Genomic DNA, 113,581 nt, shown 5'->3' with positions numbered 1-113,581 from the left:
CCGGGCACAGGATCGAGCGAGATGACCAGGGCAGGACGGGCAAGGGCGAGGATCGGGTCGCGTTCCCGGGCCGGCATGTCCGACCTGAGCGGCACCACGCATGCTCCGAGCTTCCATACGGCCAGGGTGGACAGCAGGTGCTCGACCGAGTTGCGCAGCTTCACCACGACGACGCTGTCGGGGCCGACGCCGCGCGCGGCGAGCCCGGAGGCGAAGGTGTCGCTGCGCGCGTCCAGCTCCGACCATGTGAGACGGGTCGTGGTGGCGTCCGGGTGGGTGACGAAGGTCAGGGCCACTTCGTCGGGACGTGTCGCGCCAAGATGGCGGATGCGTTCGCCGTACCCGACGTAGTGGTCGAACGCGAGTCGCTGCTGGGGCAACGCCTTTCCTCCTCGTAAGTTAGCGAACGCTTGCTGAACTCGCTGATACGATTGCCACGTGCCCCGTCCCACCCGCGTCCAGGAGATAGTCGCCGCGGCCACGAAGCTCTTCAACGAGCGGGGATTCCAGGGGACGTCGGTGCGCGCGATCGCCGAAGGCGCCGGAATGCACTCGGGGGGCCTCTACTCGCATTTCCCCTCCAAAGAGGCTCTGCTGCACCACATCGTCAGCGAGGCGAACCGGCACACCCAGGTCGCCGTGGAAGCGATCCGCGACGGTTCACTCGATCCGGAGGCGAAGTTCCGTGCCGCGCTGCTCGCGCACGTGAGGGCGAACATCGAGGTCGACGCGGCGGCGATGTCGCGCATTCTGCTGACCGAGTGGCGGCACCTCACCGGCCGGGAGTTCGACGAGGTGCTCGGCCAGCGCCGGGCGTACGAGCAGCTCTGGGACGACATCATCGTGGAGGCGATCGAGGCCGGCGTCTTCCGCAAGGACGTGGACCCGCACATGGTGCGCCTCATCACTCTGTCGGTCGGAAACTGGGCTGGCATGTGGTTCAACCCCAAGGGTGAGCAGACGGTCGATGAGGTCTTCGGAAGGGCGGCCGACGAGATGCTGCGGGGATTCCTCGCGCGCTGAACTTCATTGACCCGGCGTTTTCAGAAGTGCTCGAAGAACCATGGGCTGGTGGCGGCGAACATGGCGTCCATCCGGTCGACCGCCGCGCTGATATGTGCCTTGAGATGCCCCAGTGCCAGCGCCTCTCGGGCGCTCGACCGTCCGGTGAAGAGGGACGCGAATGCCGTCGCCTCCACTGTCACGTCCGGCTCCGCGTCGGTTTCCTCGACCTGGCAGCGGCCGTCCCGCACCGCGAGCCTCAGCGTGCTCGCCTCGGTGTCCGGTGCGCTCTGGATCCCCAGCACCAGCGTCAGGTCCAGGCCGGCGTTGTAGCCCCGCGAGGTGAGCGCGGCCGGATAGTCCAGGATCTTGGTCATCCAGGGGTGGACCCAGTCCATGAGAACGGGGGCGTCGAAGAAGCCGGCCAGCCCGTCGGACGGGCCGCCGAACCACGAGATCTCCTCCCCGGGCGAGCCGGCCTGCGCCAAGGCGTGCAGCAGCGCGCGGGCCGCCGGGGCGCTCGTCCACACGATCTCGCGGGCTCGGACGCGGTGCCAGAACGCGAACTCGCCGCGCGGCGCGGGGACCTGGTCCCACAGCGCGTACCCGGTCGCGGTGCCGTCGCGTTCGGCGACGACGGCGAACGTCTCGCCTGACCGGACCCGCGGCAGGATGTGACCGTGCCACCAGCTCCGGTCGCGGTCGATCGGCCCGTTGCCGCGCCGGGCGACCGTGTCGTACACCTCGGCGAGCCGGTCGGCGTCGGCCGCCTCGAACCAGCGGACGCCGTCCTTCTCCTGGCCGCGCCGCAGAGCCTGCGGCGACACGTGATGCCGGTACCGGAACCCGGCGATCTCGAACCCGGCCCGGCGGTAGGGCGCCACGCTGGACGGGGTGAGGGTGGCGATGGCCGCCCCCGCCTCGGCGTACCGATCGAGGACGGGGCCGAGCAGGTCCGCCATGACCCCGCCCCCGCGGCGGGTGAGGTCGACCATGACCGACGAGACCGTCACGCACGGAACGGGCCTGCCGCCGAACCACTGCCCGCAACGCCGGGCCAGGAGGGCGGCCACAGGTGCCCCGTCGCGTTCGAGGACGTGGCCGTTCTCCAGCCACGTATCCACGTCCAGCGGCGCGGAGAAGCACTGGTTCCGCAGTCGCGCCACGAACCGCTCGTCGCCGGCGTCGAAGGGCCGGCATATCGGTGTTGTCGGGTCATCCATCGGCGGGCTCCTTCTCGCCGAGCGCGGCCAGGAATTCCGTCACGTCCGGCCACGTGCTGAGTTCCGGACCGACCTGCCGTTCCAGCTCTTCCAGGGTCCAGCGCCCGCTCGTGGTGAACCGGTCGACGATGGGGGGCGGCGCGAAGAGCCGCACCTCGTTGCCGACGGCGTGCAGGACCTGGCCGGTGGCCCGGCAGGTCGGGGACGCCAGCCAGCCCACCACGGGGGAGACGTTCCCCGGGTCCCAGTAGTCGAAGCCGGTTTCGTCCGCCGGTTCGATGAGCTCCCCGGCCGACGCCATGCTGTCCAGGACCGTCTGTGTGCGCGCCGAGGGAACGACCACGTTCGACCGGACGCCTACCGTCTCGCCCTCCAGAGCCAGCACCGAGGAGAGTGCGACGATGCCCAGCTTGGCGGAGGCGTAGTTGCCTTGCCCGAAGTTGGGCATGAGGCCGGCGATGGAACTGGTATGCACGATCGCGCCCTGAATGGGGGATCCGTGCGCCTTCGCCAGCTTCCTCCAGTGAGCCATGGCGTGGATGGACGGGGCCGCATGGCCCTTCAGGTCGACACGGACGACGTCGTCCCACTCGGCCTCGGTCATGCGCGCCAGCGTCCGGTCCCGCAGGATCCCGGCGTTGTTCACCAGGATGTCGAACCGCCCGAACGCTTCGACGCAGGCGTCGATCATCTCGCGGGCGTCCGTCCAGTCCGAGACATCGCCGTGGTCGCTCACCGCGCGGGAGCCGTTCGCGGTGATCTCCTCGGCGACGCCGTCGGCCGGCCGGCGTGACCCGGGGCCTCGGGCGACGTCGTTGACCAGCACGGCCGCGCCGAGGCTCGCCAGATGCAGGGCGTGGCTTCGGCCCAGGCCGCCGCCCGCGCCCGTCACGATCGCGGCCATCCCGGCGAGCGGGCTCACAGCGCCACCTCCCCGACCTCGTCGAAGAACAGGACCGGACGTATTCCGGCGTCAGGTTGACTCCAGCGGGCGGCGACGCGGTCCCCGATGGCGGCGGTGTCCGGCATCCGCGCGAGCAGCCGCGGGCCTTCATCGATCTCCACCAGCCCGACCGTGTACGGCGGCGGGATGTCGTCCCGCACCGGAAGGTGGACCGTCACGCACGAGTACACCGTGCCGAGGCCGGATGCCTCGATCCACGTCAGGTCGGTCAAGTCGCAGGCCATGCAGAAGGGCCTTGGATACAGCTGGTGGTGCCCGCACACCGTGCACCGCTGCACCAGCAGCCTCCCCTCGGCCGCCGCGGACCAGAACGTCGTCGTGGGCGGATCGAGGATTTCCGCGCTATCAGTCATTGGTGAGCACCACCGTCGAGCTGTAGGAGCACAGGCCGCCGATCGCGTTGACCAGCGCACATCTGGGCCCCGGATCCACCTGGCGGTCGCCGGCCTCGCCGCGCAGCTGCCGGACGGCCTCGATGACGAGGAAAATGCCGAAAGCGCCGGGGTGCGTGTAGGACAGGCCGCCCCCCGACGTCATGGCCGGCAGTTTCCCGCCGGGTCTGAAATGGCCTTGCGCGAACATCTCGCCGCCCGCCCCCTTCTCACAGAAACCCAGGTCTTCGAGCTGCAGGATCGGGGTGATGGTGAAGGCGTCGTAGGGCTGGAAGATGTCGACGTCCTCCGGGCCGATGCCGGCCATGTCGTAGGCACGGCGGCCCGAGCCGGCCGCGGCGGTCGTCGTGATGTCGCGGCGCTGGTGAGGATGCCAGTGGGTGTGGCTTTCCCCCCACCCGCGGATCGCGACCGGCGGGCGTTTCGCGGCCCGGGCCCGGTCGGCCGTCGTCACCACGACGGCGCCGCCGCCGTCGGTGATCGGGCAGCAGTCCAGCTTCTTGAGCGGACCGCAGATCCGGTCCGAGGCGAGGACGTCCTCGATCGTGAGCGGGCCCCGCCGCCATGCCTTGGGGTTCAGGCGCGCCCATTCCCGTCCGGTGACCGCGACCGAGGCGAGCTGCTCCTCGGTCGTCCCGTACTCGTGCATGTGGCGCGCCGTGATGAGGGCGAAATGGCCGATGGGCGTCGGGATTCCGGTCGGCAGGTCGAACTGCGCGGCGATCGACTCCGGCGCCGGCGGCGCCACGGGGTACTCCCGGGACCGCTTCCGCAGGGCCCGCTGCCGGGACGCGTACACGAGCAGGGCGACCTCGCACTGACCGGCCGCGATCGCCGCCATGGCATGCCCGATGAAGCCGACCCACGAGCCGCCGCCCAGGTCCGAGGAATCCGCATGGCTGGGCTCGATGCCCAGGTACTCGCCGACCTGGACCGAGCCCTCCTCGCCCATGTAGTTGACGAACAGCCCATCGACGTCGGCGCGCGTCAGCCCCGCCTCGTCGAGCGCCTCCATCGCCGCCAGCGCGGCCATCGACGACTCGGACTGGTCGATGACGTGCCCGAGCGGACTCTCGGCGACACCCGTGATGTAGAACTCCGGCATCTGCTTCCTCTCTACGGCAGGACCGTCGTCGGGGCGTCCCATGACCCGCCGCGCCTCGGTAGCAAAGTGAACGCTCGCTTTGTAAAATGCCACGACACCGCGACGCCTGTCAACGGCACCCCTGGCCTCAAGACGCCCAGGTCGGACGTGTCATAGAGCCGCTACGCCGAGCGCTACGCCCGTCAGCGGGCTGCCGCTCGCCGGGCCATCTGGTGCATGAAGAGTTTGAAGCGACGCAGGGCGTCCGGGTCGTCGGCGTGCTTGCGGACGCCGTCCGCGCCGACGAAGCCGCCCCTGACGAATCCACTGATGAGCCAGGCCACATGCCATGTGAACAATTCCGGATCCACGTCACCGTCGACGGCCTGGGCCACCATGTCGTTGATCATCCGGAATGGAGGCAGGCCATACCGCTCCTCCAGATCGGGGAAGTCTGTGGCGTCGGCCATCCACCGGTGCACCCATATCGACGGAAGCTCCTCATGTTCCAGGGCGTAGTCCAGGTTCCGGTCGATCAGCCGGATCAGCCCCTCAGCATCAGGGGTGAAAGCGGCGCGGACGGGGGCCAGGTGTTCCATCCGCTCCTGGGTCAACTGCTCCATGACGGCCAGGTACGCGCCGCGCTTGCCCCCGTAGGCGTCGCGGACCACGGAGGCGTCGATGCCGCACGCATCGGCGATGAGCTGCGTCGTGGTCTCGTCATATCCCACTTCAGAGAAAAGCCGCGCGGCCGTGAGCAGCACATGCCGGGGAATTCGGCCACCGGCTTCCTCCGGCGATTGCTCGCCCACGTCAACCATCCCCCGCTACGGACGAATTCGGTGGTATCCGGGCATCCCCCGCATCTCAGCTGCTCAAACGCTACCCGCCGGTGCTAGCGAGCCCCTGCCTCGCACGGATCAGACGTGCAGGCGTGCCCCGATCCACCGCTCAACGACGGCCAGCACGGTCGTCGCCGGAACTGGACCGGACGTCGCCGTCGATGAAGCACCCGAGGGACGACATGGCCATCTGGCGGTCACGACACCCCGGTGCCGCCGTTGCAGGTCTTCGAGAGGACGACGCCATCGTCGGTGAGGCACACGACGAATTCGACCTTGAGGCCTTCCGGCCACCCGGAGTTGAAGTCGATCGTGGTACCCGCGCCCTTCGTGTTCTTCTTGTTGGGGGTGAGGACCACGCCATCGACTGTGATCTGCAGAAATACCCCGGCGCCATCGGCCGCGTTGTCGGTCAGGAAGAAGTGCTCACCCTTGGCCTGGAATTTCGCGCTCCCGGCGCACTTGGCGTGCGAGCCGGACGCCCTGGTGCAAGCGCCGGCGTTCTGCCCCGCCTGAGCCACACCCGGGAAGAACGACGACATGACGACGGCGGCGGCAGCGGTGGCGGTGAGGATGGTGCGGACGCGACTCAAGATGACCATTACTCCTCTTTCGCGGTGACGGCTCGTCAGCCGCCGGCCTTGATGTACTCGTGGTTGCAGAACTGGTCGGCGCCGGGGTCGTCGTCCAGGCAGATCTCGAACCGGTAGGTCTTGTTCTCGTTGAGGTTGTACGGCTGCCCCTCGGAGGCCCGGTGAGTCGTGCACTTGCCGTCGTTGTTCCGGTCGAAGAGCTTGTAACGCCTGGTGCCATCGGGATTGCGCACATAGCCGACGGCGCGCTTACCGTCCGACTGCACGTCGCACACCGTGATGACGTCCCCGCGAGGGGAGAACCCGAGACCGCCGCCGGACCGGCCATCGGTCGTATAGATGCTGACATTGGCTACAGATGTGGTCGCGGATGCCGTAGCGGCCGACCCGGCGACCAGCAGCGAACAGGCGATGACGACCGTAAGAACCCGCTTCACTGTCTCGACCATCCTTCCGCTGGACGATGATGCGGTCATCCGGTGCTGACCTCGCGCGCCCACCCCGATGTGATCCACTTATCGCCATCGAAAAGCTGCGGTATCAGAGTGATATTCTTGTTCTCCGGGATTTTATCGTGAAATCCCGTGCACACTTTCCAGCCAGATCCCGCCCCTTTGTAGTTGTGGCACCAGAACTTTCTGTCCGGCCCGCCACGGAAGTACCCGTAGAGCGCCGGGTGGTAGCCGTCCGCCGAAGTGTCCCGTATCCAGAACTTGTCGCCACCGCGCTCGAAACACGCTTGCATCCTGACCTGGTCACCTGTTTGGGTGGGCAGGTCCGAGGCGTCGACGGCCACGAAGCTGTAGTCGATGCAGGGAACCTTTCCGCCCGGGTTGTGCGCGTTCTCGGTATATATCGTCTCGGCACTGGCCGGTGTGCTGAACACGGTGACCAGTGCAAAAGCGGAAACACCGACGGCCTTGAGCGATGCTGGCAGTTGCACGATTACCTCCAGACTGAAGTAGAGACCGATTCGCGGGCGAACCACCGACGATCCCCCATTAATGCAGCCACGCATGTTTCCTCAGCGTTTCCTGTTGCTCGAGCGCCCCCAGCGTCAGCCTCGAGACCGGTCGCCTGGCCGCCCTGCCTGATGAGGACGCACCCGCAGGTCACCGGGCACTCGCTCCGGGTGCTCTATGCAGTGCCCGGCCCAGCCGAAGGCAGGGCCGAGCGGCCGCGGCGGCGGTGGGGGCGGCCTTATGGGTGGAGGCCGAGTTGGAGCCAGCGCAGCAGGGTCGTCACGTCCCATACCGGGAGTCCAGTGGTTGCTCGGATGGCCTCCGCGTAAGGAGGAAGGTTGGTGCATTCCAGGACGATCGCCTTGATGGCGGGGTCTTCGGCGAGGCCGTCGCGGACGGCGGTCAGTACCTCCTGCTCGGCGATGTCGAGGTTGAGCGGGCCGTGGCCGCCGACCATGACGGGATAGAAGTGCTCCGTGTCCTCCAGGCCGATCATCGTGAGCCGCTTGGACGCGGTCTCGTCGATGCCGACGGCTTTCAGATGGTCTCCGGACAGCGTCCGGGCGTTCGCGGTGACGACGCCGAGGCGGTCGTCGGGGGCGAGCATCTGCAGCACCAGGGGGATCTGCAGCAAGGCGGAGGTGGCGACCAAGGCCTCTGACCGCGCTGCCATCTGTGCCTGGTGGATGGCGACGAATCCGCAGGAGGTGCCGATGGCCCGTGCGCCTTGTGAGACGAGTTCGTCCCCGGCGGCGAGGAAGGTGTCCAGGAGGCCGGCGGCGTTGTGTTCGACGACGCGCTCGGTATCTGCTCCTCCGGCGGTGGTGTACCCGACGGGGAAGTCGAAGGTGCGGGCGTTGCCGACGTCGCCGACCGCGCGGGGCGCGTCGGTGTCCATCAAGATCACTCCGATGTCGACGCCGTGGCTGCCGCGGTGTCGTGGTACCACCGATGGCCGGGGTTCGAGTGTCATGGTCTGCCCTTCTCTGGACGGATCGGCTGGGGTCCCGGTCAGGATCTGGGGGTCTGCGGCGCCGCCGTCGTGGGCGCGGGGCCGGACAGCGGCCGGACGGAACGAGCGGGCAGCACACGGGACAGCCCGCCCACGGCCGTGACCGTGCTGATCACGGCGACCGTCGCGAGGTAGATCGCAGGGGAGAGCTGTGCGCCGGTGGTGGACACGAGCCAGGTCGCGACGTAGGCGGCGGTGCCGCCGAAGGCGGTGTAGCACAGGTTGAACGACAGGGCGCTCGCGCTGTAGCGGATGCGAGGGGCGAACAGCTCCACGGTGAGCAGGCACGTGGTGCACGAGATGGGGCCCAGGCACAGGCCGATCAGTGCCTGTCCGAGCAGGACGCCCGCGAGATGGTCTCCGCGGACGAGGTCGAAGGCCGGCACCGCGACGACGGCGAGCGCGACGGCGGCGGTCGCGGCGACGGGCACGCGGCCGTGGCGATCGGACAGCCGGCCGCCGATGCCCGCCGATACGGCGAACGCGACGAGGGCGAGGCTGGAGGAGATCAGAGCCGTGGCGTCGGAGCGTCCGAGTTCGGAGGTGATGTAGCTGGTGGTGTAGCTGGCCATCAGGTAGAAGCCGACCGCGTTGGTGATGGCCCATCCGAAGAGCAGCAGCATGCGCAGCTTGGAGGTGCGCAGCGCCTCCAGCAGGGGGGCCTGTTCGATCTCGCCGGCCTCCTCGACGGCGCGGAACTCGGGACTGTCCTCGATTCTCAGCCGCAGATACAGGCCGATCAGGCCGAGCGGTGCGGCGAGCAGGAAGGGGACGCGCCAGCCCCACGCCTCGGGCAGCGCCTGCCCGGCGGCGAAGGCGAACCCGGCCGCGGTGATGGTGCCGGCGGCGACCCAGATCGGGATGGTCGCGGCGTAGCGGCCGCGCTGACCGTCGGGGGCGTACTCGATGATGAAGGTGTTGGCGCCGACCTGCTCGCCTCCCGCGGAGAAGCCCTGGGCCAGGCGGCAGACCAGGAGGAGGGCGGGCGCGAGGAGCCCGACGGTCGCGTAGCCGGGCAGCAGGCCGATGCCCAGGGTGGCGACGCTCATCAGCACCACCGCGAGGGTGAGCGCGGTGCGGCGGCCGAGCCGGTCGCCGAGGTGGCCGAACACGACGCCGCCGACGGGGCGGATGGCGAAGCCGACGGCGAAGACCGCGAAGGTGGACAGCAGCCGGGCGGTCGGGTCGTGGCCGGGGAAGAACTGGGTGGCGATGGTGGTCGCGAAGTAGCCGTACAGGGCGAAGTCGTACCACTCGACAAAGTTGCCGATGCCGGCGGCGCGTACCGCCGAGCGACGGGTGGCGGGGGTCACGTACGTGGTCATGACCGGGCCTTTCGTCCGTCAGCGTCCGGCGCGAAGCGCGGCGCGCTGGATCTTGTGGGTGGTGGAGCGCGGCAGCGCGTCGACGTAGTCGACGCGGCGCGGGTAGGCGAAGCGCGAATGCACGGTCCGGACGTGCTCCTGGATGCTCGCCGTGAGCCGCGGCGAGGGACGGTGCCCGTCGGCGAGCACGATGAAGGCGTGCACGATCTGCCCGCGGTCGGGGTCGGGGTCGCCCACGACGGCGGACTCGGCGACGGCGGGGTGGGTGTCGAGGACGGCCTCCAGGTCGTAGGGGCCGATCCGGTAGCCCGACGAGATGATCACGTCGTCGCTGCGGCCGAGGAAGTAGAAGTTGCCCCGGTCGTCCTGGGTGGCGGTATCACCGGTGCGGAACCACTCGCCCTCGAAGACGGCACGGGTGTCCGCCGGACGGTTCCAGTAGCCCAGCGGGTATTGCGGGTTGGTCCGTGCTCGAAGGCATATCTGGCCGGGGGTTCCGGGCGGGACCGGGCGGTCCCGGTCGTCCAGCACCGCGACCTGCCAGCCCGGCAGGGCCCGTCCCATCGAGCCGCTCGGCGCCGTGGTGCCGGGCAGCACGCCGATCATCGGGTAGGACTCGGTGAGCCCGTAGTAGTCGTACAGCGGGACATGGAACTGTTCGGTGAACCAGCGGGCCAGGTCGGCGGGCAGCGGCTCGGACGAGCTGTAGGCCCGGCGCGGGCGCAGCGGGATCTGCTTCCCGGCCTCCGGTAGAACCGCGCGCAGGCGGCGCAGCATCGTGGGGTTGAACAGCATGTTGCCGACGCCTTCGGCGGCCATGGCCTCGAACAGCGCCACCGGGTCGAAGCGGCCCGGCTGGTGGAAGACGAACGGCACGGCCCCGTGCCGCCAGGGACCCAGCAGCTTCGCCAGGGACCAGGCCCAGTCTCCCGCCCCGTGAAAGAGCTCGCCCGGCCTGAGCTGGTGGCAGACGGTGAACTCGTTGTGGCCCGGCAGCCAGCGGTGCGCGTGGACGACGCCTTTCGGCGGCCCGGACGTGCCGGAGGTGTAGTAGATCACGGCGGGGTCGTCCGCCCGGGTGACCTCCGGCTCGCACTCCTCCGGCACACCGTCGAGCAGCCGCGGCGTCAATGCGATCAGGTGGCCCGTCCCGGACGCCTCGAACGCGGCGAGCCGCTCGGGCGTGGTGAGCGTCAGGGCCGGCGCGCTGTCGTCGAGCCGGAAGGCCAGTGCCTCCTCTCCCCACAGCGTGCCGGCCATCACCACGACCGCGCCGATGCGCAGCGCGCCGAGCACGGCGGCGGCGGTGTCCGGCGACGCCGGCAGGACCAGCGCGACGCGGTCTCCCGGTCGCACGCCGCGGTCGCGGAAGAAGGTGCCGAACCGTGCGGCGCGCGCTCGCATCCAGCGCCACGTGACGCGGCGGGTCGCGCCGGCGTCGTCGCGCCAGATCATCGAAAGCGCTTCGGGCGAGTGCCGCGTGCTGACGTCGAGGGCGATGTTGTACTTCTCCGGCACCTCGTCCCAGTGGGCCGTCCCGGTGGTGGGGTGCGGCATCAGCGTCCCTCCGTGACGTCGGCGGCCGGTGTCGTGGCCCGTGTTTCGAGGAACCGGCTCATTTCCCTCTGCGGTTCGCCGGAGGCGTAGGCGTCGCGGTGGGCGTGGAGCGCGTGGGTGAAGGCGTCCCGGTAGGAGCGCTCCGTCATCGCGCGCAGCCACGCCTTGGTCCGGGCCACGGCACCGGCCGGCTGCCGGGCCAGCCGCTGCGCGCGCAGGATCGCCACGTCCACGACGTCGCCCGTGGTCACGACGTCGTGGACGACGCCGGCGGCGTGCGCCTCGTCCGCGCTCATCAGCCGTCCGGACAGCACCAGTTCCGTCGTGCGGGACAACCCGAGCGCCTGCGCCATCAGGTAGGTGCCGGTGATGCTGGGGATGCCGGAGCTGACCTCGGGCTGGCCCAGCATCGCGGTCGCGTGCGCCACGCGGACGTCCATCAGGAGCGTCACCTGGAAGCCCGACCCCGCGGCGACGCCGTTGATCGCGGCCACGGTCGGTTTGTCCGTCTCGCGGATCACGTCGTAGAACGCCGCGATCCGCCTCAGCCATGCCTCCGCCCGCGCCGGGTCGGCGGCCGCGAAGGTCCGGGTCTCGGCGAGATCCTGTCCCGCGCAGAATCCGCGCCCGGAGCCGGTCAGCACGATGGCGCCGACCGAGTCGTCGTCCCGTGCCCGCATCAGGATCTCGGCGAGATCGTCGCGCATCGCCTCGGTCCAGGCGTTGAGCTTCTCAGGCCGGTTCATCACCACGATCTCGACGTCGTCGTGGCGGTGGCTGTAGGCGAAGCCCGCCTTCGGGCGACCACCGACCGCGTCGGTCCGATCCGGTTCACTTGTCAGCACGTGACCTCCGCCGTGTTCGCCCGATGTTCGGTTCCTGTATGGAATCCCGGCGCGTTATCGCAGGTCCAACACCGTTTTCGCGACGCGGCGATACCAAACTGGTATCGTGAGCGGGTGGAGATCCGGCACTTGCGCTACTTCCTCGCCGTTGCCGACGAGCTTCACTTCGGTCGTGCCGCCCGCGCGCTGCACATGAGCCAGCCACCGCTCTCAGCGCGGATCAAGGACCTCGAACGGGAGATCGGAACCCCGCTGTTCACGCGCTCGCCACGCGGCGTCGCGCTCACCCCGGCCGGCCGGGCCCTGCTGCCCAGCGCCCGCAAGGCCGTGGAGGCGTTCGGCGAGGCCCAGCGCGTCGCCCGCAAACTCCGAGCCCGCCCCGCCGCCCCGCTCCGAGTCGCGATCACCCCGGACACCACCGCCGCCGCGGTGCGGGGGTTCACCACCGCCGTGCGCCGCGCGAACCTGGCCAGGGTCGAGATCGTCGAGGCCTCCACCGGCGAACAGCTCGACGCGTTGGACCAGGGCAAGCTCGATATCGGACTGCTCCGGCATCCCTTCCCCGAGTCCGGTCTGCACGTCGAGCCGCCGCTGCGGACCCCGGCGGGAGCGTTCATGGGCCGCGACCATCCGCTGGCCCGGCGGGACGCGCTGCGCGCCGCCGATCTCGCCGACTACCCGATCGTCCTCTTCCCCCGCCCGATGGCGCCCGGACTCCACGACGAGACGCTCGCCGCCCTCGCCGCGCACGGCCTGCGTCCAAGCACCGAGATGCCGGTCACGCGCCTGCTCAGCGCGCTGCTCACCACCGAGAACTCCATCGCCATCAGGCAGCCGGGCATGGACCTCTCCGGCGATCTCGTCTGGCTGCCGATCGACGACCTCCAGCTGGCATGGCGAACCTCGGTCGTCTGGCCGCTCCCAGCGACAAGCCCCTCCCTCCCGACCTACGCCGCCGCCCTGTCCGAGGCACTGCTCAGCCACGACCAATGGCGCCCGGAGGCGGGCCCCAGTGATCCAGCCCACCCACTCACGCCTTGATCGCCAAGGCCCCGCGCGCAGTCAGGGTGCCTTCCGTCCGAAGGCACCCTGACGTGAGCATCCACCCGCGGTCATTTGAAGGCGTGCCCGGCGTGCCGGTACCCGGGTCAGAGCTTGCACCGGGCGCCTTCGGCCGGGGATTCGAGGTCGATGAGGTATGCGGCCACGGCCTTGTCGACACAGGCGCTACCGGCCAGGAGGGCGCCGTGCTGCTCGCCCTCGACGGTGAGCAGGCTGCCGCCGAGCGTCTTGGCCAGGTTGATGCCGCCCTTGTGCGGTGTTATGGCGTCGCCCGTGACGGAGACCGTGAGCGTGTCGGCCAGGCCCTCGATGCCCGTCGCGTACGGATAGCCGAGGGTCGGCTTGATGGGCCAGTGCTCGCAGCCGTCGCGCGCCTCCTTGATCGGGCGGCCGTGGTCGGTGAACGGTGCCGCCTCGAACGCCGCCCGGTTCAGCGCGGTCTCTTGCTTCGGCGTGTGGCGTTCCTCGTCCAGGCAGTTGATCGCCAGGGTCGCCTCAAGCGAGTTGGAGTAGATACCGGCGGGCGTCCGCTCGTGGTAGCCGTCGCGTAGCTTCAGCAGGGTGTCGCCCTTTCCGGCCTTCAGCTCCGCCATGCCCGCGATCGCCGTGGGCCAGACCGTCTTGCTGTACAGCGCGGCCGTCACCCCCTCGACCGCCTGCTCGAACGTCAGCCCGCGTCCGTCGGAGGTCCGCGCGGGCTTGTCGATCAGTGGCCGGACGAGCTTCTGGAACTCCTGGGTGGCGCGCCTGGAGTCGGTGCCGAGCGGGCAGTCCTGCCGGGTGGCGCACGACGCGGCCATGCGCTCGAACGAGGCCTGCAGCCCGGTGAACTGCTGGACGCGCCGCTCGTGGGTGCCCGCCAGCGGGTCGAACGCCCCGTCGAGCACCATCGCGCGGACCTTCTTCGGGAACATCTCCGCATATACGGCACCGAGCCGGGTGCCGTAGCTTGTGCCCGCGAACGAGAGCTTCCCATCACCCAGGGCATGGCGCAGCACGTCCATGTCCCGAGCGACATCGCGGGTGCCCACGTGCGCGAGCACCTGCTTGCCGCCGGAGCGCGCGGCGCACCGCTCGACGAGCCGGCGGGTCTCCTGCCGGGTCCAGTCATCGATCCCGGCGGGGATCGAGGAGAGCTTCGCGCCGCGGTCGCGCTCGGCGTCGGTGTAGCAGTCGAGCACCGGCTTGGAGGCGCCGACGCCGCGCGGGTCGAACCCGACCAGGTCGAAGCGCTCGGTGATCGGCGAGTTCGCCCACGCGGCGGCGGTCAGGGCCGCGTGTCCCGTACCGGGGAAGCCGGGACCGCCCGGGTTCAGCACGAGCGACCCGATCGGCTTCTCGCCGCGCGCGGGCACGCGCAGCAGCGCGATCTCCGCCCGCTCGCCCTTCGGGTTCCGGTAGTCGAGCGGCACCTTGAGTCGCGCGCACTCGGCCGTGACGGCCGGCACGCCCGGCGGCAGTCCCGGATCGCACGGCTCGAACGCCGGCTTCTGCCCGTAGAAGCGCTCCAGGCCGGCGACGGAGCGGGCCGGCTCCGAAGCGTCCCGGCCGGCGCCGGCCAGTCCTGCCCGCCCGCCGACCTGCCCGGCGCAGGCACCGAGCGGCAGCGTCAGCGCCGCGGCCCCCATGGCGACGGCCGAGCTCTTGCGAAAGCGCACGTGCTTTCTCCCATCGTCGGGGTGACGACACCCGCGGACAGCATGGGTTGACAGCCAAAACCATGACGTCGCGTCGGGGTCAACCGAGCCCGCCGTGGCTCGCGGCGACATGGAGTGCCCCGCTACGTTCCCGCTCGCCGTCCGTCGATCACCCGCTCTGCGAACATCTGGTTCGCGCGGTGCTGCTGGTCGTTGAGGATGTGCTCGCCATAGGCGGCGAGCGCCGAGGTGACATCGGCGCCGAACTCGATCTCGGGCCAGTTCTCCAGGAGGGGCCGGTAGTGCGCCGCCATGTCGTCGGCGAGCCGCTCGACGGCCTCGTGCGGGGTGTCCGGACCGAGCTCGGCGAAGCGCCGCACCAGGTCCGCGGTGGCCGGGGTGAAGATGTCGTGCTCGGCCAGGGCACCGGCCAGTGCGGACATGTCGGCCTCGCCGAGCAGGTGGGACAGCAGGACGATCTGCTCGCGCTCGCGGTGCGCCAGCTCGGCGTCGACGTCGGCGATGGCGCTGATGACGGGCCCGAAGGCCGCCAGGTCCGGCGGCAGGTCGGGCATCCCGCCGTGGCCGCGGAGCCCGGCGATCGTCGCCCGCCGGTCGGTGAGCCGCTCGATCTCGGCGGCCGTGCGCCGGTCCAGCTCGCCGAGCAGCGCCCCGGCGGCCCGGGGGTCGTCGAGCACCTCCGGGAGCGATGCGAGCGGGAGGCCGAGCTCGGTCAGGCGGGTGATCCGCAGGAGCCGGACCAGGTGGTGGACGTCGTAGTCGCGATAGCCGTTGGCCGAGCGCTCAGGTTCGTCGAGGATCCCGATCTGGTGGTAGTGCCGCAGGGTGCGGATGGTGACGCCCGCGAGGGCGGCCAGCTCACTGCTGCGCAATGCTCTACTCCTTCGCAAAGAGCGGGAGGGCAGTGTCCCTGCGGGCAGAGGAAGGTGACAGATCGAGGACGCGGCGGTCACTTGAAGAGCTGTCGCCATGTGCGGCGATCAATTCTTGCGGGCTATACCACCGTAGAGGAGTTTCTGGCCGATGCTGAGGGCATCGGGGTCGGGGGCCGGCCGGTCGGGGCGCCATAGCGGGATCGGGACGATTCCTGGCTCCAGCAGGTCAAGGCCGTTGAAGTAGGCGTTGATCTCTTCGAGGGTGCGGAACCGGCCGGTGCCCAGCAGCGAGAGGAATTTCTGCTCGGCATCGATGGCGTCTTGGCTGGAGGCGCAGAAGTGGGTGATGAACAGATAGCTGCCTGCGGGGACGGCTTTCATGAGAATCTCTGTGATGTTCTGGGGGCCTTCATCGTCGTGGAGGTGGTGCAGAATGCCGGTCAGCAGGATCGCGACGGGTTGATCGAAGTCGATGAAGCCGCGGACCTCGGCGTCCATCAAGATGGATTCCGGCTCGCGGATATCGGCTTGCACCACGGTGGTGTAGTCGTTTTCGGCGAGCAGTGCTCGTCCATGGCTGAGGACGATCGGGTCGCAGTCGACGTAAACGACCCTTGAATCTGGCGCCGCGGCCTGGGCGACGTGATGGGTGTTCTGCGCGGTCGGCAGTCCAGAGCCCAGGTCGAGGAACTGCCTGATGCCCTGCCCGACCATGTGCCGGACGCCGCGGCCGAGGATCTGCCGGTTGTAGGTGGCCACGTCGTAGATCTCGGGGATGATCTTGGAGATCTCGGCGACGAAGGCCCGGTCGACTTCGAAGTTGTCCTTGCCGTTGAGCACTACGTCGTAGGTGCGGGCGATGCTGGGCTTGGTGGTGTCGATGTCGTGAGGGAGCGGTATCGCCCCGGGGACGCTGGCCAGGACCGGAGGTGGCGGAGGGTCTTCCTCGCCGAGGAGGCGCGCGAGAACCTGGGGCGCGGTCGGCCGGGCGGCGGGCTCCTTGCACAGGCAGGAGGCGATCAGTTCGCGTAGCGGCCCTTCAAGTCGGCCCAGGTCCGGTGGTTCGTTCAGGATCCGATTGATGACCGCGGGGATGTAGTCGCTGCCGAAGGGCGTTTCGCCGGTGGCGGCGTAGGTGATGGTGCAGGCCCAGCCGAACACGTCGGCAGGTCGGCTCGCTTTGTGGCCGCGGAACTGCTCGGGTGCCATGTAAGCGGGTGTGCCCACCATCTGGCTGGTGGACGAAGGGCCGTTGTCCAGCAGCCGGGCGATTCCAAAGTCGATCACTCGGGGGCCGTCCGGGCCCATGATGACGTTGGTGGGTTTGAAATCGCGATGGACCACCGCTGCCCGGTGAATGGCGACCAGTGCGGTGGCCGTGCCGATCGCGAGCCGTTCCAACTGCCCTCCGGCCATCGGGCCGTGTTCGCTGATCGTCTCTCGCAGGGAAGGGCCGTCGATGTATTCGTTGACGACGTAGGAGACGTCGCCCTCCAGGTCGGTGTCCAGGACCTGCGCGGTGCAGAACCGGTCGACGCTGCGAGCGGCCTGTATCTCCTTGATGAAACGTCGTCGGGCTTGCGGGTTCTCGCTCAGCGACACGTGGGTGGGGGCGTGCAGATGCACGTGCATCTTCACGTGAAGGGCACGCTAGCACCCGTAGCGCGCCTGCCTGACGTACTTAGACAAAGCCCTGATGCGCGTAGAGCGCGGCAAGGGGTCGGCGGTTATCGGGCCAGGAGGGTGGCGATCACGATGACGAGCGCCAGGGCTGTCAGGGGAGCGAGAGTGATGATGGCGAGTTGGAGGAGGCAGCCTCGTTGCTTCACAGTGCCGGGAGCCCCGATGGTGCCTGCGAGGTACAGGGCCGCAGGGCCGCGGTACTCCAGCTCAGATGGCTGCTCAGGGGTGAGGACCGTGGTGGCGACGCCGATCTGGCCGCTTCCCTGTGACACGGCCACGTGCACCGGTTTGTCCGCCGGGATCTCGAACGCCGCCCTGCCCCAACGCTGGTGGTAGTGGGCACCGTCGATGCCGACGGTGACGTTCGCCTTGGCGATCACCCCGCGGCGCGTGTGGAGTTGCAGGACCCGCGTCGGGCCGTTGTGATCGCCGGCGTAAGGGACGGGCATCTCGGTCATGCTCGCCATCGCTACCACACGCACCTGCTCCCGAACCACCCCGCGCGCGCTTGCGCGTCAGTGGCTTGGTGGGACCGTCCGCCACCGCCCGCCCCTGACACACCAAGATCGCCGTTCGACTGGCTTGGCCCGATTTCACTCCGGCGGCGCCGGTCAGCTACCCGTGAGGGCTGCTTGGGCGGCGTTGTAGCCGGGGATGAAGGTGATCCCCGGGCCGCCGTGGCAGCCTGCGCTGCCCAGGTAGAGGCCGTCGATGCCGAGCGGCTGGTCTGCGTAGCCGTTCGGGCCTGGACGGTTGGGGCCGATCTGCTCGGGGTGGAGCAGGCCGTGGCAGTAGTCGCCGCCCGGCGCCGCGAACATGGTGCCCATGTGGCGTGGCGTGAACGTGGTGTGCTTGGTGATGCGGTCGGCGAAGTCGGGCGCCAGGCGGCTGATCTTGTCGATCACGCGCCGGCCCATCTCGGTCTTCAGCCGGGCGTAGTCGGCATGGTCGGTCTCGATCGGGAACCACAGGGAGAACGCCGACGCCGCGTGCTTGCCCGGCGGCGCCAGGTCGGGGTCGTGCGCCGAGGGGATCTGGAACGCGATGGCCGGGTCGTCCGGCACGATCCCGCGACGGCAGTCCTCCCACTGCCGCTGGAGTTCCTCCGGCGTGCTGAACAGGCCGATGGCCGCCTGCATCGCAGGGTCGTTGAGCAGCTCGTAGGGTGCCGCGAACTCTGGCGCGCCGTCCAACGCGAAGTGCATCTGGACGTAGCTGCCGCGGTGGTCGACGTGTGAGAACCGCCGGCGTACGTCGGCGGACACGGCGCCGGGCGAGACCAGGCGGGTGATCGTCAGGTCGGGGGCGACGCATGAGACGACGATCGGGGCGTCGAGCGTGGAGCCGTCCTGGGTTCGGACACCCACCACGCGGCCATCGGCGACGCGGATCTCCGTCACCTCGGTACGGAGCCGCAGCTCTCCTCCGGCGGAGGTGAAGAGGTCCTGGAGATGCTCGGTGAGCGCTCCGATGCCGCCCCGCGGCTTCTTCATCAAGACCGCGTTCTGGTCGGGGACGGCCAGACCGAACGCCAGGGCCGCGGCGCTCCCCGGCGTCGCTGGGCCGCGGTACGTGGTGTTGACCGCGAGGAAGGCGAGCATCCCCCGCAGCGCGCCGTGCTTGTCCTTGTCGGGGAGGTAGCGGTCGAGGACGTCGGTGACCGATCCGAACAGAAGGTCGGTGATGCTGGACCGCTCTAGCTCATCGGTCGCGCAGGCGTACATCTCGTCCAGCGTCTTCGGTGGCAGCCCGGCGTCGAAGCGGCCCAGTGCCCGGGCCGGTGCCTGGCTCCAGGCCACCAACTCGGCCATACCGTTGACGACCTCGGTGCCGTGCACCTCGTTCAGGTGGGTCATCAGCCGCATCGGGTCGGCGTAGTAGACGACCGGGTCGTCACCGACGCCCCGCATCGACACCGACATGACGTCCAGGTCGATGGTGGGCACCGCGTCCAGGTCGAGCGCGCGGCTGACCGTCGCGGACGTCGGGAACTGCAGCGAGCCCGCGATCTCGAACTTGTAGCCGTCGAACAGTTCCACGGTGGAGGCCATTCCGCCGGCGTACCGCTTGGACTCCAGGCAGACGGTGTTCAGGCCTGCCTGCTGCAACAGGGCGGCCGCCGCCAGCCCGTTGTGCCCCGCGCCGATGACGATCGCGTCGCGGTCTCGCATTGCGCCGCCTCCCGGGTTCCGTTGGCTTCCTCTCAGGAGGCTGGCACGCGCCCTATGTTTCGTCAATAGTGACGAAACATGCCGTCGACCATCCCGCCCTCGATCGAGGAGAGCGCGGAGTGGCACAGCTCGGCCAGCTCGGCCAAGGACCGTTCGTCGCGCAGCATCCAGACCTCCATGGCCCCGAAGACCGCGGCGGCGATGCACCGTGCGGTCACCGTGACGGCGAGGCGTTCGCCGAGCGGCGCATCGCCTTCGGTGGCCGTTCCGCGGGACAGCCGCTCGGCGACGGCCTCGGCGAAGTCAGACTCGACCTGGCGGATGTGCCGGACGATCTGCCCCGGGTCGAGCGCCTCGGCCCGCAGCGCGGCGATCTGCGTGACGGCGTCCACGTCGTACGGGAAGGCGAAGATGGCCGCCCGCACCGACTCGATGATGGGCTCGCCGTCCGGACGCGCGGCCAGAGCGCCGCGGAACCAGTGCAGGCCGGCGTCGTAGTCGGCGAAGAGCAGATCGTGCTTGGACGTGAAGTGGCGGTAGAAGGTCCGCAACGACACCCCGGCATCGGCGGCGATCTGCTCGGCCGAGGTGTCCTCGACGCCCTGGGCGAGGAACCGGACCAGAGCGGCGCGCCGGAGCGCCTCTCGGGTGCGTTCGCTGCGCGCCGTCTGCGCCGACCTGGCCATGATTCATAACCTACCTGTTTCGACAATATTGACAAAACTGCGGGGCGGGGTGACGCTGGCGAAATGGTGTCGCTCATCGTCCACGCCGTCCTGGGCGTTGCGGTCGTCTGGTTCCTCGTCGCCTCCAACCCGCAGATCTTCCGCCGTCCGGCGACAGGTCCCGCGGTCTCGCCACTGGAGTGCGTCTACTACGTCATAGGCATCGCGTCCATCGCGGTGGGCTGGTACTTCAACATCCGGTTCGTGAACGAGTACGCCGACGGCAACGTCAATCCGATCTGGGGCGACGGCAGTTGGGCACAGTACGTCGAGCTGATGTTCACCAACCCCGCCGCGAGCTCCGCCGGCCAGGACTACACGATAGGCAACGTGATCCTGCTGCCGCTCATGACGATCATCGACGGCCGCCGGCGCGGCATCGGCCGCCCGTGGCTGTTCTTCGTCTCCAGCCTGTTCACCAGCTTCGCGTTCGCCTGGGCCTTCTACCTGGCCACCCTCGAACGGCAACGCCGCCTCGCGCGATCACCCGCACCCGCCAACGCATGACCTGACTCGCGGGGCCTAGCGGGGCGCGGTGAAGCGCGGGTGGTCGGTGGCGGGGAGCCATTGGTGGGGCGGGTCGTAAGGCTCGTAGTTGGCTCGGATGTGGCGGGTCAGCTGGTCCAGGGCCGGGTGCCGGTAGCTGCGCGGGTGGAGTAGGGACCAGGGGTAGACCGGGGTGGGGTTGACCAGCGGCATGCGGACCGTGTCCGGGTGCCATTGGATCCGCGACCGTTCTCCGACGATGCTCGCGAGGCCGCCCGAGGCGACGTTTCCCACGAAGTGTTCGTAGCCGAAGTCCGGTCCGGTGGTGTCGATCTGGATGCCGAACGCGGCACCGAGGAAGCGGTGGTATTCGGCCCACTCGCTTCCTTCGGCATTGCCGGGCATCCACACGGTGGCGCCGGAGAGCTGGGCCATTTCCACCTGGCGCAGGCCGGCCAACGGGTGGTCGCGGCCGACCAGGAGGTGCGCCGGTTCCAGGTAGGCCGGCAGGGACACCAGTTCGTCGTCCAGAGCGCCCGTGACCCGGCAGAACGCCGCGTCCACGGTGCCGCGGGCGAGTGCGCCCGGCGCCGACCTGAGCCCGTTGGACGTGATGATCTCGATGTCCACGTCCGGGCAGGCGTCGTAGAACCCGCGGACGAGGTCGATGGCGGCGGTGCGGGTGTCCAGCACGTCGACGCGGAGCGCGCGGCGCCGGTCTCGGAGCACCGCCAGCGCCTGGTCGGCGGTCCCGACCAGGGCGCGCGCGTGCGGGAGGAAGATCCGGCCGTCCTCGGTCAGCTCGGCGCCGGTGCGCCGCCGGGCGAGCAGTCGCACCCCGAGGGCCGCCTCGAGGGTGGCGATCCGCTTGGAGACGGCCTGCTGGCTGATGCCCAGGCTGATCGCGGCCTCGCTGAAGTAGCGGTCCTCGGTGATGGCGACGAACGCCCGGACCGCGGCCAGATCCAGATCCGCCGCACCTGCATGCACAACCGACGATTGTGATGAGGCGGCGTGTCGATTGTTGGACACTGCTGTTCGCTCTCCGGTCGAATGCACGGGCTCGCGGATGAACCTACAACCGGAGGGCGTGGTCGTCGTGGGGTCGTTCGTGCATCTCCACGTGCACACCGAGTACAGCATGCTCGACGGCGCCGCCAAGATCGGCCCGCTGCTGGACGAGGTCGCGCGGCAGAAGATGCCCGCGGTGGCGATGAGCGACCACGGCAACGTGCACGGGGCGTACGAGTTCTTCCACGCGGCGGCCAAGGCCGGGGTGAAGCCGATCATCGGTATCGAGGCGTACGTCGCGCCGGCGTCGCGGTTCCACAGGCAGGCGGTGTACTGGAGCGAGGATCTCGCGCTGCGCCGGTCCGATGACGAGACCGGCGCGGGCGGTGACGTGTCGGGACGCGGCCTCTACACGCACATGACGATGTGGGCCACCGGCGCCGAGGGGCTGCGGAACCTGTTCCGGCTCCAGTCGCGGGCGTGGCTGGAGGGCCACGTCCAGAAATATCCGCGGATGGACGATGAACTGCTCGCCGAACACGCCGCGGGCATCGTCGCCACGACCGGCTGCCCGTCCGGCGCCGTGCAGACCCGGCTCCGGCTCGGCCAGTACGACCAGGCCGTCGAGGCCGCCGCGCGCTACCGCGACATCTTCGGCAAGGACGACTACTTCCTCGAACTGATGGACCACGGCCTGGCCATCGAACGGCGCGTCCGCGACGACCTTTTGAGACTCGGCAGGCATCTGGACCTGCCGCCCCTCGCCACCAACGACTCGCACTATGTGACCGAGGACCAGGCCGCCGCGCACGACGCCCTGCTGTGCATCGGCACCGGCAAGCAACTCGCCGACCAGAACCGGTTCCGGTTCTCAGGGTCGGGCTACTTCGTCAAGAGCGCCGACGAGATGCGAGCCCTGTGGGATCGGGAGGTGCCCGGGGCGTGTGACACCACGCTGATGATCGCCGAACGCGTCGGCGACTACGCGGAGGTGTTCGCCCCGCGCGACCTCATGCCCAAGTTCCCCGTCCCCGACGGGGAGAGCGAATCGTCGTGGCTGCGCAAGGAGGCCCTGGCCGGAGCCCGGCGCCGCTACGACGGCGACCCGCCGCGGGACGTCCTGGACCGCATCGACTACGAGCTGTCGGTGATCGACGGCATGGGCTTTCCGGGGTACTTCCTCGTGGTCGCCGACATCTGCCGGCATGCCCGCGCGAGCGGGATCGGCCTCGGCCCGGGACGCGGGTCGGCGACCGGGTCGATGGTCGCATACTGCACGGGGATAACCGAGCTGGACCCGATCGAGCACGGGCTGATCTTCGAGCGGTTCCTCAACCCCGAGCGGGTCACGATGCCCGACGTCGACCTCGACATGGACGACCGCCGCCGCGACGAGATGATCGACTACGTCACCGCGAAGTACGGCGCCGACCGGGTCTGCCAGATCGTCACCTTCGGCACGATCAAGGCCAAGGCTGCGGTGAAGGACGCCGGCCGAGTGCTCGGCTACCCCTACGCGCTCGGCGACCGGATCACCAAGGCGTTCCCGGCCGCGGCCGGCGGCAAGGAGATCCCGCTGGCGGCCGTCCACGACCCAGGCGATCCCCGCCACGGGGAGGCCACCGAGCTGCGGACGATGTACGCCGAGGACCCCGACGTCAAACGGGTCATCGACACCGCCATGGGCGTCGAGGGCCTGACCCGCGGCACCGGCGTCCACGCCGCCGGCGTGATCCTGTCGTCCGAGCCGCTGATCGACGTGCTCCCCCTGGTCAAGCCCAAGCAGGACGGTCCGGTCATCACCGGGTTCCCGTTCACCCAGGCCGAGGAGATGGGCCTGCTGAAGATGGACTTCCTCGGGCTGCGCAACCTCACCGTCATCAACGACGCGATCGCGGGCGTCAAGGCCAACAAGGGCGTCGACATCGACATCCTCAAGGTCCCGCTGGACGACACCAAGACCTATGAACTGCTCGCCCGCGGCGACACCCTCGGCGTCTTCCAGCTCGACGGCAACGGGATGCGGACCCTGCTGCGGCTGATGCGTCCCACCGAGTTCACCGACATCGCGGCGGTGTCCGCTCTGTACCGGCCGGGACCGATGGAGATGAACGCCCACACCAACTACGCGCTCCGCAAGACCGGCAGGCAGAAGGTCGAACCGATCCACCCCGAGCTCAAGGACGCGCTGGAGCCCATCCTGGGCGACACCTACCACCTGGTGGTCTTCCAGGAGCAGGTCATGGCGATCGCCCAGCAGCTCGCCGGATACTCGCTCGGCGGCGCCGACATGCTGCGCCGCGCCATGGGCAAGAAGAAGAAGGACGTCCTGGACGCCGAATGGGGCAGGTTCTCCGCCGGCATGCGGGACAGCGGCTTCTCCGACGAGGCGATCAAAGCCGTCTGGGACGTGCTCGTCCCCTTCTCCGGATACGGCTTCAACAAGTCCCACACCGCCGGTTACGGCCTCGTCTCGTACTGGACGGCCTACCTCAAGGCCAACCACCCCGCCGAATACCTCGCCGCGCTGCTCACCTCGGTCGGCGACGACAAGGACAAGATGGCGGTCTACCTGGCCGACTGCCGCCGCCTGGGCATCAAGGTGCTGCCCCCGGACGTCAACCAGAGCGAGCTGGACTTCACCGCCGTCGGGCACGACATCCGCTTCGGCCTGGGCGCGATCCGCAACGTCGGCGCGGGCGTCGTCGACGCCATCGTCCGCACCCGCCGGCGGGACGGCGCCTACACCGGCTTCAACGACTTCCTGGCCAAGGTCCCGCAGAGCGTCTGCAACAAGCGCGTCATCGAGTCACTGGCCAAGGCCGGCGCGTTCGACGCCCTCGGCCACCGCCGCAAGGGCCTGGTCATGGTCCACGAGCGGGCCGTCGACGCGGTCGTCGACCTCAAGCGCAACGCCGCCCACGGCCAGGACTCCCTCTTCGGCGCGTCCACCGAGGCCGCGGAGACCCTCACGGTCGAGGTCCCCGAGCAGGAGTGGGAGACCGGCACCCTGCTGGCCTTCGAACGCGAGATGCTCGGCCTGTACGTCTCGTCCCATCCCCTGGACGGCGCCGAACCCGTCCTCGAAGCCCACCGCGACACCACGATCGCCGACCTGCTGGCCTCCCCGCGTGCCGACGCACCGGTGCGGGTGGCCGGGATCATCTCCAGCGTGCAGCGCAAGGTCACCAAGCAGGGCAACCCCTGGGCGATCATCACCGTGGAAGACCACGACGCCGCCGTCGAGTGCCTCGTCTTCCCCAAGACCTACACGCTCTACGGGCAGACGCTGGCCGAAGACCGCGTGATCTCCGTCCGAGGGCGCACCAATATCCGCGACGAGACCCTCAGCGTGTACGGCGAGGACATCACCACTCTCGACCTTTCCCGGACGGCCACCGAACCGCCCGTCGTCCTCCACGTCCACGAGGATCGGCTGACCCTTCAGCTCGTCCGAGACCTCAGACAGATCCTCACCGCCCATCCCGGACGGACTCCCGTCCACCTGCACCTGCACCGCCACGGCCCCAAGAGCGTCCTCTTCGACCTCAGCCCCTACCAGGTGAACCCGGGCCCCGCCTTCCACAGCGAGATCAAGGCCCTGCTCGGCGCCAAGGCCCACCCCCAGGGTTAGGCCGGATCATCGGAGAGGCGGACCAGCATCTTGCCGCGGTGGCCTCCCTTCAACATCAGCTGGAACGCCTCCACGGCGTGACTCAGCCCCTCGATCACCGTGACTCTGCTGAGCAGCCTGCCCTCGTGCATCCATTTCACTGCTTCGGCCACGAACCCTTCGTAGTGCGCCAGGTGTTCGCGCACGGTGAAGCCCTCCATCCGCAGCCGCTTGGTCAGGACGTAGATCAGATTCCCGGGGCCTTTCGCGTCATCGGGGGCGCCGTACGCGCTGCTCGCGCCGCACACGGCGATGCGGCCGTGCGGGCTGATGACGTTCAGGGCCGCCTCAAGGTGATCGCCGCCGACGTTGTCGAAGTAGACGTCGAATCCGCCGGGGGCGACGGCGTCGAGAGCCGAGGACAGGTCCTCGGTGTGGTAGTCGAACGCCGCGTCGTACCCCAGCTCGCCGGTGAGGTAGGCGAGCTTCTCCGCGGACCCCGCGGATCCGGTCACGCGGGCGGCGCCGAGGATGCGCGCGATCTGGCCGGCGGCGGTGCCCACGGCGCCCGCGGCCCCCGAGATGTAGACGGACTCACCGACGCGCAGCCCGGCGATGTGCCGGAGGCCGACGTAGGCCGTGAGCCCGGTCATGCCGAGCACGTCCAGGTGGGCGGTGAGCGGGATGCCCGGGGACGAGGGCAGCACGCGGAGCTTGTCCGAGGAGATCAGCGCGTGGTCCCGCCACCCGTAGCGGTGGGAGACGACGGTACCGGGGGACAGGGCGGGGTCGGCCGAGGAGACGATGACGCCGATGGCGCTCCCGTCCAGCGCGTCCCCGATCTCCCAGGCCGGGTACGTCGGCAGCTTCGCCATGCGCACGCGCATGTAGGGGTCGACCGACATCAGGACGTTGCGGACCAGCACCTGGCCGGGCGCGGGATCGGGAAGCCGGACCTCGACCTCGCGGAAGTCCTCGGCGACGGGGTCCCCCTGCGGACGCCGGGCCAGGTGGATCTGGGCGGCCTTCATCGACCCTGCTCCTATGTCCGTTAATCGGGTTGTAGAATCCGAATAGTAGTGTGCTGTTCCCCGAGGCATCGGCCGGACGCGACGTGGGCCGGGAGCCGGGGCGACCTACGAATGTCGGACACGCACGGGTGAGGACGGCCGGATGCCTGAAGTCTCCAAGACGACGGACGGGGCGCTGAACATCTTGGAGTACCTCGGCGACCGCGGCGGCACGACCATCGCCGAGGTGGCGCGCGACCTCGGCCTCTCGCGGACGGTGGCGTACCGGCTGCTCAGCACCCTGGAGGTGCGCGGCTTCATCCGCCGGACCGCGGGCGTCTACCGCCTCGGGCCCAAGCTCTTCGCGCTGGCGCAGCACGTGGAGTGGGCCGTCCGGGACGCCGCGCACTCCCACATGGCGACGCTCGTCGACAGCCTGCGCGAGACCGTCGTGCTGGTGGTCCGCGACCGCTGGGAGTCCCTCTCCGTTCACCGGATCGTCAGCCGGGACCACATCGTCCAGGTCAGCTACCCGCCGGGGCTGCGGCACCACATCCTCGCGACCGGGTCCGGGAAGGTGATGGCGGCCTTCGGCGACGAGGACGAGCTGCATCACCTCGTCGGGGACGACCGGGCCCTGGCTTCTGAGCTGGCGCGGATCCGCAGGCGGGGCTACACCTCGGGTAACGAGGAGAACCAGAGCGGGCTGTGGGCGCTCGCGGCCCCGATCAGCTCGATCGACGGTGTCGCCGCGAGCGTGGCCGTCTACACGCCCACGGACAAGGACCGGGTGGCGGCCGTCAGCAAGGCGACCGACCAGGTGGTGGCCGCCGCCGAGGCGATCAGCACGCAGCTGACCTCCGCGGAGGCGTGAGGGCCGCCTCGGCTCAGCCCTGCCCGGCCGCATGGTCCGCCGCTCCCTCCGGCCCGGACGGCGGGAGCCCGGCGAGCTTCGCGGCCCGGTCGCGCAGGTCCGCCTTGGCCACCTTTCCGGACATCGTGCGCGGCAGGGGATCGGTCGTGAAGGAGAAGTACTTCGGGATCTTGTAGTCGGCCAGCTCGTCCCGGCACAGGGCCAGCAGCGGATCGGGGCCGAGCCCGGCGTCGTCGGTGACGACGATCGCGGCCGGGACCTCTCCCCACCGGTCGTCGGGCACGGCGACGACCGCCGCCTCGCGCACCCGCTCGTCAAGCAGCAGGACGCGCTCGATCTCGCTCGGATACACGTTGAGACCGCCCGACAGGACCATGTCCTTCTCCCGGCCCATGATCGTCAGGTAGCCGTCGCCGTCGAGCAGCCCGAGGTCGCCGGTGTGCAGCCATCCGCCGGCGAGCGTTTCGGCGGTCGCGTCCGGGTCGCCCCAGTAACCCGACATGATGCTGGGGCCGCGCAGGCAGATCTCCCCGACCTCGCCGGGCGGGAGCGGAGCGCCCTCGGCGTCCCGGATCGACAGGTCGGTCCCGAAGTTCACCACCCCCGCCGAGCCGGCCTTGCGCTCGAAGTCCTCCTGGGGAAGCGAGGTGCCGACCCCGGAGCTCTCGGTCATGCCATAGCCCTGGCCGATCGGGATCCCGCGGTCCTCGTACCTGCGCAGGGTCGCGGCGGACGGCGGCGCCCCGCCGGCCTTGGCCACCCGCACCGTGGACAGGTCGGCGCCGTCGAACCGGTCCAGTGCCGCCAGCTGCTCGAAGACCACCGGCACCGCCGGGAAGACCGTCACGCCGCCGTGCTCCAGCTCGGCCAGCGTGCGGGACGCGTCGAAGCGGGGGTGCATGACGAAGCGCGCACCGCTGTAGTACGTCGGCGCCCACGTCGCCATGATGCTGCCGGTGAAGGCCAGCGGCAGGACCAGCAGGCAGGTGTCGAACCGGGTCATGGTCTCGGTGATCGAGAACGAGGTCGCCGCGGCGATGGCGTTGCCGTGGGTCAGCACCGCACCCTTGGGCCGGCCGGTCGTGCCCGAGGTGTAGCAGATGAACACCGGGAGGTCTTCGGTGGAGGTGACCCGGGACAGCAGCTCACGCGAGTCCGTGCCTTCCCGGGTCAGCGGCGCGGCCCAGTCCGGGGCCGCCTCCTCCCGCCAGTAGACCCGCAGGTCGTGCCGCCGGGCGAGTTCCTCGGACCGGTCGGCGAACGCCTGGTCGGTCAGCAGCGCCGACAGCCCGGCGTCCTCGACGATCCAGCTCAGCTCGGGCGTGGTGAGCCGCACGTTGAGGGGGACGACGATCGCGTCCAGGGCCGCCGCGGCGAGGATGGTCTGGATGACGCCCGCGCTGTTCTCGCACAGGTACCCGATCCGGTCGCCGGCCGCCAGCCCGCCGTCGCGCAGCTGGTGCGCGACCGCCTCGACCGAGTCGGCGAGCCCGCGCCAGGTCAGCGTCGTCCCCTCGCATTCCAGGGCGACGGAATCGGGCGTGCGGGAGCTCCAGTAGGCGAGGCTGGCGGTGAGCCGGGGCCGCGACATGGTCGTCCTTCCAGTCGGGTGCGGACGGTCGGGTGTGGGCAGTCGGGTATGGACAGGGCGCGCCCGGTGTCACCCTGACCGGGCGGCGCGGAAACGCTCGATGGTGGGCGTGGACAGGTCGGTGTCGTCGTACTTCCCCCGCGCTTGGAGGGGGACCGAGGCGAGGATGCCGTCGGACGCGGGCTGGAGGTGCCGCCATTCGGAGGCCACCCGGCGCCGCGCGATCTTCCAGGCGCCGTCGCGAAGCTCCCAGCGGTCCAGGTAGCGCCCGCCGGCGAACAGATCGTAGGGGCTTCCGGTGCCGCCGAACATGCCGCCGAGCGGCGCGTCGGCCCGGACCCGGTGGTAGGCCGTGATCAGCGCCTCGGTGTCGGCCGCGGCGCCGTCGAGGGAGATCAGGATGTTGCCGACCTGGTGATGCGTCGCGTCCAGGGCGACCGCGAAGAGCTCCCGGCTGCTCTCCATCGCGTCCCGCCAGTGGTTGTCGGTGCCGATGGACGACACCCACCAGGTCGCGTCGGGGTGGAAGACCTGGTCAAGGAGGTCCCACCGGCGCCGGTCGACGCAGTGGGCGTAGAGGTGGAAGCGGTCGGTGATCTCCGCACGGGCCTGGAGCGCCTCGGTGGTGTACTGCTCGGCCTGGCTGGTCATGTCATGCCTCCGAAGTCCGGGGATGGGCGTCGATCCAGTCGTCCAGCGCGGTGACCAGCCGGCCGATCTGCTGCGGCTGGCCGTGCAGGTAGTGGCGTCCCCCGGCGATGGGGACGAGCTTCTTGTCGTCGTGCGCGACGGCGTTGTGCAGCTCCCGGGCATGGGAGGGGAAGCAGCTCTGGTCGGCGGTCCCGTAGACGACGAGGACGGGCGCGCGCACGGTGGCCAGCAGGTCGGGGCCGTGGCCGTTGCTGCGCAGGCGCGACCACTGGGAGAGCCAGGCGCGCACCGTGGTGAAGTGCCCGAGCGTCGCGGGCTGGAAGTTCGCGTTCCAGGGGTCGCCCCAGAGGGTGCCCGGGACGCGGTCGTTGGGGTCGAGTGCGAGGTCCAGGTGGCGGGGGTCGGCGCAGACGCCGTGGACGGCGAAGGGCAGGTCGTGCACTCCGCGGTCGGCGAGCTCGGCCAGCCGCGCCTCCGCCCAGGCGGTGATCCGATCGTTGCGCCGGCGCTGCTCCAAGCGGTAGCGCGCCAGCCATGCGGCGTCGTACGGCGGTCCGTGACGGTCGTCGAACATGTCGAGATCGGGGTCGCGGTCGAAGGGCGCGCGCTCGTCGTGGACGGCCGGGTCGAGCGTCTCGGTGAGCAGCTGCGAGCGGCCGGGGTGCGCCATCGCCAGGACGAGCAGGTCGGCCGGAGGCAGGTCGGCCCGGGTGAGGTCGGGCCCGCCCCCGCACGGCGACGCGGTGATCGTGGGCCGCTCGGCCTGGTTCTGGTACATCGCGGCGAGGGCGCCGCCGCCCGAGTTGCCGAAGAGCACGATCCTCTCGTAGCCCTCGTCCCGGAGACGGCGGACGACGGCGCCGACGTCCACCGCGCAGTTCTCCAGCAGCAGCGCGGTGTCGTTGCCGATGTAGCGGGTCGACATGCCCACGGCGTCGTGCCCCGCCTCCGCGATCGCCGCGAGCGCGTAGTGCCCCATGAAGTTCGAGGACGGGTGCAGGACGACGACCGCGGTGCCCGACCGGCGGCCGGGGACGGCGCGGTGCCGGACGCACCAGAGCGTCCCGGCCAGCCGGGCGACGCCGGAGTACACCTCGTTGGCCGAGGCCGTACCGGACATCGGAACGGCCAGCAGTTCCCGTTCCGCCGGCACCGCCACCCCCTGAAACTCCGTTTTTCGGAGCGTAGTATCCGAATATGAGGTCAGCATGGGCGGGTCCGGCCGCGGGTGTCAACCCCCGCCGGCCGTCCGGTCGGGCCGGGTGTTGACAGGCGGCCGGGTTGCGGCCGATGGTAGATCTGCAACCGATTAACGGAGCTAAATCTCCGTTCTTCGGATGATACTGCTCGGGAAGGAGCCGGATGAGCCGACCGACCGCGCTGGTCACCGGGGCCGCACGCGGCCAGGGACGCAGCCACGCGCTGGCCTTCGCCGAACGCGGGATGCAGGTCGCCCTGCTCGACGTGGCCGCCCCCCTCTCCGCCCTGCAGTACAAGCCCAGTACGGCCGGCGACCTCGACGAGACGGCCCGCCTGGTCGAGGTCGCCGGCGCTCCCGTCCTGCGCGTGCACTGCGACGTGCGGGACGGCGAGCAGGTCGGCGCCGCCGTGGACGCCGTGCTGAAGGAGTTCGGGTCCATCGACGTCGCGGTGCTCAACCAGGGCATCTGGAGCACCGGGCCGTTCTGGGAGATCACGGAGGAGCGGTGGACGGCGACGTACGACGTCAACGTCCACGGCACCTGGCGCCTGATGAAGGCCATGGCCCCGGCCCTCATGGAGCAGCGCGGCGGCAGCGTCGTCCTCATCGGCTCGACCTCGGCCACCGTGCCGACGTCCGGCTACGCCCACTACGCCTCGTCCAAGGCCGCCCTGGTGCAGCTGGCGAAGATCTTCGCGCTGGAACTGGGCGGGTACGGCGTGCGGGTCAACTCGGTGAGCCCCGGCCTGGTGAACACGCCGATGATCCACTTCCAGGACGTCTACGACCGCGTGCGGTCCGGAGCCTCGCGCGAGGACTTCCAGCGCGCCGCCTACGCGACGACCGCCCTCGCCGGACGGGGCCACCTCGACCCCGCCTCGGTCACGGCCGCCGTCCTGTGGCTCTGCTCGGACGCCGCCCGCGACATCACCGGCACCGACCTGATCGTCGATGCGGGCAACCGGCTGCTCCCCCGGCGGAACCCGAACCCGACGATCCCCGGCGAGGCGGAGGAGCCCCGATGACCTACTACATGTCCGTCGGTGATGTTCCGCGCAAACGGCACGTCGCCTACCGGGGCGACGACGGGCGCCTGCTGTACGAGGAGATGATCGGCGAGGAGGGCTTCTCGTCGACCTCGTCGCTGCTCTACCGCCGGAACATCCCGTCCGCGATCGCCCGCTCGGCGACCTGGGACCTGACCGGGACCGCGCTGCGCGAGAACCGGCCGCTGATCCCGCGGCACTTCGACCTGCACGCCCTGTTCCCGGGCGGCGCCGGGCGGGACGTCGTCCGGCACCGGCGGCTCGTGCTCGGCAACGACGACGTGCGGATCTCCTACGTCGTGGCCGGCGAGACCTCCCCGTTCTACCGGAACGCGCTGGGCGACGAATGCGTGTTCATCGAGGACGGGACGGCCCGGTTGGAGTCGGTGTTCGGTCCCCTGGACGCCGGTCCGGGCGACTACCTGGTCGTGCCCCGGGCGACGACCCACCGGTGGGTGGTCCCACCGGACGCCGGACCCGTCCGCGCCTTCTGCATCGAGGCGACCTCGCACATCACCCCGCCGGCCCGGTACCTGTCGAGGTTCGGCCAGTTCCTGGAGAGCGCGCCGTACTGCGAGAGGGACCTCCGGGTCCCCCGCGCACGCCTGCTGGCCGAAGACGTGGGCGAGGACCCCGACGCCGAGGTCGACATCTACATCAAGCACCGCGGCGCCGGCGGCATCGGCGGCAGCGTCCACACCTCACCGCGTCACCCGCTCGACGCGGTGGGCTGGGCCGGCGGCCTGTACCCCTACGCCTTCAACCTGCGGGACTTCGAGCCGATCAACGGCCGGGTGATCGAACCCCCGCCCGCGCACCAGGTCTTCGAGGGGCGCAACTTCGTCGTCTGCAACTTCGTGCCGCGCAGGGTCGGCTACCGCGAGGGCGCCGTGACGGCGCCCTACTACCACGCCAACGTGGACAGCGACGAAGTGATGTTCTACGTGGCCGGACGGTACGAGGCGCGCGGCGGATCCGGCGTGCGCAACGGCTCGGTCACCCTCCACACGTCGGGCCATTCCCACGGCCCCCAGCCGGGTGCCTACGAGGCGTCGATCGGGGTCGAGGAGGTCGACGAGACCGCCGTCATGATCGACACCTTCCGCCCGCTGCTGCTCGGCGAGGGGGCGCTGGAGTCGGACGACGGCGTGTACCTCACCTCCTGGCTCGACCGGGCGGACTGAGACCGCCCGACTGACACCGCCGGACTGAGACCGCCGGATCGAGACCCCCGGGACGCGGGGCCTCCCAACCGACAACGCTGCGAACAGGGAGCACAGATGCAACGGCTGCAAGGCAGGGTCGCGATCGTGACGGGGGCGGGTCGCGGCCTCGGCCGCGAGTACGCCCTCGAACTCGCGCGGGAAGGGGCCAGGGTCGTCGTCAACGACCTCGGCGGCGGCCTCCATGGAGAAGGAGGGCGGGGCGAGGCCGGGAACGAGACGCCCGCCGAAGAGGTGGTGCGGGAGATCCTGGCCTCCGGCGGGGAGGCGGTCGCCGACGCGTCGGACGTGGCCGACTGGGACGGCGCCCATCAGCTCTTGGAGACCGCGCTGAGCACCTTCGGTGGGGTGGACATCCTGGTCAACAACGCGGGAATCCTGCGCGACCGGATGCTGGTGAACATGTCGGCCGAGGAATGGGACGACGTGATCCGGGTGCACCTGCGCGGCCACTTCTGCCCGACCCGCGCCGTGGCGGGACACTGGCGCGCACGCGCCAAGGCCGATCCGTCGGCCGTGGACCGCGACTCCGTGCTGATCCACACCACCAGCATCTCCGGCCTGTTCGGCAGCGTGGGGCAGGCGAACTACGCGGCGGCGAAGTCGGGCATCGCGACCTTCGCCTACGAGTGCCACCTCGAACTCCACGAGCGCCTGAAGGTGCGCTCGTACGCGATCGGGCCGAGCGCCCGCACCCGGTTGACCGAGAGCTCGCCCGCGGCCGTCGACGCCGTCGCCAAGCCGGAGACGGGGTTCGACTTCTTCGACCCCGGCAACGTGGCCCCGTTCGTCGCGTGGCTCGCCGACCCGTCGTGCCCCCTTCCGTCCGGGACCGTCTACACGGTCGAGGGGGACGAGATCACCCTGGTTCAGCCGTGGACGGCCACGTCGAAGATCAAGGCGGGCGACCGCAGGTGGACGCCGGAGCTCCTGGACGAGGCGGCGGGCGGCCTCTTCCCGCTGGGCGCCCCGGCGTGACCGCCTCGCTCGGGACGATCGGCCTGCCCGACATCGTCCGCTATTCGGGCGCGAGCGGTGATCGCAACCCCATCCACTACGACCCCGAGTTCAACCGCGCGTCGGGGTACGACGGGCTGTTCGCCATGGGGGCGCTGCACGGCGGCTGGCTGATCTCGCACGCGGTGGCGCAGGGCTCCGTCCTGCCGGAGTCGGGCCCGTTCGCGGTGCGGCTGCGGTTCCAGCGCATCGTCCCGCTGGGCGTGCCGCTCACGGCCGACGTCCGGAAGACGGACACCGGGTACGAGGCGGAGTTGGCCGTCGAGGGGAAGCTCTCCGCCACCGTCCGGATCGAGGTGCCGTGCGAACCCGCGACCACCGGCGAAGGGGTCGATGAGCAGCGCATCGAATTCCCCGTCGAGCTGGGTGCCGCGCGGGAGTTCGCGGCGAGCGTGCGCTGGCCGCGGCCGGTGGAGACCGGGTCCCCGGTCCCGCCGACGTACCCCACGGTGCTGAGCTTCTGGCTGCCCGAACCGGATCCGATCGCCCGGGTCGGCTTCGCGAGGGCACGGACGCTGATGGGCGAGACGTCGATCGAGTTCGTCGACGGCCCGCTCCGCGTCGGCGAGGTCTTCGGCGTGCGCGAGTACATCGCCAACGAGCGCGTCCGGACCGGCTCGGCCGGAGAGCTGCGCTTCGTCGACCTGATCGCCGAGATGTCCGACGCCTCCGGGCTCAGGGCCAGGTATCGCAACACCTTCATCCTGACCCCCGACCCCGCTCCCGCCGCGTCTGGCGAGGGCAGGCTGCGCGGCAGCCTGGATCCCCTCACCGGCGAGTTCTACTTCCCGGAGCGCGCGCTCTCCGTGGACGGCGGCCAGCGCGAGCTGGAACCCGTCGACCTCCCTCGCGAAGGGTCCCTCTACTCCTGGACGTCCTTCGGGGGCCGGGACTACGGGCAGGTCGACCTCGCCAACGGCGTGCGCGTGCAGGCGCGCCTCGGACCCGGTCCCCACGAGATCGGGGCCGCCTATCGACTGGAGGGTGATGTGGACGGGGACTGGTGGTTCGCCCGTGCGTGAGGTGTACGTCGCCGGAACCGGCATGATGCCCTTCGGCCGGCATCCCGCGGGCAGCGCACGGGCCCTCGCGCGCGGCGCGAGCCTGGCGGCGCTGGCCGACGCGGGCTGCGTGTTCGCCGACCTGGACGGCTTCGTGGCGGGCTCGGCGCACCCGCTCACCCCGCGCGGCGTGTACCTCGCGAAGGAGCTGGGCGTGACGGGGCTGCCGGTGCTGCACGCCGAGCACGCGTCGGCCTCCGGGCTGGCGGCCGTGCACCTCGCCTGGACCCTCGTCGGCTCGGGTGAGAACGAGGCGGTGCTCGTCCTCGGCATCGACTGCCCGGAGCGCGAGGTGTCCGCCCTGTCGATCATCGAGGCGGAGGGCAACCTCCCGGCGCCCGCCCTGTTCGCCATGTGGGCGGCCCGCCGCATGCACGACCGCGGCACGACGTCCCGGCACCTGGCAGCGGTCGCCGCCAAGAACTGGAACTACGCCCGCGCGAACCCCTTCGCGGCCCGCCGGGCCGCCGAGGAGGTGACGCCCGAGAAGGTGCTCGGCAGCCGGATGGTCGCACCGCCCCTGACGAGCATGATGTGCACCCCGTGGGGCGAGGGAGCCGCGGCGGCGGTCGTCTGCTCGCGGGAGTTCCTCGCGCGCCTCGGCTCCGACGCGCCCGCCGTGCGCCTGGCGGCATCGCATGTGGAAAGCGAGACCTACGCCCCCGGGCACGTCTTCGAGGGGGCCATCGTCGGACCGCCCGCGATGACCCGGGCGGCGGCCGAGGCGGCCTACGGCAAGGCGGGCGCCGACCCGCGCGACATCGAGGTCGTCCAGGTCCACGACGCCTTCGCCGTCGAGGAGCTCTTCTACTACGAGCTGCTCGGCTTCTGCGCCGACGGGGAGGCGGAGGGCCTGGTCGAGCGCGGCGCCTTCGGGCCCGGCTCGCGCGAGCGCTTCGGCCTCCCGGAGTTCTCCACCCATGGCGGCCTGATCGCCGGAGGGCATCCCGGCGGTCCCACCGGAGTGGCGCAGGTGCACGAGACCGTGCGGCAGCTCCGCGCCGGAAGGCGGCTGGCCCTGTGCCACATGCTGGGGGCGGGATCGGTCGCGATCACCCAGGTCTACCAGCGCGCCGAGGCCGCCGGATGAGCACTATGGAAGAGGTCGCCTCGGCGGCGGCGGAGTGGCTCGCGCGGCACGCCCCGGCACACGAACCGCCAGGTCCGCCGCCGCTCACGCCGTTCGAACCGATGAGCGCGGAGGCGGAGCGGGAGCTCGTGGAGAGGGGGAGGCACTGGCAGGCCCACAAGGCCGCCCACGGGTGGGGGGCGCCGTCGCTGCCCGCGAAATACGGCGGGCGGGGCGGGGGCAGGGCCGCCGACGTGGCGTTCTGGGACGCCGAGTCCCGCTACCACCTCCCCACGCACCTGTTCGAGGTGACCACCCGGATGGTGCTCCCGACACTGGTGCACTGGGCCCCCGAGAAGGTCGAGGACATCACCCGGCTGGTGCGCGGCGAGGACCTCTGGTGCCAGCTGTTCTCCGAGCCCGGCTGCGGCTCGGACCTCGCCGCGATCCGGACGCGGGCCGTCCGGCGCGACGACGGAAGCTGGGTCGTCGACGGACAGAAGGTGTGGACGTCGTGGGCGCATCTCGCCGATCGGGGCTACCTGCTGGCCCGGACCGGTGACGGCGGCGGGCACGCGGGCCTGACGGCGTTCGCGATCGACATGTCCGCGCCGGGCGTCGAGGTGCGTCCGATCGTCCAGGCGACGGGGGCGGTGACCTTCAACGAGGTCTTCCTCGACGGTGTCGTGCTGCCGCCGGAGGCCGCCATCGGGCCGCCGGGCGCCGGCTGGAGCGTTGCGCTGACGACGCTGATGAACGAGCGGCTCGCGGTCGGACCCGACCAGATCCCGTTCGCCGCGCTGCGCGACGAGGCGAGCGCCCGGGGGAGCCTGGCGGACCCGGACGTCGCCGCGGCGCTCGGGGCCGTCCGCGCCCGCCGGCGCATCGTCGAGCAGCTCCGCCACGGGATGCTGCGAGCGGTGAGCGAGGGCGCCGACCCCGGCCCCGAGGGTTCGGTCGCCAAGCTCTGCCTGGCCGACGGCGTCCGCGCGGCGGCCGAGACCGCACGCGCGATCCTCGGTGAGGACCTGGCGACCGAGAGCCCGCTGAGCCGGTTCGCGCTGTCCTGGCCCGGCATCAAGAACGCCGGCGGCACCGATGAGATCCAGAAGTCCATCGTGGCCGACCGGGTGCTCGGCCTGCCGCGTGAAAGGGATCGGCGCGAGGAGGACCACCGTGCACGACAGCGCAGTTGAGGCCGAACTGAGGCGGGGGGTGCGCAGGGCCCGCGCCGAGGGGACGATCGCGTCCCGCGTCGCGATGGCGGGCGGCCCGCGCCTCGAAGACCGGTGGCGGCGGCTCGGGCTGCTGCACGCGGGGCTGCCGGAGTCCCTGGGAGGCGCCGGCGGCGATCCGGCGCTCGCCTTCGTCGTGGCGGAGGAGTGCGCCCGCGACCTGCTCACGCCGGGCTCACAGCTGAGCGGGCTGTGGGCCGTCCGGACGCTGGCGGCGCTGGCCGGGGGTTCCGAGGCCGCGCGCACCGAGCTGGCGCGCGTGCTCGACGGGGACGTCCCGGCGGTGTGCTGGCCGGACGGCGTGGGCAGAGGGGCGGAGGCTCACTGGCGGTCCGGCCGGGTCTCGGGCCGGCTCAGCACGCTGATGCCCGCACCTCGGCTGCTGCTGGTGGCCTCCGGCGACGACGGCGGGGTGCGTGTCGGCCTGGTCGAGCTCGACGGAACAGAGCGCCTCGACGTGACGGGCATCGACCCGACCCGTCCGGCGGCCGTCCTCGCGTTGTCCGAAGCGCCAGTGCGTGAGTTGGGCACCCTGCCATCCGGGGAGGCGCGCCGGTTGCGGGCGTTCTGGCTGCTCGTGGCCGCGGCCGACTGCCTCGGCTCGATGCAGGGCAACCTGGGGCTCGCGACGGCCCACGTGCGCGCACGCGAGGCGTTCGGGCGGCCGATCGGGGCCTTCCAGGCCGTCCGGCATCGCTGTGTCGACCTCTACGTGGACGTGGAGATGACGCGTGCCGCCGTCGCCGGGGCGGGTGCCGCCTGGGCGCGCGGCGACGAGGACGCGCTCGCTGACGTGCTCGTCGCGGTGTCGCATGCCGTCGACGCGCAGGTGCGGGTGGCGGAGTCGGCCGTCCTGCTCCACGGCGCGCTCGGGTTCGCCTACGAGTGCGACGCGCAGTTCTACCTCCGGCGCGCGTACGCCGTGCAGGCCTCGCTCCCGTCCGTGCGGCATCTGAGGATCGAGCTCGCGACCGCGTGAGGACGCTGCTCAGAGCTTGGGCAGCACCGTGTAGGAGGGGTCGGTCCCGGCACCGCCCGTGTCGAGGCCGTGCCGCATCTCGGCGAACAGCGGGCTGCCGGGAAGGTCGTCCCGCGACCAGTCCACCAGCATGACCCGCCGGGCGATGCGCCATTCGCCGTCGCGGCGCTCGAACCGGTCGAGGGCCCGGCCGCCCATGACGCGCAGGTGCGCCCCGCCGTCCTCGGTGGCCAGGACGAGCGAGGTCTCCGGGCCGACCGGGTGCATCACGAGGTTGTAGGACTCGACGCGGGCGGCGTCGTCGGCCAGGTCGAGGTCGATGAACACGTTGGTGACGTGGTGCTGGCTGTAGGCGGGCAGCTCGCCGAAGCCGTCGATCACCCGGTCGGCGAACTCGGCGGGCGAGGCGTCCGGGGGGCCGTAGGAGCGCCGGTCCACCGCGTCGGGCCAGTACGCGCTGCGCAGGAGCTCCTTGTCACGGCGGTCGATGCCGCGGCAGTAGCGGTACAGGACGTCCCGGATCTCCAGGCGTGCGCTGATCTCTTCCCAGGTGTACAAGCCGCCCCGCCCCTCGCGTCGGACCCTCGATCAGAAACCGATATTCGGATACTATGCTCCGAAATCTTTGGTGACAAGGGGTGCATGGTCATGCCGGACGACGGACAGGGCTCGCGGCTGGACGCGTTCTACGCGGCCGAGGCGGCGTACCTGGCGGGCGGGATGGACGACGCGGCGGCGCGCGAGGCGTTCCGGAACTGCTTCACCCCCGACGTCGTCGTGCGCGAGCCCGAGTCGCTGCCGTACGGCGGCGAGTGGCACGGGCGCGAGGGCGTGGAGCGGCTGATGCACCGCCTGCGCGAGGTGTTCGACGAGGCGGACTTCAGCGACCGCCGGACCTTCGAGTGCGGCGACACGGTGTTCATGGCGATGCGCAGCCGCATCCGTTCCCGCGCGACGGGGCGGACCATGATGAACTCGGTGCTGCACCGCATCGAGTTGCGGGACGGGCTCATCGCGAGCATGGAGATCTTCCACTGGGATCCGGCGGCCATCCGGGAGCTCTGCGACCCGGACCGGGATTCCTGACGGGGGCACCCTTCCCGCCCGGTCAGGCGGGCGGGGTGGGCAGGACGCCGGTGCTCTCGGCGATCCGTTTCGCCAGCCCGCCCGACGCGAAGCCGCCGTCGACCGGGATGTCGGCGCCGGTGACGAACCCCGCCGCGTCGCTGAGCAGGAACAGCACGACCTCCGCGATCTCGCCGGCGTCCGCCGCGCGTCCCCAGGGGGTGGCCTGGACCATGGCGTCGAACCGCGCGGTGTCGGACGCGGTCATGGGCGTCTCGACGAGCCCCGGATGCACCGCGTTCACCCGCACGCCGCGGTGGGCGAACTCCAGGGCGGCCGAGTGGGTGAGGCTCCGGACGCCCCACTTGCTGGCGGCGTAGGCGGCGGTGTGGTAGCCGACGAGCGCGACGCCGCTGCCGATGTTGACGACCGCGCCGCCACCGCTGTCGGCGATGAGCGGGCAGCAGTGCTTCAGGCCGAGGAACACCCCGTCGAGGTTGACCCGCATGACGTCGCGCCACGTCTCGTAGGAGGTGCCGGACACCGTGCCGGGGGCGGCCACCCCGGCGTTGTTGACCAGGCCGTCCAGCCGTCCGAACCGGGCCTGGATCTCCCCGGCGGCCTGCCTCCAGGAGTCCTCGGCGGCGACGTCGAGCGTGATCGCGACGGCCGTGCCGGGCCCCGGGACCGAGCCGGCCAGCGCGGCGGCCTCCTCGGCGCGCAGGTCGCCGACGATCGCGTGGGCCCCGCGGGCGGCGAGCCGCCGGACCTCCTCCGCGCCCTGGCCGCGCGCCCCGCCGGTGACCAGCACCACCTTGCCTGCCATGCCCGACATCTCGCCACCCCTCTTCTCATACCGATTATCGGAGCATAACCTCCGGAATATTGGAGGTGGAGACCACGAGGAAAAGTTGCCCTTCGTGTCCACCCCGTCACCGAAGGCGAGGAGCGGGGGATTTTGGCCGAGTGTGCTTGACGTCACGCTCGCCCGGGTGGTTGAGTGCCGAATTACGGATGTCATAGTCCGGAAAACGGATGGTTGTGCACGAAGCCAGAGGTCAGGGCCGACCGGCGAAGCGACTCGGTGGAGTCTTCTACCCAGGGACAGAGACATGGCAACCAAGACACTCACGGCGGCCGGGCTCGCCGCCGCCCTCCTGACCGCGGTGGGCGCGTGTTCCTCCGGAACCGGCGCCGGCGGAGACTCCACGACGGTGAAGGTGGGCCTCGTCAACTCCTACACCGGGGCCCTGGCCAGCTTCGGCCCCGCCTGGGAGGAGGGGTACCGCGCCGGGCTCAAGGTCTCGACCAGCGGCACGATGACGGTCGGCGGCGTCAAGATCGAGATCGAGAAGAAGAACGACAACAGCAACCCGGCCACCGGCCTCAGCGCCGCCAAGCAGCTCCTCGGCGACGGCGCCAAGGTGATCGTCGGCCCGGCGAGCTCCGCCGTCGTCGTGCCGGTCGCCCAGCTGGCGATGCAGAACAAGGCCGTCTTCATCGCCGGCCAGACCGGCACCGCCGACATCGACGGCATGGGCCCGGGCGTCTTCCGCAGCTCCCCGACGACGCCGCAGCTCAACACCGCCGTCCTGGAGTCCGCCGCGAAGGCCGGCGACAAGTCGCTGCTGTACCTCGGCCAGGACTACGCCTACGGCCAGGGTGCGGTGACCTCGCTGAAGAAGCTCGCCCCGGCCAAGGGCGTGAGCATCGGATCGGTGCTGCTGCCCGTCGACACGCAGGACTTCACGGCGGGCGTGGCGAAGGCGCTGGCCCAGAAGCCCGACGCGATCTTCGTGGGCTGGGCCGGCGAAGGGCTGTCCCAGCTGTTCAAGGCGCTCGCCGACCAGGGCGCGTTCAACGGCACCCACGTCATCGCCATCGGCCCGCCGCGGCCCCAGTTCGCCCAGTTCGCCGCCGCCCTCGGACCGAACCTCCCGAAGCTCGAACTGATCACCTACTACGGCGAGGGCACCACCCGCACCAAGGCCGAGACCGCGATGCTCGACGCGCTCAAGGGCTCCAAGACCCCGATCGACATCCACCAGGTGGGCGGCTACCTCGCGGCGCAGATGACCGTGAAGGCCGTCGAGAAGGCCGGGGCGGGCCTGGAGGTCGGCGCCGTGAACAAGGCGCTCTCGGGCGCGACGTTCGAGACCCCGGTGGGGACGGTCACCATCCGGGCCGAGGATCACGTCCCGCTCCAGCCCATCTTCGGCTACACGATGGTGAAGGACGGCGCCACCTGGCGGCTCGACCTGAACAAGACGTACTCGGCGAAGGACGTCGAGTCCCCGGTCGCCAAAAAGATCTCGTGATGCGGCTCCGCGGCGACACGGCACCCCCGGCCGGGACGGCGGCGATCGCGGGCCGCGACATCCACCTCGTGATCGACGGCCACCACATCCTCGACTCGGTCGGCATCGAGGTCGGCCGCGGCGAGTTCATGGCCGTGATCGGACCCAACGGCGCCGGCAAGACGAGCCTGATCAACGTCCTCAGCGGGGCGACCCGGGCCACGTCCGGAACCGTGCACCTGCTGGGCAGGGACGTGACCGGCCGGCCGCCGCACCGCCGGGCGCGCGCCGGCCTCGGCCGCACGTTCCAGACGTCGAACCTGCTCCTCGGGCGGAGCGTCCGGGAGAACGCCAGGCTCGCGGCCCGGGCGCGCAGGTCCGGCTTCCTCGGCAACGCCGCCCTCGTCTCGGGGGGCGGCGAGGCCTGGGACCGCGCGGACGAGGCCCTCGCGCTCGTGGGCCTGGACCGGCTCGCCGGGCGTCCGGCCTCGACCCTCTCCCACGGCGACCGCAGGAAGCTGGAGCTGGCGACGGTCCTCGCCCAGGGAAGCGAGGTCATCCTCCTGGACGAGCCCATGGCCGGCGTCAACATCGACGACGTGCGCGGCCTGGTGGACCTGGTCCAGCGGGTCCACCGGACGCAGGCCAAGACGATCGTGATGATCGAGCACCACATGAACGTGGTGCTCGACCTCGCCGACCGGATCGCGGTGATGCACCACGGAGCGCTGGTCGCGTGCGGCTCTCCGGAGGAGATCATCGCCAGCGAGATCGTGCAGACCGTCTACATGGGGGAGCCGCTGTGAACGCGTCCCGAGTGCTGTCCGAAGCCGAGGGCACGTCCGCGGACAGCCGTGCCCTGATGACGCTCACCGACGTCCACGCCTACATCGGCCGTTCGCACATCCTGAACGGCGTCAGCTTCGACGTCCCCGCGGGGCAGGTCACGACCATCCTGGGCCGCAACGGCGTCGGGAAGACCTCCACGCTCCGCTCGATCCTCGGCCTGATGCGGCGCACCGGCACCATCCGGCTGGACGGCCGCGACCTCGGCGGCCTGGAGACCCATGAGATCGCCCGGCTCGGGGTGAGCTACGTCCCCGAGGACCGCGACGTCTTCCACGGGCTCACCATCGCGGAGAACCTGCGCCTCGCCGAGCGGCGCGGCACGACGCCGGACTACGACCGCGTCTTCGAGCTCTTCCCGGAGCTGAGGAAGCGGGCGGGACAGCGGGCCGGCACCCTGTCCGGAGGCCAGCAGCAGATGCTCTCCCTCGGGCGCGCCCTGCTGAACGACAGCCTGCTCCTCCTCATCGACGAACCGACGAAGGGGCTGGCGCCGCGCCTGGTCCGCGAGGTCGTGGACACCCTGGCGCGCGTGGCGTCCTCCGCGAGCATCCTCCTGGTCGAGCAGAGCCTCGCCGCGGCCCGCCGCCTCTCGGACACGGTCGTCGTGCTGTCCGAGGGCAGGGTCGCCACCCAGGGACCCGCCGCCGAGATCCTGGCGGACGAAGCATCCATGCGCCGCTACCTCGGCGTCGGCGAGTCCTGAAGGGATCCGGACCGTGGACACCTTCACCCTCATCGCGCTCTCCGGCCTCGGGCTGGGCGCCCTGTACTTCCTGCTGGCCAGCGGCCTCTCCCTCATCTTCGGACTCATGCGGGTCCTGAGCTTCGCGCACGGCGCCTTCCTCACCGTCGCGGCCTTCGCCTCCTGGACGGTGCTCCGGAACGCGGAGACCCCGTCCCTCTGGCGCCTGCTCGTCGCGGTCCTGGTGTCCAGCGTGGCCGCCGGCGTCCTCGCCCTGGTCACCGAGCTCACCATCATCCGCCCGCTGAAGGGCAAGGTGCTCGAACAGCTCCTGGCGACCGCCGGCCTCGGGCTCGCCCTGGTCGCCCTGCTCGCCGCGATCTGGGGCCCGGACGAGCACATGATCCCGCAGCCGGGCTGGGTCGCCTCGACGACGAACGTCGCGGGCGCGCCGATCCCCAACACCCGGTTCCTGCTCATCGGGGCCGCCGCCGTCACCATGGTCGTCATCCAGGCGTGCCTGTCGCGCACCCGCTACGGCCTCATCATCCGGGCCGGTGTCGAGAACGCGGAGATGGTGTCGGCGCTCGGCATCGACGTCAAGCGGTCGTTCACGGCGGTCTTCACCGCCGGCGGGATGCTCGCCGGACTCGGCGGGGCGCTGGCCGGCTCCTACTACGGCGGCGTCTCGCCGTTCCTCGGCGACCAGATGCTCATCTTCGCCTTCATCGTGCTGATCATCGGCGGGCTCGGCTCCGTCCAGGGCGCGCTGATCGCGGCGGTGGTCCTCGGCCTCGCCCAGTCGCTGGCCAACTACTACGTCCAGAACGGGGTGGGCGACATCCTCGTCGTGGCGCTGCTGGTACTGACCCTGTTGGTGCGGCCCCAGGGACTCCTGGGCCAGAAGGATCGGCTGGTGTGACGATGGTTCGTGCACTCGTACTGGTGGTGGTCGTCGTACTGCTGGCCCTCGCGCCGTACTCCGCCCTGAGCTTCGGCGGGCTCCTGCCGGGCGCGGTCAACAGCACCGGCAGCCTGCAACTTCTCGCGCTGATGTTCGTGGCCGCCGCGACCGCGATCACGCTCGACCTGATGTTCGGCTACACCGGCCTGCTGTCCTTCGGGCACGCGCTGTACTTCGGGTTCGGCTGCTACTCCACGGTGATCCTCAGCAACATCAGCGGCCTCGGGTTCACGCTGGGCCTGCCGCTGGCCATGCTGCTCACCTTCATGGTCGCCCTCGTCGGCAACGCCGCGTCCCTGCGGCTCACCGGCATCGGCTTCAGCATGGCGACGCTCGCCCTGGCCCAGGCGCTCGCGATCGCGGTCGAGCGCGGCTTCCTCCGCAGCGGCGGGGAGGTCGGCGTCACCTACGGCCTGGACGTCCTGCCCGCCCCCTTCGTCGGCATCGCGAACACGCGCAACGCCTACTGGCTCGCGCTGGCCCTGCTCGTCGCGGTGTACGCGGTGGTGGCGTTCGCCGTCCGCACCGAGGCGGGCCACATCTGGCAGGCGATACGCGAGAACCCCCTGCGGACCGGCGTACTCGGCTACAACGTCTACGGCTACCAGCTGGCCTCGGGCACCATCGCCTGCACCCTCGCGGGCGTCTGCGGGGCCGTCTACTCCATCGTCATGGGCGGCGCCAATCCGAGCATCGTGGTCCTGGGGTACTCCCTGTCGCTCGTCCTGATGGTCGTGCTGGGGGGCCGCGGAGTGATCTGGGGCGCCGTGGTGGGCGGCCTCGTCTACACCTACCTGAACGAGAGACTCACCGCGGTCGCCGACTCGGATGCGGTGAGCGCGCTCCCGAAGGTCATCCAGGCACCCATGAGCCAGCCGGACTTCATCCTCGGCACCGTCTTCGTCCTGGTGATCCTCTTCCTCCCGGGCGGCCTGGCGTCGCTGTTCCGCACCAAGAACGACGACCCGGTCGACGCCCCCCAACCCCGAAAGGGCGTCCTGGTAGGAAACACGGACCCAGGTGTCTGAACCGGGCTCAGGACCGTCCAGGCTGGAATCTCATGGACGCCGAGATGGTTGGTGTCGGTGTGAAGAAGATCGGCTTTCTCTCGTTCGGCCACTGGAGTGACGGCGCCGGCTCCCGAACCCGGTCGGCGGCGGACGCGCTGCTCCAGTCGATCGATCTCGCCGTGGCCGCGGAGGAACTGGGCGCCGACGGCGCCTACTTCCGCGTCCACCATTTCGCCAGGCAGCTGGCCTCTCCCTTCCCGCTGCTCTCCGCGATCGGCGCGAAGACCTCGCGCATCGAGATCGGCACCGGCGTCATCGACATGCGTTACGAGAACCCGATGTACTTCGCCGAGACCGCCGGGGCCGCCGACCTGATCTCCGGCGGACGGCTGCAACTGGGCATCAGCCGGGGATCACCGGAACAGGTCATCGACGGGTGGCGGTACTTCGGGTACGAGCCGTCCGAGGGCGACACCGATGCCGACATGGCGCGCAAGCACACCGAGGTGCTGCTCACGGTGCTGCGGGGCAAAGGCTTCGCCCAGCCGAATCCGCGGCCGATGTTCCCCAATCCCCCGGGGCTGCTGCGCCCCGAGCCGCATTCCGAGGGCCTGCGCGACCGCATCTGGTGGGGCTCCGGCTCCAACGCCACCGGCGTGTGGGCGGCCGAGCTCGGCATGAACCTGCAAAGCTCCACGCTCAAGAACGACGAGACCGGCGAGCCGCTGCACGTTCAGCAGCGCAAGCAGATCGAGGCCTACCGGCAGGCCTGGAAGGACGCCGGACACCAGCGCGAGCCGCGCGTGTCGGTCAGCCGCAGCGTCTTCGCCCTGACCACCGACCTGGACCGCGCCTACTTCGGCCGGAACGCCGACTCGGACGACCAGATCGGAATGATCGACGAGAACACCAGGGCGATCTTCGGCCGCTCCTACGCCGCGGAGCCAGACGTCCTGGTGAAGCAGCTGGCAGGCGACGAGGCCATCCAGGCCGCGGACACGCTACTGCTCACCGTCCCCAACCAGCTGGGCGTCGACTACAACGCCCACGTCCTGGAAGACATCCTCACCCACGTGGCCCCCGAACTCGGATGGCGCTGACGATGGCGCGGTGCGGGAGCGGCCGTCATGGACGTGCGGCCTGGCCCAGCGCCGCCTCGACGATCCGGATCGCCTCGGCGGGGTCGATGCCGCCCCTGGCGATGATCGCCGCGTAGTCCCGGGCGGCGCGCTGAGCCTGTTCGCGGGCCTGCTCCCCGGCGGCGGAGACGAACGAGCCGGCCCGCCCGCGGGTCTCGATCAACCCGGCCTCCTCCAGCTCCCGGTAGGCCCGGCCGACGGTGTTCACGGCGAGGCCGAGATCGGCCGCCAGCCGGCGGATCGTCGGCAGCCTCGCCCCGACGGCGAGGGTGCGATCCTGGATCTGCCCCGCGAGCTGGGCCCGGAGCTGCTCGTACGGCGGCACCGGCGAGGCCCCGTCGATGACGATCATCGAGTGTCCATGGCGCGCCGTGCCGCCGCCGCGACACCGGTGGTCCGGTGATGGATCAGGGCGAGCGCGACGACGCCCACCACCACGAGCCCCACCGCGACCGCGTTCCACCAGCCCAGCGATTCCCCGTACAGGAATATGGCCGGCAGCGACCACACCAGGCTGGGTGTGACGAGGGCGCGGGCGTCCTCGACCCGCATGATGACATCGGCCGTGAGCGACGCCTCGTCCTCCGCCACGGCCGGGCTCGCCAGCACATGGCGCAGCTGCGCGAGGAGGCCGGCGCCGACGCCGGCGAGGCTGATCAGCACGATGATCGCACCGTACCGCAAGGTGGGGTCCGAGACCGGCAGCACGCTGACCGCGAGCAGCAGCGCGCCCGCGAAGGTGGCGGCCGTGAAGACGGCATACGGCCGGCCCAGCACCTCCGGCCAGCTGAGCGCGACCGGGTGGGCCACCCGCCGGGACAGCCGCGCGCCGGCCCGCCGGTCGGCGCGCCGCACCCAGCGTCCGAGCTGCCACTGCGCCATGAGCAGAGCGGCCACCAGCGCCGTCAGTGCCAGCAGCGGCAGCCAGGAGGGCAGGACGTCCACGGGCAGCGCCAACACGTGCGTGAGCGCCGCGCCGAGCAGGAACGCGGCCAGCAGGATGCTGTCGATGGCCCTGGCGCGCCGCCGCACCGCCAGCCGCGTCACGAGCAGTGGCGAGGGTTCGGCGTCGGCCAGGCCGTGCCGGGCCAGCCACTGCACGGCCTCCGCGGCCTCCGTGTCATCCGCCTGGCGCATGCCGCACCCCTCAATGTCGCAAGCTTTGTCTTAATAAGATGAGTCATAGCATGCGACAAAGTCAAGCTCGGTCAGTGCGGGGCCGCCGAAGGCCTGCGTGCGAAGAGGATCGCGCCCGGCTTCGGATTGTCCGGGCTGAGTAGGTGCTGAGCCTCCACGGTGAAGCCCGCCTCGCGGACCCAGTCGGCCACGCGGGACGGTCGGCGATGGTGGACGTACGTCTGTACGGACTGGTCGCCGTCTCCGGTCGTCTCAAGCTTCGACTCGTTACCGACGTGGAATCCCACGGCAAGCACCCCGTCCGGCCGGAGGACCCGGCGGAACTGTCCGAGGACGCCCGGCACCGCATCGTCCGGGATGTAGATCAGCGACCACCACGCGATCACACCCGCCAGAGAGCCGTCGGCGACGTCGAGGTCGGTCATCGACCCGACCTCGAACCGCGCGCCGGGGTGCTCGCGGCGGGCGATCTCGATCATCGCGGGTGACAGGTCGATGCCGAACGCGTCCGCGCCCAGCTCCCGCAGCAGGGCGGTGGTGTGCCCCGGCCCGCAGCCCACGTCGGCGACGGGCCCGCCACCGATCGCGCGGACCAGGTCGGAGAACAGCACCACCCCCGCCCGCACGTGCAGCAGCCTGTCGAGCAGGTCGCGGGTCTCGTCGGCATAGCCGGCCGCCAGGGCGTCGTAGGACTTCTGGGTATCCGACAACCAGGTCATCCCAGGACCGTAGCCCCTCCGGCAGAGCGCCTACAGGTGCATATGCGGCAGATTGCCTCAACCAGTGTGGTCGGGCTGCCCTGGCATGACTTCAGGAAGCAGGTCCAGGAAGCGGGCAAGCGCCGGCGACGTATCGTTGGCCCGCCATATCGCCGCGGAGATCACCGGTTGGTCAGCGTCCCGGACAGGGACGTAGTCGATGCCGTCGGTTCGCACCATTCTGCTGGTCTCCTGCACCAGTGCGACTCCGAGTCTGGCCGCCACCAGGGTGAGTTGCGTGCCTAGCTCGCCGACATACCGGACCGACTCAGGGGTGTAGCCGCCCCTTCCGCACATCGCCAGCAGGTCGTCGTGCCAGAAGGCGCAGACGTCACGGCCCAGCATGACGAGCGTCTCGCCTACGACGTCGCGCAGCGCGACGTCGTCCTGCGTCGCCAACGCGTGCCCCGTTGGCGCGGCGAGGAGGAAACACTCTCTCGCCAGGATCCGCATCCGCAGCTCTCCCCGTTCGCAATCGATCGCGCCGAAGGTGCTGAGAAACGCGACGTCGACAGTGTCGTCGTGGAGCGGCTCGCCCAAGACGCCCATGGGCAGCTCCCGCAGGCTCAGCTCCACGTCCGGGACGGCCCGCTCGAAGGCGGACAGCGCGGTGAGGAACAGCTGGGACGAGGCGGTCGGGTGATACCCGACGCGAAGCCGGCCCACCTCCCCGCGCCGCGCGCGCTCAGCCACCGATTCCGCCACTCTCGCCTGTTCCAGCGTGCGCCGTGCCTCTACCAGGAAGAGCCGGCCGACGTCGCTGAGCGCCGTGCGCCGTCGCTCGCGCACCAGCAGATCGACCCCGAGGGCCGCCTCAAGGCGCAGGATCTGCTGCGAGAGCGCCGGCTGGGCCAGGTGCAGACGGGCCGCAGCACGACCGAAGTGCAACTCCTCCGCGACCGCGACGAACGACTCCAGGTGCCGCAGGTCGAACTTCATGCATTCACGTTATCAAGTCATCTCGAACTCGTCTTTGATCTTATGAACTCCCGTTCTTACGGTCGATCACATGGATTCCACACCTCACCTGGACGGCAAGGTCGCGATCGTCACCGGCGCGACCGGAGGCATCGGCGCCGTCATCGCCCGCACCCTCGCCGCCGCCGGGGCGGCGGTCACCGTCGTCGGCCGCCGCGCCGAAGCCGGCGAGGCCGTCGCCAAGGACCTGCCTCGCGCCATGTTCGTTCCCGCGGACCTGACCGACAGCAGCACGCACCGCCGCATCGTCGACGCCACCATGGATCGCTTCGGGCGGCTCGACATCCTGGTCAACAACGCCGCCGTCTACACCAGCGGCCCGGCGATCGAGGGCACCGAGGAGGATTTCGACCGCATCGTCGCACTCAACTACAAGGCCGCGTTCTTCCTGACCCAGGCCGCGCTACCAGGGCTGATCGCCTCCGGAGCCGGACGAATCGTCAACCTCAGCACGGTCGGCACGGTCAAGACCTACTGGGGCGCGTCGATCTACAACTCCTCGAAAGCCGCCCTGGACAACCTGACCCGCACCTGGGCGCTGGAGCACGGTCCGGACGGCGTACGGGTCAACGCGGTCAACCCCGGCATCGTCGTCGACGGCCCGATGTCCGCACCGGCGCAGGCAGCCCTCGACATCGAGCGCGACGTGCTCCCGACGATCCCGGCCGGCCGACTGGCCACCGCGGCAGACGTCGCCGCCGTCGTGACCTTCCTCGCCGGCCCCAGCGCCGACTACCTCAACGGCGTGGTCATCCCGCTAGACGGCGGCATGACGGCGTAACCGGCACCACCAGACGCCGGACCGCCACTGCAATCGGCCTGACCACCGACGAGTCCACCCTGCAATACGTCCTCTCCCCGGACGCGGCGGCGTTCGGCGGTCTTCTGCGGGCCTTCGTACCGGCTGGTCAGGCGACAGCGGACAAGGCGCGGAGAGCCGCAAGGAGCGTCGCGGGGGTCTCTAAGGCAGGGGACGTGGTGTCGGACGCAGAGGCAGAGGCGTCAGTGCTCGGTCACCATCATGCCGCCCCTGCTGCCCGAGATCGTCTACGGCATGAGCCTGACTGCGGACGCAAGCCAGCCTTGCCTCTGGCCGCCATGGGCCGGGGCATTGGCCGCGACCTTTCTTGCCTATGAATTCCCGGTGAGAACCAAATCAGCACCCGGGGGGCGCGTCGCCTGGTTCTGGCGCGTTCGCTGGTGTGGTGATCCGCACGTTGCCGCCCCCCATCGGGTCGGTGACCTGGCCGAAGTCCCCGTCCACCAGAACCGGATCCAACGCGCGTTCAATGGCTCAGTGATCTTGTATCGCTTTCGGCGCGGAACCTCTAGCATGATCACGCTCGTTCGGGCGATTTTCTCCCCCAGAGATTGGATTCTGCGTGAACGTCAAGGCGCTGCTCACCCGCGTCCTTCCCGTGGTCGCGGTGGCCGTGGCCGCGGTGACCCTGGGCTCAGGTACCGCATCGGCCGCCACCTGGGAGTACGGCCCGTGGAGGTCAGAGACCAAGGGGGCAACGGCGTGGTTCACGAAGAAGGGCGATCACCTCAAGATCTGCGACACCAAGTCCGATGGACATCGAGCCATGGCATGGGTGTCCGTGGGGCAGGGCAAGAACGCCACCTACCGGTTCGACCTCCCCGACACAAAGAACGACGGGAAGTGCAAGTATTCCGACGCTTCGATGGGGGGCAGGTTCAACCTTCCCGAGAAGAAGTGGATCCAGATCCAGGTATGCGTGGCGAGCAGTGTGGGGTGCTACGACGGCGTCCGGACGTTCGAGATCTACAACGACCACTGAATCGCGAGTCGATCGTCAGGTGATCGTGGCGAGACTGTGGCGGATTTCCGCGGGCACGGCATAGGCCCGGAGGGCCAGGGAGAAGTCGCCGTCGGCGGTACCGCCTGACCGGGCCGGCCCTGGTCGGCGATCAGCGCATCGTAGACGTGCCGACGGCCCGTCGACTTCCCGATCGTCCGGAAAGAAGGACCGCATCCGGGCGCTCGGCAATGCTTCACGGCCGTCGACGGCATGCGCCTGACCTGCTTGCTGCCAACACACCGGCTTGGCGATTGCCGGGCTGGAACTGCGCCACCGCCGCCGCGCCCGCGCCGAGGACCGCATCCGCGCCGCCCGCGCCACCGGCCTGCGCAGCCCCCCTGCGCACACCGCGCAGAACCAGATCTGGCTGGAATCGTGCACCTGGCGCTGGACCTGCTGGCCTGGAGGCGGAGGCCGTCCGAACGGTCCCGCCCAGGCCTGGGAACCCTGCCGCCTGCGCCTGTGGCACACCGCCGGACGGCTGGTCACCACCGGACGCCGACAGATGCCGCGCCCCCGGCGCACTGGCCCTGGACCAGCATCATCACAACGCCCTGGCCCGCCTCGTGACACTGCTAAAGGATGATTGACGGGGGCAGGGTAGCCGGGGGGTGGACGGTCAGTGCTTGTCGGTGGCGTACTGGACGGCCGTACGCAGGGCTGCGCGGGTCAGTAGAAGGACGGGCCCGTCCGGGTCCTTGCTGTCCCGCACCGCCACCGCGTCCGCCGCCGTCCCGGTCGCGTCCGCCAATTCGACGCAGTCCCCGCCATTCGAGGCGCTGTGGCTGCTCTTGTGCCAGGTGAGCCCAGCCAGCTCGACGCAGTTGCCACCGTTAGAGCCGCTGTAGCTGCTCCTGCGCCACTTGGCGTCTGTCAGGTCCATTTTTCTCCGATGACCTTTCCGATCAGTTCGCAGGACGTTTCTTGCGTGAGTGCCCGGGAACGGAGGTCAATCAAGGTACGCGCCAGGATGGAGAGTTCCGCGGGGTTGTCCGTCGTGATGCCGCGGACGGCAGTCTCGATGTAGGCGACCTCGCTGCGATCTTCCATCGTCGCGACCACGAAGGCCCCCATGTTGCCGTCGTGCTCGCCGCTTCCCAAGACTACTTGAATCGTGACATTCGGCAACGAGCTCATAGCTACCAGGTGCTCTAACTGATCCTTCATTGTCTCGGGCGTGCCCACGAGACGGGCGAGCACCTGCTCATCGATCAGCAGCAGTAGGGCCAGAGGAGGCTTTCCGCCGTCCTTGGTGAGGATGGCCTGGCGTTTGAGTCGAGCGTCGGCGGCCTCTTGGTTACCGCGCAAGATCGCCAGTGCGTAAGCCGGGGTTTGCGGTGGCTCGCCTCTTCCCGTTTTCGATCCGGCTGATTTGAGCGCCGCTCATCGTTGTCAGTTGCGCGATCGTCTCCTGCTTAACGGCCTTCGCTTCTCGCAATCGGCGCATCTGACGGCCGAAGGCGACGAGGGCGGGAGATTCGCGAGGACGCTGACGCCGTGGGGGCATGGCTCTTACCTCTTGTGGAAGTTACCAATGTTGATCAGAACTTCCCAAGACCTACCGCCTGGCCTTGGTAGGCAAATCGTAGCCCCGAAAGTGGCTCAATGTGTGCTGTACGACACACACAGTGAGGAGATGGATCGTGGGCGAGGCGGCGGGGTGCGAGGACGAGATGGTGGTGAAGCAGGACCTTCGAGTGGTCGCGGAGGTGCGGCGGTTCGTGCGGCTGGTGATCGGGCGGTGGGGCATGGACGACTTCGTCCCGTGCCTGGTGGCCAGCGAGCTGGTCACCAACGCCCTGCGCTACGCGTCCGCGTCGGACGACGACGTGACGTTCCGGATCGGACGCACCGAGGACGGCGCGCTCTGGATGGAGGTCCAGGACGCCACCTGCGACCTGCCGCACATGCAGGAGAGCGACACCGTCAGCGAGGCGGGCCGCGGCCTGTTCATCGTCGACCAGTTCACCCGCTGCTGGGGCGTCCGCCCGCTCGCCGGCGACGTCGGCAAGGTCGTCTTCGCCGTCCTCAACCCCACATGAAGACCAGCGGAGGGGCGCTCCCTCCCGTCCGCCCCTCCGCTACCTACAGGCCGGATCTACGCCTGCGCCGGACGTGGGGGGCTTGGGGCCCCTCGACGCGACTGCGCCTACTCGTCGGCAGATCCGCACGGCGACGTGGGTCGCCGATGTCGCCAGGCCTCAGCGCATACCTCTATCCAGGTCGCGAGGTCGGGCACATTATCGAGCGTGAGCAGCGAGTATGGCGGGCAACCGTCTAGGGGAGTGACATCTTCGAGCGCGTGGTCTGGTGCGAAGAGAAGGAGTCGACCGTTTTCGCGATGCGCCAGCGTGAGATTCCCGTTCGCCTCTACGGCCACGGCGTAGTACTCGTCCGGGTTGATGGGAATCGTCAGGCCGTCGCCTTCCCATAGCCACAGGTAGTCGGCCAGGACGTCTGAGATTCGCACCTGTGTCGCCTGGACCGTGAGCACCTCGTCCTGATCGCGCCACCAGGTGTCGGGTTCACCGAACCTCTCGACGATTCCACCGCAGAGTTTCCAGAAGCTCTGGTGCGCCTTGGGAAAAGACTCGCTGTTCGCAACGTCGGGCAGATGACAGAGCCACCCCCGTCGACCGTCCGGTGGTCCCCACGCCAGCAACTCGTACGCAGTGTCTCCGACGAAGATCGGGGTGAGAGTTGTCGAGTCAAGCAGTGTGGACAGTTCGGGCAGGTCTTCGACCGATCCGCGCGTCCACGCCTGCGCCTCGCCCACTACGACGCTCTGGCCGGGTTGGAGGAACCAAGAAACCTCCTGGAGGAACTGCTCCCAGTCGCTCATGCTTTGATGATCGCAGGCCCGCTCTTACGCGACGTGACCGAGAACGACCATGGTTCCTGTCTCCCGGGGATCAGAATTCGAAGAAGGGGACTGCGTCGTCTCCTTGTAGGTGGATGTCGAATCGCAGGGCGTCTTTCCCGCGCTGTGCCACGAGGCGGTGGCGGTCCTGGGGTGGCAGGCGTTTCAACACCGGGTCCTGCTCGTTCGCCTGTCGCTCATCGGGGAAGTACAGCCGCGTCATCGCCTGTTTGAGCAGGCCGGCCGCGAAGACGGCGACGTTCAGGTGGGGGGCGTGAAGACGGCCGTCGCCCGTTCGCAGCGGTTGCGGCTTGCGGACGGTGAAGCGGAACATGCCGTCCTGGTCGGTCCGCGCGCGCACCCACTGTCGGCCCTGCCATGCCTCGATCATGGCGTCCGGGTAGGTGAGGGCCCGTCCTTCGCCGTCGAGGACGGAGCCCTCCACGTGGATCATCTCCGCGTCTTCCGGGCCGGCGCTGATGTGGCTGTCCTGGAACATCAGGGCGAAGCCGTAGAGGGGGCCGATCGTCTGCGAGGGGGTGAGTGCCGTGGGGGTTGCCGGGGCGGCGTGCTGGGACGGGCCGGAACTCATGTCAGTGCTCCCAAGGGGTCATCATGCGACCGCGCAGGACGATGTCCCAGTCGTAGGCGAGGGCGGAGCCGACCCCGCCCGGTTCGGTCGCGTCCCAGTTCAGCTTGGCGGTGAGCCGGTCGATGCCGCGCGGGTCCGGGATCGCCCGGACGACCGGGTCGTTGCGAAGCAACGGATCGCCCTCGAAGTAGCACTGCGTGACGAGGCGGCTGCTCAGGTCCGGACCGCAGACCGAGAAGTGGATGTGCGCGGGCCGGTACATGCCCCGATACCTGGCCGGATAGGGCGCGGGCTTGATCGTCCGGAAGCCGTACCGCCCCGTGGAGTCGGTGATCGTGCGTCCCGCGCCGGTGAAGTTCGGATCGAGTGGCATCAGCCCCGGGTCGGCGTGGTCCACGTACCGCCCGGCGCCGTTGGCCTGCCATATCTCGATCAGTGCGCCGGGCACACCGCGGCCGTCGCTGTCCAGCAGACGCCCGGACAGGACGATGACGTGGCCGATGGGCGTGCCCGAGTGCTGCGCCGTCAGGTCGTTGTCGCCCGGCGCCACTGGAACGCGGCCGAAGACCGGGCCTGGCGAGTGGTGGAACCATTCGCGCGGCAGCCGCACCAGGCGTCTGTCCGGTGCGCGCAGCACGGTGTTCTTGTACTCGGGGTGAAGGTAGGGCGGGTCGGCGTCGATGAAGTGCTCGGTGTCCACGAGGCTCCTCTGCTCGCTGAGGTGGATGCGGGGCCCGGGTCAGGCGAACGCGGGGAGCACCTCGGCGCTCAGCAGCGCCCGCATGTCCGCGAAGTCGCGCTCCTCACCGACGGGCACGAGGATGACCGTTTCCGCACCCGCCTCGACGAACCGGGAGATCTTCGCCGCGCAGTCGTCGGGGTTCCCGGCCAGCACGTACTTCTCAGTCAGCTGGGAGAAGTCCTGGTCGTACTGCGCGCTCAGTCGCCGGACCGCCTGGTCGACGGCGCGGTCCCGGTCGGCGTGGCAGGAGACGAAGGCGAAGAGCGCGGGGCGCACGGCATCGGGTTCGCGCCCGGCGGCCGTGCTCAGCGAGCGCAGTTCGGTGAGGCTCGCCGCGAACCTCTCGGGCGTGTACATGTAGGGCATCCACCACTGCGCGAACCGTGCCGCGCGCCGGATGGCCGGTGTCTTTCGCCCGGACACCCAGATCGGCGGATGCGGCCGTCGTACGGGGGCGGGGTCGAGCGTGACATCCCGCAGCGTTCCGTACGGCCCTTCGCGGGAGACCGACTTCTGCGTCCACAGCCGGGTCACGACGTCCAGGGCATCGTCCGAGCGCGCACCACGGGAGTTCACCGGTATGCCGCACGCCTCGAACTCGCGCGGTTCCTCGCCGGCGACACCGACCCCCAGGTTGAACCTGCCGTTGGACAGCACGTCGATGACAGCGCCCATCTTCGCCAGGAGCGGCGCCGGATAGAGCGGCAACTGGAGGACGCCGGAGAGCAGTTCGATCCGGCTTGTGAGGACCGCGGCCGCTGACAGGGCGGTCAGTGCGTTGGGTGTGGGCACGTGGAAGAACAGGTGCTCGCCGACGGCCAGATAGTCGTAGCCGAGATCCTCGATGGACCGGGCGGTCTCCGGCAGGGTCGCGACGTCGGTGGCCGCCATCCCGAACCGGACCCGGCGGGGCGCCGGGGCGTTCTCCGGCCGCGTCACAGGGCACCGCTTTCACGGAGTTCCCGCACGCGATCGTCGTCCATGCCGAGAATCGTGGTCAGCACCTGGTAGGTGTCCTGCCCGTAGCTCGGCCCCGAGTGATCGAAAGGACCGCCTATATAGGAAGGCGTCTCGCTCATCGAAACGGGATTCTCCTTGACCGGCCAGGTGCCGATGTCGCGCTGGTCCAGCTCCACCATCCATTTCCGATGGCGTAGCTGAGGGTCGCTCTCGTAGCGGTCCTGGGCCGTCTGGCACACCCCGGCGGGCACCGACCGCGCCTGGAGCGCGGCCATCAGTTCGAACCCGTCCCTGCCACTGGTCGCCGATTCGAGCAGCCTGTCCAGGTCATCCTGGTGGCGAAGCCGGTCCTGGAGCGTGGCGAACCTCGGCTCCCGCGCCCAGCCGGGGCTGCCCAGCTCGGCGATGAGCTGCGTCCAATGGTCCTCGGTGAAGGCCGCGACGGCGATCCACCGGTCGTCGCCTCGCGTGCGGTACGCACCGTGCGGGGCGGCCGGCTTGTACGGGGAGCGGTTGCCGTACCTGGACCAGGCCCGTCCGTTCACCGAGTGGTCGAGGACGGCGGTGCCGGTCAGGTAGATCCCCGCCTCCGTCTGCGATGCGTCGATGTAGCACCCCTGACCGGTGGCAGTGCGGCGGTACAGGGCGGCGAGCATCGCGTTGGCCATGTTGTAGGCGCCGAACCAGTCGAGGTAGGAGTAGCCGATCCCGGCCGGGGGGAACGGAGACGGCAGCCCGGACATCTCGGTGAGGCCCGAGTAGCCCTGGGCGGTGGGGCCGAACGCGCGCGCCGCGCCGTAGGTGCCGTGCTGCCCGAAACCGGACTGCTGGACGTAGACGATCGAGGGGTTGAGCTCCTTGAGCCGTTCGTAGCCGAGGCCCATCCGCTCCATCGTGCCCGGCGAGAAGCCCTCGACGATCATGTCCGCTTCGCGGATGAGCTCTTCGAGCACCTCCTTGCCCCGCGGATGCTTGAGGTTGAGGGAGATGCCGCGCTTGCCGGCGTTGACGTCCATGAAGTGCCCGCAGCGATCGGGGTCGGTGACCTCGGGGGCGGTGATGGGGCCGGTCGCCGCGTCGCGCTCGGCGCGGCCTCCCGGCGGGCACATGCCGTACCCGAATCGCATGCTGTCCCAGCGCGACGCGTGCTCGACCTTGATGACGTCGGCGCCCATCGCGGCGAGGAACCGGCCGGCGCCGGCGCTCGCGAGCATCCAGCTCAGGTCGATGACCCGGACACCGGACAGCGCGAACGGTTTGCCGTGCCTGCTCACCGAGGATGGTGCGGCGTCCCGGGATCGGCTTTCGCGCGGTGGCCGCACGGCTCGCCGGCGCTCGGGCCGCGCGGCGCGCCACTCGGCCGGCACTGTCGCGGTGTGCTCGCCGAGCAGCGGAGGTCGCGGGCCGCGGTGCCAGGGCACCTCGGGACAGAACCATTTGGCCCCGACGTAGGTGAAGGTTTCGCCGAGCTCCGGGTGGTGGACGGCGAAGAAGGTGTCCCTGGCCTGCCAGTGGTCGTCGTCGACGTTCTCCTCCGGGCGGCGGATCGGCGCCCACGGCAGGCCCTCCGCCTGGGCGTCGCGCCAGATCTCCCGGTCGTATCTCAGGCGCCCGACCAGCGTGTCGGTGACGTCGTTGATGTGCATCGCCGTCATCGGCTGCAGACGGAAGTCCTCGTCGCGGTACTCGGGGTCGTCGAGGTCGGCCTGCATGCCGTACTTGCGCAGGACCCGGAGGTTGGCGTCCCAGTCGGTACCGAAGCTCTTGAGATAGGTCCGGTACGGCATCACATAGCGGCCGTCCTTGGTGATCGCCAGGGAGGGCACGGTCGAGTCGGGCATCGAGTGGCGGCCGGTCAGGCGGTGGTGCTCCATGCGCAACAGCACCCAGTCCGGTGTGTCCAGTTCGGTGTTGGCGCTCACGGCCTGGTGGACACTGGTGTCGAGGGTCTGGCCCCTGCCGGTGCGCAGCCGGTAAGTGAGCGCCCCGAGCACCGACATGACGGCCATCTCACCGGCTATCTGGTACGACTGCCACATCTGGGGTGCGACCGGCGGTGTGTCGTAGCAACCGGACGGATCGGGATCGTATCCGCAGTTCATCATGACCCCGCCAAGGGCGAGGTGGACCAGATCGCTGCCCACATGGCCGGCCCAGGGCCCGGTGTCCCCGAAGGGGCTGATACGGACGTGGATCAGCGCCGGATTGGACTCGCGCAGCCGCTCGTATCCGATGCCCCGCTCGTCCAGGTAGCCGCGGGGACGGCTGTCGATGATCACATCCGCGGTCTCCGCCAACCCGGCGAACTCCGCCCTTCCCTGCGCGCTGTCGAGGTCGAGCACGATCGACCGCTTGCCGAGGTTGAAGTGCCAGAAGCAGAGGCTGCGGTCGGGGTCCGGCACGTCGTGGTGGAACGGGCCGTACCGGCGGGTCTCCTCACCCTCTGGCGGCTCGACCTTGACCACGTCGGCGCCCAGCCCCGCGAGCAGCTTCCCGCAGTATTCGCCGAGTTCGTTCGCCAGTTCCAGGACGCGGATCCCGTCCAGGAACGGCCGGGCGGCGACCTGGTTGGTGGTGCTCATCAGACCGGTGTCCTTTCGGTCAGGAAGTGGTGCGGACTGTCGCCGGGGCATGCCGGCCCGCGTCGGGCATGGCGTTCTTGTCGGGCATGGCGTCTTCGTCGGCGACGAGGACCGCGGCCTGGGAGTTGTAGAAGAACCCGCCAATGGCAAGCAGGGCGGTGCGGGCACCGGGGATCTGGCGGTCGCCGGCCGTGGCGCGCAGCTGGTGCACCGCGTCGCGGACGTACCCGGTTCCCTGGGATCCGCCCTCCGACAACATGCCGCCCTGGGGGTTGACCCGGACACGGCCGTCGATGAGGAGCCGGTCGCGTTCGGTGTCCCAATGCTCCTCGACGAACTTCCCGGCCTCGCCGGGATCGCACCAGCCCAGCTTCTCGAACCAGGAAAGGGTGATGAAGGTGAAGCCGTCGTAGATGTAGGCGACGTCGACGTCCGCGAGAGTGCGTTCGCTGCGGGCCCGGAGCTGGCCGACCACGACGTCCTGGCCGTGGCGATGCAGGGAGGCCAGTTGCTCCTCGTCGCTCGCGGTCTCGACCAGACCCTCGCTCGCCGTGTGGATCAGCACGGGGGCGTGCGGCAGGTCGCGGGCCCGCTCGGCGCTGGTCAGCACGAACGCCTCGGCGCCGTCGACCGGGAGGTCCATGTCGAGCATTCCCAGGGGCTCGCGGATCATGGGCGCCGCGAGGTAGTCGTCGAGGGTCAGCCTGGTGCGCATGGCCGCCAGCGGATTGTCGGCCGCGTTGGTCCGGCTGTTCACGGCGATGCGGCCGAGATGCCGCCTGGTGACCTGGTTCTCGTGGAGGTACCTGCTCGCCCAGGCGGCGTACGCGGCGGCGTTGCGGGCGTTCTCCGGAGGCGGGTTGTCGTAGCCGCGCACCCATCGCCGGAACGGGTCCTCCGCGGCCTTCCGCGAGTTGTACGGGGAGCGGAAGTTGTAGTGGTACACCAGCACGGTGTCGCACACACCCGCGTAGATCGCGTTCATCGCGTCCAGCAGCGGGCCGACGATGACCGGGTTGCCGTCCCCGAAGTAGGTGACCTCCGGCAGCCGGAGCATCGCCACCATCTCGGTGGCGCCCGGGGGGACGATCGTCCAACTGCCCATGCCGGCCGAGGAGACGACCCCGTCGATGTCATCGCGGGTCAGGCCCGCGTCCCTGATCGCGGCGACCGCGGCCTCGGCGGCGAGTGTGCGCGCGCTGCGGCCGGTCCGCCGGGTGTAGCCGGTCGAACCGACGCCGACGATGGCGATCCGGTCCTGGATGCCGTTGTGGGTCATCGCCGGGCTCCGTCCTGGGTGGTGACGGTGCGGAAGACCGGGTACGGCGCTCCGGCCCGTTCGGTCCAGGCGAGCTCCACCGCGGTCCCGATCGGGGCGGGCAGCGCCGGGCTGCCGATGATGGTGCTGGTGAACCGCAGACCCGCCTGTTCGGCCAGTTCCACCGTCACCACCGGGTGGGGATAGCTGACGCCCTCTGCCTGGGGCCCCTGATGCAGGAGCATCGACAGATGGACGACCCCCCGCCCGCTGACCTTGGTGGGCACGACGTCGAAGGACCAGCACCACGGGCAGATGGCCCGGGGCGGGGCGTGCCAGGCCCCGCAGTCGGCGCACCGCGGAAGGCGCAACTCCCGCTCCAGCCAGCCCTCGTAGAGGTGGCGGGAGTCGTCGTCCAGGGCGGCGTCCGGGTAGCGTTCCCAGACCGGCACGGGCTCCTGCCGTCGCCGACCCCGCTCGGACCGCTGCGGCCCGGTCACGATGTGCGTCCCGCGCGGTCGAACCACTTCGCCAGCGCGTCAAGGCCCACCTGGAACGCCCCGGTGCCCATCTGCTCGTCCACGGCCTCGACCACACCGTCGTCCGCCTCGAACCGCGCCGACCAGGAGACGGTGCAGCCGCCTCCCGGATCGGCCGTGACCGCCAGGGTCGCCTGGTGGTCCGCGATGGGAAACGGCGGGTCCGGCATGCTGTAGACCATGCGCATCGCCGCGTCGTCCACGGCCACGAGCCGTTCGACGAACTCCATTCCGCCGCTGTGCACGACGCGCTCGACCTCGGGAGTGCCGGGTGGGCCTCCGCGTAGTTCCAGCCGGTCGATCCCCGGCATCCAGCGGTCGACCGCGGCGAAGTCGCCGATCAGATCCCATGCGCGCGCCGCGGGTACGGGAAGGCTGATGGTCCTGACTACCAAGGGCATGGGTCGTCTCCCAAGTCGTGAGTCGTCGTGAGCGTGCGTGGCGGTCGTAGAGGGGGGTTACTCCCTGGCGACGGCAGGGTCGGGATCGTCCCCACCGACCACCTGCGCTCCTCCGGCGGAGAGGGCGTGCGCCTGCCTGCGCTGACCGCGCTCCACGAGCAGGCCGGTCACGCCGGCGGCGACGAGCAGGACCGAGATCAGGATGATTCCCGCGTCCTGGTTTCCGGTGAGGTCGCGCAGCCAGCCGGTGATGTAGGGGCCGAAGAAGCCGGACGAGACGCCGACGGTGTTGACCAGGCCGAGCGCGGCGGCGGCGCCGACCCCCCGGTAGAGGTTGGACGTCATCACGGAGACCAGCGGCGCCGCGCCGACGATGCCGACGGCCATCACGCACAGCCAGGCGATGAGGGCCAGGGGGCTTTCGGCCAGGGTCGCGCCGATGCCGCCGGTCACACCGATCACGGACGAGACGGCGATGTGCGCACCCGGCTTGCCCTTGCGGTCGCAGTGCCGGCCGTACAGGAGTTGGGCCAGACCGCCGCAGGCGAACGGTACCGAGGTGAGCAGCGCCGCCTGGACGGGTGAGTAGTGGGTGTCGAAGCGCTCCTGGAACCCCAGGACGAGCGTGGGCAGGAAGAAGGTGAGTGCGTACGATCCGTAGTTGAAGACGAAGAAGCAGAATCCGAGCAGCCAGGCCCGGCCGTTGCGCAGGACGTCGCGGACTCGCCCGGCCCTGGTCGCGTACTGCTCCGCATCGGCGTTCAGCCTGGCCTGGATGTCGGCCTTCTCCGCCGACGACAGCCAGGATGCGGTCTGTGGACGGTCGTCGAGGTAGAACAGCGCGATCATGCCCATCACCACGGCGGGAACGCCGGTCGTCAGGATGAGGAAGCGCCAGCCGGTCAGGCCCAGTGGCTGCGCGGAGTCGCCGACACCGATCAGCCACATCGACAGCGGAGCCCCGATCACGGTGGTGACCATGACGGAGAACAGGAACCTGGTGATGGCCCGTCCGCGGTACTCGCTGGAGAACCAGTAGGTGAGGTAGAGCAGGACGCCCGGGGTGAAGCCCGCTTCCGCGAGGCCGAGCAGGAAGCGCATGACGTACAGCGTCTCCGCGTTGGGCACGAACGCGGTGAGCATCTGGACGACGCCCCAGGTGATGATGATGCGCCCCAGCCAGAGACGCGCACCGAACCGGTGCAGGGCGACATTGCTGGGCACCTCGATGGCGATGTAGCCGATGAAGAAGATCCCGGCGGCGAATCCGAACGCCGTCGCGGACAGCCCCAGGTCCTCGTTCATCCCGGCGGGCCCCGCGTAGGCCAGGCTGATCCGGTCGATGTACGCGACGAACATCAGCAGGCAGAGGAACGGGATGATGCGCAGCGAGACCTTGCGGTTGATCTGCGCGGAGCTGAGCGGCGCGGCGGCGGCACCGGTGGTCACCGGCTCGCCCTTCTCTTGGCCGCGGCCGGGTCGGCGCACAACGAAAGAGGGGCGCCGGTGAAGTCGGAGGTCCGATCGCCGGCGCCGGGTACCCGGGGGGATCCGCCGGCCTGGGGCGTAGTGCCAAGGGCTCGAATGACCATGGAACTGTCCTTTCCCGACTCCATGCTTCGGCCGGACGGCGAAGCGAAGGACGTGGCTGAGTGCTGCGGGACGCTTCCCGGAGCACGGGTCGATTCGATGTGGCTTCGTCGGGACGAAGCGACACCGCGCGGAAATACCGAATCGAGCCTCTGCCGTACGAGGACAGGGGTTGGCGATCGGAATCCCGCCGCCGCAGGTGACACGAAACCGGGTGACGAATCACCGAGGGAAACGTGCGGTCCTGTTAATCGGATATGGGGTGGTGGTGGAAACCATGACGGCTTCATGGATGCGGAACAGTCCAGGCCATCCTGGCCTTGTGGCCCCGCGATGGCCGCGTTTCCGGAGTGCGCTGTAGCGCCACGATCCGGAAACCGAGCGCGATGATCGAGTATGCAGGTGACGCGGTTCCTATAGGCAATAGGGAAGTTACTACCGGAACCGCGAAGCCGTCAACCACCTGGAGCGGAGTCTTCGAAGGCCGGGGCGGCTCGCGGGTTCCGGTCGCGGGGGGAGAGGGCGGCGAGAGCCCGTTCGGGGAAGGGGAAGTCGAACGCCCGTGATCTTGTATGGATTTCTCCCGCCCTCCCCAGTGCGGGCAGGGTGGGATCGGTAGGGTTGGGCTCGGTGACGCGGTACCCGGATGACGGGCGCCGCCCGTCGGTGGGAAAGGGGCGATCCATGGCTTCGGGGGCGGCGACGCCGGGCGCTGACGCTTCCAAGCCGGTCGGCAGGCCCGGGCGCAAGGGCGGAGTTTCCGTCGAGCGCATCGTCGACGTCGCCGTGGACGTGCTGGCCGACCGTGGCGTGGACGGCCTGACGACGGCTGAGATCGCTCGCCGCCTGAAGGTCTCCCAGCCCACGCTGTACAGCCACGTCAGCAACCTCAACGAGATCCGCTCCCGGACCGCGATCCGCGGAATGATCGAGCTCAGCGGGAGGGTGCGCGGCGCGGTGCGCGGCCTGGAGGGTGACGAGGCGCTGCGCGCGATGGCCTACGCGTACCGCGGGTTCGTGCGCGATCACCCCGCGCTGTACATGCTGCAGCAGCGTGCGCCGTCGACGCCCGAGTTCTGGGAGGCGGCGAACGAGGCGGCGAGCGCCGTCCGTGACGTGTTGCGGGCTCAGGGGCTGTCCGAGGAGCTCATATCGCATGTGCACCTGGTCTTCCGTACGTCGATTCACGGATTCGTCGACCAGGAGATCAATGACGCCATCCCCGACGTCTCGGATGTGGACGCCAGCTTCGAGCTCTTCCTCCGATTCTTCATCGATGGTGTGAGCCGGCTCGTCACCGACTGATCCGGACGGGGTGTCTGTCCCCGTTATCAGGCGATCTCCCAGCGTGCCGGAAGGGCGCTCGGGCATTCGAGGGGTTGACGGCGGTTTCAGCCGCGGCTATCTTCCCTATTGCTTATAGGAAAAAGGCCGCTCGCGTGGACGATCGCCATGCCCGGTCTCCTGGTTCGTAGCGCGACCGCGCCGCCCGAACACATATCTCTGACGACCGACACCCGCACCCCGGCCAGTCCTGGTCGGTGTCTCGGACCACCTCTGCTTCTCGTGCTTCCCGGTCACGCCGCGCACGGGTGCGTCATGCACCCCGGCGCGCTGTGCCTTGCGCGCATACCGAGCGGCGCGCACGTCGCCGCCCACACCAGGACAGGAGTTCCGCGAGATGACGCAACCAAATAGAGGCGACCGCGCTGCGGTACGACTGCTCGCTCTCGGCGGATCGACCAGGGCGGGATCCAGCTCCGAGGAGGCCCTGCGCGTGGCCGCGTCCTGCGCTGAGAAGAGCGGCGCGGTGGTCGAGGTGCTCGCCGGGCCGGCGCTGGTCCTGCCGATCTACCAGCCCGAGTCGCCCGTCCGCTGTGACGAGGCCAGGGCCCTCACCGCCGCCGTGCGCCGCGCCGACGGGCTGCTGATCGCCTCGCCCGGCTACCACGGGACCGTGTCCGGAATGATCAAGAACGCCCTGGACTACATCGCGGATCTGCACGACGAGGAGCGGGTCTATCTCGACGGCCTTCCCGTCGGGTGCATAGCGGTCGCGCACGGCTGGCAGGCCGCGGTGTCGACCCTGCACAACCTGAGGGTCGCCGTCCACGCGTTGCGCGGCTGGCCGACGCCGCTCGGAGCCGCGCTCAACACGGCGCAGCCGGCGATCGGCGCGACGGACTCCCGCATCGACGAGTCCTCGCGCCGGCAACTCGAAACGATAGCCGGGCAGGTCATGGACTTCGCCACTGCCCGGCTCCCCGTCCACAGCTGAGCGGGTCCGCCGCCTTCCGGGCCCCCACCGTTCTCGACGCGTGGTGCGGCGACCCGGACCGGGCACCGCGCCGACCTTCGCAACCTCCGCCGGCCCGCTCCAGCCCGTTCGCCACCGATCCGCGCAATCGCGCATGAGTCCAAGGAGACGATGCCCCATGACCAGCACAGCCGGGCAGCAAGACGCCGCCGTCGGCGATGTCGTCGACCCTGTCGTGTCGCCGAAGGACACCCCGATCCTCAACGACGACAACAAGTTCAAGCTGGTGCTGCTGTCCCTCAACACCGGGCGCGGCACGACCCTCTCCCATGGTGCGGGCACGCTGCGGATCACCTGGGACGAGACCGTGCGCATCGCCCAGGCCGCGGAGAGGGCCGGCATCGACGCGATCCTGCCCATCGCGCACTGGAAGAACTGGACGCGGTCGCGGCCGCAGTATGACCGCAACTGGGACGCCCTCACCTTTGCGGCGGGGCTCGCCGCCGTGACCGAGCGGATCCAGTTCTTCTCGACGGTGCACATACCGCTCTTCCATCCTGTGATGGTCGCCAAGATGGCGGCCACGGTCGATCACATCGCTTCGGGGCGCCTGGCGCTGAACGTGGTCGCGGGCTGGAACCAGGCCGAGTTCGGCATGTTCGGGCTCGACCCAGTGGAGCACGACGAGCGCTACGAGTACGCCGCGGAGTGGATGGATCTGCTGCAGCGGATCTTCCGCGAGGACGCGTGGTTCGACTTCGAGGGCCGCTACCTGCGCGGTCGCGACATCGCCTCCCAGCCGAAACCGCTCCAGCGTCCGAGTCCAGTGATCATGAGCGCCGGCTCCAGCCCGGTCGGGCTGGCCTTCGCGGCCAGGTACGCCGACGTCAACTTCGGTATCTATCCCAACCTCGACGACTTCCCGGAGGCGGTGCGGAGGAATCGCCAGATCGCGGCCGAGGCGGGCAATCCCGGGCTCAAGTTCTGCGGCCACGCCTACGTCGTGTGCGCGGACACGGAGAAGGAGGCGAGGCGGCGCTACGAGTACCTGCTGGACGACGAGCTCGACCGGGCGTCGACCGAGGCCCTGATGACCATGTCCACCGGCAAGATGCAGAGCATCGACGTGGTCGCCCAGACGGCCATGATGCGGAGAACCGCCGGAGGCAACTGGGGTTTCCCGCTGATCGGCACCGCGGAACAGGTCGCCGAGGACCTCATGGCCATGGCGAAGGGCGGGCTGGAGGGCACGGCACTGTCCTTCCCGGACTACGACGAGGGGGTCGCCCGGTACGACGAGTCGATCCGGCCGCTACTGGTCGAGGCCGGCTTGAGGAAGGCGTGAACATGGCCGCCGAATCCGCCGACCGGGGCGGCGCTGTAAGCGCGTCGCCACTCGTGCTGCTGAACCGGCCGCTGCCGCATGTGCTGGAGATCCGGTTGAACCGGCCGGAGAAGCTCAACGCGCTCAACGTCGCACTGCGCGCGCGACTGCGCGATGCCCTGCGCGATGTGCGGGACGACGAGGACGTGCGGGTCGTGGTGCTCTCCGGGGCGGGCCGCGCCTTCTGCAGCGGCGCCGACGTCGCTGCCTCGTCGGAGTACGGGTCCCTGACGCCCGAGGACGAGCGCCGCCGCATCCTCGACGGCTCCATCGAACTGTTCCTGGACGTCTGGCGGCTGCCGGTCCCCGTGATCGCCGCGATCCACGGGCACTGCGTCGGACTGGCCACGATCCTCGCCAACTGCTGCGACATCGTCCTGTGCGACGAGGCCGCCACCATCTCATGGCCGGCGCTTCCCTTGGGCGGGGGCCTGATCAGCCCCACCTGGGTATGGCATGTGGGCCTGCACAAGGCCAAGGAGATGAGCTACCGCGTCGGTTCCAGGATGACCGGAGCAGAGGCCGCGGCCTGCGGGTTCGCCAACCACGCCGTCCCCGGGACGGAGCTTCACGCGACGGCCCGGGCGATGGCCGCCGACATCGCCCGGGTCGGCCGGGACCTGCTGACGCTCAAGAAGCACGCCCTCAACCAGGTGCACGGTCGACTCGGCTTCGAGGACGCCGTCCGGGCCGGCGCGGCGTGGGACGCGCTGGCGCACAGCACCCGGGCCGTCACCGAGATACACGACCAGCGTGAACGGGACGGCCTGAAGGCGACGATCAGCGCATGGAGGTCGTCGCCGCCGTCCAGCCCCTTCCCGCCCGCCACCGGTGAGCCGGCGGCGGACCAGTGAAAGCGGTCCGATGAAACCCTCCTCCGACTATTTCAGCGCCACGCGCGCCGTCGCCGTGGTCGGCGCCTCCGAGCGGAACTTCTACGCGACGATGGCCATCAGGAACCTCGACGCCTACGGGTTCGACGGGGAGATCCTGCCGGTGCACCGCGAGGGCGGAACGCTGCTCGGGCACAAGGTCCACCCTGACGTGGCCGGTCTTCCCGTCGACCCCGACCTGGCGGTCCTGGGCGTCTCCGCTGCGCGGGCCCCCGAAGCCATCGGGCAGCTCGCGGAGCGCGGCTGCCGCCGGGTGGTCCTGATCGCCGACGGCTACATCGAGCGGGCGGACGAACTCGGCGCCGCCCGGACGGCCGAGCTGCGGGCCGCGTGCGAGCGGCTGGGCATCGAACTCGTGGGGCCCAACGGCATCGGCGTCGCCTGCTTCACCGACGGCCTGGTCCCGATCTGCGAGCCCGTGCCCGCGGGCATCAGGGCCGGGCGCGTATCGGTCGTGAGCCACAGCGGAGCGCTGATCTCCGGGATTCTCGACGGCTTCGTCACCGAGGACGTGGGCGTCAACGCCGTCGTATCCGTCGGCAACGGGACCGTCACCGGTCTCCTGGACTGGATCGACTGGATGGTCGACGACCCCGGCACCGGCACCGTGGCCTGCTACGCCGAGAACATCGACGATCTGGGCCGCTTCCGCGACATCGCCGGACGCGCCGCCTCGACCGGCACGCTGATCGTGCTGCTGGCGGTGGGCCGGAGCGCGCTCGCCCGCGACATAGCGCTCTCGCACACCGCCTCCATCGCCGGCGACCACGACCTGCTGGAAGCCGTGTGCGCGGACACTGGAGTCGTGCTCGTACCGGACGTCGAGACCATGGTGACCGTCTGCCACCTCCACGAACGGCGCCTGGCAGGGGACCTGGCCGACGGCAGCGGTCCCGTCGTGATCACCTCGTCCGGAGGTGCGGCGACCCTCACCGCGGACCTCGCCGGGGACGGCGGGCTCCGGCTGCCCGAACTCGGCGAGGCGTCCCGCTCCCTGCTGGGCGGGCTGGTCTCCGCCTCCGGCTACGTCGGCAATCCCATGGACCTCACCGCGTCGGGCGGCCTGGACGGTCCGGCTCGGCTCCGGCTGTACGAGTCGCTGCTGAGCGACGAAGGGACGACAGGCGGTATGTACGTCCTGGGGGTCAACTTTCCCGGGGACGAGGATTTCCGTGCCATGCACCGGGAGATGCTCGGGGCGCTCGCCACGTCCACCACGACGACGGGACGGCACGTCGTCGTCGCGGGCGTCGCCGACCAGCAGGTCACGGACTGGGTCGGCCGCCTCGTCCGGGACACTCCGGGACTCGGGCTGGTCCGCAGCCTGCGACGTGCCACCGCCGCGCTCGGCGTCCTGCAGCGGCGCACCCGGCACCGCCGTCAGGCGCCGTGGGAGCCGCGCATGCCCGCCGCGCCGGCGAGTGCGTCGTCGTGGGTGAGCGAACCGCAGGCCAAGGAACTGCTGGCCGCCCGAGGGCTGCCGGTGGTCCGCGGTCTGCGGCTGGGCGGTGTCGACGGCATCGGCACCGCCCGGCTGCCCGGACCGGGACCCTACGCGGTGAAGGCCGTGGTACGGGATGTCGGCCACAAGGCCCGCCTGGGGCTGGTCCGGCTCGGTGCCCGGGACCGGGACGAGGTGCGCTCGGCGGCCGAGGCCATCGAGCGCAGCGTCGACGAGCACGCACTCGCCGAACGCTTCGAGGGCCTGCTGGTCGAGGAGATGGTGAACGGCTTCGAGGTCATGGTCTCCACCCGCTGGGCCAAGGGGCTGCCGTTCCTGACCCTCGCCCTCGGCGGCACGCTCGTGGAGGCGCTGCGCACCGGCGCGAGTGTGCCGCTCCCCTGGCACCCGAAGTCCTGGGACTCCCTGACGGAACGCTCCGGACTGCGCCGGGTCCTGGACGCCCTGCCCGCCGGCGGTGGTGCGACCGTGCGCCGGATCTGCGAGGAGATCGCGGACGAGGCCGTGCACGGCGGCCTGGCGCGGTTCGGCACGGTCGAACTGAACCCGGTGATCGTCAGCCCGGACGGTGGCGCGCACATCGTCGACGCCCTTCTGCTGTGACCGGCCTCCGTCCGGGTTGCGCGCCAACCGCCGCAGCCCCACCGTCCACCCGTCAGGCCAGCGAAAGGCAGCGCCATGAACGACACGCGGACCCCGGCCGCCCCGGCGATGACCATCGGCGGCATCGACATCGCCATCGGAGGACGCGAACGTCCGCGGGATGACATCGTCGCCATCGCACGTGCGGCCGACGACGCCGGAGCGGGCGCGGTCTGGGTCACCGAGGGCATCGGCCGGGACGCCTTCTCCGTGCTGACCGAGCTGGCGCTGCGGACCCGGCGGATCGGTCTGGGCACCGGCATCGTGAACGTCTTCAGCCGCACCCCCACCGCGCTCGCCCAGGCCGCCGCCGGACTGATGGAGGTCATGGGCGACCGGCCGCTGAACCTCGGCCTCGGCACCAGCGGGCGGGCCCTGGTGGAGCAGTACCACGGGGTTCCCTTCGACCGTCCGGTCAGCCGGCTTCGAGAGGCGGTCCGGGCACTGGACGGCGGGTTCACGACCGGAGCCCTGCCCGAGCGGGGGGAGATCTTCTCCCACACCGGCCTGTCGCTCGGCATCACGACCGATCGGGCGCGCCTGCGCCTCTACGTCGCCGGGCTCACGCCGAAGACCATCGAGGTGACCGCGGCGCACGCCGACGGATGGCTGCCGATCTGGCCGTCGAGGACGGGTCGCGGCGGGCAGCTGGCGGACCTGGGGAAAGCGGCCGTCACCGCGGGGAGGCCGATGCCCGCCGTGGCCGGCTACATCTACGGGGTCGTCGGAGCGGAGCGCGAACTCAGCCGTCATCTGCGGGCGACCCTCGCCTGGTACGTGGCGGCCAACGGCACCGCCTACCGGCGCCTGTTCGAGCGGTATGGCTTCGCCGACGAGGTGGCGCGCATCCGTGAGCTGTGGGCCGCCGGGAAACGGGACTTGGCGCGCGCCGCCGTCTCCGACGAGATGCTCGCCGATACGACGCTGCGCGGGACACCCGCCGCGGTTCTGCGGCAGGCCGCGGAGTTCCGGCGGGCGGGCATCGATCGGCCGGTCCTGCGCCTGCCCGGGCAGGTTCCCACCGCCGACTGCGTCGGGATGATCCACGCGCTCGCCGGGGAATCGGGAGGGTCCGGCAGCCGGGGCGGTAGTCCGAGACGAGCCGGAGAGAACCTCTGATCATGCGCGACGATCTGCCCGGATACCGCGAGCTGCCCCTGCTGCACACGGACGGGGACTACCGGCATGCCTGGGACGTGTACCCGCCGGGCGAGAACCTGGGATGCCTGCGCAATCTGACCTCGCGGGCCCGGCGGCGCGGCTTCGCGACGGTCCGTGAGAACACGGTGGTGAACATCTCGCTCCCCATGAACCACCCCGACCCGCCGCTCTTCGGCAGGCAGCCGCTTCAGCACACGGTGTTCTCGCCTTCGCGCAATGTCATGGACGACCGTCTGGATCGCTTCTTCACCCAGGCATCGACCCAGTGGGACGGCTTCCGGCACGTCAGAGCGCGCGAGTTCGGATTCTTCACCGGCCATCCGGGAGGCTTCGAGGCGGATGACGACCGTCTCGGCGTCAACCACTGGGCTGAGACCGGCATCATCGGCCGTGGTCTCCTCGTCGATGTGTCCGCGCGGTGCCCCGCCACACCCGGCGAATGGGCCGCCGGGGGCCATGTGATCGACGCCGATGCCCTGGCGCGTGCCGTGGACGACGCCGGTGCCGAGGTGCTTCCGGGCGACGTGCTGTGCGTGCGCACCGGCTGGATGCGGTGCTACTGGGAGAGCGACACCGCCGGCCGGGACTGCCTCGCCCGCAGCCGGCGCTGGCCGGGACTCGCCGGGTCCGCCTCAATGGCCGAACTGCTGTGGGACTGGCGGGTCAGTGCCGTCACCGCCGACAACCCCGCCGTGGAGGCCGCGCCCGGCCGGCCCGGGGACGGATCCCTGCACAGGCGGCTGCTCCCGCTGCTCGGCATGCCCATGGGTGAGCTGTTCACCTTCGAAGAGCTGGCCCGGGTCTGCGCTGACCTGGGCCGCCACGAGTTCCTGTTCGTCTCTGTGCCCCTGAACCTTCCGGGGGGCGTGGGGTCGCCGGGAAACGCCGTAGCGGTCCTGTGAGCCGGGATGAGCCGTCCTTGGCGAGCACGAGGCGCCCGGCCGCTAGGCGGGGTGGCGCACGCCGAACCTCTCCAGCGCGCGGAGGTCCAGGTCGGCGCCCAGACCAGGACTGTCCGGCAGGACGGCCTTCCCGCCGCGGATCTCGAGCGCCGTGGTCGCCACGTCGTGCGGAAGCATGGTGAAGAAGCTCTCCTCCGCCGGGATGTCCGCGCATTGCCGGTAGGCGGCGCACATCTGCAGGGACGCCAGCGCGCCCACGGCCGACTCCCCGCTGAGCCCGGCCACGCACGGTACGCAGGCGTCCTCGCAGATCTCGACGATCCGGCGCGCGTTGGCGTAGCCGAGGCGATTGGCCTTCACCGAGACCGCCCGCGCACCTTCGTCGATGACCTGGCGCGCGGCGGCGGGGGAATCCACCACACGGTCGACCAGGACGTCGACGCGGGACCTGCGGAACAGCTCCCGGCGGTGGGCGGGCGGCTCCAGCGGGCAGGGATCCTCGAAATGCGCCACGCCGAGCTCGGCCAGGGCGTCCCCGACCAGCAGGGCCTCGCGCCGCGAGTATGCGGAGTTGGCGTCGACCCGAACGGACAGGGAGTCGCCGAACGCGTTCCTGATGTCCTGGATCCTGGCGATGTCCTCGCGCGCGTCGCCACCGACCTTGACCTTCACGGCGGTGAAGCCGTGCCGGTCCACGGCCTTCGCCAGCTCGTCGACACATCCCTCGCGCGGCCCTCGGGTCAGCAGGGCCGAAACGGTCACCTCGTCCGTCCAGCCGCCCAGATAGGTCCGCAGCGGCAGGCCCGCGTGCCGGGCCCGGACGTCGGCGAGCGCGATGTCCAGCAGCGCCTTGGCGGGGGACCATCCGCGGACCCGGTCCACGGCGGCCTTCGTCCGCTCGGCGGAGAGGGGATCGACGCCGCGCAGCAGCGGTCCGTACAGCTGGCCGAGAGCCTGCGCCGTCAGCCGCGGCGAGGTGCCGGACCATGCCGGGTGCAGCCTCGCCTGCGCGAGACCGGTGACGTCCGAGTCGGTTCTCACCCTGAGCAGGACGGACTCCCAGTGCGTCTCGACGACGCCCGCCCAGGTGACCGGCCGCGGATGCGGGATGGAGACGATCCACGTGTCAAGGCCAACGATCCGCATCCAAATCCCGCCTTCGCCGGTGCCCGATGCCGTCGGCCACGTTAAGCGCCGAGCCCGGGCCCGTTCCGCCGAGCGCACGGATACCCAAGGAACCGGGCGCGCGGATCCAACTGAGCCGCCCCGGCATTCCCGGGCGGACCTCCACGGCCGTCCCGCCACATAGAAAGGAGAGCGGAACGATGACGATGAACCCGGGCCCTGTGAGCGGACCGGAGCGCTGGGACGTGCGACCGGGGCGCGGCGCGCGCACGGCGCGGGCATGGGGCGACGCCCTCACCGAAACCCATGGCGCCTTCGAGGTCAGGCTGCCCGATGACGACGCCTTCACCGGCTCGGTGGTACGCCACCGGCTCGGCACGATGGACGTGGTCGAGTGCCGCAGCACTCCGTTCGCCGGCTTCCGCGCCGCGGACCCGGCGGACGAACCGGGCGAGCAACGCATCGGTGTTCAGATGCTGCTGCGTGGAGTCGAGCGGATCACGGGGCCGCATGCCGGGAACCACGTGCTGACGGAGGGCGGCCTCGACCTGTGGGACGGGACGCGCCCGGCCAGGCTGGAGGTCGTGGAGCCGTTCGCCAAACGGACGCTCATCTTCTCCCGGCGCGTCGTGCTCGGCGCCTGCCCTCGTCTCGCGGACGTCGCCGCGGTGCCGGATCTGGGCCGCCTCCCCGGCGCGCGCCTGCTGGCCCGTTACGCGGACGCGGTGGTGACCGAGCTGCCCGGCATGGACGCGCGTATGCGGGCGACGGCCTGCGACGTCGCGCTGGAGCTGCTGCGCTCCCTGGTGGAACCCGCGCTTCCCGACACCAGGGCCGCGCGCAGGGAGGCCCTCCGTGCACGCGCCCGGCGCTACATCCGGATCCACCTGGCCGATCCGCGGCTCGGTCCCGATGCCGTCGCGCGGGCATTGTCGGTCTCGCTGCGCACCCTCCACTCCGCGTTCGAAGGGAGCGGTGAGACCGTCGCGTCGCTGGTGCGCAGGGGCAGGCTGGCGCGCTGCCGTGAGGACTTGGCCGACCCGGAGAGCGGCTCGATAACCGAGATCGCTTTTCGTTGGGGCTTCACCGACGCCACTCATTTCTCCCAGGCGTTCAAGCGCGAGTACGGCATGCCGCCCCGGGAGGCGCGTGCGCTGAGCACCAGGCAACCCCGCGCTGAACCGATGGTCTGAGCAGGCCGGACGCTCCTAGCGTCGATGCGGGAAGACCTGGGAGGGCGCATGGGCCTTGCTGTCGAGATACGGATGCCGCGGCTGTCGGAGTCGATGACCGAGGGCACCATCGAACGTTGGCTGCACGAGAACGGCGCCGAGGTCGACGCCGGTGAAGAACTGGCCGAGATCGACACCGACAAGGCCGTTGTCGGCGTGGAGGCGGAGGCCTCCGGGGTGCTGGAGATCGTTCTGCCCGAAGGCGAGTCCGCCCCTGTGGGGGCCGTCATCGCTCGGCTGGGGACGAGCTCGACCGCCGCCGCTGAGAGCCCGGACGCGGCCCCGGGCGACGACCGCTCGACCGCTGCCGCCACGGCCGACTCGTCGGCGGCTCCGCCCGATCCCGTCCGGCCGCCGTCCCCCGCGCGCGACCGGGACCGGCCGATCGCCTCTCCGCTCGCCCGGCGTCGTGCCCGCGAACTGGGGGTCGATCTGTCCGCGGTGACCGGGACCGGCCTGGGCGGAAGGATCATCCGCGCCGACGTGGAGGCCGCCGGGCAGGCCGCAAGGGACGCGGACGCCGCCGGGCGCGCCGCGACGGACGGGCAGGCCGCCGGGCGCGCCGCGGCGGACGGGGAGGCGGCCTCAGGGCGTGCCCAGGGCCGGTCGTCGGCAACGCGGCCCGGCGGTACGGTCCGGGCGGTCGCGGCCGGCGGTGACTCCACACGGGCGCCGCTGACCAGGATCCAGCAGGCGACGGTGCGCAGGCTCGCCGACGGCGCGTCCGTCCCGGTGTTCGCGCTGACCGCCGAGGTGGACATGAACGCCGCGATGGCGCTCCGCTCCGCCCTCGCCGAGATCAGTGATCCGGCGCCGACCGTCACCGACCTCGTCGTCGGGGCCGTGGCCCGGGCGCTCCGCGAGTTCCCCCGGCTGAACGCGTCCGCGGACGACGGCGCCGTCCTGCTGCACCCGCGGGTGAACGTGGGGATCGCCACGGAGACCCGGGACGGTCTCATCCTCCCCGTGGTGAAGGACGCCGACCGGCTGCCCGCGCCGGCACTGGCCGCTGTGACGAAGCCGCTCATCGCTCGGGTCCGGGACGGTGCGGCCACCCCGGCGGACCTGGACGGCGCCACGTTCACGGTCTCCAACCTCGGGATGTTCGGCATCGTCTCCTTCGAGGCCGCCATCGTTCCGCCGCAGGCCGCGATCCTGGCCGTGGGTGCGGTCAGGACGCTTCCGCGCTGGCGTGACGCCCTCCCGGGCACGAGCGAGAAGGACGGTGTCGTCGCCGTTCCCGTGATGGAGCTGACCCTCACCTGCGACCACCGCGTCGTCGATGGCGCGGACGCCGCCCGCTTCCTCACCCGCGTGGTCGCCCTGCTGCACCGCCCGCTGGCGCTGACGGTCCCCGAAGCGACCGCCTGACTCCAGCCCCCTGACCCGACACCGCCCTGCGAGAGGAGAACGAACGTGAGGCTGGACAAGAGCCGGCAGATCGGACTGTACCGCCAGATGGTCCGCATCCGAGAGTTCGAGGAACGTGTGAAAGGAACGTTCGCCGAGCATCCGGGCGTGATCCGCGGGCACACCCATCTGGCCGACGGCGCCGAGGCGTCCGTCGTCGGGTCGGTCGCCGCGATGCGTCCCGGCGACCAGGCCATGGCGACGTACCGCTGCCATGGCTATCCGATCGCGCTCGGCAGCGACACCGGGGCGATGATGGCCGAGATCTACGGCCGCGCCACGGGCCTGTGCGGGGGCTACGGCGGCTCCATGCATCTCACGGACGTCCCCCGTGGCTTTCTCGGCACCTCCGCCATCGTCGGGCAGAACATCCCGCAGGGCGTGGGGGCCGCGTATGCGGCTCAGCTGCGCGGGCGCGGTGACGTCGTCCTGACGTTCTTCGGTGATGGCGCGACCAAGCAGGGCGCCTTCCACGAGTCGCTCAACGTCGCGGCGCTGTGGAAGCTGCCGGTCGTCTTCATCATGGAGAACAACAGTTTCAGCGTCTCCGTGCGCACGGAGGAGGAGGACGCGAACGCCGCCGCGGGCGAGCCGCTGGCCGTCAAGGCCAAGGCCTACAGCATCCCCGGCGTCACCATCGACGGCGGTGACCCCCTCGCGGTCTACGAGACGGTGTCCCAGGCCGTCGAGCGTGCCCGTGCCGGTGAGGGCCCGACGCTGATCGAGTCGCTCGTCTACCGTCTGTCGGCGCACGGGAACTCGATCGCGCCACCCGGGGTACCGCTGCACTACCCGGAGCACGAGGCGATCGCGGTCTATGGCGCCGTCGAGGAGTACGAGGCCGCCAAGCGGGGCGACCCGGTACCGCGCTTCCGGGCCCGGCTCGGAGCCGACGGACTGCTCACCGCGGCCGAGGCCGAATCGATCGCGGAAGAGGCACGGGCCGAGATGCAGGCGGCGGTCGACTTCGCGCTGAACAGCCCGCTGCCAATGCCCGAAGCGGCGCTCTCCCATGTCCATGCGTGAGCGTCGACCCCCCGTCTCCGGCAGGAGCAAACAGGAGAGCCAGGAGAGCAGAGCATGAGCCACGAGATTCCGTTCGTCGCCGCGATCGCCGAAGCCGTACATGGGGAGATGTCGCGCGACGAAGACGTCGTGTTGTTCGGGCAGACCATAGGTGAGGACCACTACGAGAGCTTCCGGAAGGCGTTCCCGGGCGAACGCGTCAGGGTGACCCCCATCTCCGAGACAGCCGAGATCGGTATGGCCGCCGGGGCCGCCCTGGCGGGGAAGCGTCCCGTCGTCGACTGCACGATGGCGGAGTTCCTCCTCGTCGCCATGGACCAGGTCGTCAACGAGGCGAACCGTTTCCACTACATGAGCGGTGGCCGTGTGACGGCGCCGATGGTGCTGAAGGCCGGTTACGGATTCGCCGCCGGGTGGGGCGCCCAGCACAGTAATTCCATCTACGGCATGTTCCTGGGCGTACCGGGCCTGAAGGTGGCGCTGCCCTCGACGCCCGCCGACGCCAAGGGCCTCATGACGAGCGCCATCCGCGACGACAACCCCGTCCTGTACCTGCACAGCTTCCTCCAGTTGCTGGAGACAGGGCCGGTGCCCGAGGGCGAGCACGTCGTCCCCTTCGGCGTCGCCGACGTCAAGCGGCCCGGGACCGATGTGACGGTGGTGGCCACCGGCTGGACCGTGTCCCTCGCCCTGGCCGCCGCCGAGCGCCTGGCCGCGGAGGGCACCGAGGCCGAGGTGATCGATCCGAGGACCATCGCCCCCCTGGACACCGAGACCGTGCTGGCGTCCGTGGCGCGCACCGGGCGGCTGGTGCTGGTGGACCAGGCGCCCCGGCACGGGTCGGTCGCCACGGTGATCGCGGGGGAGGTCGCCGAGCACGGCTGGTCGTATCTGCGAGCGCCGATCATGCAGGTCACCGCACTTGACGCGCCGATCGCCTATGCCCGGCCGATGGAGGAGTACGTACTGCCGAACGAGGAACGCATCGTCGAAGCCGCACGGAAGGTCGTCGGCGCGCCGGCTGGCAGGGCGTGAACGGCGACCAGGCACGCGCGGCGCTGCGGACGATGTGGCGCATCCGCGTGTTCGAGGAGAGGGTCGGCAGGCTCAAGCGCGCCGACCAGGTGCCCGGGCTGATTCACCTCAGCATCGGCGGTGAGGGCGTCGCCGCCGCCGTGTGCGGGCAGTTGAGCGACGACGACGTCGTCTACAGCGGCCACCGGGCCCACGGCCATGTGATCGCCAAAGGCGCCCCGCTTCGCGAGACGATGGCCGAGTTGATGGGACGGGCTCGCGGTCTGTGCCGGGGGATGGGCGGCTCGATGCACCTGGTGGACGCCGCGCACGGGATGCTCGGGGCCACAGGAGTGGTGGGAGGCACCGTCCCCCTGGCGCTCGGCAGCGCCCTCGCCGCCCGGATGCTCGGCAAGGACGCTGTCGCGGTCGTGTTCTTCGGGGACGGGGCGGTCCAGTCGGGGGTGTTCGCCGAGTCGGTGAACCTCGCCGCGCTGTGGCGGCTTCCGGTGGTGCTGGTATGCGAGAACAACGGGTTCGCCGAGTTCACCCCGCGTTCCGCGCACACCCCGGTCGAGCGGGTGAGCGACCTCGTCGCCACGTGGGGCGTGACCTCCGCGACGGTCGACGGCAGTGAGGCCCCCGCCGTGTGGGACGCGTTCGGCGAGCTGCTGGACGGGGCCAGGGCGGGACGAGGCCCGGCACTGCTCGAAGCCCTGACGCACCGCCTTCGCGGACACTACGAAGGCGACCCCGACCGCTATCGCGACGCGGTCTCAAGCGAGGAGTGGAGGCGGCTCGATCCCATCGTGCGGCTGGAGGAGACGGGCGTCGAGCGTGGCTGGTTCGACGCCGGAGAGGCGAAGTCGGCGCGGGAGGACGCCGTCGCCGCCGTGGACGACGCCGTCGAGTGGGCCGGGCAGAGCCCGTATCCGACGCAGGCACTCGCCGCGGCCTCGGTGTACGCGTCATGACCCGCACGACCTACGCCAAGGCCGTCGGCGGCGCTCTCGCCGATGCGATGCGCGCGGACCCGCGGGTGTTCGTCATCGGAGAGGACGTCTCCGCGGGCGGCCCGTTCACGATCACACGAGGGCTTGTGGACGAGTTCGGCCCTGAGCGTGTGCGGGACACCCCCATCAGCGAAGCCGCGATCTGCGGTATCGCCATCGGCGCGGCGCAGTCCGGGCTCCGCCCGGTTCTGGAGATCATGTACATCGACTTCCTGACGCTCGCCCTCGACCAGCTCGCGAACACCGCGGCCAAGGCGCGGTTCATGTCCGGTGGGCAGCTCTCGGTGCCGATGGTGCTGCGCACCCAGGGCGGGGCCGGCCAGCGAGCGGGCGCGCAGCACTCGCAGAGCCTGGAGAGCTGGCTGTGCCATGTGCCGGGACTGAAGGTCGTCATGCCCAGCCGCGCCGCCGACGCGGCGGGGTTGCTCGCCTCAGCGATCGAGGACCCCGACCCGGTGGTGGTCGTGGAGAACAAGACGCTGTACTTCCGTGCCGAAGAGGTCCAGGAGCCCATCGAGCCCGTGCCGATCGGTGAAGCGGCGGTGTTGCGCCCGGGCCGTGACGTCACCGTCGTGGCGCTGTCACGCATGGTGCACGAGGCGCTGGCCGCGGCCGAGGACCTGGCCGCGGACGGCACAGAGGTCGAGGTGATCGATCCACGGACACTGGTGCCGCTCGACCTCGCCACCATCGTCGCCTCAGTGCGCCGGACGAACCGGCTGGTGGTGGCGCACGAGGCGGTCGGCGCCTCGGGATTCGGCGCCGAGATCGCGGCGGCGGTGGGCCGCGCGGCGTTCGACCACCTCGACGCGCCCATCGAGCGGGTCGCCGCGCCGTTCCAGCCGATTCCGGTAAGCCCACCCCTGGAGGACGCCTACCTGCCCGGACCCGAGGAGGTACGGCGGGCCGTACTCACCGCCCTGGACCGCCCGCCCCTGCAGACGTGACCAGGCGCGATCGGATAGGCGGCGCGATCACTGCCGGGCACGTCGCTGGTCGATGATCAGAACCAGCCGCTCCCTTTCCGCCCGGTCCAGTTCGGCGGCCGCCTCCCGCACGAGGACGGCATGGCCCCGGGAGGCGGCCCCCTCCGTCCCGAACTCCCTGATCAGCCGCGGCGCCACCGCCTCGGTCAGCGCGACGTGGGGCGACACGCCAGGACGGCACACCCGCACCAACAGGTCGGAGCGACGTTTGAGAGCGGGCACGACCCCCGCGTTGAGCAGTGAGGATTTCCCGCATCCGGAGGGGCCCGCCATGATCGAGAACCTGTGCCGCGGCAGTTCCTCGGTGAGCCGGCGGACCGGCTCGGTGCGGCCGAACAGGAACTCCTCGTCCGCCTCCCGGAAGGCCTGCAGACCGCGGAACGGGCATGGCGGACGCAGCGTACGTTCGATCTCCGGCCAGGCGTCCACGATGGTCGCCGCGGGCAGGCAGTACGCGCTGGGCGCGGTTCCCGCTCCGATCGCCGCCCGGCTGGTGATGCCGACGACCGCCTCCAGCCGGCCGTCCCATACCGGGGACCCGCTGAATCCCGGGCTGACCCGCAGGCCGCTCTGCGCCTCACCGACCAGGTGCAGGCTCCCGACGATGTCGGAACCGCGCAGCTCTCCGGTCACCCACACACCCGTCTCATGGCCGTCCAGAAAACCGAAGACCTGGAACGGATGACCGAAAAGGTCGTCGACGGCCGTCATTGACGAGGGAATGGCCGCCTCCGGCGGAGGGCCGTGCAATCTGAGCCCCGCGACGTCCCCGCGGCCGTCCTCGGCGAGCGGTGCCCAAGCGACCACCTCGGCCGTGAACCTGCGTCCCGACGTGGCGAAAGGAAAGTCGAGATGTATGGGAACAGCCGGTACTCCGTCGGCCATGGTGTCGCGGTCCAGCGAATAATTCACCACATGCGCGCAGGTGACGATCTCGCGCTCACCGACAAGTAGCCCTAGGCCGACCCCGTCGCCCTCCGCACTCAGCACACGAACGAGTCCCGGAGTGAAACGGGCCGCGCGTACACGGCCCGTATCAGTCGGTCGCTCGTCCATCCCCGGGGAGCCCCTCAAAGCGGTCGGATGCGATCAGAGACGTCATTGTCCATCTAATCGCAGACCGGTGCGGCAGGTGTGCCGGTGATCGCTCTGGCCAGCCATGGCAAGCCTCGCCTCCCCATGCACTCACCCGCGATTCCAGGACACGATTCGAAACAGATAAGCTCATTCACTCATAGCAAATATCTAGAGAACGGTCTGGTAACAAACGGAAAGCTTGCCGGAGCGAGTGGCCACTACACGTCGCCGCCCAAGCCGCTCGCTACCGCATTCAACAGCGGCGGACCCCCAGAAACGAGAAAGACCCGTAGGTGTAGACGGACCCCCGGACGGGTCTCCCACGAGGACGGACCACGCCAGCGTCCCCCAGATAGGGACTCGTCCAGGACAAGCACTCCAGCGAGGGCTGGCCGATCGACAGGATCGCCCGTCACCACCGGATCGTGGATTGGGGGCATGCCTGGCCTCTAGGCTTCGCGGGGTGATGGCCCTATCGGACGACGCGCTGCCGGACCCGCTCTCTGACCGGGAACATCGCGTTCTCAGCGAAGCCGGCCTGGCGCTGTTCGCCGGACGCCTGATCTTGGACGCGCAGCCGCCGATCGACGATGCGGTCCTCGATGCGGTGGCCGAGCGCTGCGCCGGGCCGCTGCCCGATCCGCTCATCGCGCTGTGGCGCACCGCCTTTGGCGGACGGCTCGACTACGACCTGCGCGCTGATCTCGACGGCCAGGACGTCCCGCTGTCGTTGGTGGAGCTGTTCTATCCCGACAGCGACGGCTACCACGACCTGTGGGGCTGGATCGATCACGAATGCGGACTGGCCGAGGAGTACCAGCCGGACTGGTCTGGCGGCCTCGTCCACCTGCCGATCGGTGGTTTCGAGTATCTCGAGCGCGTCTACGTGCACACCGCCGCCGGCCCGGACCACGGCGCCATCGTCTGCTGGCGGCAGGGACTGCCACCCGGATGGGAGCTGTCCACCGGCGACCGCACCGGGCGGCTCGCGGACGACCTGCATGCGCTGTTCGGCCGCCTCGTCCTGGATCGGGATCCCTGGGAGAGCCAAGGCGACACGGGCGCAGAGATACGTGACGCCATCGAGGAACTGGGAACCCGTGGCGACCCGGACGCCCGGTCGGCCGCGGCGAAGCTGCGCCGGCTCGTCCGGGCGACCGTGCTCGACTGGCGGGGCGCGCTGGACGAGGGCACGCTCGCCGGGCAGCGTCGGCTCCGGCGGCTGGCCCTGGAACGGGCGGCGGCCGATGACGATGTGGCGCTGCTCGCGCGCCTTGTGGCGATGGGCTGTGATCCGGCGGAGGAGATTGACAGCGGGCTGAGTCCGCTCGAGGTGGCCCTTCGCCATCGGGCCTTCGAGGCCATCGCGTGGCTGCTCGAACAAGGTGTCCCGGTCGAGAACTCCTTGCGGGTCGGCGCGCACGCTGTCGATGTGGACCTTGCCCGGACTCTCCTTGACCGTGGCGCGCCGGTCGACGCGAGCACGGTGACGCGGGCGTTGGAGAACGAGGACCCGGAGGTCGTGCACCTGCTGTCCCGCGCCGTGCGGCCGGACGAGGAGCTCGCCCGGCTCGGGCCGCGGCTTCGGATGCTGGCCGCCCAGGCCGCGCTCGCCGGTGACCGGCTATCGACCCGATCCGACGCAACGCTTGCCGAGCGTGAGCAGCGCCGGTCTTCGGTACTGACAGAACTCGCGGACCGACTCGACCCCGGCCACCGCCGCACCTGACCCCCAACCGGTGCCAGTTCGGGTGATCGACCGGGGCTGAATCAACCGTCGTGTGTTGTCGGGGCAGGATACGTCCACGCACGCGCCGTGGCACCGGATGGATCGAGGCCCCACATACGAACGGATGCGGCTTCGTCGGCGCGCCCTTCGGCCTCAAGGTGGGCGGTCAGTATGTCCAGAATGTGCGGATCGGACAATGAAGGTGTGGAAGCGTAAGTGCGGCCACTGATGATGCTGGAACGTAGCAGATCTTCGGCCTGGATGGCACGTCCGCAGCGCCTGAGAATGTGATCGACCTCCCTCAGCGCCGCAGGATTTCCGGTCTCCGCCATGAACCGCCAGACGGCCACGGCCTCCTCGGATCTTCCTCGTCCTTCTAACAATGCGCTGAGTTTCTGGAGTAGTGGCCAGTGCTGTACCGGTAGTGCGGCTGAAAGTATATCGATGGCCGCGTCGAGGTCCCCGGCCGCCTCAAGTTCGGCAGCACGGTCCAAGGCCGGAAATCGCTGTCCGAATACGTACGAGGAACCATGGCCGGCCATCTCTTGTGGGTCCGGACGGTTTCCAGGCCGGTCTGTTTCGCGCTCGGTTTGGTTCTCGTCCCATCCGGCTACGGCGCTCAACCATTCTTGGGCGTCGTCATCGCCGTTGTCCGCCAGCTGCCCGAACAAAGCCGAAATCCGGTCGCGTCGGCCTGCCTTGTAGAGAAGATCGATCAAGTCACGGCGGCACCGGCGGAGGTTGTCGCGGGCGGCGGGCCACAAGAGCTCTTCGGCCTCGGGGATCCGCCCGGTCTCAGCGAGTTGAGCAGCGAGGAAACGAATTGCCGTGATGTCGCCCTGGTCGGCGAGCGGACGAATCCAGGCTTCGGCCTCGTCGAACCGCTCGTGATTCGCCAGTAGCCAATACACATGGAAGAACGCTCGATCGTTGCCCGCGGCGCTGGCTCGCTTTGCCCAGTGAAGTGCCCCGTCGATGTCGCCGCGATCTTCGGCGGCCAGCGACAGCGTCACCATGCCGTTCACGCTGCCTATGCGGGCACTGGCCTCAGAATACTGACTGGCCAAGACGTGCAGACCTCGATATGCGAGGAACTCCCCCAGGAGTGCATATATTTCAGCGCGATCCTCCCTGGGTGCTTGCTGAGCTGCGGAACCCAACAAGAGCGCGGCCTGTTCGAATTGGCATCGGACAGTGGCTTGTTCAGCCAGAAGGCGCAGCGTTGCCGTTGGAAGCTCATGCGCAAGGACGGCGTCCCAGAATTCACCGGGAATAGGTTGACCGCCACGATCCAAATACTCCCAGAGTGGATCGGCCAGCCGGTAGAACGGCCCACCGGAAGGGATGCCCCGGCGAGGACGTACACGGCTGAGCGGACCCGGAACACCGTGACTGCGGAGAGTGAGTCGCGCGAGAGCTTTCTCAAGCCAATCGTCGGAGAGCTCGTTGAGCTCCAGATCGGTGAGGTAGCCGAATGCGGCATCCGCGAGTACCGGCAACGGCACGTCTGACCCGCAGTCCAACCGCCGGGCGTCGTAGGCGGCATGGATGAGGGCGCGATCTACTGGAGTGGCTGATTGATAGCGGTCGAGCAGAACCGGAACGCCGGCCAGATACTGCGTGACGAGACCGTCGACCGAGTGAGCGGCTGCCTCCGCCAACCGGGGGTCTTCCTCGCCAACGTTCTGAAGCACGGTCAGATCCTCGGCGGTGAACGAATCCGGAATGTGGATCTGATGGCCGACCAGCAACTCCCGGGCTTGGGCGAATCTATCGATGCCGTCTTCAGGACGGGCGCTGATACGGGCCCACTGCTCGCGCGGAAGCGTGGCCAACAACAGAATCGGTGCACGGTCACGTGCGCGCAGCAACTCTCGCAGACCGGACGCGACACGTTCCCCGAGCGTGGGATGAGCCAGGTACTCCTGCGCCTCGTTCAGCCACACCACGGTCTGCTGACCGACGCGGTCCATCCCCGCCAGTACCGCCTCCGCCCGAGTCGGATCGATTGGATGCCACAATCGCCAACTGCGGGGCAGAGCCTGTATCCCTTCCCAGCATGCGCGGGTCTTGCCGGTCGAGGAAGAGCCGACCAGGACCGCGATCGCGCTTCGTCCCTCACTGGCCTCCGCTACGACTTGTGTCAGTCGCGCATCATGGGCGCGTGTGATGTACCGCGGCAGAACGGGCAGGGGCCCGGAATCGGCGGCGGCGCTGATCGCGCGGCGCACTTCTAGCGCGAACGGATCCAGAGTGCCGATTGGCATGCCGACCGGCACGGTCATCTGCGCCTGGACCCACAACTCCCTCACACGGCCGACGGCGTCCGAGACGTCCCAACGTGCAAGACGGGCCAGTACCTTTGCGACCGCCATCGTGTCGCCCTGTGAGGGCGGCAAGCCTGCGTCACCGATGATCCGATGAATGGTGTCCCGACCCGGCCATCCAGCCACCGCCTCGGTTCCCGCCAACTCGGCTTGGTGGTGGATGTCGTCCAAGGACGGTGCGCCGGCCTCGACATACAGGCGGTACAGCAGGTTTTTGAGGTCCTGCAGCGGTCCCGGCGGTAGCCGAGGTTGCGCAATCCGCCGGGGCCGACGTACGGGGCGGCTCTTCCCATCGCCACTCATCGCACGCATCATCTCGCAGATCCGTCCTCAGCATGTCTGAACAGCACTGAAGCCGGTCCTTGCCAGAACTGATCGCGACTGAAACGTCCACTTCCCGAAGCGCCGAGAGTGGTGCTTACGTCGGCCGACGCTCCGATCACCTGCAACGGGCAAGGAGCCACATGACTACCGAAGAGCACCCCAAGACCAAGCGCTGGATCCTGATACGCGCCGCTATCAGCGGCGCTATCGCGGGTGGGGTAAGGGCCATCGTCGACCATCTTCTCGGCGCCTAGCACAGCCGGGGGCGCTGGAGCCCGCTGCTCCAGCGCCCCCGGTTTGGTGTGCGACGCGTCGCCCCACAGGCATGGGCTGGGGCAGCAGGATGCCAGGCGCCACGGCGTTTTCAATCGAGGGCCTGCGACATCCGCACATCGGCACGGGGTGGAGCTCGCCCACCAAATGGGCTTCAAGACCGCTGTCGAGCATCCTCTCAGCGGCAGAAGAGTGCGTTGACGCTTCGACTCTGACGGGACTCGGCCGGATCGTTGGCCACGTGGTCGCGATCCGGCTCGTCCGTCCTCAGCGCTCCCACCGGCACGCTGACCTGCATAACAGCGATGCCCACACCCTCACGGAGAGGGACTCGCCTGGGACGGTCGGCGTCTGAGCGGTATTACCGGTTCTTAGGGGTCAAGTGGTGCTGACGGTAGTGCTCGGCCAAGATGTCGTCGCCGAAGTCGTCGGCGGGGTTGCGCCAGACCGAGTGGATATGGGCACCGTTGTCTTGAGAGTTATCGTGTTCGATCAGCAGGACCGGTCCCTGGATACGGAAGTAGTGCCGGTCTCCGGGTGATGTGCCGCCGGCCCAGGCGAACACCAGGTTCTGCAGGCCGGCGTGCTCGATGTTGCGGAGTTGCGCTGCCGCGACGTCCGATGGCAGCCGCCCGGCGAACGCTTCGACGACGGCGAACAGGGCGCTGAGTTGGTGCTCGCGCAGCGCGCTCCCGGGTAGTCCCCTGGGGTCGTCGCGCACGTAGCTGAGGATGTCGCGCTCGGCCTCGCTGAGCACGTAGTCGGGTTCGGGCGCGAACATCGGGTCCGGCCGCTCGAGGTGGCCGATCTTGGGTGTGATGCGGGTCGCCAGATCCGGCGGCGGTCGATGGTGGATGATCGCGGAGGCACGTTGCGCGGGGTCGAGGGAATTGACGAAGCGGTAGCCGGCTTCTTCGTCATCGGCGAGCGGAGCGAGTGTGCCGAAGGCGGCCGGCTGCGAGCCGAGCAAGCAGGGGGTGGGAGACACATAACGTCCGTCCACCACAGTGAAGTTGAGCGAAACATGGTGCCCGGCGAGTTGCCAGCCCCACGCGCCGGTGTCACCGGGGCGGCCGAACACCTTGAAGCAGTACCGCCCCGGGTCGAACAGGTCTGCGCTGGCCGGACGTTTCACAGCGGTCAGCGCACGGAGCACATGCTCCATGGCGATCACAGAGACGACCTTGGCGTAACCCGGCATGCTGGTACCGGACACGATCAACTCGTGCGCCAGCTTGCGTTGCGCCTCGTCGAGCGCGCCGATCGGCAAGCCGTCGCGTTGCCTGGCGGGCAGAAACGACCAATCACGCCGCTGAGCCTCATCGGCGAAGTCGAATCCGACCCTGTCCCGCTGCACCTCGGTCAGCGCCGCAAGGAAGGCGGCTGCGGCTTCGGCCATCGCACGCGCGGTCTCAGGAGCAGTCCGCGGCAGTTCGTCCACTGCGTCCATCTCCGATCTCAAGGCCTGCGCACCCCCGGTTCAGCGCTTTGCGTCGGCCCGGGACGGGTAAATGTGGGCAACGAATACCAGACTCGAACATCATTGCATGCGGACCATCCTGGCGGCGCAGGCCTGAACCTTTCCTGCTGCCGCGGTGCAAACGTGCCCGAACCGCCCTACAGCCGCCCATCCGCTCATCGGCAGACCAGCGCGTTCCGGTCTGCTGCCCTCGTTTCAAGTGCCGGACGCCATGTAGGCGGCGAGTTGTAGTTAGGTGGCGGTCGAGGTTGTTGCGGGCCCGGTCGTAGCGCATGGTGGTGCTCGGGTCTGCATGGCGTGCCGCGATCTGGAGGTCGCGCAGATCGGGCCGCCTGGAGGATGAGCCGCCAATTCTCAGTACCCTCGGCCACACGGCCTCCTTGGTTGTCTCCCAACATCAAAGATGCCGACCGGGCAGTCGGGCAACTGCTCCGGATCATCGCGGTCGGATTGAGCCCGCGGTCGGCGGCATGAGCGGATGTGTCAGTTTGCGGAGTCGGCTCTGCGGGAGGTCGTCTCCCATTCGGCCCAAGTAGTCAAGCGGCGGCGGTACGTCGCCGTGGCGACGTCGTAGGCTTGAACGCCGAACAGCACTCGCAGCGGCGGTTCCGGTGAGTCCACGATGGAAAGTAGTGCGGTCGCTGCCCGTTGGGGGTCGCCGGCCGGTTCGCCGGTGATCGCGTGCAGGTCATCTCGGGCGCGGTCGTAGGCGGGGTTTGAAGTGGCCTTGTTCATCGAGTCGCCCCACCAGTCGGTTCGGAACGCTGAAGGCTCGACGATGGTCACTTTGACCCCGAACGGAGCGACTTCCTGGGCGAGCGATTCGGTGAAGCCTTCCAGTCCCCATTTGGAGGCGTGGTAGAGCCCGAGCAGAGGCAGTGCGGCCACCCCGCCGAGGCTGGAGATCTGCACGAGGTGGCCGGTGCGCTGCGAACGCAGGATCGGGACCGCCGCCTGGGTGACCCACAGAGCACCGAAGAGGTTGGTGTCCAGTTGGGCGCGGGCCTCGGTTTCGGTGACCTCCTCGACAGCGCCGGACAGGCCATAGCCGGCGTTGTTGACCACGACGTCGAGGCGCCCGAATATTTCGTGCGCGTGCCGTACCGCGTCGAAGCAGTCCGCGCGGTCGGTCACGTCCAGCCGAATCAGCAGGACCGCATCGCCGAACCGCGCCGCCAGGTCGGACAGGCTGTCGGTTCGGCGTGCGGTTGCGGCGACCCGATCCCCGCGGCTGAGCGCCGCCTCAGCGAACGCGCGGCCCAGGCCACGGGAAGCCCCGGTGAGGAACCAGATCTTGGGCGTCGGCATCAGGCGCCGAGTTCGTCGATGAGGCCGGCCCGGTGCGGTTTCCAGCCGAGCTCGCCGCTGGCTTTGGCGTTGCTGGCGACCTGGTCGAGCATGAAGGCGTCGACCATGACGCCCCAATGCCGCCGGGCGTCGTCCGGGTCCCATGGGGCGACCGTGGCGCCGACGCGCTCGGCGACGGCCCTGGCGGCATCGGCGACAGTGACGGAATCCCCAGCGGTGCCAAGGTAGACGGACCCAGGTGGCGCGGACTCGACCGCTAGCGCGTACAGGTCGCCGAGATCGTCGGCGTGCACGGTGGCCCATCGGTTACCGCCGTCACCGAGATGGCGAACGACGCTGGTGCCGTCCTGCTGCTGCGGGGTGAGCAGGACCGGGACATAGCCGCGCGCGTCGCCGTAGACCAGAGCCGGCCGAATGCGGACCGTGCGCACTTGCGGTGCGGCCTCGGCGAGTATCCGTTCTACGTCGGGGCGCCACGACACGACCATTGGCGGGTCGAACGGTGAGTCCTCGGTGGCGGGCTCGGCCCCGGTGTTGCCGTGCAGCCACAGCCCGCTGGTGTACAGCAGAGGTTTGTCGGTGCCGGCGAAGGCCCGCAGGGTGGTCTCGACCACGCCGTGGTCGAGACCACCGGCACGTTCATCGTTGCTCGAGGCGGCGTGCACGAACGCGTCCACCCGTGGCAGCACATCGGCCAGCGCTTCGGGCTCGAACAGATCGGCCGTGATGGAGGCGACCCCGTCCGGCAGTCCCGTGTTCGCTCGGACGACGCCGATGACATCGTGCCCGCGCCGCCGCAGTGCCCGCACGACCGCACTGCCGATGGTGCCCGTGGCTCCCGTGACTAAGACCAGCATGAAGTCCCCTTGATTTCTAACGTTGTTAGAAATCGACCGTAGCCGTGCTCGGCTAGGCTTGTCTACCGTTGTTAGAAAACCGAGGGATGCTCAGTGCCAGGGTCGGATGGACGAATCAAGGGGCCCAGCGACGAGCGCGCACAGGCACGCGAGCGCCTCCGGCGCCGCTTGCTGGACGCCGCCCGGGCGCTGGCAACCGAACACGGCGGCTATGACGCCGTCACGGTGCGGGCGGTCGCGAGCCGGGTCGGCTACGCCGCTCCGGTGGTCTACCAGTACTTCTCGAACAAGCACGACCTGCTGGTCGCCGTTGTGGACACCGGCTTCGCCGAACTGGCCGAACGACTCGGCCGGGCCCAGTGTCGGAACAAGACGGACATGCTGCTGGCGACCGCCGAGGAGTATTGGGCGTTCGCGATGGCCGAGCCGTACCTGTACCGGCTGATGCACGGACTGGGCGGCGTCCCCTTCGGAGAACCGAACACGCCCAAGAGCGCGCTCGACTGCTTCCACCTGCTCGCCGCTGCCGCCGGCACCCGCGCACCGGGCAGGGATCAGGACACGGTCACCGACCTGTTCTGGGCCCAACTCCACGGCCTGGTCACCCTCACACTCGACGGTCGAATCAAAGGGGGCCCCACCCGCGCCCAGCGGCTACTCCCCGATCTTGTCGCCGCCTACACCTGACGCCCGACTCCCTCCTGCCCTGCCGGTCGAGTGATCAACAGACCGACATCCGTACATCCGCCCTGGACGTGCCCAGTGTCGAGGGCCGCTGCTGAGGCGTCGCGGTCGTCCCACGCACGTCGGCCGACGACGTGCCAGCCGAGTCGGCCGCCCGGCGGACCGGCGCAAGAGCCGAACCGAACACGCGGCGTAGGCATTCCGATGATCCACTTCGGGGCTCTGACCTGGCTCGGTAGCGCCTCCACGACATCTCGTGCTCACCAGGTGCCATCCAAAGCCAACAAAAGCAACAGGGACCTCGTCCAGATTGAGATCTTGGACGAAGTCCCTGCTCAGAGTGGCGGAGGATCGGGGATTTGAACCCCGGATGGGCGTGAACCCAAACCGCATTAGCAGTGCGGCGCCATAGACCGGACTAGGCGAATCCTCCAGCAGCCATCAGGCTCAGGACAGGCTACCGGTTCGGCGAGCCAACCGGCAAAGCGTGACCTGCGTGCTCGTCAGGATAGTCGGAATCGCCTTCGAGCGCGTGCGCTCCCGGGGCCGCGGGAGCGGTGCGCCGAACGTCAGCCCAGGCGGAAGCCGGTGAACCCGCAGGCCTCGGCCAGGTCGTTCCCGTGCTGCCGCATGCTCGAGAGGTCGGGCTGGCGCGGGCTCGTCGAGCCGGACTGCAGGCTCCGCAGGAGCGACGCGGTCTCGTCGAGGTCGCCGGCGAACGCGGTCGCGGCCGTCTCGACGTCCCCGCCCGCGCTCTGCCCCTCAGACCGCACCTTGGAGGCCGTGTCAGAGAACTTCTGCGCGGTCGCCGAAGCGCCGCTGGGGGACGACATCGACATGCCGCTGGTCGAGAAGCTGCGCAGCTCCGTCTCGATGTTCTTGCAGGCGGTCTTCTTCTTTCCGCCGGCGATGGTGTCGATCGCGCCACAGCCCGTCGAACCGAGCATCAGGCCGCCGACGGCGAGGACGCCGACCAGCTTGGTGGCGGAAATGCGCATGGGGTTTCTCCTTCAGGGGGTTGGGCTTGAACGGGATCAAGACTCCCAGGTCACACCCGTCTCAATCACACCTTTGGCGTACCTTCGCCACAAAGGGTTCCGTGACTCAAGTCACACCTGCGCCGGGCCCTCGCGTCCGACAACCGATTCGCCCACAGGTCCAGGGAGCCGGTACAGTTAGCTCCGGCAGGCACCCGTAGCTCAACGGATAGAGCATCTGACTACGGATCAGAAGGTTAGGGGTTCGAATCCCTTCGGGTGCGCCCAGCTCAAAGCCCCCTTGCGATCTCCGCGAGGGGGCTTTTGCGTGCGCCTTGGGAGCCATAGGGACAGGTCAAGCTCCGAAGCGGGCGCTGCTCATGGCCTCAGCCGCCGCGCGCTGACGTACGTCCAGCCTGCCCCGGCTGTTACGACTACTGGATGCCACGTGACCCGACTACGTCGGCAGGCACAGCTGACCTGGAGACCTCGGCCATCCTGTCCGTGAGCTGCATGGGCGTCGTTGCCTCAACGAGCATCCACCACGTAGAACCCGGCACCCATGGCCCACCACCGGAAGGTGTGTAGCCCGAACCAGACCGAGGCCCCCAGCGAACCGGCGTTGCAGCGTGATGACGGCTGCTGTTACGTCATCAGGGGCAGTTGCGGTCCACGACCTCATGGCCGAGCACTCGGCTGGTCGGGGGGCGCCGACTCGGCCATGAACGTGGTGCGGAGGGCGGCGGGCGTCCGCCGCGCCGTCCAGTTCCGTGACCCCGTGCAGGTTGTCCAGCCGCCATGAGGAGATCTCGCCCTTGCGGCGGTCCACCACGACGCAGCCGATGACGTCCTTTGTCGTCCCTCCCGTGCGAGTGACCGTCAGGCCCGGCACCGTGTTGCGAAACTGGACGTGGAGGCCGCGCTTGACCAAGGCGCGGCGCATTCCGCCCAGCGCGCGGAGTTCGGCGTTTTGGGAGATAGAAGGACCCATGGTCGCGCCGTCGCGCCTCAGGTCAGCGCCTGCCGTAGGCGTGACGCGAGCTGGACCCTCAGCTCTCGGGATGCTGGAGCCTTGTCCGGGTTAGGGATCACCAGGTTGTCGCCGTCGAAGCGCGGGATGACGTGCACGTGTAGGTGGGAGATCACCTGGTCTGGGGCGTCGTTGTTGTTGAGCACGGTGGTCCCTACGGCGCCGAAGGCCAACGGTGCCGCACGTGTGATGCGGGCGACCACGCTGAACACTGCCGCAAGCAGGGACGGCTCAACCGTGTACAGAGCGGTCACGTGCTCGACTGGGCAGACCAGAACATGTCCAGGGTTGGTGCGTCGCTGCTTTCTGGCTAGTGAGACGAAGACTTGCTCAGTTCGCAGTGGGATCAAATCGCGATCCATCTCACCCGAGCCCATTGCGCAAAAGGGGCATTCGTCAGTCATTCAGGCAGAGTTGCATGCGGGCGTCCCCGGCGGAAGTACCCTGGCTCAGGGACATTGCGACCCGGTCTGGAAGGGTGCGGGGCTCCCCCGATCCGATGTGTTGAGGGTGGCGGCGGACGGTTCCTGTCCAGGGTGGCCTTCGGGCGTTACTACGGTCGTGGCTTCGCCACCCTTGGCAGAATCCGTCCGTTGCTGGACCGGGTGCCACGCGGCGGCTACCACCAGGTCAACAGCGCACCATTGTCGTTCCTGTACCACCACTCGGCGTTGGTTGTGGCGGCCCATTCGTTCATGATCGACTCGATGCGCGAGAAGCCCGTAGCCGCAGGAACGGTCACAACGACGAACTGTAGATCGGCAGGAGCTTCTGCCAGCCCACTCGGCGGAGTCATCGCCTCGCGCAGCCGATCAACATCCGTGGGGACGAATTCTTAACCGGAGCCGCTTGAACTGCCAGGTGCCGCCACGGTGTAGCAATTGAGCGCGCATCACCTCGTTGAAAATCACGATGTCGCCTGCGGCGCACCCGAGCACGAGGGCTGGTGTAACGAGGATCTTGTATCGCCCGTCCGGCAGTCGCTCTGCAGCCACCAATTCATAGACCGGTTCCCCATTGGACTTGGCGCAAGCCCAGAGCTTGACGTGCTCACGAGCGTCCCGGTCAGCGGTCATCCCAATGTTCCCACGGCGCTGGCCCGTGCCCGTTGCATGCCCGAGCAGGGCGGCCACCACATGCGCGGGCGCCCGCCGGGAGCCACCTTTTCAGGACGAGCTGAGCTTGTCGGGGATCTGGCGCTTGTGGTGAGCCTTAAGGACGTCGAGCGTCCCGGCATCGGGCTCGGAAGTCGTCCGAGACGCTTGCGGAAGTGCGGCCCTTGCGGAGCCGATGGCGCGGATTGGGGAGGTAGGTCATGACCTGCCACAGGCGGAAACCTCCGCCATCCCAGCGGACCTGGGCGAAGCCGAAGCCCCGGCGGGCGCCTGCGGATACGACGATCTCGGTGAGGGATCGCGCGGTGCGCCGGTGTCCCTGGGCGCGGCCCTGGCGTCGGCGTGCGCGGCCGTCACTGCGGTGCTGCTTCGGCTCGTCTGGGGTGCGCTCGGACGGATGCCCGCCCATTCCCTGCTGGGCGCCTCCACCCGAACCGGTCACGTCGCCGCCGCGTGGGCCGTCCTGGTCCCCGGCGCCTCGCCGAGGGTCACCATTGGCGGGGGCGCCTGCTGCGTTCCCGTTCCTGGCCCGCGTGGCGGACGGCTCCGGCAGGGGTGGTTTGGGCCGACTGGCGCAGGCTGGCACGCCGCCCGCGCCGGATCGGCGTCCTGCTGGTCTCCACCGTGCTGCCCGCCCTCGCCGCGGCGGCGGGCATGGGACGGTACCGGTCGCGGCGATGGCCGCCGGGGGCTGCGGATGGCGCGGCGGCGTCCGGTCGATCACTCGATGCCGGTGATCCCCCACCGATTCGTTGCCGACCGGCCCGTTCCTGTGGGTCCTTGCCGGACGTCGCTCTGTTCGGCTGCGCGCCCGCACTACTGGCGCTGGACGCCCCGCTGTCCGCAGCCGCCGTGTTCCTCATCGCGCAGGCCCTCGCCAAAACCTTCGCCCTGATCGCCCTTCCTCGCCACCGCCCGCCGCTGACGCGCCCCAAGCATCCGGGCGTGCGTACGTCTGGCGAGCAGGCGTCTCGACCACCGATTCGGTGACGCTGCACCACGGGCATTGCAGTCGATGTCCGGGAGGGGCACTCGTAGTCACCTGGACGCCGGTGGACGAGGACAGCGGCCCTCCGTCGACATCGTCCTGAACCCCTCGGTGCTCCCCGGATGCCGCCGGCGCCCGTTCCTGAGCGAGCCCGCAGGCCGCCGAGACGTGCGGGATCCGGCCGGGCGCGCCCGGCCATGGCAATGGTCCCAACGGTCCGCCCTCCGCCCGGGAACCGACCCACCCCGACCCAGCGGGCTGGGCACGCTATGCCGGGTGACCGCGTCCACACGGAACTCAACGCACCCGGACGGATCCACCGGCCCCGACTCACCGTGGTGGACGGACCGATCTGCCGCGCCGTCGTATGCCGCAGTCCGTGCGGCGTCACACTCCGCCGCCGTCCTGGCTCTACCCGCCCCAGAAACCCGCGCAGCGCGGCAAGCCTGGTGCGGCCCCCGGTGTCGTGGGCCTGGGCCGCTGTGCCCGGGGGCCAACAGCTCTCCGGCGGCGGGACGAGCCCGGACGTCGCCCCGGCGAGCACGACACGCCGGTCCGGGACCTCTCACCGGCAGGTGAGGCGGCAGCGGTGTGAGTAAGTTCGCTAGGACTCGATGAAGCCGAGGAGGTCGGTGGTGAAGTCGTCCTTGTAGGTGCCGGTGAGGCCGTGCGGGGCGCCGGGATAGACCTTCAGGGTGGCGTCCTTGACGATCTGCGCGGTCTTCAGGCCCGCGGCGGCGATGGGGACGATCTGGTCGTCCTCGCCGTGGGCGACGAAGGTGGGGACGTCGATGCGCTGGAGGTCGGCGGTGAAGTCGGTCTCGGAGAACTGCTTGACGCAGTCGTAGGCGCCCTTGAGACCCACCTGCATGCTCATCAGCCAGAACGCGTCCACGACTCCCTGCGAGCGGGACGCGCCGGGACGGTTGAAGCCGTAGAAGCTCTCCGCCAGGTCCTTGTAGAACTGGGATCGGTCGGCGGCCACCCCTGCCCGGATCTGGTCGAACACCTCGATCGGCGTGCCCTCCGGGTTGGAGTCGCTCTTCAGCATGACCGGCGGGACGGCGCCCAGCAGGACGGCCTTGGCGACCCGTCCGGTGCCGTGCCGGCCGATGTAGCGGGTGACCTCGCCGCCGCCGGTGGAGTGGCCGACGAGGACGGCGTCCCGTACGTCGAGCTCGTCCAGGAGCCGGGCGAGGTCGTCGGCGTAGGTGTCCATGTCGTTGCCGTTCCACGGCTGGTCGGAGCGGCCGTGGCCCCGCCGGTCGTGGGCGATCGCTCGGAAGCCGTTCTCGGCGACCAGCCTCAGCTGGTCGTCCCAGGCGTCGGCGTTGAGCGGCCAGCCGTGGCTGAAGACGACGGGACGTCCGGTGCCCCAGTCCTTGTAGAAGATCCTCGTCCCGTCGTCAGTGGTGATGAAGCCCATCTCTTCCCTCCTTTGGGTCAGCGGGGGCGGGAGCCGGTGGTGGGCATGATCTCCCTGAGCAGGGGCTTGCCGACGCTGAGGTACGTGCGGCCGGTCATGCCGTTGATGACGCCGGCGGCGGACGCGTACCAGGCGCAGAGGGCGGTCAGGATCCCGATGTAGCCGCCGATCTTGATCGTGGCGTCGCTGCCGGCGAAGTACCCGATGAACAGGATGATCAGCGTGGCCTCCAGGGTGACGAACACGGCGAGGACGGCCTGGTTGACCTGGGTCGCCCAGATCGTCATGTAGGTGTTGAAGATCGCGAACGCGAGCAGGATCCAGGCGAGGTCGTTGGTCTCCTGCGCGGCGTTGGTCTGCCCGGCGAGGAGCACGACGTACAGGCCGAGGCCGATCCAGAAGGCGCCGTAGGACGAGAAGGCCGTGGCCCAGAACACGCTGCGGTCGCGGAACCCCCACATGCCGGCCAGCAGCTGGACGAGGCCGCCGTAGGCGAAGGCGTAGCCGAGCCAGGCGTCGGTGCCGTCGGTCCAGCCGGCGTTCTTGGCGGACAGGAGGAACAGGGTCAGGGCGAGGGCCGCCAGCCCCAGCGGGGCGGGGTCGGCCACTGCGGGCTGTGTCCGGGGGGTGGACTCTTGCTCGACGCGGGTCATGGTCCCTCCTTTGCTGGAGTCCCGTCGCCTTGTCTCGCTCGGTCCGGGAAGCCGGGATGGACGAAGGAATGCGGACGACGGCGTCCGGACGTCCCACGGGTATTCCCGAACCGCCGTCCCTAACCGGCGCGCGGGGGATCGAACGCGGCGGCTTGGCAAGGGAATGGGGATATGCGGAAGCCCATTGCCCGATGCTTTGTCCGGCACTGACCGCGTCGGTGGAGGTATCGACGCCGCCGAGCAGGAGACGTTGCCGTTACTTCACCACGGCCGGGTTGAAGGTGGGCGGGTCGCCCAGGTTTTCGCGGTGGGACGAGGGGGTGCCGCCGTCGACGTCCACCACCCCGAGCTCCGCGCCGATCTCGGCGCCGATGAGGACCTGCCCGGTCCGCTCCATCAGCCGGGGGTCGCGCGCGAGGGCGTCGATGACCCGGCCGCTGAATTCGGGGGACTCGGCGCCCGCGGCGAACGCCTTGTACTGGTCGGGGACGCCTTCGAAGAGGGCCCTGTTCCGTTCCGTCTTCAGCAGCCCCATCCAGAGGGAGATGGCGGCGACGCCGTAGGGCTGGAAATCGACGGCCATGTCGTGGGCCATCTTGTCGACGGCGGCCTTCCCCGCGCCATAGGCGGGGCCGTGCATATAGCAGCGGCCTCCGAAGGACGACGTGTTGACGACGAGGCCCCCGTCGCCGCGGATCAGGAGAGGGGCGGCGTAGTAGCTCGCCACGTAGGCCGAGCGCATGCCCACGTCGAACATGTCCTGGAGCGCCAGCGGCTTCTCCCAGAACGGGCCCCTCCGGGCGAGGCCGTCCGGGATCGTGAACGCGTTGTTGACGAGGATGTCGATCCGGCCGTGGTCGCGTCCGACCTGCGCGAACAGCGCCTCCACCTGCGCGTCGTCGGAGTGGTCGCAGATCACCGGGACGCCCGTGCCGCCGCGGCGGCCGATCTCCTCGGCGGTGGCGAACACCGTGCCGGGGAGGCCGGCGTCGCCCTCGGCGCGGGTCCGCCCGGTGACGTAGACGGTCGCGCCGGTCTCGCCGAGCGCCAGCGCGATTCCCTTTCCGGCGCCGCGGCTGGCGCCGGTGACAACGACGACGCGGCTCACCGGCCGCCTCCCGTGAGGAATTCGAGCATGGCCGCCGTCGTCTCGGCGTGCTTCTCCATCTGCATCATGTGGCCGGCCTCTTTGATCATCCGGACACCGCGGACGTCGGCATGGTGGTCCTCCAGCCGGCTCAGCGGATCGGGGCCGTGCCAGCCCTCAAGGTCGGTGTCCTGTTCGCTGCCGATGAAGTAGAACGGGACGGGGTTCTTCCGGTCCCCGTACGACTTGCGGTATTCCCAGGACAGATCCATGGCCCGGTACCAGTTGAGCCCACCGGTGAAGCCACTGCGGCTGTAGGCGTCGACGTAGAACTCCAGTTCCGTTTCGGTCAGCCACGTCCATGGGAGCGGCGGTGTTTCCGGCAGCGCGTCGATATAGGACGTCCCCGGCGGCTGCCGCCAGACGTCGAGATAGTGGTAGTCGCTGGAGAGCGCGTAGAACAGCTTCCGCAGGAACTCGCGGGGTGCGGCGGCCAACTCCCGGTCGGCGACTCCGGGAGCGTTGAAGTAATGGATGTGGTTGAAATGCCTTGTGGCCTGCCGCGCCGCCAGCGTCAGCGGTGACTCCTTGCTCGGAGTGAAGAACGGGTTCTCCAGGCCGATGATCGCGGCGACGCGCTCCGGGTGGTGGTGGGCGAGGTCGTAGGCGGCGAACAGCCCGAAGTCCAGGCCGCTGAACACCGCCTTCGTCTCGCCGAGGTGGTCGAGGAGCCCGGTGAGGTCGCCGACGATCCGGTCCACGTCGTACTCGCGGTGGTCCTCCGGGCCGCCGGTGCCTCCCATTCCGCGCATGTCGGGCACCACGACGCGGTACCCGGCGCCGGCGATCGGCCCGATCTGGTGGCGCCAGCTGAACCACAGGTGCGGGAACCCGTGGAGGAGGACGACGAGCGGCCCTTCCCCCTGCTCCACGTAGTGGACGTCCAGGCCGTTGATGCGCGCGTACCGGTGACTCCAGCCCGCCATGCGGATCCTTCGGTTCGGGGTGAGGTTCGGGGTGCCGACCCCTCGGACTGTGCAGGACGCCGCGGGTCCCGGCACCGTCCCGTCCCGCTCAGCGGGAGCCGAGGGTGACGCGGACGATCGTTCCCTTGGATCGCGCGGACAGCAGTTCGGCGTGTCCCCCGTGGGCGGCGGCGATGGCGGCGACGATGGGCAGCCCGAGCCCGGTCCCGCCGAGCCCGGAGCCGCCCTTCTCGGCGCGGTGGAAGCGCTCGAAGGCGCGGGCGGTGTCCTCGGGGGTCATGCCCGGTCCCTCGTCCGAGACCTCGATCAGGTTCGGCGCGAGGCGGATGGTCGCGGACGTTCCAGGGGGTGTGTGGGCACGCACGTTGGCCAGCAGGTTCGCGAAGACCTGGCGGATGCGGGCCTCGTCGACGGTCGCGACGAGAGTGTCGGGGGCGTCCAGCACGATGGGACGGTCGGGGTCCGCGGCGGTCGCGTCGGCCATGGCGTCCCGGGCAAGGGCGACCAGGTCCGTCGGGACCGGGTTCAGCGACGCGCCGCGGTCGAGCCGGGCGAGTTCGAGGAGGTCGGTGACCAGGCTGCTCATGCGGCTCGCCTCCTCCTCGATGCGGCGCATCGCGTCGGGCAGCTCGTCGGGCCCGAGGGCGCCGTGCCGGTACAGCTCCGCGTAACCCTGGATGGCGGTCAGCGGGGTGCGCAGCTCGTGGGACGCGTCGGCGGCGAACTCGCGGACGCGCGCCTCGGACCGGCTGCGCGCCCAGAACGCCTGCTCGATCCGCTCCAGCATGACGTTGATGGCGGCGGCGAGCCGGGCGGTCTCGGTGCGCTGCCCCGGGTCCGGCATGCGGGCGCGCAGGTCGCCGCCGGCGGTGATCGCGTTCGCGGTGGCGGCCATCCGGCTCAGCGGCAGCAGGCCGCGGCGGATCAGCCACCGGCCGAGCACGACCAGGGCCGCGAGCAGGAGGGCGGCCGTGGCGATCTCGGACAGGACGAGGTTGCGCACGGCCGCGTGGATGTCGTCGAGGGGGGACGCCACGACGACGAAGCCGCCCCGCCACGGGCGCGCCACCGCCCGCAGCCCGGGCAGGGAGAACGGCTCTCCCCTCTCGGCGCGGGCGGCGAGGCCGCCCGTCCCGAGCCGCTGCACCTCCGCGACGGCCCTTTCGGGGGACGGCTCGTCGCCGCTGAGCACGCGGACGGACCCCTGCGTCCCCACGGCCAGCACCACGAACTGGGCCGGGGCCACCCCCTGCTGGTGAAAGCCGGGCCGAAGCAGCCGTGCCACGGCGTACTCGCGGGAGGCCAGGAGCTCCCCGTCCACGCGGTGCATCAGGTACCCGTTCAGCACCAGCGCGCTGACCAGGCCCATGATGGCCAGCCCGGCCGTGGTGACCGCGAGCAGGCCGGTGAGCAGCCGGGCGTTGAGCGTCATGGCCGCAGCGCGTAGCCCACCCCGCGCTGGGTGTGGATGAGCGGGGTGCCGAGCGGGTCCAGCTTGCGGCGCAGGTAGCTGACGTAGGTCTCGACGACCTGCGGGTTGCCGTGGTCCCACCCCCACACGCCCTCCAGGAGCTGGGACCGCGAGAGCACCATGCCCGCGTTCCGCATCAGGAAGGCCAGCAGCCGGAACTCGGTCGGCGACAGGTCAACGGCGACGCCGCCGCGGCGCACCGTCCAGTGCGCCTCGTCCAGTTCGAGGTCGCCGACGCGCAGGACGGCGTCCTCGGGGGACGCCGCGGGCTGGGCCGCCCGGCGCAGCACCGCCCGCACCCGGGCGATGAGCGCCTCGATCGAGAACGGCTTGGTGACGTAGTCGTCGCCGCCGAGCGTGAGGCCCGTGACGGTGTCGGACGGGGTGTCCCGCGCGGTCAGGAAGATCACCGGCACCTGGTCGCCGTCCGCGCGGAGGCGCCGGCACACCTCGAAGCCGTCCAGGTCGGGCAGCATCACGTCCAGCAGGACGAGGTCGGGCCGATCCCTGCGGGCCGCCGCGAACGCCTCCTCGCCCGTGCCCGCCGTGACGGTGGCGAAGCCGTGGAAACGCAGCGCGACCTCGATGAGGTCGCGGATGTTGGCCTCGTCGTCCACGACGAGCACGCGCCGGCTCTCGCTCATCGGCTCCCGCAGGTCATCTCGTCCCGTCCCTTCTGCCCGAAGGTACCGCCCGGGGGCAGGGCCTAGCGGGGTTTGGGGACGCGGATGAAGCGGGCGGTCCGGGTGTCGCCGGAGCGCTCGCCCGCGACGAGGACCTGGTCGCCGTTCTTCAGGTCCGTCATGGCGGACTTGTCGCCGTCCTTCCGGACGCGGGTCTCGTCGTCGGCCTTCCACGTCCACGAGACGCCGTCCTCGCTGCGGACGGTCACCGCGGTGGCGGACACGGACGTGATGTCACCGCGCTGCCAGGTCGCCAGATGGAAGCCGCCGTCGCGCTTCACGGTGGCCTCGCCGTGGACGCCGCGCATGCCCCCGGCCCGCCAGAACGGGTGTCCTCCCATACCCGGGTGCCCCCAGCCGGGGCGTCCCTCGCCCCGGTGGCCCCATTCCGTGGTCGCCTTCGGCGAGGGAGAGGGGTCGTCGGCGGCGGCCGGGACGGCGAGGTAGAGGCCGAGCCCGAGGAGCCCGGCGGCACCGGCCGTGGCGGCGATCGTCTTCCGGTTGGTTCTCATGCGGACCATGGAAGCGGCGGCGTCTGGCAGAAGTCCCCGCCCGTTCCTGGGAGAACCCTGAGAGTTCACCGAACGCCGTCCAGCATGGCGCCGACGAGGCGCAGGGCCTGCTCCCGGGCCGGCGCCTGGTCCTGCGCGCTCGCCACGGCGAGGGCCAGTTCGGTCAGCGCGCCGTAGAACGCGGCGGCGGTCAGGCCGAGGGGATGCGGGCCGGAGTCGCCGAGGAGCGCGGCCAGGACGCCGGTGAGGATCGTCCCGAGGTACCGCTGGTCGAGCTCGCGCCATCGCTCCCAGCCGAGCGCGATGGGGCCCTGGAGCAGGACGATCTCCCGGTAGGCGGGGTCGGAGCAGATCTCCAGGAAGGCGCGGGTGCCGGCGGTCGCCCGCGCACGCGGGGCGTCCTCGCGGGCCATGGCGGCGGTGACGCGGTCCGCCGCCTCGGCCTCCAGATCCTCGAAGACGGCCTCGAACAGCCCCTGCTTGCCGGCGAAGTGGTGGTAGAGGGCCCCGCGGGTCAGGCCGGCGGCACGGACCAGCTCCTCCGCCGACACGCCGCTGAAGCCCCGTTCGGCGAAGAATCGGCGCCCGGTGTCGAGGAGCGCCGTGCGGGTGCTCTCGGCGTACTGCTCCCGCCGGCTCTTGACCCGCTCCTCCATGCGCCATGTATAACACATACATGGCGTATGTCAGATGCGCCGCGTATGGGAGGGATCATGGCGGACATCGCGATCGTCGGAGCCGGGGTCGCCGGGCTGGTCGCCGCCCGTGACCTCCGGCGGGCCGGCCACGACGTGGTCGTCCTGGAGGCCCGCGACCGGGTCGGCGGGCGGATCCTGAACGCCGAGCTGCCCGGCGGCGAACCCATCGAGATCGGCGGCCAGTGGGTCGGCCCAGGCCAGGACCGAGTGCTCGCGCTGATCGACGAGCTCGGCCTGTCGACGTACCCGACCTACGACGACGGGCGGCACATCGCCGAGCTCGGGCGCGTCCGGCGCGAGTACGCGGGCCGCATCCCGCGCCTGTCGCCCGCGGCGCTCGCCGACATCGCGCAGGGCCAGCTGCGCATCGCCCGCATGGTGCGCGGCATCCCGCCGGACGCGCCGTGGACCGCCCGGCACGCCGCCAGGCTGGACGACGAGACGTTCGAGACGTGGCTCCGCCGCAACCTGCACACGAGCAACGGCCGCGGATTCATGCGGCTGATCACCCAGGCGGTCTTCTCCGCCGAGGCGGCGGACATGTCGGCGCTGTGGGCGGGCTTCTACATGGCGTCCGCCGGCGGCCTGGACCCGCTGATCGAGACGGCCGGGGGCGCGCAGCAGGACCGCGTCTCCGGCGGCTCGCAGCGGATCGCCCTGGCCCTCGCCGAAGAGCTGGGCGACCGGGTCGTGCTGGACTCGCCGGTCACCGGCATCGAGTGGACGGACGACGCCGTCACGCTCCGCACGCCCTCGCGGGAGGTCCGGGCGCGCCGCGCGATCATCGCCGTCCCGCCGCCGCTCGCCGCCCGGATCCGCTACACCCCGGGCCTGCCCGGCGACCGCGACCAGCTCGTCCAGCGCATGCCGATGGGCCGCGTCATCAAGATCAACGTCGTCTACGACGAGCCGTTCTGGCGCGCGGACGGCCTCAGCGGCCAGGTCACCAGCGACCGGCGCCCGTTCGGCATCACCTTCGACAACACGCCCGAGAGCGGGTCGCCGGGCGTGATCGTCGGCTTCCTGGAGGGACGGCACGCCGACATCGCCGCCCGCCTGACCGCCAGCGAACGCCGCGCCCAGGTCATCGCCGACCTGACCGGCTACTTCGGCCCGCGGGCGAAGGAGCCGGCCGCCTACATCGAGCAGGACTGGGCCGAGGAGGAGTACTCGCGCGGCTGCTACGGCGCCTTCGCCACACCCGGAACCCTGACCCGCTTCGGCCCCGCACTCCGCCGTCCCGTGGGCCCACTCCACTGGGCGGGCACCGAAACCGCGACCCGCTGGGCCGGCTACATAGACGGCGCCGCCGAATCAGGCCACCGCGCCGCCAACGAGATCACTCTGTGAACCGTCTCCCAGCGTCGGCGGGTGTGTTGCTGCGGGCCGCCGTTCCGGGCGCTCGCCCGGGGGGTGTGCGTGCGGGGTCACTGGGCGGCGCGCTGGCGAGGCGGGCCACCGCGCCGCCGAAGAGATCGCCTTGTGAACCGTCCCGCGGCGCTGGTGGGTCAGGCGGGGGTGGCGAGGGTTTCCAGGACCTGGTCGCCGTACTTGGCCAGTTTGTTCTCGCCTACGCCGTTGACTCGGCCCAGTTCCGTGAGGGTGGTGGGGAGGGCGGTGGCTATCTCGCGCAGGGTGGCGTCGTGGAAGATGACGTAGGCGGGGACGCCCTGCTCCTTCGCGGTGGCGGCGCGCCAGGAGCGGAGGCGCTCGAAGACCGGGGCCGCCTCGGCGGGGAGCTCGACCGGGGCCTTGGCCGTCTTGGCGGTCTTCGCCGCCTTCGCGGTGGGACGTTCCGGTTCGCGGCGCATCATCACCGTGCGCCGCCCGCGCAGGACGTCGGCGCTGGCGTCGGTCAGGACGAGGGTCCCGTGGTTGCTCTCCACGGCGACGAGCCCCTGCGCGAGGAGCTGGCGGATGACGCCGCGCCACTCGACGTCGCGCAGTTCGGTGCCGATGCCGAAGGACTTCAGCGCGTCGTGGTCGAACTGGATGACCTTGGCGTTCTTCTTGCCGAGGAGGATGTCGACGATGTGGCCGGCGCCGAACTTCTGGCGCCGTTCCCGGTCGAGCCGGACGATCACCGACAGCACCTTCTGGGCGGAGATGGTCGCGTCCCACGTCTCGGGCGGCTTCAGGCACGTGTCGCAGTTGCCGCAGGGCTCGCCGGACTGGCCGAAGTAGTTCAGCAGCTGGACGCGGCGGCACTCGACCGTCTCGCAGAGGGCGAGCATGGAGTCGAGGTGCTGGCTCTGGCGGCGGCGGTGGGCGGCGTCGCCCTCGCCGCCGTCGATCATCTTGCGCAGGTTGACGACGTCCTGGAGGCCGTAGGCGAGCCAGGCGGTGGACGGGAGGCCGTCGCGCCCGGCGCGGCCCGTCTCCTGGTAGTAGCCCTCGACGGACTTCGGCAGGTCGAGGTGGGCGACGAACCGGACGTCGGGTTTGTCGATCCCCATGCCGAACGCGATGGTCGCGACGATGACGAGGCCGTCCTCCCGGAGGAAGCGCGCCTGGTTCGCGGCGCGCGTCTCGGAGTCCAGGCCCGCGTGGTACGGGAGGGCCTCGATGCCGTTCTCGGTGAGGAAGGCGGCGTGCTTCTCCACCGAGTTGCGGGACAGGCAGTAGACGATCCCCGCGTCGCCCTTGTGCTCGTTCTGGAGCAGGCGGAGCAGCTGGCGTTTGGGGTCGGTCTTCGGCTCGATCCGGTACTGGATGTTCGGACGGTCGAAGCTCGCGACGAAGTGCCGGGCCTGCTCCAGCTGGAGCCGGGACGCGATCTCGCGGCGGGTCGCCTCGGTGGCGGTCGCGGTGAGGGCGATGCGCGGGACGTCCGGCCAGCGTTCGTGCAGGCCGGACAGCATCAGGTAGTCGGGACGGAAGTCGTGCCCCCACTGGGACACGCAGTGCGCCTCGTCGATCGCGAAGAGCGAGACGTCGCCCCGGTCGAGCAGCTCGACGGTCGAGGCGAGCTTCAGCCGCTCGGGCGCCAGGTACAGCAGGTCGAGCTCGCCCGCGACGAACTGCGCCTCGACGACCCGCCGCTCGTCGAGGTCCTGCGTGGAGTTGAGGAAGCCCGCCTGGACGCCGGCGGTGCGCAGCGCGTCCACCTGGTCCTGCATGAGGGCGATGAGCGGGGAGATGACGATGCCGGTGCCCTTCCGGACGAGCGCCGGGATCTGGTAGCACAGCGACTTCCCGCCGCCGGTCGGCATCAGGACGAGCGCGTCCCCGCCGGCGACGACGTGTTCGATGATCTCCCGCTGGCCGTCCCGGAACGTGTCGTAACCGAACACGCGCCGCAGGGCGTCGAGGGTCTCCGGGGTCTCAGGGGAAGTCACCGGGCCATACTATGAACCGCTCGCGACACCCGTCCGCCGAAACCTCACCTGTGGACAACGTCCGCGAGTTCCGGCGTCAGCTCGTCGAGGTCCTCGGCCACGTGCGCGGCCAGCGCGAGCGCGTCGGGCGCGGGCGGATGCGCTGGACGCGGGATCGCGATCACCGTCATGCCCGCCGCGTGCGCCGACCGGATGCCGTTGCTGGAGTCCTCGACCGCGACGCAGTCACCGGCGGGCACGTCGAGCTGGGCGGCCACGGCGAGGTACCCGTCCGGTGCGGGCTTGCCGCGGTCGACCTCCTCGGTCGACACGGTCGCGCGGAACAGGCTCTCCACGCCGACCTTGCCGAGGACCAGGTCGATCAACGCGCGCGGGGACGAGCTGGCGAGCCCCAGCGGACGGTGCTCGGCCATCCGGCGGACGGCGGCCTCGGCCCCCGGCAGCATCGGCGGCCCGGCCTCGTACCGCTGCGTCATGTGGTCGATGACCTCGTAGGCGACCTCCTCGGCCGCCACGCCGTCGACGAGGTCGGTGGCGATGTAGTCCGCCCACTCCTCGGTGCTCATGCCCATGAGCCGCTCCTGGGTGTCGGGCAGCCAGCGCCCGCCGCGCCCGGCGACGTAGGCGCGCCGCACCTCCTCCCACACCGGCTCGGAGTCGATCAGGACGCCGTCCAGGTCGAAGACGATCGCCTGCACGGACATGGGCCCTCCACGGTTCTCGGGTGCGACGTCCCGTCACTACCCGGTGCGATCGGGCCGGAACCTCCGGCACCACCTGCGGTGACGCGGTGGGGACGAAACGTATTTATCCGACGAATGCGACAAGATCCAGTTGCAGTCTGGCATCGTGGAGACCCTCCGCCCCCCCTCCGGAGTCACTGCAGAGGAGATCTGCTCATGGTGTTCCTCGGTTTTCTCCTGGTCGCCGCCGCCATCACCGTCGGAGTCGGCATCGTCCTGGACAACACCGACCCGGCGAACCTCGTCCTCTTCGGCCAGACGGTGCCCGCACTGGAGAACGAGTGGCAGGTGTTCCTCGCCGGCGCGGGCGTCGCCCTCGTCCTCGTCTGCGGCCTGACGCTCACCTTCATGGGTGCGGCCCGGCGCGTCCGCGACCGCCGCGACCTGCGCGACCTCCGCGAGGAGCACGAGGAGTCGCTGACCACCCTGGAGATGGAGAAGCGCCGTCTCCAGCGCGAACTCGCCCGCGTCAAGCAGTCGGGCCCGCGGCAGGCCCCGCCCCGCGAGCCGGCCGTGCAGGGCGTGCGCGTCGCGGGACGGCCCGCCGGGAACCGCTCGCAGATCCCCGCGACCTCCCCGTTCTTCGACCGCGCCGAGTAGTCCGCGAAGATGACGCCGCCGTCCGGGCGAATCGTCAAGGGGAGGGATGACGCGGGCGGACCCCGGCCAGCATGATCGTGGTGTGCGTATTCTTCTCAAGGTCGCGATCACCGCGGTCGCCCTCTGGGTCTCCACCGTCCTGATCGAGGGCATCACCCTCGGCGACCAGTCGACCGGCCGGCGGATCGTCACCCTGCTCGCGGTCGCGGTCATCTTCGGCCTGGTCAACGCCATCCTCAAACCCGTCATCAAGACGCTCGGCTGCGCCTTCTACGTCCTCACGCTCGGCCTGATCGGGCTCGTCGTGAACGCGCTGCTGCTCTGGCTGACGAGCGAGCTGGCCCAGGAACTGGACCTGCCGTTCCACGTCACCGGCTTCTGGCCCGCCTTCTGGGGCGCGATCGTCGTCGGCGTCGTCGGCTGGCTGCTGCACGTCCTCGTCCCGGACGGCAAGGACAAGGACGACGACTAGCCGAGCAGGTCCGGGGCGGCGCTCGCGGCCCGCTCGAACGGGCTCTGCTCCAGGCGCCCGGACGGCTCGTCCGCGTACTCCCGGTAGCCCGGCGGGCGCGAACCGGCCGCCCCCACGAGGATCCAGCGGCGCGTCCGGACGGCGCCGACCAGGAACTCGCCGTCCGTCAGCGCCCCCGCGTCCGCGACGATCAACGCGTCGAACTCCTGGCCGGGGGCGGTCAGGGCGGCGCCCGCCGGCGTCCCGACGACCAGGTCGGCGGTGCGGAGCAGGACGTCGCCGCCCACCGCCCGGCCGCCCTGCAGGTAGCCGGTCAGCTCCTCGATCCGGGCCATCGCGCGCCGCTGATGCGTGGGGACGACCTCCGGGTCGTCGGCGGGATCGGCGCCGCAGATCTCGACGACGTTCTCCCGCGTCCGCGCCTCCGTCGCCGTGACCGTCTCCAAATCCTTCTCCCGGGCGGCCATCTCACGCGCGGCCTCCTCGGTGTGGCGCTCCAGCGTCGCCGCCAGCTCCGCCTCCCGCGCCGCGGCGGCCGCCGCGGCCGACCGGGCCCGCTCCGCCGCCGCCAGCGCCTCCGCGCGGGAAGCCCGCGCCGCATTCACCCGGTCCTGGATCACCTGCGCCGCCTGGTGCGCCGCCCGCGCCCGCAGGCCCGCCTCGGTCGCGCGCTCCACCGACTCCGACGCCAGCCGCGCCTGCTCCCGGTGCTCGGCCCCGGCCTTCTCCCGCTCGGCCGCGAGCCACGTCAGCTCCGTCCCGAGCCTTTCCTGCGCCTCCTGCGCCGCCTTCAGCCGCGCCCCGCCCTCCGACACGAACGACGCCAGCCCGCGCCGCACCCGCTCCGCGTGCTCCGCCGCCTCCTTGGCCTCCCGCGCCCGCTTCGCCGCCTCGTCCGCCTCCCGCGTCCGGGCCTTGACCTCGGCGCGCAGGCTCTTCAGCTCCGACGGCGGTGACGCCACGTGCAGGCGCTGCCCGAGCGACATCTTCCGGCGCAGCGCCGCCAGCGCCGACTCCGCCGACACCAGCCGGTAGTAGGCGGCGTGCCCCTCCGCCGCGGCGTCCGCGTCCGCCGCCGTCAGCCGGTGGGCCTCCTCCGCCGCGCCCGGCAGCGCCTCCCGCGCCCGCGCCAGCTCGTCGGTGAGGGACGCCTCCGCCTGCCGCGCCGCCTGCAGCTCCGCCTGCGCCGTCTTGGCCCGCTCGTCCATCTGCACGCACCGCGCGTAGGAGGCGTCGGCCGTCCGGGTGAGCGCGTTCGCCTCGGCGCCCGCCTCGTCCGCGGCCCGCTGCAGCCGCTCCGCCTCCTCCCGCGGACCCACCAGCTCCGCCTCGGCCTCCTCCTCGACGCCGGCGAGCCGGCGCGCCTCGGCCTCCGCCTCGTCCGCGGCCTGCTCCGCCGCACCCGCCGCGGTCCGCGACTCCTCGATCGCCTCCGCCAGGCCCGCCCGCTCGACCTCCAGCTGCTCGGTCCGCCGCAGGTTCTCCGCCTGGACGGCCTTCAGCGCCGCCGCGTCCCGGGGCCACTGCTCCAGCCACATCAGCCCGCGCTGCAGCAGCCGCGCCTCCGTCTGCCACGACAGCCGCCACGCCTCCCCGACCGGCCGCAGCGCCGCCGACCGCACCCGCGTCTCCGGCGCCGACGGCCCCTCCTCCGGCTCCACGGGCGGCGCGGCCTCCACGGGCACCGGCAGCGGCTCGGCCCTGGTCACAGCGGCCTCGCCAGGCGCCACGGGCCTGAACTCGATCGTCCCGTTGGACCCGGGCTCCCGCAGCGGCGGCGGCTCCTCCACGGGCGGCATGGCCTGCGTCCGCACCGACCGGACCTCCGCCGTCTGCGGCTGCGTCTCGATCAGCAGCGAGAAGACCTCGGGATCGTCCTCCATGCTCCGCAGCAGCTCAGCGGCCTTCTCCGGGGTGGGAGCGACCAGCAGCGCCCGCTCGTCCCTGCCCGCGAGTTCCTTGACCGCCTCCCGGACGGCCTCCACCTCGTCCCCCGCGTCCACCTCGACGAGCCGCAGCTCCTCCGCGCCCTCCACGGACCCGGGCGAGACCAGGAACCGGGCCAGAACCTCCCAGTTCCCCGCGACCTGCCCGTCCCGCAACGCCCGCAGCGCCGCCACATAGGGCCCCCACCCCACCGGCGGGACGTCCTCGGGCACCTCCCGAAGCCGCGCATCGATCCGCTCGTAGAACTCGCTCAGCGGCCCGTAAACACTCTCGACGAGCTCCCGCCACCCCTCACCCGCGGACTCCGTCCCCATGGGCGGCGTAGGCTCTCCGACCTCCACGGGTACGGTCTCCAACCCCGCCCGAACATCAAGCACCTCGCCTTCCACGGCCGCCGCGCCACCGGACCCGCCGACGCTCTCCCCGGCAGGAACCGCCTCCCCACCCTGCTCCCCGGCCCCGCCACGGCCGTCCCCGACCTCCGCGGCCCCGGCACGCCCCTCGACACCCGCGGGTTCGGAGGACGCAGCGCTGTCGCCCGTGAGCGCGTCCGTCACGCCGACGCCAGCCGGGGACTCCGCATCGCCCGGCGTCGCTGTGGTGGACGGGAAGCTGCCGCCCCCAGCGACCTCGCCCGCCATATCCTCACCAGGCGCAGGTTCGCCATCGTCGCCTTCGGTGGACGGGCCGGGGTCGTCCGCAGCGGCCGCCTCTGGCGTGGTGTCACTGACCGAGGGCTCTGCATCGCCCGCGATCGCTTCGAAGGGCGCGGTGGCGCTGCCCGGCGTGGGCACGCCCGTCATGTCGGCGCCAGTCGCGGGCTCCGCACTGCTGACTTCGGGGAGCGGGTTGGTGTCGCCAGCGTTGGCGGGCTCTGGCGTGGTGGCGCCAGCCGGGGGCTCCTCATCCTCTGCCGTCGCTTCGGTCGCAGGGAGGGTGACGTCTGCCGAGGCCTCGTCCGGTGCGACGGCACCGGGCTCTGTGGTGGTGCTTGCCGGGAATTCGGTGTCGGTTGCCGTGGGTGCGGGGGTGCCGCCTACGGGTACCTCGGCCGCAGGTTGCTCGTCGTCGGCCTCGCTGGACGCGGCGGGCTCGCTCGGAGTGGGTGCGTCTGGTGTGGCGGCGTTGGTCGCGGGATCCTCGTCGTCGGTTTCGGGGGACGGCGAGGCGTGGTCCGCGGAAGGCTCGTCCTTGGTGGGGAGGGGGACGGTGACGGTGGGGAGTTCGGAGTCCGGGATGTACCTGGGCTCGGCGTCTTCCTCGTCCGGCCCGTTGGTTTCCGAAGGTTGCTTCACGGTGCTGTCCGTCCCACATCTACCGCCCGGGGCCAGTATGTTCCCCTTCTGCTCGGGACTAACGTCTCACAGGTAAGCGATCAGCGGTGGCCCGCGAGGACGGCGTGATGGTCCTCACCGGGGCGTGGCTCGGGGTCGGGGTGGACGGCGGCGCCGGTGAGGCGGGGGAGCGCGTGCAGGAGGCCGTGTTCGGCGTCGGCGGCGATCCGGTGGGCGCGGACGACGGTGGAGGCGGGGTCGACGACGACGTCGCACTCGGCGCGGAGGCTGTGGCCGATCCAGCGGAGCCGGACCTCGCCCACGGCGAGGACGCCCGGGGTTGAGGCGAGGGCCTGCTCGGCGCGGTCGACGAGCGAGGGGTCCACGGCGTCCATCAGGCGGCGCCAGACGTCCCGGGCCGTCTGCCCGAGGACGGTCAGGATCGCCGCGGTGATCAGCAGGCCGACGACCGGGTCGGCCCACGGGGCGCCCAGGGCGATGCCCGCGGCGCCCAGCAGGACGGCGAGGGACGCGAACCCGTCCGTGCGGGCGTGCAGGCCGTCGGCGACCAGCGCGGCGGAGCCGATGCGGCGGCCCACGCGGATGCGGTAGCGCGCCACCAGCTCGTTGCCGACGAAGCCGACCAGGGCGGCGGCGGCCACGGCGGCGACGTGGTCCACAGGCTGTGGATGGGCCAGGCGCTGGACGGCGGCGTACCCGGCGGCGACGCATGACGCGGCGATGGCCAGGACGATGACGACGCCGGCGAGGTCCTCCGCGCGGCCGTACCCGTAGGTGTAGCGGCGGGACGGCGGCCGCCGGCCGAGGACGAACGCGATGGCCAGCGGGACGGCCGTCAGCGCGTCGGCGGCGTTGTGGAGGGTGTCGCCCAGCAGCGCCACCGAGCCGGTGAAGGCGACCACGACGGCCTGCAGCGCCGTGGTCGCGCCGAGGCCGGCCAGGGAGATCCACAGGGCGCGCATCCCCTGGGCGTCCGCCTCCATCGCCGAGTCGACCTTGTCGGCCGCCTCGTGGGAGTGCGGGCGGATCCGGTGGAGGAGCCGTGCCCGCGAGGAGTGCCGGTGTCCGTGTCCGCTCATGCGTCCACGATGGACCGGAAAGTCCGTTGCAGCATCTCGACACCTGCGGTGTCGTCGCAGGTGCACGGCCTGTGTCAGTGCGGGTTGGTCGCCAGCAGCTCCGCGAGGAGGTCGTCCAGGGTGACGATGCCGGCGAACTCGCCCCGGCCGTCGTTCACCACGGCGAGCTGGGCGCGGCCCCGGCGCATGCGGCTGACCGCGTCCAGGACGGTCGTCTCCGCCGTGAGGACGGGCGCCGGGTGCGCCAGCTCGCCGGCGCTGCGGTCGCCGGGGTCGGTGATGGCCGCCCGGACGTGGACGATGCCCGTCATCGCGCCGTCCCGGTCGCGGACCAGCAGCCGGCTGTGGCCGCTGGCGGTGGCGGTCCGGCGGATCTGCGCGGCGGTGGCGTCCGCGCCGATCGTGCTGACGGACGTGGCGGGCACGACGAGGGTCCCGACGGTCGCCTCCCGCGCCGAGATCGCGCGGCGGAGCAGCTCGTGGTCGTGCCGCCCGATGAGGCCGAGGCGGCGGGACTCGCCGACCAGGTGGTTGAGCCGCGCCGGGTCGGTGTGGTTGTCCAGCTCGTCCTTCGGCGTGACGCGGACCAGCCGCAGCAGCGCGTTGGTGGTGGCGTTCAGCGCCGACAGGATCGGCCGGGACACCTTCGCGAACGCGCGGAACGGCAGGGCCAGCAGCAGCGCCGACCGCTCCGGATGCGTGATCGCCCACGACTTCGGCGCCATCTCGCCGATGACCATGTGCAGGAACGTCACGACGGCGAGCGCGGTGCCGAGCGCGATGGCCTTCACGCCCGCCTCGGGGACGCCGGCCGCGTGCAGCGGCGGTTCGAGGAAGTGCTCGAACGCGGGCTCGGTGACGATCGCGAGGCCGAGCGAGCACATCGTGATGCCGAACTGCGCGCCGGCGAGCATCAGCGACAGCTCGCGGACGCCCGCGACGGCGGCGACGGCGGGACGGCTGCCCTTCGCGGCGGCGCGCTCCAGCTGGGGCCGGTTCGCCGCGACCAGGGCGAACTCGGCCGCGACGAAGAACCCGTTGCCGAGCAGCAGCAGGACGGTGATGAGCAGCGAGGTCAGGGGGTCCACGCGGCCTCCCCGGCCGGGACGTCCGCGGTGCGGATCAGGATCTTCTCGGCGACCCGGCGGGCCACGCTCACGACCTCCAGCTCGACGGAGCCGGCGTCCAGCCCGACGGTGAGCCGGTCGCCGGCGGACGGCAGCCGGCGCAGCTCCGCCATGACGAGGCCGCCGAGGGTGTCGTAGGCGTCGCCTTCGGGCAGGTCGAGCCCGGTGAGCCGGCCGACCTCGTCGATGCGCATGCCGGCGTCGACCAGCCAGGACCCGTCCGGGCGGGACGTCGGCGCGTCATGCGGCCCGTCGGTCTCGTCGGAGATCTCCCCGACGAGCTCCTCGGCGACGTCCTCGAAGGTGAGGATGCCGGCGAGCCCGCCGTACTCGTCGACGACGCAGGCGAATTCCTCGCCCGAGTCGCGCATGTGCTCGATCACCCCGTACAGCGGCTGGCTGCCGGGCACCAGCAGCGCGGGACGGGCGACGGAGCCGACCGGGGTGGACGGGTCGAGCGCGTCGTCGGCGACCTCGCGGACGCCCGCGACGCCGACGACGTCGTCGACCTCCTGCCCGTAGACGGGGTAGGCGCTGTGCCCGGTCTCGCGGATCAGCGCGACCAGGTCGGCGACGGGGGCGGCGGCGGGCAGCGTCCGGACCTGCGGGCGGGGCACCATGACCTCGTCCGCGGTGAGGTCGCCAAACGACAGCGCGCGGTCGAGGAGCCCGGACAGGTCGGCGGGCAGGTGCCCGGCGCTGTGCGACTTGCCGATGATGTCGCCGAGCTCCTCCAGCGTCGCGCCGCTGTGCAGCTCCTCGACGGGTTCGACGCCGACGGCGCGGAGCAGCCGCTCGGCGGCGCGGTCGAACAGCCGGATCAGCGGCCCCGCGACCGTCAGGTACACGAGGGTGGACGAGGCCAGCGCCCGCGCCAGCGACTCGGCGCGCGCGAGGGCGAGGTTCTTGGGGAACAGCTCGCCGAGCAGCATCTGGACGAGGGTCGCCAGGACGAAACCGGTGGCGAGCGCGATCGCGCCGGTGGCGCCCTCCGGGATGCCCGCGAGGGTCAGCAGCGGCTCGATCAGCTCCGCGAGGGCGGGTTTGGCGATGAATCCGACGACCAGCGTCGTCATCGTGATGCCGAGCTGCGCGCCCGAGAGCATGAAGGAGAGCCTGCCGATGACCTTGACGGCTCTGCGGGCGGAGGTGTCGCCGCGCTCGGCGGCCTGTTCCAGGGTCGCGCGGTCGGCGGCGACGTACGCGAACTCCTGGGCGACGAAGTATCCGGTGGCGGCGGTGAGGAGGATCACCGCCAGCACACCCAGTGCCGCGGTCACCACGGGGCACCGGGTCTATGACTGGGGTCCGACACCGCGGACTCACCACTCCTCTCGTAGACGGGCTACCTGACGTAACGTCACCAGGGACAACGAGGTTCCCCGCGGACAGGGTACGGCCGGGCGGCGGTGGCCCTCGGGCGGTGTCGGGCTTCCGTGAGAGAAAGGACCTTGTCTCGGTTGGTGTCACGGATCACACTTGTATGAGAGCGTACGTCCGATAGTGGACCGGTCCGTGCTCCCAGACCGGCATTGAGGGCATGCTCAGGGGGACCCGAGAACACGAGCGTGGGGCGAACGTTGGACCAGAGCGGGGCAGGGGCCGCCGCGCCCATGAGCCGTGAAGGCGTCGACCATGCCCTCAGGGAGCTCAGGGCGGAGCGCGACCGCATCGCCGCGTCCCTGCTCGAACTGGACCGCCACCAGGGCGGCCGCCTGCTGAAGGGCGCCCGCCTCACCGGCGAGACGTGGCGCCGCTGGGAGGACGCGCAGGCCCGGCTGGCGACGCTGTGGCGGCTGTTCGACGCCTACCAGCGCGTCCTGGACGCGGCGGGGGAGCTGCGCGACCGGTCGTCCCGTCCGGACGCGGCGACGCTGGTGGAGCTGTCGGAGCTGCTGTCGGGCCCGTCGGTGGAGCTGCCCGACGGGGAGATCCCGCTGGAGCACCGCACGCTGCTCGGCCCGCAGGAGCGCCGGATCACGCTGGACGAGGCCGTCACGATGATGTCGGACGCCTACGCGTTCGTCGCCGGCGAGATCGCCGCCGCGGACGCCGCCTGGTCTGCGCTGCTCCAGCCGCTGGAGAAGGCCGAGGAGGGCTGGCGCGACACGGCCCGGCTGGCGCACTCGCTGGACGGCACTCGGCACCCGGAGCTCGACCGCGTCGGGCGCGAGCTGACCGCACTCGGCCGGATCGTCCGTACCGATCCGCTGTCGCTGGTCAAGGACGGCAATGCCGACACCGCCCGGCTCGACCGCGTCTGCGCCATACTGACCTCGCTCGGCGACGAACTCGCCGGCGTCGCCCGGATGCGCGAGGACTACGAGGAACTCGTGCTCCGGGTCACCGCCACGGTCGAGGAGATCGAGGAGACGGAGCGGCGCGCCCACGAAGCCCACGCGACCGCCCTCGCCAAGATCTACTCGCCCAACCTGCCCGCACCGTCGCGGGGCCTCGGCACCGCGCTGCGGGACCGGCTCGCCGCGCTCGAACGGCTCCGCGAGGCGGGCCGCTGGGTGG

Annotated in this window: 106 protein-coding genes, 2 tRNA genes and 2 pseudogenes (2 of these 110 cut by a window edge); 43 read left to right on the top strand and 67 right to left on the bottom strand. The window is 70.4% G+C overall.

Annotated features, from left to right (window positions below; genetic code table 11):
• Window positions 1-380 carry the 5' end (the start) of an AMP-binding protein gene (locus K8Z49_RS29000; protein ID WP_412515727.1) on the bottom strand. Its footprint begins 1,141 nt before the window's first position, so the window shows 380 of its 1,521 coding nt (coding positions 1-380); the start codon lies at window positions 378-380; the stop codon falls past the left edge of the window.
• A 58-nt stretch (window positions 381-438) separates the two neighbouring features.
• On the opposite strand from K8Z49_RS29000, the gene K8Z49_RS28995 reads away from it, so the two are divergent.
• Window positions 439-1,023 (top strand): TetR/AcrR family transcriptional regulator, encoded by a 585-nt coding sequence (locus K8Z49_RS28995; RefSeq protein WP_111832843.1) that lies wholly within the window; start codon window positions 439-441, stop codon window positions 1,021-1,023.
• A 20-nt stretch (window positions 1,024-1,043) separates the two neighbouring features.
• Here the strand turns inward: K8Z49_RS28995 and eis are convergent, their stop codons facing one another.
• From eis to K8Z49_RS28935, 12 genes are all read right to left on the bottom strand, one after another.
• On the bottom strand, window positions 1,044-2,225 hold the full coding sequence (eis, locus tag K8Z49_RS28990; RefSeq protein WP_412515726.1) for an enhanced intracellular survival protein Eis: 1,182 nt from the start codon (window positions 2,223-2,225) through the stop codon (window positions 1,044-1,046).
• The gene (locus K8Z49_RS28985) at window positions 2,218-3,147 is read right to left on the bottom strand and encodes an SDR family NAD(P)-dependent oxidoreductase (RefSeq protein ID WP_412515725.1); all 930 of its coding nucleotides are present in this window, start codon (window positions 3,145-3,147) and stop codon (window positions 2,218-2,220) included. Before K8Z49_RS28985 ends, eis begins: the two co-directional genes overlap by 8 nt.
• A complete protein-coding gene (locus tag K8Z49_RS28980; RefSeq protein WP_412515724.1) occupies window positions 3,144-3,542 on the bottom strand; it encodes a Zn-ribbon domain-containing OB-fold protein in 399 nt (132 codons plus the stop codon). Before K8Z49_RS28980 ends, K8Z49_RS28985 begins: the two co-directional genes overlap by 4 nt.
• A complete protein-coding gene (locus K8Z49_RS28975) occupies window positions 3,535-4,686 on the bottom strand; it encodes a thiolase C-terminal domain-containing protein (protein ID WP_024934782.1) in 1,152 nt (383 codons plus the stop codon). Before K8Z49_RS28975 ends, K8Z49_RS28980 begins: the two co-directional genes overlap by 8 nt.
• Before the next feature lie 182 nt (window positions 4,687-4,868).
• The gene (locus K8Z49_RS28970) at window positions 4,869-5,477 is read right to left on the bottom strand and encodes a TetR/AcrR family transcriptional regulator (protein ID WP_412515723.1); all 609 of its coding nucleotides are present in this window, start codon (window positions 5,475-5,477) and stop codon (window positions 4,869-4,871) included.
• Window positions 5,478-5,704: 227 nt separating this feature from the next.
• Window positions 5,705-6,109 carry a hypothetical protein gene (locus K8Z49_RS28965; protein ID WP_412515722.1) on the bottom strand — a complete coding sequence of 135 codons (405 nt, stop codon included), beginning with the start codon at window positions 6,107-6,109 and terminating at the stop codon, window positions 5,705-5,707.
• Between the two features lie 26 nt (window positions 6,110-6,135).
• Window positions 6,136-6,537 (bottom strand): hypothetical protein, encoded by a 402-nt coding sequence (locus K8Z49_RS28960; RefSeq protein WP_412515721.1) that lies wholly within the window; start codon window positions 6,535-6,537, stop codon window positions 6,136-6,138.
• Window positions 6,538-6,572: 35 nt separating this feature from the next.
• Window positions 6,573-7,043 (bottom strand): hypothetical protein, encoded by a 471-nt coding sequence (locus K8Z49_RS28955; RefSeq protein ID WP_146877569.1) that lies wholly within the window; start codon window positions 7,041-7,043, stop codon window positions 6,573-6,575.
• 257 nt (window positions 7,044-7,300) lie between these two features.
• Entirely contained in the window at window positions 7,301-8,035 is a 735-nt protein-coding gene (locus K8Z49_RS28950; RefSeq protein WP_111832846.1) for an aspartate/glutamate racemase family protein, read from the bottom strand.
• A gap of 38 nt (window positions 8,036-8,073) precedes the next feature.
• Window positions 8,074-9,399 carry an MFS transporter gene (locus K8Z49_RS28945; protein WP_412515720.1) on the bottom strand — a complete coding sequence of 442 codons (1,326 nt, stop codon included), beginning with the start codon at window positions 9,397-9,399 and terminating at the stop codon, window positions 8,074-8,076.
• 18 nt (window positions 9,400-9,417) lie between these two features.
• Window positions 9,418-10,956 carry an acyl-CoA synthetase gene (locus K8Z49_RS28940; protein ID WP_412515719.1) on the bottom strand — a complete coding sequence of 513 codons (1,539 nt, stop codon included), beginning with the start codon at window positions 10,954-10,956 and terminating at the stop codon, window positions 9,418-9,420.
• On the bottom strand, window positions 10,956-11,801 hold the full coding sequence (locus K8Z49_RS28935) for an enoyl-CoA hydratase/isomerase family protein (protein WP_412515718.1): 846 nt from the start codon (window positions 11,799-11,801) through the stop codon (window positions 10,956-10,958). Before K8Z49_RS28935 ends, K8Z49_RS28940 begins: the two co-directional genes overlap by 1 nt.
• A 114-nt stretch (window positions 11,802-11,915) precedes the next feature.
• Between K8Z49_RS28935 and K8Z49_RS28930 the strand changes: the two genes are divergently transcribed.
• Window positions 11,916-12,842 carry a LysR family transcriptional regulator gene (locus tag K8Z49_RS28930; protein ID WP_412515717.1) on the top strand — a complete coding sequence of 309 codons (927 nt, stop codon included), beginning with the start codon at window positions 11,916-11,918 and terminating at the stop codon, window positions 12,840-12,842.
• Between the two features lie 107 nt (window positions 12,843-12,949).
• On the opposite strand, the gene K8Z49_RS28925 is transcribed toward K8Z49_RS28930, so the two are convergent.
• From K8Z49_RS28925 to K8Z49_RS28900, 6 genes are all read right to left on the bottom strand, one after another.
• Window positions 12,950-14,521 carry an alpha/beta hydrolase gene (locus K8Z49_RS28925; protein ID WP_412515716.1) on the bottom strand — a complete coding sequence of 524 codons (1,572 nt, stop codon included), beginning with the start codon at window positions 14,519-14,521 and terminating at the stop codon, window positions 12,950-12,952.
• Window positions 14,522-14,643: 122 nt separating this feature from the next.
• Complete coding sequence (locus tag K8Z49_RS28920) at window positions 14,644-15,393, bottom strand: MerR family transcriptional regulator (protein WP_075022857.1); 750 nt, start codon at window positions 15,391-15,393, stop codon at window positions 14,644-14,646.
• Between the two features lie 108 nt (window positions 15,394-15,501).
• On the bottom strand, window positions 15,502-17,028 hold the full coding sequence (locus K8Z49_RS28915; protein ID WP_412521189.1) for an SAM-dependent methyltransferase: 1,527 nt from the start codon (window positions 17,026-17,028) through the stop codon (window positions 15,502-15,504).
• 95 nt (window positions 17,029-17,123) lie between these two features.
• Window positions 17,124-17,537 (bottom strand): hypothetical protein, encoded by a 414-nt coding sequence (locus tag K8Z49_RS28910; RefSeq protein ID WP_143118634.1) that lies wholly within the window; start codon window positions 17,535-17,537, stop codon window positions 17,124-17,126.
• Between the two features lie 153 nt (window positions 17,538-17,690).
• Window positions 17,691-19,250 (bottom strand): phytoene desaturase family protein, encoded by a 1,560-nt coding sequence (locus K8Z49_RS28905; RefSeq protein ID WP_412515715.1) that lies wholly within the window; start codon window positions 19,248-19,250, stop codon window positions 17,691-17,693.
• A 62-nt stretch (window positions 19,251-19,312) separates the two neighbouring features.
• Window positions 19,313-19,936, bottom strand: a complete 624-nt coding sequence (locus tag K8Z49_RS28900; RefSeq protein WP_021591789.1) for a TetR/AcrR family transcriptional regulator — start codon at window positions 19,934-19,936, stop codon at window positions 19,313-19,315.
• Window positions 19,937-19,999: 63 nt separating this feature from the next.
• Here K8Z49_RS28900 and K8Z49_RS28895 point away from each other — a divergent pair, with 63 nt between their 5' ends.
• Entirely contained in the window at window positions 20,000-20,482 is a 483-nt protein-coding gene (locus K8Z49_RS28895) for a DUF2834 domain-containing protein (protein ID WP_021591788.1), read from the top strand.
• 15 nt (window positions 20,483-20,497) lie between these two features.
• Here the strand turns inward: K8Z49_RS28895 and K8Z49_RS28890 are convergent, their stop codons facing one another.
• Window positions 20,498-21,451 (bottom strand): LysR family transcriptional regulator, encoded by a 954-nt coding sequence (locus K8Z49_RS28890; RefSeq protein WP_412515714.1) that lies wholly within the window; start codon window positions 21,449-21,451, stop codon window positions 20,498-20,500.
• A 79-nt stretch (window positions 21,452-21,530) separates the two neighbouring features.
• On the opposite strand from K8Z49_RS28890, the gene dnaE reads away from it, so the two are divergent.
• Window positions 21,531-25,106, top strand: coding sequence for a DNA polymerase III subunit alpha (gene dnaE / locus K8Z49_RS28885; protein ID WP_412515713.1), 3,576 nt, complete (start codon window positions 21,531-21,533; stop codon window positions 25,104-25,106).
• Here dnaE and K8Z49_RS28880 read toward each other — a convergent pair.
• Window positions 25,103-26,116 carry an NADP-dependent oxidoreductase gene (locus tag K8Z49_RS28880; RefSeq protein WP_412515712.1) on the bottom strand — a complete coding sequence of 338 codons (1,014 nt, stop codon included), beginning with the start codon at window positions 26,114-26,116 and terminating at the stop codon, window positions 25,103-25,105. The two genes, dnaE and K8Z49_RS28880, sit on opposite strands and share 4 nt — an antisense overlap.
• Before the next feature lie 142 nt (window positions 26,117-26,258).
• On the opposite strand from K8Z49_RS28880, the gene K8Z49_RS28875 reads away from it, so the two are divergent.
• On the top strand, window positions 26,259-26,969 hold the full coding sequence (locus tag K8Z49_RS28875) for an IclR family transcriptional regulator (RefSeq protein WP_021591784.1): 711 nt from the start codon (window positions 26,259-26,261) through the stop codon (window positions 26,967-26,969).
• 13 nt (window positions 26,970-26,982) lie between these two features.
• On the opposite strand, the gene K8Z49_RS28870 is transcribed toward K8Z49_RS28875, so the two are convergent.
• The 3 genes from K8Z49_RS28870 to K8Z49_RS28860 all read right to left on the bottom strand — a co-directional run bounded on the left by K8Z49_RS28870 (window position 26,983) and on the right by K8Z49_RS28860 (window position 30,370).
• A complete protein-coding gene (locus tag K8Z49_RS28870; protein WP_412515711.1) occupies window positions 26,983-28,560 on the bottom strand; it encodes a class I adenylate-forming enzyme family protein in 1,578 nt (525 codons plus the stop codon).
• A 69-nt stretch (window positions 28,561-28,629) separates the two neighbouring features.
• Complete coding sequence (locus K8Z49_RS28865) at window positions 28,630-29,211, bottom strand: nuclear transport factor 2 family protein (protein WP_111830920.1); 582 nt, start codon at window positions 29,209-29,211, stop codon at window positions 28,630-28,632.
• A 1-nt stretch (window position 29,212) separates the two neighbouring features.
• Complete coding sequence (locus K8Z49_RS28860; protein WP_412515710.1) at window positions 29,213-30,370, bottom strand: alpha/beta hydrolase; 1,158 nt, start codon at window positions 30,368-30,370, stop codon at window positions 29,213-29,215.
• 203 nt (window positions 30,371-30,573) lie between these two features.
• Between K8Z49_RS28860 and K8Z49_RS28855 the strand changes: the two genes are divergently transcribed.
• From K8Z49_RS28855 to K8Z49_RS28825, 7 genes are all read left to right on the top strand, one after another.
• Window positions 30,574-31,437 (top strand): SDR family oxidoreductase, encoded by an 864-nt coding sequence (locus K8Z49_RS28855; RefSeq protein WP_412515709.1) that lies wholly within the window; start codon window positions 30,574-30,576, stop codon window positions 31,435-31,437.
• A complete protein-coding gene (locus K8Z49_RS28850) occupies window positions 31,434-32,642 on the top strand; it encodes a homogentisate 1,2-dioxygenase (RefSeq protein WP_412515708.1) in 1,209 nt (402 codons plus the stop codon). The genes K8Z49_RS28855 and K8Z49_RS28850 overlap by 4 nt, the downstream gene beginning before the upstream one ends.
• A gap of 96 nt (window positions 32,643-32,738) precedes the next feature.
• Window positions 32,739-33,659, top strand: coding sequence for an SDR family NAD(P)-dependent oxidoreductase (locus K8Z49_RS28845; RefSeq protein ID WP_021591778.1), 921 nt, complete (start codon window positions 32,739-32,741; stop codon window positions 33,657-33,659).
• Window positions 33,656-34,720 (top strand): FAS1-like dehydratase domain-containing protein, encoded by a 1,065-nt coding sequence (locus tag K8Z49_RS28840; protein WP_021591777.1) that lies wholly within the window; start codon window positions 33,656-33,658, stop codon window positions 34,718-34,720. Before K8Z49_RS28845 ends, K8Z49_RS28840 begins: the two co-directional genes overlap by 4 nt.
• Complete coding sequence (locus K8Z49_RS28835; protein WP_021591776.1) at window positions 34,713-35,849, top strand: thiolase family protein; 1,137 nt, start codon at window positions 34,713-34,715, stop codon at window positions 35,847-35,849. Before K8Z49_RS28840 ends, K8Z49_RS28835 begins: the two co-directional genes overlap by 8 nt.
• Window positions 35,846-37,024 carry an acyl-CoA dehydrogenase family protein gene (locus K8Z49_RS28830; protein WP_412515707.1) on the top strand — a complete coding sequence of 393 codons (1,179 nt, stop codon included), beginning with the start codon at window positions 35,846-35,848 and terminating at the stop codon, window positions 37,022-37,024. Before K8Z49_RS28835 ends, K8Z49_RS28830 begins: the two co-directional genes overlap by 4 nt.
• Window positions 37,005-38,042 carry an acyl-CoA dehydrogenase family protein gene (locus K8Z49_RS28825; protein WP_412515706.1) on the top strand — a complete coding sequence of 346 codons (1,038 nt, stop codon included), beginning with the start codon at window positions 37,005-37,007 and terminating at the stop codon, window positions 38,040-38,042. Before K8Z49_RS28830 ends, K8Z49_RS28825 begins: the two co-directional genes overlap by 20 nt.
• A gap of 9 nt (window positions 38,043-38,051) precedes the next feature.
• On the opposite strand, the gene K8Z49_RS28820 is transcribed toward K8Z49_RS28825, so the two are convergent.
• Window positions 38,052-38,600, bottom strand: coding sequence for a nuclear transport factor 2 family protein (locus K8Z49_RS28820; RefSeq protein ID WP_412515705.1), 549 nt, complete (start codon window positions 38,598-38,600; stop codon window positions 38,052-38,054).
• 90 nt (window positions 38,601-38,690) lie between these two features.
• Here K8Z49_RS28820 and K8Z49_RS28815 point away from each other — a divergent pair, with 90 nt between their 5' ends.
• Complete coding sequence (locus K8Z49_RS28815) at window positions 38,691-39,128, top strand: nuclear transport factor 2 family protein (protein ID WP_161790996.1); 438 nt, start codon at window positions 38,691-38,693, stop codon at window positions 39,126-39,128.
• Window positions 39,129-39,150: 22 nt separating this feature from the next.
• On the opposite strand, the gene K8Z49_RS28810 is transcribed toward K8Z49_RS28815, so the two are convergent.
• On the bottom strand, window positions 39,151-39,933 hold the full coding sequence (locus K8Z49_RS28810) for an SDR family NAD(P)-dependent oxidoreductase (protein WP_181663214.1): 783 nt from the start codon (window positions 39,931-39,933) through the stop codon (window positions 39,151-39,153).
• Between the two features lie 286 nt (window positions 39,934-40,219).
• Between K8Z49_RS28810 and K8Z49_RS28805 the strand changes: the two genes are divergently transcribed.
• Genes K8Z49_RS28805 through K8Z49_RS28780 form a run of 6 tightly spaced genes read left to right on the top strand, consistent with a single transcriptional unit; the run spans window position 40,220 to window position 46,009 of the window.
• Window positions 40,220-41,425, top strand: a complete 1,206-nt coding sequence (locus tag K8Z49_RS28805; RefSeq protein ID WP_021591770.1) for a substrate-binding domain-containing protein — start codon at window positions 40,220-40,222, stop codon at window positions 41,423-41,425.
• Complete coding sequence (locus K8Z49_RS28800; RefSeq protein ID WP_021591769.1) at window positions 41,425-42,210, top strand: ABC transporter ATP-binding protein; 786 nt, start codon at window positions 41,425-41,427, stop codon at window positions 42,208-42,210. Before K8Z49_RS28805 ends, K8Z49_RS28800 begins: the two co-directional genes overlap by 1 nt.
• Complete coding sequence (locus tag K8Z49_RS28795) at window positions 42,207-42,956, top strand: ABC transporter ATP-binding protein (protein WP_024934776.1); 750 nt, start codon at window positions 42,207-42,209, stop codon at window positions 42,954-42,956. The genes K8Z49_RS28800 and K8Z49_RS28795 overlap by 4 nt, the downstream gene beginning before the upstream one ends.
• 13 nt (window positions 42,957-42,969) lie before the next feature.
• Window positions 42,970-43,857 carry a branched-chain amino acid ABC transporter permease gene (locus tag K8Z49_RS28790; protein ID WP_021591767.1) on the top strand — a complete coding sequence of 296 codons (888 nt, stop codon included), beginning with the start codon at window positions 42,970-42,972 and terminating at the stop codon, window positions 43,855-43,857.
• Between the two features lie 2 nt (window positions 43,858-43,859).
• The gene (locus K8Z49_RS28785) at window positions 43,860-44,927 is read left to right on the top strand and encodes a branched-chain amino acid ABC transporter permease (protein ID WP_412521187.1); all 1,068 of its coding nucleotides are present in this window, start codon (window positions 43,860-43,862) and stop codon (window positions 44,925-44,927) included.
• Window positions 44,928-44,986: 59 nt separating this feature from the next.
• Entirely contained in the window at window positions 44,987-46,009 is a 1,023-nt protein-coding gene (locus K8Z49_RS28780; protein ID WP_075022955.1) for an LLM class flavin-dependent oxidoreductase, read from the top strand.
• A 25-nt stretch (window positions 46,010-46,034) separates the two neighbouring features.
• Here the strand turns inward: K8Z49_RS28780 and K8Z49_RS28775 are convergent, their stop codons facing one another.
• From K8Z49_RS28775 to K8Z49_RS28760, 4 genes are all read right to left on the bottom strand, one after another.
• On the bottom strand, window positions 46,035-46,400 hold the full coding sequence (locus K8Z49_RS28775; RefSeq protein ID WP_412515704.1) for a GntR family transcriptional regulator: 366 nt from the start codon (window positions 46,398-46,400) through the stop codon (window positions 46,035-46,037).
• Window positions 46,397-47,185: a hypothetical protein gene (locus K8Z49_RS28770; protein ID WP_412515703.1), complete on the bottom strand. Its 789-nt coding sequence runs from the start codon at window positions 47,183-47,185 to the stop codon at window positions 46,397-46,399. The genes K8Z49_RS28775 and K8Z49_RS28770 overlap by 4 nt, the downstream gene beginning before the upstream one ends.
• 71 nt (window positions 47,186-47,256) lie before the next feature.
• Window positions 47,257-47,904, bottom strand: coding sequence for a class I SAM-dependent methyltransferase (locus tag K8Z49_RS28765; RefSeq protein ID WP_412515702.1), 648 nt, complete (start codon window positions 47,902-47,904; stop codon window positions 47,257-47,259).
• Window positions 47,905-47,961: 57 nt separating this feature from the next.
• The gene (locus tag K8Z49_RS28760) at window positions 47,962-48,882 is read right to left on the bottom strand and encodes a LysR substrate-binding domain-containing protein (protein WP_111830909.1); all 921 of its coding nucleotides are present in this window, start codon (window positions 48,880-48,882) and stop codon (window positions 47,962-47,964) included.
• 70 nt (window positions 48,883-48,952) lie between these two features.
• Between K8Z49_RS28760 and K8Z49_RS28755 the strand changes: the two genes are divergently transcribed.
• The 3 genes and pseudogenes from K8Z49_RS28755 to K8Z49_RS28745 form a co-directional block, all read left to right on the top strand.
• Entirely contained in the window at window positions 48,953-49,702 is a 750-nt protein-coding gene (locus tag K8Z49_RS28755) for an SDR family NAD(P)-dependent oxidoreductase (protein ID WP_021591760.1), read from the top strand.
• A gap of 601 nt (window positions 49,703-50,303) precedes the next feature.
• Complete coding sequence (locus K8Z49_RS28750; RefSeq protein ID WP_412515701.1) at window positions 50,304-50,723, top strand: hypothetical protein; 420 nt, start codon at window positions 50,304-50,306, stop codon at window positions 50,721-50,723.
• Between the two features lie 171 nt (window positions 50,724-50,894).
• A pseudogene (locus K8Z49_RS28745) lies at window positions 50,895-51,314 on the top strand (transposase); the annotation flags it as partial.
• Between the two features lie 49 nt (window positions 51,315-51,363).
• Here the strand turns inward: K8Z49_RS28745 and K8Z49_RS28740 are convergent.
• The 3 genes and pseudogenes from K8Z49_RS28740 to K8Z49_RS28730 form a co-directional block, all read right to left on the bottom strand.
• Window positions 51,364-51,627 carry a DUF397 domain-containing protein gene (locus tag K8Z49_RS28740; RefSeq protein ID WP_021591757.1) on the bottom strand — a complete coding sequence of 88 codons (264 nt, stop codon included), beginning with the start codon at window positions 51,625-51,627 and terminating at the stop codon, window positions 51,364-51,366.
• Window positions 51,618-52,067 (bottom strand): annotated as a pseudogene (locus K8Z49_RS28735) (DUF5753 domain-containing protein); the annotation flags it as partial. The pseudogene K8Z49_RS28735 and the gene K8Z49_RS28740, both read right to left, overlap by 10 nt.
• Window positions 52,042-52,251, bottom strand: a complete 210-nt coding sequence (locus tag K8Z49_RS28730; RefSeq protein WP_412515700.1) for a helix-turn-helix domain-containing protein — start codon at window positions 52,249-52,251, stop codon at window positions 52,042-52,044. The pseudogene K8Z49_RS28735 and the gene K8Z49_RS28730, both read right to left, overlap by 26 nt.
• A gap of 136 nt (window positions 52,252-52,387) precedes the next feature.
• Between K8Z49_RS28730 and K8Z49_RS28725 the strand changes: the two genes are divergently transcribed.
• On the top strand, window positions 52,388-52,786 hold the full coding sequence (locus tag K8Z49_RS28725) for an ATP-binding protein (RefSeq protein WP_412515699.1): 399 nt from the start codon (window positions 52,388-52,390) through the stop codon (window positions 52,784-52,786).
• Between the two features lie 107 nt (window positions 52,787-52,893).
• Here the strand turns inward: K8Z49_RS28725 and K8Z49_RS28720 are convergent, their stop codons facing one another.
• From K8Z49_RS28720 to K8Z49_RS28680, 9 genes are all read right to left on the bottom strand, one after another.
• The gene (locus K8Z49_RS28720) at window positions 52,894-53,586 is read right to left on the bottom strand and encodes a hypothetical protein (protein ID WP_412515698.1); all 693 of its coding nucleotides are present in this window, start codon (window positions 53,584-53,586) and stop codon (window positions 52,894-52,896) included.
• A gap of 70 nt (window positions 53,587-53,656) precedes the next feature.
• Complete coding sequence (locus K8Z49_RS28715) at window positions 53,657-54,103, bottom strand: hypothetical protein (RefSeq protein WP_412515697.1); 447 nt, start codon at window positions 54,101-54,103, stop codon at window positions 53,657-53,659.
• Window positions 54,104-54,197: 94 nt separating this feature from the next.
• Window positions 54,198-54,896: a hypothetical protein gene (locus K8Z49_RS28710; protein WP_021591753.1), complete on the bottom strand. Its 699-nt coding sequence runs from the start codon at window positions 54,894-54,896 to the stop codon at window positions 54,198-54,200.
• Window positions 54,897-54,935: 39 nt separating this feature from the next.
• Entirely contained in the window at window positions 54,936-55,877 is a 942-nt protein-coding gene (locus K8Z49_RS28705) for an LLM class flavin-dependent oxidoreductase (RefSeq protein WP_021591752.1), read from the bottom strand.
• Window positions 55,874-58,480 carry a CaiB/BaiF CoA transferase family protein gene (locus tag K8Z49_RS28700; RefSeq protein WP_021591751.1) on the bottom strand — a complete coding sequence of 869 codons (2,607 nt, stop codon included), beginning with the start codon at window positions 58,478-58,480 and terminating at the stop codon, window positions 55,874-55,876. Before K8Z49_RS28700 ends, K8Z49_RS28705 begins: the two co-directional genes overlap by 4 nt.
• Window positions 58,481-58,499: 19 nt before the next feature.
• The gene (locus K8Z49_RS28695) at window positions 58,500-59,759 is read right to left on the bottom strand and encodes a thiolase C-terminal domain-containing protein (RefSeq protein WP_412515696.1); all 1,260 of its coding nucleotides are present in this window, start codon (window positions 59,757-59,759) and stop codon (window positions 58,500-58,502) included.
• Window positions 59,756-60,190 (bottom strand): Zn-ribbon domain-containing OB-fold protein, encoded by a 435-nt coding sequence (locus K8Z49_RS28690; protein WP_021591749.1) that lies wholly within the window; start codon window positions 60,188-60,190, stop codon window positions 59,756-59,758. The genes K8Z49_RS28695 and K8Z49_RS28690 overlap by 4 nt, the downstream gene beginning before the upstream one ends.
• A gap of 44 nt (window positions 60,191-60,234) precedes the next feature.
• Complete coding sequence (locus tag K8Z49_RS28685; RefSeq protein WP_021591748.1) at window positions 60,235-60,678, bottom strand: SRPBCC family protein; 444 nt, start codon at window positions 60,676-60,678, stop codon at window positions 60,235-60,237.
• Between the two features lie 57 nt (window positions 60,679-60,735).
• A complete protein-coding gene (locus K8Z49_RS28680) occupies window positions 60,736-62,127 on the bottom strand; it encodes an MFS transporter (protein WP_412515695.1) in 1,392 nt (463 codons plus the stop codon).
• 825 nt (window positions 62,128-62,952) lie between these two features.
• Here K8Z49_RS28680 and K8Z49_RS28675 point away from each other — a divergent pair.
• The 7 genes from K8Z49_RS28675 (at window position 62,953) to K8Z49_RS28645 (ending at window position 70,969) form a co-directional block, all read left to right on the top strand.
• Entirely contained in the window at window positions 62,953-63,573 is a 621-nt protein-coding gene (locus K8Z49_RS28675) for a TetR/AcrR family transcriptional regulator (RefSeq protein ID WP_021591746.1), read from the top strand.
• A gap of 376 nt (window positions 63,574-63,949) precedes the next feature.
• Window positions 63,950-64,546: an NADPH-dependent FMN reductase gene (locus K8Z49_RS28670; protein ID WP_412515694.1), complete on the top strand. Its 597-nt coding sequence runs from the start codon at window positions 63,950-63,952 to the stop codon at window positions 64,544-64,546.
• A gap of 157 nt (window positions 64,547-64,703) precedes the next feature.
• On the top strand, window positions 64,704-65,870 hold the full coding sequence (locus K8Z49_RS28665; RefSeq protein ID WP_021591744.1) for an LLM class flavin-dependent oxidoreductase: 1,167 nt from the start codon (window positions 64,704-64,706) through the stop codon (window positions 65,868-65,870).
• A gap of 2 nt (window positions 65,871-65,872) precedes the next feature.
• Complete coding sequence (locus K8Z49_RS28660; RefSeq protein ID WP_052357363.1) at window positions 65,873-66,763, top strand: enoyl-CoA hydratase/isomerase family protein; 891 nt, start codon at window positions 65,873-65,875, stop codon at window positions 66,761-66,763.
• Window positions 66,764-66,773: 10 nt separating this feature from the next.
• Window positions 66,774-68,867: an acetate--CoA ligase family protein gene (locus K8Z49_RS28655; protein ID WP_412515693.1), complete on the top strand. Its 2,094-nt coding sequence runs from the start codon at window positions 66,774-66,776 to the stop codon at window positions 68,865-68,867.
• Window positions 68,868-68,942: 75 nt separating this feature from the next.
• Window positions 68,943-70,025, top strand: coding sequence for an LLM class flavin-dependent oxidoreductase (locus K8Z49_RS28650; RefSeq protein ID WP_021591741.1), 1,083 nt, complete (start codon window positions 68,943-68,945; stop codon window positions 70,023-70,025).
• A gap of 2 nt (window positions 70,026-70,027) precedes the next feature.
• Window positions 70,028-70,969: a cyclase family protein gene (locus K8Z49_RS28645; protein WP_075022823.1), complete on the top strand. Its 942-nt coding sequence runs from the start codon at window positions 70,028-70,030 to the stop codon at window positions 70,967-70,969.
• Window positions 70,970-71,011: 42 nt separating this feature from the next.
• Here the strand turns inward: K8Z49_RS28645 and K8Z49_RS28640 are convergent, their stop codons facing one another.
• Window positions 71,012-72,115 (bottom strand): mandelate racemase/muconate lactonizing enzyme family protein, encoded by a 1,104-nt coding sequence (locus K8Z49_RS28640; RefSeq protein WP_412515692.1) that lies wholly within the window; start codon window positions 72,113-72,115, stop codon window positions 71,012-71,014.
• A 179-nt stretch (window positions 72,116-72,294) separates the two neighbouring features.
• Between K8Z49_RS28640 and K8Z49_RS28635 the strand changes: the two genes are divergently transcribed.
• Genes K8Z49_RS28635 through K8Z49_RS28610 form a run of 6 tightly spaced genes read left to right on the top strand, consistent with a single transcriptional unit; the run spans window position 72,295 to window position 78,736 of the window.
• Entirely contained in the window at window positions 72,295-73,287 is a 993-nt protein-coding gene (locus K8Z49_RS28635) for a helix-turn-helix domain-containing protein (RefSeq protein WP_024934771.1), read from the top strand.
• Between the two features lie 48 nt (window positions 73,288-73,335).
• Window positions 73,336-74,697, top strand: a complete 1,362-nt coding sequence (locus K8Z49_RS28630; protein WP_412515691.1) for a dihydrolipoamide acetyltransferase family protein — start codon at window positions 73,336-73,338, stop codon at window positions 74,695-74,697.
• A 45-nt stretch (window positions 74,698-74,742) separates the two neighbouring features.
• A complete protein-coding gene (locus tag K8Z49_RS28625) occupies window positions 74,743-75,762 on the top strand; it encodes a thiamine pyrophosphate-dependent dehydrogenase E1 component subunit alpha (protein WP_412515690.1) in 1,020 nt (339 codons plus the stop codon).
• Between the two features lie 54 nt (window positions 75,763-75,816).
• Complete coding sequence (locus K8Z49_RS28620; protein WP_075022819.1) at window positions 75,817-76,797, top strand: alpha-ketoacid dehydrogenase subunit beta; 981 nt, start codon at window positions 75,817-75,819, stop codon at window positions 76,795-76,797.
• The gene (locus tag K8Z49_RS28615) at window positions 76,794-77,750 is read left to right on the top strand and encodes a thiamine pyrophosphate-dependent dehydrogenase E1 component subunit alpha (protein WP_250359101.1); all 957 of its coding nucleotides are present in this window, start codon (window positions 76,794-76,796) and stop codon (window positions 77,748-77,750) included. The genes K8Z49_RS28620 and K8Z49_RS28615 overlap by 4 nt, the downstream gene beginning before the upstream one ends.
• Window positions 77,747-78,736, top strand: coding sequence for an alpha-ketoacid dehydrogenase subunit beta (locus tag K8Z49_RS28610; protein ID WP_412515689.1), 990 nt, complete (start codon window positions 77,747-77,749; stop codon window positions 78,734-78,736). The genes K8Z49_RS28615 and K8Z49_RS28610 overlap by 4 nt, the downstream gene beginning before the upstream one ends.
• Window positions 78,737-78,763: 27 nt before the next feature.
• On the opposite strand, the gene K8Z49_RS28605 is transcribed toward K8Z49_RS28610, so the two are convergent.
• Window positions 78,764-79,831: a trypsin-like peptidase domain-containing protein gene (locus tag K8Z49_RS28605; protein ID WP_412515688.1), complete on the bottom strand. Its 1,068-nt coding sequence runs from the start codon at window positions 79,829-79,831 to the stop codon at window positions 78,764-78,766.
• A 484-nt stretch (window positions 79,832-80,315) separates the two neighbouring features.
• Here K8Z49_RS28605 and K8Z49_RS28600 point away from each other — a divergent pair, with 484 nt between their 5' ends.
• Window positions 80,316-81,581 (top strand): hypothetical protein, encoded by a 1,266-nt coding sequence (locus tag K8Z49_RS28600; protein ID WP_412515687.1) that lies wholly within the window; start codon window positions 80,316-80,318, stop codon window positions 81,579-81,581.
• Window positions 81,582-81,622: 41 nt separating this feature from the next.
• Here K8Z49_RS28600 and K8Z49_RS28595 read toward each other — a convergent pair whose 3' ends face one another.
• The 4 genes from K8Z49_RS28595 to K8Z49_RS28580 all read right to left on the bottom strand — a co-directional run bounded on the left by K8Z49_RS28595 (window position 81,623) and on the right by K8Z49_RS28580 (window position 88,150).
• Window positions 81,623-84,223, bottom strand: a complete 2,601-nt coding sequence (locus K8Z49_RS28595) for a hypothetical protein (RefSeq protein WP_412515686.1) — start codon at window positions 84,221-84,223, stop codon at window positions 81,623-81,625.
• 643 nt (window positions 84,224-84,866) lie between these two features.
• Window positions 84,867-85,946: a DUF3500 domain-containing protein gene (locus tag K8Z49_RS28590; RefSeq protein ID WP_412515685.1), complete on the bottom strand. Its 1,080-nt coding sequence runs from the start codon at window positions 85,944-85,946 to the stop codon at window positions 84,867-84,869.
• 522 nt (window positions 85,947-86,468) lie between these two features.
• A complete protein-coding gene (locus K8Z49_RS28585; protein WP_412515684.1) occupies window positions 86,469-87,293 on the bottom strand; it encodes an oxidoreductase in 825 nt (274 codons plus the stop codon).
• A complete protein-coding gene (locus K8Z49_RS28580; protein WP_412515683.1) occupies window positions 87,293-88,150 on the bottom strand; it encodes an NAD-dependent epimerase/dehydratase family protein in 858 nt (285 codons plus the stop codon). Before K8Z49_RS28580 ends, K8Z49_RS28585 begins: the two co-directional genes overlap by 1 nt.
• Window positions 88,151-88,243: 93 nt before the next feature.
• Between K8Z49_RS28580 and K8Z49_RS28575 the strand changes: the two genes are divergently transcribed.
• Complete coding sequence (locus K8Z49_RS28575) at window positions 88,244-88,837, top strand: TetR/AcrR family transcriptional regulator (RefSeq protein ID WP_024934766.1); 594 nt, start codon at window positions 88,244-88,246, stop codon at window positions 88,835-88,837.
• Between the two features lie 338 nt (window positions 88,838-89,175).
• Here K8Z49_RS28575 and K8Z49_RS28570 read toward each other — a convergent pair.
• Together K8Z49_RS28570 and K8Z49_RS28565 are read right to left on the bottom strand one after the other, a co-directional pair.
• Window positions 89,176-89,267 (bottom strand) — tRNA-Ser (locus K8Z49_RS28570).
• A gap of 136 nt (window positions 89,268-89,403) precedes the next feature.
• Window positions 89,404-89,832 (bottom strand): hypothetical protein, encoded by a 429-nt coding sequence (locus K8Z49_RS28565; protein ID WP_021593853.1) that lies wholly within the window; start codon window positions 89,830-89,832, stop codon window positions 89,404-89,406.
• A gap of 190 nt (window positions 89,833-90,022) precedes the next feature.
• Here K8Z49_RS28565 and K8Z49_RS28560 point away from each other — a divergent pair.
• Window positions 90,023-90,095 (top strand) — tRNA-Arg (locus K8Z49_RS28560).
• Window positions 90,096-90,819: 724 nt separating this feature from the next.
• Here the strand turns inward: K8Z49_RS28560 and K8Z49_RS28555 are convergent.
• From K8Z49_RS28555 to K8Z49_RS28505, 11 genes are all read right to left on the bottom strand, one after another.
• A complete protein-coding gene (locus K8Z49_RS28555) occupies window positions 90,820-91,245 on the bottom strand; it encodes an HIT family protein (protein WP_412515682.1) in 426 nt (141 codons plus the stop codon).
• A 215-nt stretch (window positions 91,246-91,460) separates the two neighbouring features.
• Window positions 91,461-91,583 carry a hypothetical protein gene (locus K8Z49_RS28550; protein ID WP_412515681.1) on the bottom strand — a complete coding sequence of 41 codons (123 nt, stop codon included), beginning with the start codon at window positions 91,581-91,583 and terminating at the stop codon, window positions 91,461-91,463.
• Window positions 91,584-91,653: 70 nt separating this feature from the next.
• Entirely contained in the window at window positions 91,654-91,917 is a 264-nt protein-coding gene (locus tag K8Z49_RS28545; protein WP_412515680.1) for a hypothetical protein, read from the bottom strand.
• 1,631 nt (window positions 91,918-93,548) lie between these two features.
• Complete coding sequence (locus K8Z49_RS28540) at window positions 93,549-94,370, bottom strand: alpha/beta fold hydrolase (RefSeq protein ID WP_412515679.1); 822 nt, start codon at window positions 94,368-94,370, stop codon at window positions 93,549-93,551.
• Between the two features lie 17 nt (window positions 94,371-94,387).
• Complete coding sequence (locus K8Z49_RS28535) at window positions 94,388-95,023, bottom strand: acetate uptake transporter (protein ID WP_412515678.1); 636 nt, start codon at window positions 95,021-95,023, stop codon at window positions 94,388-94,390.
• 256 nt (window positions 95,024-95,279) lie between these two features.
• Window positions 95,280-96,131 (bottom strand): SDR family NAD(P)-dependent oxidoreductase, encoded by an 852-nt coding sequence (locus K8Z49_RS28530; RefSeq protein ID WP_177287795.1) that lies wholly within the window; start codon window positions 96,129-96,131, stop codon window positions 95,280-95,282.
• The gene (locus K8Z49_RS28525; RefSeq protein WP_075022798.1) at window positions 96,128-97,096 is read right to left on the bottom strand and encodes an alpha/beta hydrolase; all 969 of its coding nucleotides are present in this window, start codon (window positions 97,094-97,096) and stop codon (window positions 96,128-96,130) included. Before K8Z49_RS28525 ends, K8Z49_RS28530 begins: the two co-directional genes overlap by 4 nt.
• An 88-nt stretch (window positions 97,097-97,184) precedes the next feature.
• Window positions 97,185-98,528 carry an ATP-binding protein gene (locus K8Z49_RS28520; RefSeq protein WP_412515677.1) on the bottom strand — a complete coding sequence of 448 codons (1,344 nt, stop codon included), beginning with the start codon at window positions 98,526-98,528 and terminating at the stop codon, window positions 97,185-97,187.
• Window positions 98,525-99,211 (bottom strand): response regulator transcription factor, encoded by a 687-nt coding sequence (locus K8Z49_RS28515; RefSeq protein WP_021593845.1) that lies wholly within the window; start codon window positions 99,209-99,211, stop codon window positions 98,525-98,527. The genes K8Z49_RS28520 and K8Z49_RS28515 overlap by 4 nt, the downstream gene beginning before the upstream one ends.
• Window positions 99,212-99,273: 62 nt before the next feature.
• Window positions 99,274-99,762, bottom strand: a complete 489-nt coding sequence (locus tag K8Z49_RS28510) for a DUF5666 domain-containing protein (RefSeq protein ID WP_143118626.1) — start codon at window positions 99,760-99,762, stop codon at window positions 99,274-99,276.
• A 65-nt stretch (window positions 99,763-99,827) separates the two neighbouring features.
• Window positions 99,828-100,418 (bottom strand): TetR/AcrR family transcriptional regulator, encoded by a 591-nt coding sequence (locus K8Z49_RS28505; protein ID WP_075022796.1) that lies wholly within the window; start codon window positions 100,416-100,418, stop codon window positions 99,828-99,830.
• A gap of 57 nt (window positions 100,419-100,475) precedes the next feature.
• On the opposite strand from K8Z49_RS28505, the gene K8Z49_RS28500 reads away from it, so the two are divergent.
• Window positions 100,476-101,810, top strand: a complete 1,335-nt coding sequence (locus K8Z49_RS28500; RefSeq protein WP_021593842.1) for a flavin monoamine oxidase family protein — start codon at window positions 100,476-100,478, stop codon at window positions 101,808-101,810.
• Window positions 101,811-101,968: 158 nt separating this feature from the next.
• Here K8Z49_RS28500 and recQ read toward each other — a convergent pair whose 3' ends face one another.
• A complete protein-coding gene (gene recQ, locus K8Z49_RS28495) occupies window positions 101,969-103,798 on the bottom strand; it encodes a DNA helicase RecQ (RefSeq protein WP_412515676.1) in 1,830 nt (609 codons plus the stop codon).
• Window positions 103,799-103,842: 44 nt separating this feature from the next.
• Window positions 103,843-104,502 (bottom strand): HAD family hydrolase, encoded by a 660-nt coding sequence (locus K8Z49_RS28490; RefSeq protein WP_412515675.1) that lies wholly within the window; start codon window positions 104,500-104,502, stop codon window positions 103,843-103,845.
• Window positions 104,503-104,697: 195 nt separating this feature from the next.
• Between K8Z49_RS28490 and K8Z49_RS28485 the strand changes: the two genes are divergently transcribed.
• Both K8Z49_RS28485 and K8Z49_RS28480 read left to right on the top strand, forming a co-directional pair.
• Entirely contained in the window at window positions 104,698-105,141 is a 444-nt protein-coding gene (locus K8Z49_RS28485) for a hypothetical protein (protein ID WP_021593839.1), read from the top strand.
• Between the two features lie 82 nt (window positions 105,142-105,223).
• Window positions 105,224-105,613, top strand: a complete 390-nt coding sequence (locus K8Z49_RS28480; RefSeq protein WP_021593838.1) for a phage holin family protein — start codon at window positions 105,224-105,226, stop codon at window positions 105,611-105,613.
• Here K8Z49_RS28480 and K8Z49_RS28475 read toward each other — a convergent pair.
• The 4 genes from K8Z49_RS28475 to K8Z49_RS28460 form a co-directional block, all read right to left on the bottom strand.
• Window positions 105,610-107,874, bottom strand: coding sequence for a hypothetical protein (locus tag K8Z49_RS28475; protein ID WP_181663208.1), 2,265 nt, complete (start codon window positions 107,872-107,874; stop codon window positions 105,610-105,612). The two genes, K8Z49_RS28480 and K8Z49_RS28475, sit on opposite strands and share 4 nt — an antisense overlap.
• A gap of 1,061 nt (window positions 107,875-108,935) precedes the next feature.
• Window positions 108,936-109,934, bottom strand: coding sequence for a cation diffusion facilitator family transporter (locus K8Z49_RS28470; protein ID WP_412515674.1), 999 nt, complete (start codon window positions 109,932-109,934; stop codon window positions 108,936-108,938).
• A gap of 74 nt (window positions 109,935-110,008) precedes the next feature.
• Window positions 110,009-111,022, bottom strand: coding sequence for a hemolysin family protein (locus K8Z49_RS28465; RefSeq protein WP_021599149.1), 1,014 nt, complete (start codon window positions 111,020-111,022; stop codon window positions 110,009-110,011).
• Window positions 111,010-112,341, bottom strand: a complete 1,332-nt coding sequence (locus tag K8Z49_RS28460; protein WP_181663207.1) for a hemolysin family protein — start codon at window positions 112,339-112,341, stop codon at window positions 111,010-111,012. Before K8Z49_RS28460 ends, K8Z49_RS28465 begins: the two co-directional genes overlap by 13 nt.
• Window positions 112,342-112,674: 333 nt before the next feature.
• Here K8Z49_RS28460 and K8Z49_RS28455 point away from each other — a divergent pair, with 333 nt between their 5' ends.
• On the top strand, window positions 112,675-113,581 hold the 5' portion of the coding sequence (locus K8Z49_RS28455) for a hypothetical protein (RefSeq protein ID WP_021599151.1). The gene runs 308 nt beyond the window's last position; 907 of the gene's 1,215 nt are visible here — the first part of the coding sequence; the start codon lies at window positions 112,675-112,677; its stop codon lies beyond the right edge, outside the window.

Origin of the sequence: Actinomadura madurae (assembly GCF_047130825.1) — a bacterium.
Lineage (GTDB): Bacteria > Actinomycetota > Actinomycetes > Streptosporangiales > Streptosporangiaceae > Spirillospora > Spirillospora madurae.
The sequence above is the reverse complement of the archived record's forward strand: the minus strand, read 5'-3'. Positions and strand labels throughout refer to the sequence as shown.

Coding starts and splice junctions, on each gene's coding strand:
- eis (WP_412515726.1), bottom strand. CDS start 2,225: ATGGATGACCCGACAACACCGATATGCCGGCCCTTCGACGCCGGCGAC.
- K8Z49_RS28980 (WP_412515724.1), bottom strand. CDS start 3,542: ATGACTGATAGCGCGGAAATCCTCGATCCGCCCACGACGACGTTCTGG.
- K8Z49_RS28975 (WP_024934782.1), bottom strand. CDS start 4,686: ATGCCGGAGTTCTACATCACGGGTGTCGCCGAGAGTCCGCTCGGGCAC.
- K8Z49_RS28965 (WP_412515722.1), bottom strand. CDS start 6,109: ATGGTCATCTTGAGTCGCGTCCGCACCATCCTCACCGCCACCGCTGCC.
- K8Z49_RS28950 (WP_111832846.1), bottom strand. CDS start 8,035: ATGACACTCGAACCCCGGCCATCGGTGGTACCACGACACCGCGGCAGC.
- K8Z49_RS28945 (WP_412515720.1), bottom strand. CDS start 9,399: ATGACCACGTACGTGACCCCCGCCACCCGTCGCTCGGCGGTACGCGCC.
- K8Z49_RS28940 (WP_412515719.1), bottom strand. CDS start 10,956: ATGCCGCACCCCACCACCGGGACGGCCCACTGGGACGAGGTGCCGGAG.
- K8Z49_RS28915 (WP_412521189.1), bottom strand. CDS start 17,028: ATGCACGTGCATCTGCACGCCCCCACCCACGTGTCGCTGAGCGAGAAC.
- K8Z49_RS28910 (WP_143118634.1), bottom strand. CDS start 17,537: ATGACCGAGATGCCCGTCCCTTACGCCGGCGATCACAACGGCCCGACG.
- K8Z49_RS28905 (WP_412515715.1), bottom strand. CDS start 19,250: ATGCGAGACCGCGACGCGATCGTCATCGGCGCGGGGCACAACGGGCTG.
- K8Z49_RS28900 (WP_021591789.1), bottom strand. CDS start 19,936: ATGGCCAGGTCGGCGCAGACGGCGCGCAGCGAACGCACCCGAGAGGCG.
- K8Z49_RS28895 (WP_021591788.1), top strand. CDS start 20,000: ATGGTGTCGCTCATCGTCCACGCCGTCCTGGGCGTTGCGGTCGTCTGG.
- dnaE (WP_412515713.1), top strand. CDS start 21,531: ATGAACCTACAACCGGAGGGCGTGGTCGTCGTGGGGTCGTTCGTGCAT.
- K8Z49_RS28880 (WP_412515712.1), bottom strand. CDS start 26,116: ATGAAGGCCGCCCAGATCCACCTGGCCCGGCGTCCGCAGGGGGACCCC.
- K8Z49_RS28875 (WP_021591784.1), top strand. CDS start 26,259: ATGCCTGAAGTCTCCAAGACGACGGACGGGGCGCTGAACATCTTGGAG.
- K8Z49_RS28870 (WP_412515711.1), bottom strand. CDS start 28,560: ATGTCGCGGCCCCGGCTCACCGCCAGCCTCGCCTACTGGAGCTCCCGC.
- K8Z49_RS28865 (WP_111830920.1), bottom strand. CDS start 29,211: ATGACCAGCCAGGCCGAGCAGTACACCACCGAGGCGCTCCAGGCCCGT.
- K8Z49_RS28855 (WP_412515709.1), top strand. CDS start 30,574: ATGAGCCGACCGACCGCGCTGGTCACCGGGGCCGCACGCGGCCAGGGA.
- K8Z49_RS28850 (WP_412515708.1), top strand. CDS start 31,434: ATGACCTACTACATGTCCGTCGGTGATGTTCCGCGCAAACGGCACGTC.
- K8Z49_RS28845 (WP_021591778.1), top strand. CDS start 32,739: ATGCAACGGCTGCAAGGCAGGGTCGCGATCGTGACGGGGGCGGGTCGC.
- K8Z49_RS28830 (WP_412515707.1), top strand. CDS start 35,846: ATGAGCACTATGGAAGAGGTCGCCTCGGCGGCGGCGGAGTGGCTCGCG.
- K8Z49_RS28815 (WP_161790996.1), top strand. CDS start 38,691: ATGCCGGACGACGGACAGGGCTCGCGGCTGGACGCGTTCTACGCGGCC.
- K8Z49_RS28810 (WP_181663214.1), bottom strand. CDS start 39,933: ATGGCAGGCAAGGTGGTGCTGGTCACCGGCGGGGCGCGCGGCCAGGGC.
- K8Z49_RS28805 (WP_021591770.1), top strand. CDS start 40,220: ATGGCAACCAAGACACTCACGGCGGCCGGGCTCGCCGCCGCCCTCCTG.
- K8Z49_RS28800 (WP_021591769.1), top strand. CDS start 41,425: ATGCGGCTCCGCGGCGACACGGCACCCCCGGCCGGGACGGCGGCGATC.
- K8Z49_RS28785 (WP_412521187.1), top strand. CDS start 43,860: ATGGTTCGTGCACTCGTACTGGTGGTGGTCGTCGTACTGCTGGCCCTC.
- K8Z49_RS28775 (WP_412515704.1), bottom strand. CDS start 46,400: ATGATCGTCATCGACGGGGCCTCGCCGGTGCCGCCGTACGAGCAGCTC.
- K8Z49_RS28770 (WP_412515703.1), bottom strand. CDS start 47,185: ATGCGCCAGGCGGATGACACGGAGGCCGCGGAGGCCGTGCAGTGGCTG.
- K8Z49_RS28765 (WP_412515702.1), bottom strand. CDS start 47,904: ATGACCTGGTTGTCGGATACCCAGAAGTCCTACGACGCCCTGGCGGCC.
- K8Z49_RS28760 (WP_111830909.1), bottom strand. CDS start 48,882: ATGAAGTTCGACCTGCGGCACCTGGAGTCGTTCGTCGCGGTCGCGGAG.
- K8Z49_RS28755 (WP_021591760.1), top strand. CDS start 48,953: ATGGATTCCACACCTCACCTGGACGGCAAGGTCGCGATCGTCACCGGC.
- K8Z49_RS28740 (WP_021591757.1), bottom strand. CDS start 51,627: ATGGACCTGACAGACGCCAAGTGGCGCAGGAGCAGCTACAGCGGCTCT.
- K8Z49_RS28730 (WP_412515700.1), bottom strand. CDS start 52,251: ATGCCCCCACGGCGTCAGCGTCCTCGCGAATCTCCCGCCCTCGTCGCC.
- K8Z49_RS28720 (WP_412515698.1), bottom strand. CDS start 53,586: ATGAGCGACTGGGAGCAGTTCCTCCAGGAGGTTTCTTGGTTCCTCCAA.
- K8Z49_RS28715 (WP_412515697.1), bottom strand. CDS start 54,103: ATGTTCCAGGACAGCCACATCAGCGCCGGCCCGGAAGACGCGGAGATG.
- K8Z49_RS28700 (WP_021591751.1), bottom strand. CDS start 58,480: ATGAGCACCACCAACCAGGTCGCCGCCCGGCCGTTCCTGGACGGGATC.
- K8Z49_RS28695 (WP_412515696.1), bottom strand. CDS start 59,759: ATGACCCACAACGGCATCCAGGACCGGATCGCCATCGTCGGCGTCGGT.
- K8Z49_RS28685 (WP_021591748.1), bottom strand. CDS start 60,678: ATGCCCTTGGTAGTCAGGACCATCAGCCTTCCCGTACCCGCGGCGCGC.
- K8Z49_RS28675 (WP_021591746.1), top strand. CDS start 62,953: ATGGCTTCGGGGGCGGCGACGCCGGGCGCTGACGCTTCCAAGCCGGTC.
- K8Z49_RS28670 (WP_412515694.1), top strand. CDS start 63,950: ATGACGCAACCAAATAGAGGCGACCGCGCTGCGGTACGACTGCTCGCT.
- K8Z49_RS28665 (WP_021591744.1), top strand. CDS start 64,704: ATGACCAGCACAGCCGGGCAGCAAGACGCCGCCGTCGGCGATGTCGTC.
- K8Z49_RS28660 (WP_052357363.1), top strand. CDS start 65,873: ATGGCCGCCGAATCCGCCGACCGGGGCGGCGCTGTAAGCGCGTCGCCA.
- K8Z49_RS28655 (WP_412515693.1), top strand. CDS start 66,774: ATGAAACCCTCCTCCGACTATTTCAGCGCCACGCGCGCCGTCGCCGTG.
- K8Z49_RS28650 (WP_021591741.1), top strand. CDS start 68,943: ATGAACGACACGCGGACCCCGGCCGCCCCGGCGATGACCATCGGCGGC.
- K8Z49_RS28645 (WP_075022823.1), top strand. CDS start 70,028: ATGCGCGACGATCTGCCCGGATACCGCGAGCTGCCCCTGCTGCACACG.
- K8Z49_RS28640 (WP_412515692.1), bottom strand. CDS start 72,115: ATGCGGATCGTTGGCCTTGACACGTGGATCGTCTCCATCCCGCATCCG.
- K8Z49_RS28635 (WP_024934771.1), top strand. CDS start 72,295: ATGACGATGAACCCGGGCCCTGTGAGCGGACCGGAGCGCTGGGACGTG.
- K8Z49_RS28630 (WP_412515691.1), top strand. CDS start 73,336: ATGGGCCTTGCTGTCGAGATACGGATGCCGCGGCTGTCGGAGTCGATG.
- K8Z49_RS28620 (WP_075022819.1), top strand. CDS start 75,817: ATGAGCCACGAGATTCCGTTCGTCGCCGCGATCGCCGAAGCCGTACAT.
- K8Z49_RS28610 (WP_412515689.1), top strand. CDS start 77,747: ATGACCCGCACGACCTACGCCAAGGCCGTCGGCGGCGCTCTCGCCGAT.
- K8Z49_RS28605 (WP_412515688.1), bottom strand. CDS start 79,831: ATGGACGAGCGACCGACTGATACGGGCCGTGTACGCGCGGCCCGTTTC.
- K8Z49_RS28595 (WP_412515686.1), bottom strand. CDS start 84,223: ATGATGCGTGCGATGAGTGGCGATGGGAAGAGCCGCCCCGTACGTCGG.
- K8Z49_RS28585 (WP_412515684.1), bottom strand. CDS start 87,293: ATGCCGACGCCCAAGATCTGGTTCCTCACCGGGGCTTCCCGTGGCCTG.
- K8Z49_RS28580 (WP_412515683.1), bottom strand. CDS start 88,150: ATGCTGGTCTTAGTCACGGGAGCCACGGGCACCATCGGCAGTGCGGTC.
- K8Z49_RS28565 (WP_021593853.1), bottom strand. CDS start 89,832: ATGCGCATTTCCGCCACCAAGCTGGTCGGCGTCCTCGCCGTCGGCGGC.
- K8Z49_RS28555 (WP_412515682.1), bottom strand. CDS start 91,245: ATGACTGACGAATGCCCCTTTTGCGCAATGGGCTCGGGTGAGATGGAT.
- K8Z49_RS28545 (WP_412515680.1), bottom strand. CDS start 91,917: ATGACCGCTGACCGGGACGCTCGTGAGCACGTCAAGCTCTGGGCTTGC.
- K8Z49_RS28540 (WP_412515679.1), bottom strand. CDS start 94,370: ATGGGCTTCATCACCACTGACGACGGGACGAGGATCTTCTACAAGGAC.
- K8Z49_RS28535 (WP_412515678.1), bottom strand. CDS start 95,023: ATGACCCGCGTCGAGCAAGAGTCCACCCCCCGGACACAGCCCGCAGTG.
- K8Z49_RS28525 (WP_075022798.1), bottom strand. CDS start 97,096: ATGGCGGGCTGGAGTCACCGGTACGCGCGCATCAACGGCCTGGACGTC.
- K8Z49_RS28520 (WP_412515677.1), bottom strand. CDS start 98,528: ATGACGCTCAACGCCCGGCTGCTCACCGGCCTGCTCGCGGTCACCACG.
- K8Z49_RS28515 (WP_021593845.1), bottom strand. CDS start 99,211: ATGAGCGAGAGCCGGCGCGTGCTCGTCGTGGACGACGAGGCCAACATC.
- K8Z49_RS28510 (WP_143118626.1), bottom strand. CDS start 99,762: ATGAGAACCAACCGGAAGACGATCGCCGCCACGGCCGGTGCCGCCGGG.
- K8Z49_RS28505 (WP_075022796.1), bottom strand. CDS start 100,418: ATGGAGGAGCGGGTCAAGAGCCGGCGGGAGCAGTACGCCGAGAGCACC.
- K8Z49_RS28500 (WP_021593842.1), top strand. CDS start 100,476: ATGGCGGACATCGCGATCGTCGGAGCCGGGGTCGCCGGGCTGGTCGCC.
- K8Z49_RS28490 (WP_412515675.1), bottom strand. CDS start 104,502: ATGTCCGTGCAGGCGATCGTCTTCGACCTGGACGGCGTCCTGATCGAC.
- K8Z49_RS28485 (WP_021593839.1), top strand. CDS start 104,698: ATGGTGTTCCTCGGTTTTCTCCTGGTCGCCGCCGCCATCACCGTCGGA.
- K8Z49_RS28475 (WP_181663208.1), bottom strand. CDS start 107,874: ATGGGGACGGAGTCCGCGGGTGAGGGGTGGCGGGAGCTCGTCGAGAGT.
- K8Z49_RS28470 (WP_412515674.1), bottom strand. CDS start 109,934: ATGAGCGGACACGGACACCGGCACTCCTCGCGGGCACGGCTCCTCCAC.